This window comes from Terrabacter sp. RAF57 (genome assembly GCF_052113925.1).
In the GTDB taxonomy this organism is placed as follows: Bacteria; Actinomycetota; Actinomycetes; order Actinomycetales; family Dermatophilaceae; genus Terrabacter.
The window spans coordinates 55,940-152,928 of sequence record NZ_JBFRDT010000008.1; the positions used below are offsets into that span (position 1 = coordinate 55,940).

The following is a 96,989-nucleotide window of genomic DNA, read 5'->3' on the forward strand; positions in this document are numbered from 1 at the left end:
GGGGACGGGCCGGACGGGGTGCACAGTCGAGGGAGGCGCCCCGCACCCAGCGGGACGCCTCCCTCATTCACGGTCGGCACGGCATACGACCGGGTATGCCGTGTGGCCGGCCGGACGGCCCACGTCCCGTCAGGCGTGCGGCAGCGAGGACGCCTCGTCCTCGGGCTCGGCGACCGGGTCCGGGGCGGCGTCGGCCCGCTTGTTGGCCGCCAGGCTCGTCACGGTGACGACCGCGAGGATGCCGATGATGACGCCGAGCGAGAGCAGCGTCGGGATCTCCGGGACGGCCGGCCACACGCCGTGGCCCCAGTGCAGGACGAGCTTGACGCCGATGAAGGCGAGGATGAGCGACAGGCCGTGGCCGAGGTGCACGAGCTTGGCCAGGGCGCCCTCGAGGACGAAGTAGAGCGCCCGGAGACCGAGGAGGGCGAAGGCGTTCGTCGCGAAGACGAGGTAGGGGTCGCCGGTGATGCCGTAGACGGCCGGCACGGAGTCGATGGCGAAGACGATGTCGGTGCCGAGGATCGCGACGGCGACGAGGGCCAGCGGCGTGAGGGCCCGCGTGCGACCCTGGCGGACCGTGAGGCTGGTGCCCGCGTAGGTGTCGGTGACGGGGTAGAAGCGGCGGATCAACCTGACGCTGCGCAGCTGGTCGACGTCGATGCTGTGGTCGGTGTGCGACAGGGCGTCGCGCCCGACCTTGACCGCTGTGGCGAGCAGGATCGCGCCGAAGAGCAGGAAGGTCCAGGCGAAGCTCGCGATCATCTGCGCGCCGAGCGCGATGAAGATGCCGCGGAGCACGAGGGCGCCGCCGACGCCGATGAGCAGCACCCGCTGGCGCAGCTCGCGCGGCACGGCGAACGCCGAGAGCAGGATGATGAAGACGAAGAGGTTGTCGACAGACAGCGACTTCTCGACGATGTAGCCGGTGTAGTACTCGACGCCCTGCTGGGAGCCGTACTGCCACCACAGCCAGCCGCCGAAGACGACGGGGATCGCGATGTAGAAGGCCGACCAGCCGATCGCCTCGCGCATGCTCGGGTCATGGGGGCGGCGGGTGATGAGGAAGTCGATGACGAAGAGCGCGACGATGCCGGCGATCGTGGCGATCCACAGGATCGGCGAGCCGATCGACTCGGTCGATCCAGCGGGCGGCGCCGGGGTGGCGGCGGACAGGGCAGTGAGCATGGGTCTCCTCAGAACGTGATGTCTGAGGTCTCCTTCACCGACTGCCGTCGGCCACGGACCGGGGTGGTCGTCGGACCACCGTACTGACCGGAACGCGCGAGGAAGTACTCCCCTCGCGGATGATTCTACGGGCGGCGCGGCCGGCGCCCAAACGGCCTGTCGAGGGTTGCGGTGTCAGGCCTCGCGGGTGGCTCGCACCGCGCGGCCGGCGAGCTCGTCGGAGCTGACCGGGCGAGCCCCGGCGGTCCAGTCGGCCTCGTCCCTGGCGTACTGCAGCCCGTAGGCCGGTTGGCCGGGCTGGGTGCGCCAGCCCTCGGCGAGCGGGCCGAGGTCGAGGGTGTCGTAGCCGATGGCGTCGAAGGCTCGGCGCACGGCGTCCTTCGCGGCGGCGTCGTCGCCGGCGATGGCGAGGGCGGTGCGGCCGTCCGCGCCGGCGTGCAGCAGCGGCTGGGCGAGGTCGCGCAGGTGCTGGAAGTAGATGTTGTTGAAGCCCTTGACGACGTGTGACTGCGGCAGGTGCGCCTGGAGCAGCTCGGAGCTCGTCGTGGAGCCGTCGTCGAGAGCCTCGATCTGGCCGTCGCGCTGGGGGTAGTAGTTCATGGTGTCGATGACGACCGTGCCGGCGAGCTCGTCGACCGGCACGTCGCGGTACGCCTTGAGCGGGATCGTCACGACGACGAGGTCACCGGCCGCTGCCGCCTCCTGCGTCGTGGCGGCTCGGGCGTGCGGACCGAGCTCGGCCACGAGGTCCGCGAGGGTCTCGGGACCCCTGCTGTTGCTCAGCACGACGTCGTGTCCGGCCGCGATCGCGAGCCGGGCGACGGTGGCGCCGATGTTGCCGCTGCCGATGAAGCCCCAGGTGGTCATGCCACGTCAACCGCCGGAGTGCCCGGCCCATTCCGAGGGCCAGGTGGTCCCGCCGATGGTGCGGCGTCCGGTGGGGTCATCACCCCCCCGGACGCAGGACGATCCGCCGGTCCATGCGACGGGCGTCCCGCGCCGCGGCACCGAGGGCGTATGCCGTCCGCTCCTGGCGGTGGGCCAGCACCGTCAGTGCGTCGTGGCGTGGGAGAGGCGCAGGGTGAAGCGCGCGCCTCCCTCGGCGGCGTGCCCGGCCTCGACGGTCCCGCCGAGCAGCTGGGCGAGCCGCCCGACGATGGCCAGGCCGAGGCCGGTGCCGACAGGGCGGATGCCGCGGTAGCGCTCGTGCAGCACCGACGGCTCGAAGGCGACGGCGAGGTCGTCGTCGGTCAGTCCCGGACCGCCGTCGCGCACCTCGACGACGGCCACGTCCGTGGGGGAGCCGGGCTCGCGGCGCACCTCGACGACGATCGGGCGGCCGGAGGGCGTGACCCGCAGAGCGTTCTCGAGCAGGCCGTCGACGAGCTGGCGCACCCGAGCCGGGTCGGTGACCGTCCACACGTCTCCCACGGCCGGGACGAAGGCGAAGGGCACGCCCACGGCGGCGCACCTCCGGGACCAGACCGACTCGACCTCGTGGCCGAGGGCGACGAGGTCGGTGCGTTCGGGGTGGACGCTCGGGCTGTCGGCGCCGAGCCGCGCGAGGTCGAGCAGGTCGCCGACGAGCCGCTCGAGACGCTTCGCCTCGGTGAGGACGACGCCGCCGACCCGGGCGGTGTCCTCGGGAGGGACGACGCCGCTCGCGAGCGACTCGGCGTAGCCGCTGATGCCGGTGAGGGGCGTGCGCAGGTCGTGCGACACCGAGAGGAGGAAGTCGCGCTGGCGGCCCTCGGACCGGGACAGCGAGCTCGACAGGGAGTTGAGGGCGCTCGCCACCTCGGCGACCTCGTCGGGACCCTCGACCGGCACCCGGACGTCGCGCTGACCGGCCGCGAGGGCGTGTGCCGCGTCGGCCGTCCGTCGCAGCGGCCGGGACAGGCGCCTCGCGACGGCGACGCTGACGACGACGGCGACGACCGCGCCGATGGCGAGCGCGAGCAGGACGCGGCGCACGAGCCGGTCGGAGTCGGCCGTCGCGTCGGACCTGCGCTGGACGAGGATGATGCCCCCGGCGTCGGTCGGCCGGCCCTCGACGAGGACGAGCGTGCCGCCGAGGTCGTCGCGGGTCGAGAGGGTGCGGCCGGCGAGCAGGGCGTTCTGCCGGGCCGGGGTCAGGGCGTCCCGGGCGAGGGCGCTCGTCGAGGTCACGGCACCCCCGCGTCCGACGCTCGCGGACTCGATACCCAGGGCGCCCAGCGTGCGGACCGCCTTGTTCTGGGCCGCCCGCGCGACGACGCCCGAGTCGGCGCGCTCGGCGGCAGCGTCGGCGATGCGCGAGAGCGTGCGCCGGGCCGAGTCGTCGGCGGACGTGCGGGTCAGCCCGACGGCGAGCAGGCCGGCCAGGAGAGCCGTCAGGACGGCGATCCCCACGGCGAGCAGGACGATCCGTCGCGACAGCGTCCCCCGCGAGCCCGTCACGGTCGCGGCCCGTGCTCTCGTGCCTCGTCCGCGGCAGGGGCGGCGCCCTCGTGCGGAGCCCGCGCGGCGGCATACCCGACGGAGCGGACGGTGCGGATCGGGCTGGCGCCACCGAGCTTGGCGCGCACCTGGGCGACGTGGACGTCGACGGTGCGCCCGCCGGCGGTGGCGGCATACCCCCAGACGTCGCTGAGCAGCTGCTCGCGCGTGAAGACGACCCCCGGACGACGCATGAGGTGCGTCAGGAGGTCGAACTCCGTTGCGGTCAGGGCGATCTCGCGCCCGGCGACCCGCACCTCGTGGCTCGTCAGGTCGATGCTGAGGTCGCCGGCGCTGAGCACCGCGGGCGCCTGGGAGTCCCCGCGGGTGCGTCGCAGCACGCCCCCGAGCCGTGCCACGAGCTCCCGCGGGGAGAAGGGCTTCGTGATGTAGTCGTCGGCGCCGAGCTCGAGGCCGACGATGCGGTCGACCTCGTCGTCGCGGGCCGTCACGAAGAGGACGGGGGTCCAGTCGCCGCGCCCCCGGAGGCGGCGACACACCTCGATGCCGTCGAGGACCGGCAGGCCGATGTCGAGCACGATGGCGCTCGGGCGCAGGTCGCGCGCCGCGTCGAGGGCGCTCGCCCCGTCGGCCACGACCTCGACGCCGTAGCCGGCGGCCCGGAGGTTGATCCGCAGCACGTCGGCGATGGCCGGCTCGTCCTCGACGACGAGCACGAGACCGCGGCCGGGGTCGGGGTCGGGGTCGGCGCGACGGTCGGGGCCGGGCTCGGTGGACACGATCGCAGCGTAGTGAGCGCCGGCGGCGCGCACGTCACGCTCGTGTTCGGGTCGTGTCAGGGGACGAGGCGCTCACTCGGGTGGGACGGGGCGCTCACTCGACTGGGCAGGCGACGGCGGCGGGCCCCGACCCACGCGGCGGCCCCGGCCACGACGAGCACGACGAGCACGACGACCACCACGCCCCACCACGACCCGGCCTCGGCGGCGAGCCAGGCTTGGACCACGGCGAGCCCGACCGTCGCGTAGAGCACCGCCCAGAGGGTCGACCCGACGACGGCGGCCGGCAGGTACCAGCGCAGCGGCATCCGCATCACGCCCGCGGTGAGGTGGATCGCCGTCTGGATGCCGACGGTGAGGTAGGACAGCGTCACGGCGAAGGGCCCGAAGCGTCGCAGCAGACCCTCGGCGCGGGTCGTCAGGTCGCCGTGCGTGCCGCGGTAGCGACGCCAGCCGGCCACGGCGCCGCGCCCGACCCAGTAGGTGCCGTTGGACCGCACCATGGCGCTCGCGAAGAGCGCGAGGAACGCCTGCCAGAAGGGCAGCGCGGCCAACGTGTCGAGCATGGCCTCAGCCTAGGCGGGCGCTCGGGCCCGGCCCGCCGAGGGCCACGCCCCGTCAGCGCGGGCCGAAGTCGACCTCGGCTGCGGGCACGACATCGCCCGTGCGGCCGGGCGCGTCCGACCAGGACCAGTAGGTGTTGGTGTGGGCGATGACCTGCTCGGGCGCGACGGGGACACCCCACTGTCGAAGGTCCTCGGTCGTGTGGGCGTCCCCGACGAGGGTCGTGTCGTAGCCACGGACGAGAGCGCCGTGCAGTGTCGAGCGGATGCAGGCGTCGGTCTGGGCGCCGGTGACGACGACCCGACCGACCTGGTGCTCGGCGAGGACCGACTCGAGGTCGGTGTCCTCGAAGGAGTCGCCGTAGCGCTTGTGGACGAGCGGCTCGGACTCGGCACGGGCCAGCTCGGGGACGTACTGCCAGCCCTCGGTGTCGATCGGCATGTTGTCGTCGGAGTGCTGCACCCAGATGACGGGGACCTGCTCGTTGCGCGCCTTGTCGACGAGGGCGTTGATGCGGGCGATGACGCCGTCGCGGTCGTGCGCGCCCGAGACGACGTCGTTCTGGACGTCGATGACGAGCAGTGCGGTGTTGGGGCGTCCTTGCAGGGTGGTCATGGTGGCTCGCACCTCCGGGTCTCGGTCTGCGTCCTCGCTCCGACGACGCTACGCCTGCCCGCCGACGGCGTGGGCTCTCAGGGCGCGACGAGGAGACAGAACGGGTGGCCCGCCGGGTCGGCGAGCACGACGAGCGGCTCGCCGTCGTCGTCGGTGCGGTCGAGCAGCACCTGCGCGCCCAGGGAGAGCGCCCGGTCCCGATGACGCTCGAGCTCGGCGACGCTCGGCACGGCGTAGTCGACGTGCAGCTGCATCGGCACCTCGTGGCTCGGCCACGTCGAGCGCGGCAGCGGACCGTCGACCTGCTGGACCGCGAGCCGCCGCACGCCGTCGGCGTCGAGCAGGACGAGCCAGTCGGCGTCGTCCTCGGCTCCATCGGCCGGGGGCTCGTCGCCGGGCCGGTAGTGCAGGCCGAGCAGCGCGCGGTAGAACTCGGCGAGGGCGCGGGCGTCCTCGGTGTCGAGGGCGGTGTGCATGAGACGCGGGTATGCCGGCTGCTCGGTCACGGGTCCTCCTCGGTCGCGGTCGCCACCCACCCTAGAAGTGCGGCGCGAGCAAACCCCCGAGTGCACCCACCGGACAACACACCGAGAAGGTCGCAGCGCACCGGGATCGGATCACGGGGTGTTCCGACCTTCTCGGTGTGTTGCCGGGGATGGGATGCTGGGCCCGCCATGACGAACCCGACCCACGCCGCCCGCGAGCTCACCATCACGTCCGCGTCCAACCCGCGCCTCAAGGGCCTGCTCGCGCTCCGCCGCCGTCGCACGCGCGAGGAGACGGGCCAGACGCTCGTCGAGGGCTACGAGGAGATCGGCCTCGCCCTGTCGGCCGGCGTGCGGCCCGGCACCGTCTACGTGTGCGAGGAGCTCTTCAGCCCCGCCGGCCGAGCCGGCAGCCAGGACATCGGCCACCAGACCGACCTGCTCGGGCGACTGCGTCACGACCGGGTCGAGGTCGTGCACCTCAGCCGCAGTGCCTTCGAGAAGGTCAGCTACCGCGAGGGACCGGACGGGCTCATGGCCGTCGTCGACCGCATCGGCGTCTCCCTCGGCGACCTGCGCGTCGACGGGCCCGACCACCTGACCCTGCTCAGCCAGGGCGTGGAGAAGCCCGGCAACCTCGGCGCCATGCTCCGCACCGCCGACGCCGCGGGGGTCGACGCCGTCGTGGCCGCCGACCCCGTCACCGACTGGGGCAACCCCAACGTCGTGCGCGCCAGCAAGGGCACGGTCTTCGCCGTGCCGGCCGCGAGCGCGACGACGGCCGAGGCGCTCGACTGGATCGCGGCGAACGAGATCCGTCTCGTCGTCACGACGCCCGAGACCGACCTGCTGCACACCGACGTCGACTACACCGGCCGCGTCGCCATCGCCGTCGGCAGCGAGAAGCACGGCGCCGACCGCACCCTGCTCGACGCCGCGACCCATCGCGTCCGGATTCCCATGCACGGCAAGGCGAACAGCCTCAACGTCGCCGCGTCTGCCGCGATCGTGCTCTACGAGGCGGTTCGTCAGCGCGACGCCCGCTGACCGCGCGGGCCGTGGGAGCCCGCGGGACGGCATACGAGATGACGCCCAGGTTTCATTCATGTGACGCGTGTGACGAGCCCCGCAAGAGACAGGGAGGGGTGGTCAAGAGCACCCCTTGGCGTGTGTCACGATGTTCTGTATGCGAGTTGACCACGTCTCCTATGCAGCGGAGGCCGGTGGCCTCAAGGCCACAGCCGCCCGACTGTCCGAGCTCATCGGCGTCGCGCCGGTCGACGGAGGGGTGCATCCCCGGTTCGGCACGCGCAACGTGATCTTCCCCCTGGCCAAGGACCACTACCTCGAGGTCGTCGAGGTGCTGGACCACCCGGCCTCCGACAAGGCGCCCTTCGGGCAGGCCGTCCGTGCCGCCTCCGAGGCCGGCGGTGGCTGGCTCGGCTGGGTCGTCGCCGTCGACGACATCGCCGTGGTCGAGCAGCGCCTGGGCCGCGAGTCGGTCCCGGGCAACCGGCACCGCCCCGACGGCACCGAGCTCAAGTGGCGCCAGCTCGGCATCAAGGGCCTCATGGCCGACCCCCAGGTCCCCTACTTCATCGAGTGGGACGACATGACGGTGCACCCCTCCGCGGGCGCCGACACGTCGGTCTCCATCGACAACCTCCAGATCGCCGGGGACCCCAAGCGCGTGCGCGAGTGGCTCGGCCCGGAGGACACCTTCGACAAGGGCGGCATCGACTTCACCTTCGTCGCCCCGCACGGCACGCCGGGTCTGCTGTCGGTCACCTTCGACACCCCGGCCGGCAAGGTCACCATCTGACCGAGTCACCAACTCGCACGCGAACGGCGGTCACCCTGAGGGGTGGCCGCCGTTTCGTCGTCCCGAGGGCGTATGCCGTGTCGCGGGTCGGGCGGTCGCGCGCGGTTCGGTTACGGTGCCTGAATGCCGCTGGAGCTGCCGGTRCCGGGACGCGACCATCGAGGGGCCGTGCCTTCCCTCGACCTGGAGCCGCTGCCCCGCGAGGTCCGCGCGGCGGTGGAGGCGATGGTCGCCGGGCACGAGGTGTCGCTCCGCCGCGACGGACGCGAGATCGGCGTGCTCGTGCACCGCCCGAGCGTGCTGGTGGGCACCGTCGTGGGCGGACCGGAGCCGGAGCGGGCCGGTCGCGAGGACGACGAGGGTCGTGGTCCGGAGCGCGTGCCCGAGGGCGTCCTGGTCGTGGCCACGGCGACGAAGCTGTCGAAGGCCGCTCGCCAGCGACTCTCCGACGAGCTGGGCGACGGCTACATCGTGCTCGACCTGCTCAGGGCCCCGACGAGCGCCGACGTCGTGCTGACCCACCCGGTGAGCCCGCAGCTGCTCGGGTCGCTGCGCGGGATGTTCCCGCAGGCCCGGATCATCGTGACCGAGATCGAGGACGACGAGCTCGGCGTCAGCGCACCGGGGCCCGTGAGCCGGCTGCTCGACGCCGGGGCGTCGGCCTACCTGCCGCCGCGGCCACTCCGGGAGGTGGCCGCCAACGTCCACGCCTACCTGACCGGCTCCGGTGCAGCGCAGCTGACGTCGGGCAGCCCGGCGGTCGCTGCCCTCCCGTCGGCAGGTGAGGAAACCACACCACCCGGTTGAGGTACTCGGACTCCGGTTTCCATGCTGTCCTGTGAAGGGACATCTCTTACAGAGGTGTGAAGCCCGTTCGCCGTCAGCACGAGGGCGACCGAAGCATGAGGCCAGAGGTGGTCGGAGCGTCACTCCGGGCTGCGGTCACTCAGCACTCGACGCAGAACTCGTTGCCTTCAGGGTCGGCCATGACCACGACGTCGCCGTCGCTGCCGGTCACCGTCGCGCCGAGGGCGACGAGGCGCTCGACCTCGGCCTCGACCGTGTCCATGGTGCGCAGGTCGAAGTGCTGCCGGTTCTTCGCCGTCTTGCCCTCCGGGACGGGTTGGAACCACAGGGTCGGCCCACCCCAGCCGGCCGGCTCGACCCAGGCCCGCTCGTCCGTGCTGTCCTCGTCGACGTTCGAGCCGAGGGCCGCGGCCCAGAAGCTCGCGAGCCGCAACGGCTCGGCGCAGTCGAACGTCACCGACTTCACGAAGGCCACCATGCACCGAACCTAGCCGCCCCCGGTCGCCACCACCCCTTTGAGGTATCCGCGCCGCCCGACTCGCCGTCGGGACACCTCAAACCGGGGCGCGGGGACCAGCGGCGGTCAGCGGTGCCAGCGCTTGAGGCGCAGGGAGTTGCTGACGACGAGCACGGACGAGAGGGCCATCGTGGCGCCGGCGATCATCGGGTTGAGCAGGCCGAACGCGGCGAGCGGGATCGCGGCGGTGTTGTAGCCGAAGGCCCAGGCGAGGTTCTGCTTGATGATGCGCAGGGTCTCGCGGGAGAGCCCGATCGAGTCGCCGACGGCGTCGAGGTCGGTGCGCACGAGGACGATGTCGGCCGAGTCCATCGCGACGTCGGTGCCCGAGCCCATCGCGAGACCGAGGTCGGCCTGGGCGAGGGCTGCGGCGTCGTTCACGCCGTCGCCGACCATGGCGACGACCCGTCCTGACTTCTGCAGCTCGGTGACGACGGCGTGCTTCTGCGCCGGCAGCACGTCGGCGCGCACGTTGGAGGCATCGATGCCGACCTGCTCGGCGACGCTGCGCGCGTTGGAGGCGCTGTCGCCGGTCAGCAGGTAGGGCGTGAGGCCGAGCGCCCGGAGCCGGGCGATGGCGGCCTTGGACGAGTCGCGCACCGTGTCCTCGACGGTGAGAGCCGCCTGGGCGACGCTGTCCCAGCCGACGTAGACCGTCGTGCCGGCGTGGCTGCGGGCGTGCGCGACGAGCTCGGGGTCGACGCTCTCGAAGAGGACGGCCTTGCCGACGGTGACCTCGGTGTCCTTGATCCGCGCGGTGGCTCCCTCGCCGGGGTTCGACTGGAAGTCGCGGATGCGCGGCAGGTCGAGCTTGGCCAGTCGGGCGCCGTCGACGACGGCCTGCGCGATGGGGTGCTCGCTGCCCTGCTCGACGGCGGCGGCCGCGGTGAGCGCCGCCTTCTTGGACAGCTTGCCGCGTACGGCGATGCTCCGCAGGCGCAGCTCGCCGGTCGTCACGGTGCCGGTCTTGTCGAGCACGACGGTGTCGACGCGGCGCGTGTCCTCGAGCACCTGTGGGCCCTTGATGAGGGTGCCGAGCTGGGCGCCGCGACCGGTGCCGACGAGCAGGGCGGTCGGCGTGGCCAGACCGAGGGCGCAGGGGCAGGCGATGATGAGCACCGTCACGGCGACGGCGAGCGACGTGCCGAGGTCGTGGCCCGTCAGGAGCCAGGCGACGAACGTCACGACCGCGATGACGAGGACGACGGGCACGAAGATCGCGGAGACGCGGTCGGCGAGGCGCTGAACGTCGGCCTTGCCGGTCTGGGCGGTCTCGACGAGACGCTGGATGCCGGCGAGCATCGTGTCGGCGCCGACCTTGCGCGCCTCGACGACGATGCGTCCGGTCGTGTTGATCGAGCCGCCGGTGACGTCGTCGCCGGGGGAGACGTCGACGGGGGTCGACTCGCCCGTGACGAGGCTCGCGTCGACGGCGCTCGACCCGTCGCGCACGGTGCCGTCGGTCGCGACCTTCTCACCGGGCCGGACGACGAACTGGTCGCCGACGACGAGCTGGTCGACGGGGATGCGCAGCTCGCTCGTGATCCGCGACTGCGGGTCGATGCGCAGGACGGAGACGTCCTTGGCGCCGAGGTCGAGCAGCGAGCGGAGGGCGTCCTTGCCGGAGTCCTTGGCGCGCGCCTCGAGGAAGCGGCCGACGAGCAGGAACGTCGTGACGACCGAGGCCACCTCGAAGTAGAGGTGCATGCCGCCCTGGAGCAGCTCGACGACGGAGTAGCCCCACGCCGCGAGCACGCCGAGCGACACGAGGGTGTCCATCGTCGAGGCGAGGTGTCGGGCGTTGACCGCGGCGGCGCGGTGGAACGGCCAGGCGCACCAGAAGACGACGGGCGTCGCGAGGAGCAGCTCGAGCCAAGGGCTCGCCCCGAAGGTCGGGAGCACCATGGCGAGCAGCAGGACGGGGATCGTCAGTGCGATCGCGACGACGAGCCGGGGCTTGAGGACGTCCTGCGCGGGCGTGTGGTCGAGGTGGTTCTCGCCGGAGCCGCCGTGACCGGCCTGACCGTCGTGACCGTCGTGACCTGCGTGGCCCCCGCGCGCAGTGGGGGGCGTTGGAGTCGTCGCGGGACGGGCGTCGACCTTCGTGGTCGCGGCGGTGTCGCGGACCTTCTGGCGGGCCAGCTCCTGGGCCCGCAGCTTCTCGAGCAGCGCACCGGCGGCAGGCCTCGCGACCTCGCCACCCGCGGAGCCGGCCGGGGCACTCTCGGGCGACACGGCATACGTGCTCGGGGCGGTGGGGGCCGGCGGCGCAGGGCGCGCGCCGTCGATGACGGCGGCGCCGTAGCCGGTCTTCTTCACCTCGGCGACGATCTGCTCGACCGTGACGGGAGCGGTGAACGAGACGAGTGCCTTCTCGGTGGCGAGGTTGACGGTCGCGGACTCGACGCCGGCGACCTTGGACAGCTTGCGCTCGATGCGGGCCGAGCAGGAGGCGCAGGTCATGCCGGTGATGGCGAGGCGGACCTCGTCGGGGGTCCGGTCGGCCGTGGTCACCGGCGCCTGGCCCTCGGTCATCGGAGGCTGTAACCGGCCTCCGCGACGGCGTCCGCGACGGCGGACGGGTCGAGGGGGGCCTCGCTCGTGATGGTGACGGGGGAGTCCTCGCCGGGGTGCAGGTCGACCGCGACCGCGACGACGCCGGGCAGCGCCGACAGCTCGCCGCTCACGGCGGCGGTGCAGTGACCGCACGTCATGCCGGTCACGGTGATCTCGGTCTGGGTGGTGGTGCTCATCGGGTGCCTCCTCGGGCGGTGGTCGGTTGGGGTGCTCAGCTGCGCACGAGTCGGGCGATGGCCTCCGAGGCCTCGCGCACCTTCTCGGCGGCGGCCTCGTCGGACTCGCGGGCGGCGTCGACGACGCAGTGGGCGACGTGGTCCTCGAGCAGGCCGAGGCTCACCGCCTGCAGCGCCTTGGTGATGGCGCTGACCTGGGTCAGGATGTCGATGCAGTAGGTGTCGGTGTCGACCATCTTCTGCACGCCACGCACCTGGCCCTCGATGCGGCGCAGCCGCTTCAGGTAGTCGTCCTTGCTGCCGGTGTATCCAGCCATGGCACCTCCTCGTCGTGGTCAACAGGATACCCCTCTGGGGTATTCCCCCCGTCACGAACCGCCGAGCAACTCCTTCGCCAGCCGCTTCGGCGCCCTGGCCAGCCAGGCGTCGGTGACGACCTCGCGGATCTCCTCCACGGTGAGCCTGCCGAGGTCCCGCTCGAGCAGGAGCACGGCGTTGTAGCCGTTCCAGTGCGGCGTCGTGAACCACGGCGAGTCGGGGTCCGAGACCATCGACTCCTTGTCCTCGGCCGTGCACGAGAAGGCGAGCACGTCGACGTAGGGCTCGCCCGTCTCCGGGTCGAAGGCGTCCTTGCGCGGGCCGCGGGCGAAGGCGAACGTCTTGCCCCTGACCTGGAAGCTTGGCCGTCCGCCGGCAGGCGGGTCGCGCGTCACCTCGGGCAGCGCGGCGGCTGCCTCGTCGATGTCGCTGAGCCGGGCGGGGCGCGAGCGGGCCATGCCCTCGCACGTTAGCCCGCCGGACGGCATACCTGAAGGGGCCACGCGGCCACGGCCACGCGGCCAAGGACGAACCGGGCGTCGGGCTCCCCGGCGGGCACGCCGGCGGACGGTGGGGCGGATCCGGCCAAACCGGTCACGAAAGTCGCGGTTCGGGCGTATTTTCTGGGGTGAGCAGCCCACCTCGATGTGTGGGGGTTAGCGTGGCCGTCTCGGGGCTCAGACTCAATCTTCTCGGTGCTCCGACGCTCGTCTCGGGAGACGATCCCGTGGCGCTGTCGCCGGGTACCGCGGTGCTCGTCGCCTATCTCGCGCTCGCACCGCGGGAGGGGCGCCAGCGAGCGGTCGCCGCTGCCCAGCTCTTCTCCGACTGCCCCGAGGACTCGGCCCGCCGCCGGCTCAACACCGCCGTCTGGCGGCTGCAGTCCGAGGTGCGCGCGAGCACGGGCGTCGAGCTCGTCGGCCGCTCCGGTGGACGGTCGGTCGCGTTGAGCCCGGCCGTGCCGATGACCGTCGACGCCGTGCACTTCGAGGACCTGCTGGCTCCCGTCCTGCGCCGCAGCGTCGTCGACCTCACCGACGACGACGTCCGTCGGCTCGAGGACGCCGTCGCGCTGCACCGGGGCCGGCTCGTCGAGGTCTGCGACGACGAGTGGGTGCTCGGCGCGCGCCACCGCATCGAGACCCTCTACCTCACCGCCCTCGACTACCTCGTCCAGCACCACGGGTCCCGCGGCGACATCGCCGCCGTCGACCGCTACGGGACGCTCGCGCTCGCCATCGAGCCGCTGCGCGAGGACATCCACCGCCACCTCATGGGCGCCTACGCGGCGTCGGGCCGGCACGACCTCGTCGAGCGACAGTTCGAGCAGTGCCGCCTGACCCTGCTCGACGAGCTCGGCGCCGACCCGATGCCCGAGACGGTCGCGCTCTATGCCCGGATCACCCGGGGCGACGCCGGCCAGGCCGCCTCGGTGGCCGCGCTCGTCGCCGAGCTCGAACGGGCCCGGCGCGAGGTCGTGCGCCTCGCCGAGATCGTCGACCGCGCGCTCGACCGCCTGCACCGCATGCCCTGACGGGCACCGAGGGCGTATGCCGTGTCGCCGGGGGAGCAGCACGGGTGACCTCTCGACGTGGCCGGGTGGGCAGGACTCGGCCTCTCGACCGTGGGGGTCGGTGGGGGTCGGTGGTGAGCCAGCGGTGAGCAGGCGGTGAGCGGGTGGTGATCGGGGGGCGGGGGTCTCGTGAGCGGTCGGTGATCGGGGGCCGGGACGCTCGTGCCTGAGCAGAAGGGTCACGGCCTGGTGATGCGAGCGTGGAGGCGGCGATTCCTCGTCGACGTGTGGGCCGAGCCCCGCGACGTCGACTCGCTCCCGGCCGTCATCAGGGCCCGGGTGCGCGACATGGCCACGGACGAGGAGACCTACGTGGGATCGTTCGCCGAGATCGAGCAGATCGTCGAGGCACGCCTCGACGACGACGGCGTGGCCCCGAGGCGTTGGGAGCGACCGTGATCCGCGAGGTCAGCGAGGCGCTGCGCGACGTCATCCACCGGGCCACCCCCGACCTCGGTGCGTGGGTCGTGCTCCACTCGCTCTCGCAGGGCGACAAGACGGCCCTACCGGACACGAAGGGCATCCTCGCGCTCATCGCGGTTGCCGAGCACCCACACCTGCGCAACCGACCCCTCGTCGACGGCCTCACCGGGCTCGTCCGCGCGCCCCTGTCGCTCCAGCTGACCTACCTCGTCACCTACGTCGGCGACCACGACGAGGCGCAGATCCGGCTCGGTCGCATCGTCCAGGCCTTCCACACGACGCCGATCGTGCGTCCGCCGGACCTGACGCCGCCGCTGTCGGACGAGGTCGAGAGCATCGCCGTCCGGCTGCTCGCGCCGAACGCCGACGAGCGCAACCAGGTGTGGGGGTCACTGGGTCGGGCCGGGCGGCTCGCCCTCTTCTACGAGGTCGACGTCGCTCCGGTGCCGGTCCTCGAGCGCGAGGGCCGCGGCCGGGTGCGCGAGCACCGCATCGACTGGGTGGGGGCGACGTGAGCCTCCCGCCGGCACCGCCGCACCTCGCAACGGTCACGACGACGCTGCGCCACACCGTGCGCCTCGTCCACGCCTCGACCGGGGCGCGGCTGCGCGGCCTCGACGCCCACCTCGAGCCGGCCCCAGCAGGGTGGACCGTCCGCGTGCTCCCGGACGTCCTCGTCGTCGCCGTCCGCGCCGACGCCCCGGTGCCCGCCGTGCCACCGAAGGTCGTGGTCACCCTGACGGACGGGGCGCTCGCCGACGTCCTCGTCGTACCGCCGCTCACGGGTCGACCCCCGCGCACCTTCGTCGTCGACCTCACCGCACCCGAGGTCGAGGTCGTCGTCCACCCCGTCCCCTCGACCCTGACCGTCGTCCTCACGACCCCGTCGACCGGAGCGCCACGGACCGGTGTCGCCGTCACGGCGCGCGCGACCTCGGGTCCCGACCCGAAGCCGAGCGTCGCGCTCCCCGAGGTCGATCCGGGCACCTACCGCTCCGCGCCCGTCGAGTGGACGGCCGCCTTCACCCCGCTCGACCTCCTCGTCGGCGGCCAGCCGCTGCGTACCCTCGCCGTCGACGTCTCGACGTCGACCACCACGGCCCACCTCGTCGACACGACCTGACGGACCGCGCCCCACCCACCAAGAGAACCGCACCACCCGACCGCTCCACCCGAACCGCACCACGACCGAACCCATCCGCACCGCACCCCCACCTGAACCGCACGACAGAGCACGAGCCGAGGAGGGCACCGTGACGACCTACCTTTCACCCGGCGTCTACGTCGAGGAGGTCCCCTCGGGGCCGCAACCGATCGCAGCCGCCCCCACGAGCGTCGTCGCCGTGCTCGGCACGACGCGTCGGGGTCCCGTCAAGGAGCCGACGCGCGTCACCGGCTGGGCCGACTTCGTGCGGACCTTCGGGGCAGCGACGTCGCGGGGCTTCACGGGGGAGTCGGTCTTCGGCTACTTCGAGAACGGCGGTCCCGCCGCTTGGATCGTCCGGGTCGACCCGTCGACCGGCGCCTCGTGGACCGTCTTCGACGTCGCGGGCACGGAGAGCTTCGACATCGAGGCGAGCTCGCCCGGCACGTGGGGCAACGACCTGTCGGTCGCCGTCTCCGCCGACGAGTCCGCCGCGTCGGGCTCCTTCTACCGCGCGACGACGACGTCGGCGACAGGCGCCATCGCGAGCGGTGGGGCCGGCACGATCCCCGTCGCCTCGACCGCGGGGCTCAAGCCCGGCGACACCGTCGCCCTCGTGGCTGCGCCGACGAGCGGGTCGGTCGCGGCACCCCCGACCGCGCTCGTCACGGCCCTGACGACGACGTCGATCACCGTCGGCAGCGCGAGCGCCGCCGTCACCCTCCCGGCCGGCTCGGTCGTCGCGAGCGCGGCCGCCGCGGCGGCCACCTCGGTCTTCCTCCCCTCCGGCAAGGGCTTCAAGAAGGGCGACGTCGTCGTCGCCGTCGCCCCCAACGGCACCCGCACGAGCGCGGTGGTCACCGACGTCACGACCGCCGGCAGCGGGGTCACGCTGACCCTCGACGCGTCCCTCGGGGCGGTCCCCGGTGCGGCGTTCGTCCAGCGCCGCACCGACTACCGCGCCACCGCGACGATCGCCGGCACCCCGGCCGGGTCGCCGCCGTCGCTCAACGTCTCGGCGTCGGCCCTCGCGTTCGACCGCCCGCTGACGGCACCGATCGCGTCCGAGCTGACGGCGAGCGGCGTCGAGCACGCGGCCGCCCGCCTCGCGACCGGTGACGGCCGCACCGCCTCCTGGCAGACGAACCGCTTCGTCGTCGTCGGCGCCACCGCCGGCCCGAGCGGCCCGGTCACCGTCAACGCGGCGGTCACCGCGGTGCTGCTCGCGGACTCGGGCCTCGGGATCACCGGGCTGTCCGCGGCCGACGTCGGCAACGCGTACGGCTTCCTCCCGGCGGGCGCCAAGGTGACGTACACCGGCGCGGGCCCCACGCCCGCCGTCGTCGCGACGCGCACGGCCGGAGGGTTCACGCTCGCACCCGCTCCCGTCGCGACCGACACCTACACCGATGCGACGTTCACCCTCCAGGCCGACGCCGACGACGGCATCGCCGTCCGCTCCGCCGTGGCGCCCAGGGTCGGCGACGTGCTCGGTCTCGGGACGGCCTACGCCCCGATCACGGGGGTCGACGCGGCCGGGGGTGACACGTACGTGCTCCAGTTCGCGGCAAGCACGGCCGTCTCCAACACCGCCCAGGCGCGTTTCCCGCTGTATGCCGTCGAGTCGGCCTCCGTCGTCGCCGCGCGGTTCACGCTCGCGGTCTCGGTCGGCGGTGCCCTGGCCGAGACGTTCGGCGGCCTGTCCCTCAGTCCCGACCACCCGGCGTACTTCGCCAAGGACGACGTCGTCAACGGCACCTCGTCCCTCGTCACCGTGACCGCACGCGCTGGTGGCGCCCCGGCGGTGTCGCTCGCGGCGGCACCGTTCTACACGGCCGTCGACCGGATCGGCGCCGACAAGGCGCCGACCAACGACGACTTCCGCGCCGGGCTGACCCGGCTCGAGGAGGTCGCTGAGCCGGCCATGGTCATCTGCCCGGACGCGCTGACGCTCGACGACCCGCTCCTGCAGGCCGACCTCGTCGGCCAGGTCGTGACGCACTGCGAGAACTTCCGGCGCTTCGCCATCGTCGACGCACCCGACCTCGACGACACCGACCTGCTGTCGTGGCGCAACACGACGCTGTCGAGCACGTATGCCGCCCTCTACGCGCCGCACCTGCAGATCGTCACGATCGATCCCGACTCGATCGACCGCTTCACGACCGTGCCGCCGTCGGGCTTCGTCGCCGGCGTCTTCGCCCGCACCGACCGGCTGCGCGGCGTGCACAAGGCGCCCGGCAACGAGACGGTCACCGGCATCGTCGGGCTCTCGCAGGCGTACACGCAGCGTCGCCAGGACCTGCTCAACCCCGGCGGGGTCAACCTCATCCGGGCCTTCCCGGGCCGGGGCACCCGACTCTGGGGTGCCCGCAACGCGACCGACGACACGACGTGGCGCTACGTCAACGTCCGACGACTCTTCACCATGGTCGAGACGTCCGTCGACCGCGCCACCCAGTGGGTCGTCTTCGAGCCCAACACCGCCCAGACGTGGATCCGCGTCAAGGTCTCGGTCGAGAACTTCCTCGACCAGCAGTGGCGGGCGGGCGCGCTCGCGGGCACGAAGCCCGAGCAGGCCTATCGCGTGCGCGTCGGCCTCGGCGAGACGATGACCGAGACGGACATCGACCTCGGGCTCATCATCACCGAGGTCGCGATCGCGCCGGCCAAGCCCGCTGAGTTCGTCGTCTTCCGCTTCAGCCACAAGCGGCTGTCCGAGTGACCCGCCGTGACCAGCCGCGATCAGCCGACACGAGTACGCCGCCTGAATCCTCTTGTGAGCCAAGGAGCCTGACATGTATCCCATGACCACCCTGCACTTCACCGTCAGCTGGGGCGACCGCCAGCAGACCTCGAGCTTCTCGGAGGTGAGCGGGCTGACGATGGAGGCCGAGGTCGTCGAGTACCGCGGCGGCGCCGACCCGCAGTTCTCGACGCGCAAGCAGCCCGGGCTGCGCAAGTTCTCCAACGTGACGCTCAAGCGCGGCATCGCCCCGACGGAGGCCGGCAACGGTCTCTTCGAGTGGTACAACTCCATCACCATCGGCGCCGTCGAGCGGCGCGACGTCACGGTGAGCCTCCTCAACGAGGAGCGCGAACCAGTCATGACGTGGAAGATCAAGGAGGCCTGGCCGGTCAAGATCGAGGGCCCCGGCCTCAAGTCGACCGGCACCGACGTCGCCATCGAGTCGGTCGAGTTCGCCTGCGAGGGCATCGAGATCGAGGCGAAGTAGCCGATGCTCCCGCTCGCCTCACCCGCGCTCGTGCCGTTCACGACGGCGCACTTCGTGCTGGCCATCGACGGGCTCGCGTCCGTCAGCTTCAGCAAGTGCACCGGGCTCGCGGGTGAGGTCGCCGTCGAGGAGTACCAGGAGGGCGGCGAGAACCGCTTCGCCCATCGCTTCCCGACGCGGGCGTCCTTCCCCAACCTCGTCCTCAACCAGGGCGCCGGCCCGCTCCAGGAGCTGTGGGACTGGTTCTACGAGTTCCACGTGACCGGCGTCGTCACCCCGCGGGACGGGACCGTCGTGCTCATGAGCACCGTCGAGGGTGCCCTCGCGCCCGTCCGCGTGTGGGCCTTCACGCGCGGGTGGCCGGTCAAGCTCACCGGCCCCGACCTCGACGCGCAGAGCTCGGCCGTCGCCGTCGAGGCCGTCGAGATCGCCCACCACGGGCTCGTCCTCAAGAAGGTGGTCTGAGTGCCCGTCGTCATCGGGGAGATCGTCACCGAGGTCGTCGTCGCGCCGAGGACGGATGCAGCCGGGCCCGCCCCCGATGCGTCGCTCGACGACGCGGCCATGGAGGCCCTCGTGCGCCGCGCCGTCGAGCGCGTCCTCGAGGTGCTGCGGCGGGAGTGGGATCGATGAACCTCACCGCCACCCAGCTGACGAAGCTGACCATCGACGCGTACGCCGACCTCACGTTCGAGCAGCCCACCGGGCTGCGCTGGCAGGCGCTGCTCAACCCGACCGAGCTGTCCTTCTCGCGCAAGAACCTCTACCAGGCAACGCAGTCGGCGGGCACGTCCGCGCCGCAGCAGTCCTTCAGCGGCGGCGAGCCCGACCAGGTGCAGATCGACCTGCTGCTCGACGGCACCGGGGTGGTCGGCGAGGCCGGGGGCATCGGTGAGCTGCTCGACGCACTCCTCGCGCTGACGAAGTTCCAGGGCGACACGCACCAGCCCTACTACGTGCACTGCTACTGGGGGCGGTTCAGCTTCCGGGGGATCCTCACCCAGGCCGACGTGACGTACAAGCTCTTCGACCGGGCGGGAGAGCCGCTGCGGGCCACGGTCAAGCTCTCGCTCAAGGAGGCGCTGTCACCGCAGGAGGTCGCCGCCGAGGACCGGCCCGCCTCGCCCGACCTCTACCAGACGTGGCTCGTCAAGGACGGCGACGCCCTCGACGCCATCGCCGCCCGGGTCTACGGCGACCCGGCCTTCTGGCGCCCGCTCGCGGCGGCCAACCGGTTGACGAACCCGCGCGGCCTCACCACCGGACAGCTGCTCCTGCTCCCGCCGCTGGGGACGACCCGGTGACCGCGCCGACGACCCAGCGCGACCGACCGGCCTTCGAGGTGCGGGTCGGCGGGACGGCGCTCGAGCCGATCGTCGCGGCGGACGTCGTCGAGCTCGAGGTGCACGAGGAGGTCGGCCGGCACGGACGGCTCACGCTCCTCGTCCAGAACTGGGACGCCGACCAGCGCGCCGTGCGGCACAGCGACGACGGGCCGTTCGCCCCCGGAGCGGGCATCGCGGTCTCCGTCGGCTACCACTCGGACCTCACCGAGGTCTTCGACGGCGTCATCGCCTCGCTGACGACGCACTTCCCGAGCGGCAGCCCGCCGGTGCTCCGGGTCGAGGGCCGGTCGCGGTCCGTCCTCATGGACCACCCGCCGCGGTCGCGCCAGCTCGCCGACGTCACCGACGCCGACATCGCCTTCGCCGTCGCCGCCGACTACTCGCTCGAGACCGATGCGGCCGACGGCGTCACGCACACCTTCTGGGCCAGTGACCGGGTCAGCGACTGGGACGCCCTGACCCGTCGGGCCGGCGAGCTCGGCTGGGTCGTCTTCGTCCGGGGCACGAAGCTCGTGCTGCGGCCGCCGTCGGCCGCGCAGGACCCGCTCGAGCTCGACTGGACCCGGTCGCTCGTCGAGCTTCACCTCACCGAGGACCTGACCCGGGCCATCGACACCGCGGTCGGGGTCGGCTGGGACGTCGACGCCGCCGAGGCGACCGAGAGCGAGCAGAGCGCGAGCGCGGCCGACCTCAGCGTCGGTGACCGGCAGACGCACTCGGCCGCCGTCGGCGACGCCGGCTGGCCGCTGCGCGCCGAGCGCGTCGAGTCCGACGCGATCGGGGCCGCCGACGAGGCCGACGCGAGAGCCGTTGCCGCCCAACGACGCTCCGCGCTCGGGCACATCCACGGAACCGGCGTCGTGCAGGGCGAGCCAGGGCTGCGCTGCGACGGCTGGCTCTCCATCGCCGGCGTCGGACGACGGATGTCCGGACCGCACTACGTCACGGCTGCACGGCACCGGCTCTCGGCCCGGGGCTACGTCACCGAGTTCCAGGTGGGCTCGCCGCCACGGCTCGTGCCCCGCGCGGGGGGCGACGTCGGGTCGGCCCGGTCGGGYGACCTCGGACCGGCCCTCGGGCTCGGCGTCGTCGAGGCGCTCGACGACCCGGCCTCCCTCAACCGCGTCAAGGTGCGCCTGCCGTGGCGCAGCGACGGCGGCGACGGCGTCTGGGCCCGTCTCTCGAACGTCGACGCGGGCGACGGCTACGGAGCGGTCATCGTGCCGGCGGTGGGACAGGAGGTGCTCGTCGGTTTCGTCGGCGGCGACCCCGCACACCCCGTCGTCCTCGGCTCGCTCTACAACGGCAGCCAGCAGCCACCCTTCACCGTCGACCCGGACACGAACGCCGTGCGGGCCCTCGTCTCGCCGGACCAGCACACCGTCCGCCTCGAGGACGGGGACGCGAGCGCGGTCACCGTCAAGACCGGCAAGGGGCACTCGATCGTGCTGTCCGACAAGGACAGCGAGGTCGTCATCACCCACCAGGACAGCGGCAACGCGATCCGGCTGTCGGCCGACGGCATCGAGCTGACCGCGGCGCAGGGCGACATCACCCTCTCGTCGTCGTCCGGGACCATCTCGCTCGACTCGCTCAAGCTCGCCGCCAAGGCGTCGGGCCCGTCGAGCATCGAGAGCTCGGCGACCCTCGACGTCAAGGCCTCGGGATCCCTGGGGCTCAAGGGGTCCCTCGTCACCATCAACTAGCCGGGCACACCGGCCCACGAGCGTCACACCAGCGACAGCGCCAGACCAGCCAAGGAGGAGGAGACATGCCGGGGGCAGCACGCGTCGGTGACACCACCGCGCACGGGGGCACGGTCGTCGGACCGGGCGTCGCCACCGTGCTCATCGCCGGGATGCCTGCCGCCGTCGTCGGCGACATGCACGCCTGCGTCATCCCGCCGCCGTCGCACATCCCGGCCAGTCCGTTCGTCGCCGGCTCCGCTACGGTCCTCGTGCAGGGCCGACCCGCGCTGCGCGCCGGTGACGCCTGCGGCTGCGGCGCGTCCGTCGTCGTGGGCAGCCCGACGGTGGTGATCGGATGAGCACCACGGACTACCCGCAGGTCGGCAGCGGCTGGGCGTTCCCACCGCGCTGGGAGCGCTCGGGCGCCGACGCCACCGGTGCAGCCGGTGCCACCGGTGCCGCCGGGCCCGTCGAGCTCGTGACGAACGACGGCGCCGAGCACGTCGGGGAGGCGCTCGTCCTGCTGCTTCGGACGATGATCGGCAGCCGCGTCATGCGGCCTGACCTCGGCGCGGGCGTCGACCGCTACGTCTTCGAGCCGCGCACGTCGGAGGCCTGCCACCGGCTCGCCGACGACGTCCGCCGGGCCCTCGTGCTCGGCGAGCCGCGGGTCATCGTGGACGCCGTCGAGGCGGTGCCGGCCGGCGAGGCCGATGACCGGGTCGACGTCACCATCGAGTTCCGGATCGACCGGCACCGGCGGCCGACGAGTCTCGTCGTGCCCTTCTACCTGGCCGGTGCGTCATGACCGCTGGCGGGCGCACCCCCGAGCAGGTCGCCGCTGCGATGGCCGCCGCCGCGCGCCTGACGCCCTACGACACCGCCGGGACCTGGGCCGACGTGCTCTTCGCGACCGACGCCGACGGCGTGACGGCGCCCGCGCCGGCAGGTGCCCCCGACCGCGAGCTGCTCGCTGCCCTCGCCGCCGAGTACGCCGCCCTCGACGAGCACCTCGCGACGTTGCCGGAGCGCACCCGCCGGACGTGGCTCGAGGACCTGCTCGGCATCGGCCGGCTCCCCGCACTGCCCGACCGCGTCATCGCGCACGCGACCGTCGACCCCAAGGCGGCGCCTGCGGTGCTGCCTCCGGGCACGCCGCTGCGCGGCGGCAAGGACGCCTTCGGCAACGAGCGCCGCTACCTCACCCTCGACGCCCTGACGGCGCACGGCGCGGCCCTCACCGGAGTGCGGTCCTTCGCGCCCGGCGACCCCGTGCGCGCGCACGGGGTCGCGGCGGCGGCCCCGGACTTCCCGCTGCGACCCTCGGCCGGACCGGAGGCCACGCACTCCCTGCGGATCCACTCGCCGGCGCTGTCCTTCGAGGGCGGTGACCTGACCGCCGAGGTGACCTTCACGGGAGCGGCCGGCGCCGAGGGCCTGTCTGCGCTCGTGTGGCGCTGGTCGCGGGCCGACGGCACGACGAGCGGGACGACGGGCGGCCTGGCCTCCGGGTCGACCGTCACGGTCACGCTGACCGGTGGGTGCGGGGCACCGGACGGCGAGACCCCGTGGATCGAAGGCGTCGTCACGTCGGGGACGGCAGTGCCCGTGGGGTTCTCGTTCACCGGCGTCACGGTCCGCGTGACGGACCGGACGGCATACGTCCCGGAGGCGGCCTTCTACAACGACGGCGCGGTCGACGTCACCAAGGAGTTCCAGCCGTTCGGGGCCGTCGCGAGGCGCGGCGACGCGTTCTACGTGCGTTCGGACGAGGCGTTCGGCAAGGCGCTCGCGACCGTCGAGGTCGCGGTGCAGGTCATGCAGGAGGGCGGGGCGCCGCTCTCGTCGTCGGCCGGCGGCACGGGCATCCCCGTGTGGCTCGCCGACACCCTCAAGACGCAGCTGATGAGCATCAAGAACACTCTGGGGTCGCAGTACGCCTCCGTCGAGACGCAGTGGACGTCGATCTACGGCGCCGTCTCCACGACGACGACCCCGTCGGTCGTGTGGCAGCGACGCGAGGACGGGGCGTGGAAGCAGGTCGGGACGGCGTCGTCGAGCTTCGGCACGCTGTCGGCGCCGGTGAGCGGGTCGGCCGTGGCGTCCGAGACCTTCGCGGTCGCGGGTCAGCCCGGCCACTACCTCCGGGCCTTCCTCGCCCAGGGCGACTTCGGCTGGACCGACTACCAGGCCAAGGTCGCCGACTTCGCGACCCGCGCCGTGGCGGGATCGAGTCCGAAGCCGACGATGCCGCCTGTGCCGGTGCCTCCCATCGCGTCGGCCGTGACGGTGCGCTACACGACGACTCCGGTCGAGGCCACGCTCGTCGAGTCGAGCAGCGGCTGGCGGCGTCAGGGCCGCGTCGGCGGAGCAGCCGGTCGCTTCACGCCGTTCCGGCTCGTCGTGTCCGACCTCGGCGCGACGGCCATGGTCGCCATCGGGCTCGAGCTGCCCGACGCCGCCCTCGGGTCGAGCGTCTCGCTCTACCTCGACGTCGACTCCGCCTCGCCGTGCGGCAGCTCCGACACGGTCATGGCCTCTTGGCAGTTCTGGGACGGCACGACGTGGGCGCCGCTCGCCGTCGCCGACGGCTCGCACCAGCTCCGCGAGGCGGGTCTGCTCCGCTTCGTCGCCCCGCGCACGTGGGCCGCCGGCTGCGACGACCTGTCGGCCGACACCGGTCGCTGGGTGCGGATCGAGACCGACCAGCCGGACCGTCTGGGCGTGCTGCTCGCCGTGGTCGTCGACGCCGTCGTGGCCGAGTTCGTCTCCCGGGCGATCGATCCCGGCCTCGACCCCAGCTCGGCGGCGGCCCTCCCGGTGGGCACGATCAAGGGCACGCTCGCGCCGGTCCCCGGCGTCAAGAAGGTCACCAACCTCGCGTCCGTGCGCGGCCGTGCGCCCGAGACGGACGCCGACTACCTTGCGCGTGCCTCGGCGCGGGTGCGCCACCGGGACCGGGCCTTGACCCCGTGGGACCTCGAGCAGCACGTCGCGCTCGCGCTCCCCGAGGTGGCCGCCGTGCTGTGCCTGCCGCACACCGGCAGCGACGGGCTGCGCGCGCCCGGCCACGTCGGCCTCGTCGTCGTGCCGGACCGTCCGCTCGACGTCGCGCCCCGGCCGTCCGTGAGCCTCGCGGGCCGCGTCGTGGGCCTCGTGCAGCCCCGCGCGCCGATCGGCGCCGTGCTCCACGTGCTGTGTCCTGACTACCGTCCCGTCACCGTCGCCGCATCGATCCGGCTGCGCCCGGGCGTGGCGGCGCTCACGGGCACCCAGGCGATCACCGCGGCCCTCGAGCGGGTGCTGCACCCGACGGGAACCGTGCCCGTCCGCTGGGGCCGCGACCTCTACGCCTCGACCCTCATCGCCGTCCTCGAACGGCAGCCCGACGTCGACGTCGTCCTCGACTTCGCCCTGCACGACGGCTCGGGCGGACCTGTCGAGGTCGTCACCGTCGACCCGTGCCGTGGGCTCTACTGCTCGTCCGGCGACCACCACCTCTCGTGCGAGGAGCAGCTGTGAGTCCCAGAGCGGGCACCGGGCCGTCCACCCGGCAGACCACGCCGATCACGCGCTTCGTGCCCGTCGCTCCCGACGCGGACTGGGAGACCGTGCGGGCCCGGATGGTCGACCACCTCACCGGGGCGGCGACGCCCGACTGGACCGATCACAACGCCGCCGACCCGGGCATCACCCTGCTCGAGGTCCTCGCCTACGGGCTCGCCGACCTGCACTACCGGACCGCCGAGCGCCGCCTCGACGACTGGCCGCTCGAGGTGCGTGCCTGGGACGCCGACGCCGGGCGGCACTGGGACGCCACGCTTCCCGCCGGGCGATGGGACCCCGAGGCCGACCCCTCCGACCCGGCGCTCGCCGCCGCCGACCTCGCGCCGCTGTCGGCCCTGGCCGACGTCCTCGCCGCACCGGCGACCTCCGCGACGGTGCTCGAACCTCTCGTCCGTGCGTGCCGGTCGCGAGCCGATGCGGTCGCCCAGCTGTCGGCCGAGCCGTGGGCGAGCGCCGTCCGGGCCGCCGACCGTCCGGCGATGGTCGCGCTGATGCGCGCCCGGCTCGTGCGCCAGGTCGCGCAGGAGCAGGCCGGCGTCGTCGCGTCCGCCGTGGCAGCCGCGCAGGCGGCCGTGGTCGCCGCCGCCCCGCGACGGGCCGACCCCGACGCGCCGCTCGACATCGAGGCGATCGACGCCGCGGCGGCCGTCGAGCTCGCGTGGTCCCTGCCGCTCTGGGACGAGGAGGTCGTCGCCCTCGTGCGCCGTGAGCGGAGGCGACGGTCGCGCGAGGTCCTCACCGACGGCCTCGACCTCGTCCGCGCGACGACGGCCGACACCCTCGCGGCCACCCGCTCGGCCCTGACCCTCGCCGGACTCGACGCCGACGAGGTGACGTATGCCGTCGCGGCCGCCCCGCAGGCGGCGGGCCTGCTCCCCGAGGACCTCGAGGACGAGCAGGGCCGCTCGCTCGTCTGGCCACCGCACCCGGTGCAGGCCCTGACGTGCGAGCCGGTGACCGCCGACGACTACGCCCGGCGGGCGCGTGCCCACGCGGACGTCGTGCGCGCCTGGACGGTCACGGGCCGTTTGCCCGGCATCGCGTGGAACGGGCTGCCCACCGGCGCCATCGAGTCCGTCGCCGTCGACGAGCACGCCGCCGCGCTGACGCTCGTCGTCGAGAGCCGCACCGAGCCCACCACGCCGGCACGCCGTGACGCCTTGCTGCGCGAGGTCCTCACGACGGCCATCGGACCCGAGGCGGGCGCACCCTTCCCCGACTGGCGCGACGACGTCGACGACCTCGAGCCGCGACGCGTCGTCTGCGACGAGGTGGGCGCCAGCCTCCTCGAGCGGGCACCCGTCCTCGTCCAGGCGACGCTCGTCACCGAGGTCGGCGCCAACCGGGAGGCCGTCGTCGACGACGCCCGGGCCCGGATCGCCGCCTTCTTCGAGCGCGGTCGACCGGAGACCTTCGCCCCCACCCCGGCGCCGGTCGTCGACGGGCCCTGGCCCCGCCACGACCAGCCCACCCTCGGCTGGGTGCCCGGCGAGGCGGTGCGCTTCACCGAGGTCGTCGAGGCGATCGTCGGCAACCCGCTGGTGCGCGGCGTCGAGGACCTCGCGATGAAGGTCGAGGGTGACCCCGACTTCCTCGCGGCGAGTCACGGCTACCTGCCGATCCCGCGCAACGCGGTGCCCCGGCTCGCGGACGCCCGCTGCATCCGGGTGCGCTTCTCGCTGACGAGCCGGTGCGGCGATGCGTAGCCCGGGGCCGGCGGGCCCGAGCACCGCCCCCGCGCGCGGGCCCGACCACACCCGTCTCGCGTCTCAGCTGCCCGCCGTCTACCAGGAGGACGAGGCCTCGTTCGCCCAGGTCGACGCCTACCTCGGCCTCGCCGACGAGCTGAGCCACGCGGTCGTCGAGCACCTCGAGGACCTGCTCACGGCCCTCGGGCCCGACGCGACGCTGCGCTGGCCCGCCGACCTGCCCCTCGACGCGGGGGCCGCGGCCCTCGTCGCGCACCACCTGGAGACCTACGACGAGGTCGCGCGGTGGGCGAGCGTCACCTTCCCCACGAGCTGGCCGGGCACGGAGCGTGGCCTCCAGCAGCGACGCGAGCTCCTCGCCCGCTGCACCCGGCTGTGGCGCCGCCGCGGCACGCCGCGTGGCTTCCTCAGCTGGTTCTGCCTGTGGTTCGACCTGCCCGCGGCCGGCCGGCCCTACCTGCTCGAGCACTTCAAGGCACCGGGCGCCGGCCTCACCGCCGAGCCCTGGACCGCGACCCTCTTCGTCCCGACGAGCGTGCCCGTGCCGAGCACCGGTGACCCGTCGACGGCGAAGGGCTTCGTCGACTGGGAGCGGCGCGAGGAGGCGGTCGACTTCGTGCGGCGCTACGCCCCCGCGCACGTCGACCTGCGTGTCTGCTTCACCGACCCTGCGGTCTTCACCGACCTCGCGGTGCTCGCGTCCCCGCCGACGCTCCCGGCCACGCCCACGGCGGACGAGGTGACGGCATACGCCATCGCCGTCCAGCAGCAGCAGGCCGACCTCAACGCGCTCCTGTGCTCCGTCGTGTCGGTCGTGAGCCACGCGAGCGGCATCCACCTCTACGAGTGCATCGACGCCGGCCGAGGCATCGACCGCCTCGGCGTCGGCCTCCTGCCGACCGATTCGACGACGTGAGTCCCGAAGGGAAACCAGCGATGGCAGACAACCAGTACCCCGTCTTCGTGGACGGCCAGACCCTCACCGAGGCCGAGCTCAACGACCTCAGGGACTTCCTCCACCAGCGCGACCGCCTCGTCGGGCGCCTCGTCGGCTTCGGCGTCAACGCCGGGCTGAGAGGCACGGTCTCGACGCCCACGACCTTGGCCGTCGGGCCCGGGCTCGCGATCGACCAGCGCGGTGAGCCGCTGCTCCTCGGGGTGGAGCAGACGCTGCCCCTGCCGCCTGTCGCCGAGTCGGTGACCTATGACTTCGTCGACGGCACGGCCGAAGGGTTCAGCGTYGTCCTCGAGTCCACCGACGCGATCGAGCCCACCCCGGACTGCGGCGAGTCGGGCTGCGCCGGGCACGCCGAGCTGCACACGCGTGGGGTCGCGCTTCGCGTCGTCGCCGGTCGGGTGACCGGCACGCGGATGGACTTCGCGGCCGAGCCGCTGCTCAGCGTCGAGCCGATCCGGCTCGCCCTCGACTCGTCGCCGATCAATTCCTACCCGACCCTGCGCAACGCCATCGCCGCCCGGCTGACGAACGGCACCTCGCCCCTCGTCGACCCCACCCTCATCGCCAGGCTCCAGGCCACGTCGATCGCGAACTCCGACACGGCTGGCGTCAAGGGCTACAAGTGCGGCTGGCTCAACATGGTGCTCTTCGCGACCCTCGACCTGCTGCGCGTCCGCGCCCTGCTCGCGCTCACCTGGGACCGCGACACGACGCGACCCGGGGTCGTGCTCGGGTGGGTGCACCAGATCGCCAGCACGTGGGTCTTCGACTGTGCCTACCGGCACGCGTGGGAGCCGCCGCGGGGGTTCACCGAGGCCTTCCTCGGCGGGTCGTGCACCGACCCGGCGGGTGCCTTCCGCGACGAGGTCGAGGCGCTCCTCGCCGGCTACGCGCCGCCCGACCCGGCACCGGTCGGCGACCCCAAGCCGCCCATCGCCTGCCCCGTCGGCTCCATCCGCGTCGGCGACCGGTGCGTCAAGATCGTCTTCCCGCCCAAGGAGATTCCCGACAAGTGGCGGCACACGTGGGCCTTCGACCCGCGCGAGCCGGTCTGGAACCCGCCGATCAAGACCTGGGAGCGGCCCGACGTCGTCTACGAGCGGCAGCCCATCGACGTGCTCGGCGAGCAGGAGTTCCCGCTCACCGACTTCCTCGGCCACGACGCGAACGACGTCAGGACGGTGCTCGGCGGCTTCATCACGGGGCAGGGAGCCATCGCCGACGTCCGCGTCATGTCGGCCGGGGACGTCATGACCCTCGACGGCTACGCGCCCGCCGGTGGCTTCGCGGCCTCGGACTCCGTCGTGCTCGGCACCGACGCGAACGGCGTCGTCGTCTCGACGGGCCGCGTCCCGACCGTGCAGAACGTCCGGACCGTGGGGTCGGCGCTGCCGGCGGCCGTGGGCGCCGCGACCGAGGCGATGGCGGCGGCCACCGAGCTCCGCGGCCTGTCGACCGGCTTCGAGACCCGCCTCGGACAGCTCGACCAGTCGGTCTCCGGGCTCGGCGGCTCGATCTCGACGCTCCAGACCGACTTCACGTCGTTCCGCGGCAGCTTCGACGCGGTGACCATCACGAACCGCCTCGGCGAGCTCGAGTCCGGCATCAAACGGATCGACACGGTGCAGAACCAGATCGACGTCCTCGCCGGCAAGGTCGAGGTCATCTCGAAGTTCGGCGACGGCATCAAGCTCGACCCGAAGGTCGGTGGCGGCGGCGTCATCGCCATCGACCCGAACATCGGCACGCACGTCGGGGGCGGCGTCATCGGCGGCCCCGGCGGCGGGGGAGTGATCAGCGGTCCGGGCGTCGGTGGGATCGGTGGGATCGGTGGGATCGGCGGCGTCGTCGTCAAGCCGTCGGGGCAGGTCGACCGCGAGCTGGCCCAGGGGGTCGCCGACTTCGCGCGCACGACCGTGGACGCGCTGCGGTCGCTGCCCAACCCGCGCAACCGCAGCTTCAGCAGGTATGCCGCCGCGGCCGACCGCGCCCACGCCGCGCTCGCGCAGGCAGTGGCGCCACCGGACACGCCGGAGGAGGCGGTCGAGACGCTCGAACCCGCCGCCCTGACGGCGGCGACGCTCGAGGTCCTCGGCACGCTCCGGACCCTCGTCAAGGCCGCTGGCGTCCCGAAGGACGTCGGTCGGCAGCTCGACGCGCAGCTGCGTGACCTCGGGGGCCTGGTGCCGTGACCGACGTGGCCGTCGACATGCTGCGCCTGCGCGGGCCGGGCGCGCCACGACTCGCGCGCGTCGCGGCCACGACGCTGCCTGCGGCCCTGGACCGGGCCCTGGCCGACGTCGGCGACGTCCGTCTCGAGCACGTGGCCGTGACGCTCGACCTGTCCGTCGACGACTACGACGACGAGACGCTCGCAGTGTTGTGGGCCGAGGCGATCCGCACGCAGCTGCTCGCCGACGGAGGCGGGCGTCGCGACGTCGTCGCGCCGGGTGGGGATCCGGACGCGTCCCGGGGGCCGGGCTCCAGGCTGTCGCCGGTCGACGTCGCCACCGCGGCGAGGCTCTGGAGGGCAACGGCCGGTCCGCGTCCCGCAGCGCTTCCCTCCGCCGTGCTCGCCCTCGCCGACCCCCAGGTGGCGGCGTCGGCCCACCCGCGGCTCGGCGACGCCGAGTGGAAAGCCCTCGTCGACACGATCGAGAGGGCCCTTGCGCCGCAGGCACGTTCAGGCCCTGCAGCCGCGACGGACACGACGCCGTCACGGTCCCCGTCGGACCCGCCCCAGCTGCCTGACGCACCAGCGCCGGACGACGTGTCGACCGGCGACGCACCGACGCCGGAGGCCGTGGCGCCCGCGACGGCGCCGCGCCCTGTCCGTGAGGCCGAGGTGCTCGCCCGGCTCGCGGCCGTCGCCCAGGTCGCGCCCGAGGGCGGTACGCCTGTCGTGCTCGCCGACCTGACCCGGGCGGCCGGCCTCGTGCTGCTCTACCCGTGGCTCGCCGACCACTGCCGTCGTGCCGAGGCGCTGCATCCCCGGCTCGACCCGGTCGACGTACGCGAGCTGGCGCTCGCCGCCGTCGTCGATCCCGACGACCCGACGCTCGCCGACGACCCGCTCGTCCGCCTCCTCGCCGGGCGGCCACCCGGCGAGGAGGCGGACGGGCACCGAGCACGTATGCCGCTCAGCGGAGCCCGCGAGATCGCCGAGTCCGCGGACGGCGTGCTCGCCGGCTTCGCGGGACTGCTGCCGGGCTTCGAGCGGTCGAGCGAGTCCTTCGTGCGGGCGTCCTGGATCGTGCGCGCCGGACTGCTCGACACCGACCGCGACCCGGTGCTGCTCACCGCCGCGACCCACCCGCTCGACGTGCTCCTGCCGCGCCTGCCCTACCCGGTCGGCCTGCTCAAGCTGCCGTGGTCCCCGCCGGTCACCGTGAGGTTCCGGTGAGAGCCAGGCCCGAGCCGCTGTCCGGGACCTCCCGGGCCGCGGGCGGGTCGCCGGAGGTCGCCGAGCTGCGGGCGGCCTTCGAGATCCTCGACGCGCTCGTGGCCGTGCGCATCGAGGAGCGGCGGGGTGGCCCCGCCGGGCGACCGCTCGGCATCGAGGGCGACGGTGAGGGGCTGCCGTCGCTCGACCGCTTCGCCGGAGTGGGTCCGCTCGCCGAGCTCGTCACGCTCACCGGACTGTCCGCCGCCGAGGCGGTCATCCTCGTGGCCGCGGTCGCACCTCACGCCGACGAGCGCTTCGCCGTGCGCTACGGCGCCCTCACGGATCGCCCCTCCGTCGTCGGCCTGACCGGCGAGGTGGCCCGCACCCTCGTCGCCCGGTCGTTCCGCGGGCGGCTCGACGCCACCGTCCTGCTCTCGTCGCAGGGCCGGCTGCGCGCGCAGGGGCTGCTGTCCCTCGACCCGCCCGGCGACCTGTCCGGGGTGCTGCGCCCCGACCCGGCGCTGGTCGCCTGGCTGCTCGGGCTGCCCGAGGAGGCGCCGGTCGCGTCGGCGGACTTCCCGGCCCGCCCACTCACGACCGTCCACACCCTGGCCGACGTCGTCCTGCCCGCGGCGGCCCGCACCCGGATCGACGACCTCGCCGCCCGGATCACCCAGCGCGACACCGTCGTCGACGACTGGGGCTTCGGCGCTCACCACGACAACGCGAGCGGTCTCATCGCCCTCTTCCACGGGCCTCCGGGGACCGGGAAGACGATGACGGCGGCCGCACTGGCAGCGTCGGCCGGCCTCCCGGCATACCTCGTCGACCTCTCGGCGCTCGTGTCGAAGTACATCGGGGAGACGGAGAAGGCACTCGCCAAGGTCTTCGAGCGGGCAGCGCGCGAGCGCTGCGTCCTCGTCTTCGACGAGGCGGACGCGGTCTTCGGGGCGCGCACCGAGGTCGGCGACGCGCACGACCGTTACGCCAACCAGGAGGTGTCCTACCTCCTCTCCCGGGTCGAGGAGCACCCCGGGATCGTCGTGCTCACCTCGAACCTGCTCGCCAACATCGACACGGCCTTCCAGCGGCGCATCCACGTCATGGTCGAGTTCCCCGAACCGGGGCCCGGCGAACGCGAGCGGCTCTGGGCCGCAGTGGCGCCCGCGTCACTGCCGATGGACGCTGCGACCGACCTGCACGACCTCGCGCGCCGCTACCCGCTGACGGGTGCGCAGATCCGCGACGCGACGCTCGATGCCGCCTACCTCGCCGCGTCGAACGGCCGGGTCGTCACGACCGCGCACCTGCTCGACGGCATCCGTCGCCAGTTCGAGAAGGCGGGGCGGACGGTGCCACGGTGAGCACGCCGGTCACGACACGGGCGGGACCGGGTCCCGGCCCGGACGCCGAGCGGGCCGGGGCCGGCTCGACGCGGTCGCCGCGGGATGCCGTCGCGCCGAGGTCACCGGTCGGCGAGGGACCGCCCGTGCTGGGGAGCGTGCCGCGCCCGGTGGGCGATGCCGCCGTCGTCGCGCTCGACCCGGCCACGACCGCCGGCGGCCTGTCGGCCGTGCAGGCCGAGTGGGGCGTCGACGGTGGTGCGGTGGTGCTCAGCGGACGGGGGCCCTTCACCGAGCTGACGGGGCGCGCCGGCTTCCGGTCCGACGGGTCGCTCGACGGCAGCGTCGAGATGCGAGCTCGCGTCGGCCTGCTCGGCCTGCACCTCGGCGAGGCGACCTGGCGGGTCGAGGGCTGGGCGCCCGAGCAGCCTCTGGCGGCCCCGGCCGTGACGCTCCGCGGCACGACGCTCGGCGTCGACCTGCGACCCATCCCGGCGGAGGCCGGCTGGTCGGCGCCCGAGGGCGTCGACGCGCCCCGGAGCGGTGCGCAGGCGACGATCCACCTGCCGGGCGACGCCACACCGCCGGGACTTCCACTCACGCCACGCGTGGCCGAGGTCTACCGGGGACTGCTCGGCGTCGACGTCAGCGGCATCCGTGTCCACCCGGACTCCCCCGTCGCAGGCGCGCCCGCCTTCGTCACCGACGCCGACCTCTTCCTCGCGCCCGGCGTCTACGGCGTCGACAGCCCCGAGATGCTCGCCGTGCTCGACGCCGCGATCAGGGCCGCGCTGGGCGGCCTCTTCGGCGCCGTCACCGGGGAGCCCGCACCGCTCGTGCCAACCGCCCCGCCCGCCCCGGCGGCACCCCCGGCCGACACGACCGTGGTGCCGGCCACCGTCCCGGAGCCCGCCTCGCCGAGCACGGTCGCCGAAGGGGCAGCCGCGCGCACGGGTGAGGCACCCGCGGCCGGTGAGACCGCGGAGCAGGCCACCGCGGCGGTGGCCGGGGCGGGCGCGGCGGGCGCCGAGGCAGGGACCGCGGCGGACGGCATACCCGGCGGTGGCGCGGGGGAGCCGACGGCGGAGGGGGAGGCTGCCCCGGCGGTGGTCGAGCTGATCATGCCCGAGCCGCCCACGACCCTGACCCCCGCGGCCACGGCTCGCGGAGGGTCGGTCGCCGGGGGAGCGCGGAGCGCGGCCGGCGCGGCGCGCGACCTGCCGACAGCCGACGCCAACGTCGCCGACTCCCGCGGGGCCGTCACCGAGCCGGCCGTGGAGACGGCGGCCCGCGCCCGGGAGGAGCTCGCCGCCGAGCTCGGCGAACGGCCCGCTCCTAGCCCCGAGATCGTCGCCCTCTGCGAGCGCATCCGGACGGCGATCCGCGAGAACCGGCCCGAGGACGAGGACCAGCTCCTCGAGACCGACCCCACCCACGAGGCCCAGGCGGCCGGCGCCACGATCACGGGGTCCGTGGAGACGCAGACCGCGGAGGTGGGCAGCAGCTACGACGCGATGGGCTCACCCCCCGCGGGGACGCCCGCGCTGACCCCGACCCCGATCGCCGCCCCCTCGCCGACGTCCCCGGGGATGGGCGTCGACGCCGCGGGTGCCGCCCCTGACCCGATCCCGCCGGAGAACACCTCACTCGACGCCGATGTCGCCGCCACCGACCAGCGCATCGCCGACGCGGGCATCGACACCCGCGTCACGCAGGAGATCCCGGACGGGCCGTTCGCGGAGGCGCGCGCGGCGCGGGGCGAGCTCGGGGAGGCTGCGGCGCGGACGCCGCAGCAGATCCAGGCCGAGCAGCAGCAGGCCATCGACACCGCGCAGGGAGACATGGCGGCGCTGCAGCAGCAGGCGGTCGCTGCGATGCGTGCCTCGCGGTCCGGCACCGTCGGCGCCGTCGGTGGCGCCCAGGGCGGCATGGTCACCTCCGAGGAGCAGACCCGCGAGTCGGTCTCGACCCGCGCCCAGGGCATCTACGACCAGGCGCAGACGCAGGTCAACGCCCTGCTCGAGCCGCTGAGCCGCACCGCGATCGCCCGCTGGGACGCCGGCCTCGCCCGGCTCTCGCAGGACTTCCACGACACGCTCGACCGGGTCAAGCGCTGGATCGACGACCGGCACTCCGGCGTCGGCGGCGCGATCCTCGCCGTCGGCGACTACATCGGCGGCCTGCCCGACTGGGTGACGGACGAGTACAACCGCGCCGAGCGCGAGTTCGGCGACGGCGTCTGCACCCTGCTCACCGACATCTCGAGCGACGTCAACGGCGTCGTCGCCGCAGCGCAGGCCGTCATCAACCACGCGCGCGACGACATCGACACGGCCTTCCGGGCCATGGAGGCAGAGTTCCCCGAGTGGGCGGCGCAGGAGCGGGCGCGGTTCTCCGGGATGCTCGACGGCCTCAGCCAGCGCGTCACCGACGCCCAGACGAGCTTCGTGCGGGACGTGTCGCAGCGAGCCGTCCAAGCGGTGAACGAGGTGCATGCCGAGGCGCAGGCCCGCCGGGACGAGGCCGGCGGGCTCATCGGTCGGGTCGTCGCGGCCATCGAGGAGTTCATCGACGACCCGGTCCGCGCCATCATCAACGGGCTGCTCCGTCTCGTCGGGATCCCGCCGGCGGCCTTCTGGGCGTTGATCGCCCGCATCGAGCAGGTCATCTCCGACATCGCCGACGACCCCGAGAACTTCATCAACAACCTCGTCGCCGGGGTCAAGCAGGGCTTCGAGCAGTTCTTCGACCACTTCGGCACCCACGTGCTGCACGGCTTCTGGGACTGGCTCTTCTCCGGCCTCGAGACCCCGATCCCGATGCCCCGGGACTTCTCGGCGCGCTCGCTCTTCTCCTTCGCGCTCCAGCTCATGGGCGTCACGTGGCCGCGCGTCCGCGAGATCCTCGTGCGGCACATCGGGCCCACCGCGGTTGACGTCATCGAGGCCGCGTGGCAGCTCGTCTCGGTCCTCATCGAGCGCGGGCCCGAGGGGCTCGTCGAGCTCGTCAAGGAGCAGCTGACTCCCGAGAACATCGTCACCATGATCCTCGAGGCGGCCGTGCAGTACCTCGTGGAGACCCTCATCCAGCAGGTCGTCGTCCGCGTCATCGGGATGCTCAACCCGGTCGGTGCCATCGCCCAGGCCATCGACCTCATCTACCAGGTGTGCTCGTGGATCTTCCGCAACGCGGCGCGGATCTTCCGGTTCGTCGAGGCCGTCGTCAACGGGATGGCCGACGTCATCGCCGGCAACATCGGCGGCCTGGCCGCCGCCGTCGAACGCTCCCTCGCCTCGCTCATCCCGCCCGTCATCGACTTCCTCGCCGGCCTCTGCCACCTCGGTGGGCTGCCCGGCGAGATCGCCGATGTCATCACCCGCATGCAGGCGGTCGTCTACGCCGCGATGGACCGGGTCATCGGCTTCCTCGCCGAGCGGGGGCGGGCGCTGCTGGCGCGCATGGGGATCGGCGGCAACCCGGAGGAGGGTGGCCACAACGACGACACCGAGCTCGGCACGACGGTGCGCTTCAGCGCCGCCCACGAGGCGCACCGGCTCTGGTTCGAACGCAGCGGCTCGGGCGCGCACCTGATGGTGGCGTCCACCCCGACGACGATCCCGGACCTCATCGTCGAGTGGAACCGCAGGCTGGCCGCCGACGAGCCCTCCGACCCGGATCTTCGCTCCGAGGCCCGCAACCTCATCATCAACCTGCGCGGCGACGCGGCCACGGCCGACGCCGAGGCGAGCCGGCTCGTCGGCCAGTTCGACGCCGCGAGCCGGGACACGACGCACCAGACCGCCGCACCGGACGACAACGCCCTCGAGTCGAGTGAGCGCTCCATCGCGTCGACGCTGGACCGCCTCTTCACGATCTTCGGCGAGGGCGACCGAGCCCAGCAGATCGGCCAGATCCGGGCGTCGCTCCCGGTGAAGGGGCTCGAGCAGAGCGGGCTCGTCGTCCAGAGCTGGATGGCTCGGTTCATCGAGCCGACGAGGGCGAAGCCCATCGAGGGCGCCGAAGGGCCGGTCTGGAGTGCGGCCGACTTCACGGCGGATGCGCTCCAGCCCTCGGAAGTGTTCGGCTCCGGCACCAACCACGCCGCCCTGCTGAGCTTCTTCGAGGCCGGCGTCGACCGGCGCGGAGGCGCGGACTCGGATGCGTTCCGGTCCTACGCCTTCGAGAACATGTCGGCACCCCACCCGGTCCGTCGTAGGTTCCTCACCTCGCTCGGGTCACGCACCGCCTCGCAGCTGCGATCCCTCGGCACTGACCGCCTGACCGGCACGGGTGACAGCGACCTGCTCACCAAGGTCCGGAGCATCCGCTACAGCTCCAGCGGTGGAACGGGGTACGGATCGTTCGAGCCGTGGCCGAGCAACCCTGTGTCGGTTCTCGTCCACGGAGTGGTGACGAGTGCGGGTCCCCTCGAGGCCTTCCGCGCGTTCGTCCAGGGTTTGACCGTGGGAGCCGTGTCCTATGACGAGTTCCGCGCCGAGCTCGAGCGCGACCAGACGGCTCGGACCTGGGTGGCGGGCCAGATCCGCGACGTCCGGGCCGGCCAGCACGAGTGGCTCCCCGTCTCGATCGGCTACGAGGTGCTCCACCACGCGGTCGAGACGAGCCGGCAGGATCTGAGGCAGGCGCTCGGGTGGATCTCCCTCCTCGAGTCCCTGCGCAGCCCCACCAACGGGATCCTGTGGCGCATCACGAGGGACCCGATCCTCGTCCCGGGCGGTCCGGTGGAGGAAGGCACCCAGATAGGGGCGCAGGGGCACGTTGCCTCACTCTCACTCGAGCGGTTCAGACTCGTGCAGGACGGGCTCACCACGGGGACCGGAGACTTCCACGGCGCCCTGCGCACGTTCTTCCGCCAGAACCGCGGGCTGGAACCGGCTGCCTGGGTCGACGCGCTGCTGGCCCACCTTCCGTCGATCATGTGGACCGGGTCGAACGTCGCGATCCCGGGCGAGCTGCGCTCCAGACCGATCGGTGTCTTCTATGCGATGCCGTCCGGGGTGTTCGCGCCCGACCTGACGGTGGCGCAGGTGCAGGCGGAACAGCAGGCCCGGTGGGAAGAGATCCGAGCGGCTTTCCTCGCAGCGAAGGCAGGGATCCGGTGAGCGACGAACCCGACGACACGGCATACGGCCCCGGGACGCGGTGGGTCGCCCAGCGCACCGGGCGCACACCCGAGGAGCTGACGGCGTCACCGGCCGCGGCGGTGGCCGCGGTCGGCGACGCCGTGCGCGAGGTGGCGGCGCTCGCCGCCCGGCTCGAGTCCCAGGACCCCGAGGTCAGGGCCGCGGCGCAGGCGGAGGCCGACGCCCTGCGCCGGCAGGTCGAGAGCGAGCCGACCACGGGGGAGCGGTTCGGCTCGCGTGTCGCCCAGGTGCTCCGCGACGCCGCCGAGCGGCTCGACCGGCCACGCAGCTGAGCCCGGCCGCGAGGACACAGCAAGCTGCGCCCCGGCGCCGTCGCACGCGGGGACAGCCGGCCGGAGCGGGACTTGCTGTGTCGTGCGGGCCCGCGGGCGTATGCCGTCAGGCGAGGTAGTCGTCGACGAGCCGGCTCGCGAGGGCCGTGTAGGTCTGCGGCGTCAGGGCCACGAAGCGGGCCTCGACGTCGGCGGGCAGCCTCAGCCCGCGGACGAACTCGCGGAGGTCGTCACCGTCGATGCGGCGGCCGCGGGTCAGCTCCTTGAGCCGCTCGTAGGGCTCCTCCATGCCCGGAACCCCCTGTGCGCCAAGGGCCCTCATCGCCGACTGGATGGGCTCGCCGAGCACCTCCCAGTTGGCCTCGAGGTCGGCTGCCATGCGCTCCGGCACGGCGTCGAGACCGGCGAGGCCGCGGCCGACGTTGTCGAGCGCGAGCATCGAGTGACCGAAGGCCGTGCCGATGTTGCGCTGCATGCTCGAGTCGGTGAGGTCGCGCTGGAGGCGGCTCTGCACGAGCGTGCCGCCGAGCACGTCGAGCAGGGCGTTGCTCACCTCGAGGTTGGCCTCGGCGTTCTCGAAGCGGATCGGGTTGACCTTGTGCGGCATCGTCGAGCTGCCGACCGTGCCCTGGCCGCGCACCTGCGCGAAGTAGCCCATCGAGATGTAGGTCCACACGTCGGTACAGAGGTTGTGCAGGATGCGGTTGAAGCGCGCGACGTCGGCGTAGAGCTCGGCCTGCCAGTCGTGGCTCTCGATCTGCGTCGTCAGCGGGTTCCACGTGAGGCCCAGTCCCTCGACGAAGGCGCGCGACACCGCGGGCCAGTCGACGTCGGGCAGCGCGAGCGCGTGCGCACCGAACGTGCCGGTCGCGCCGTTGAACTTGCCGAGGTACTCCTGCCCCTCGATGCGGCGCAGCTGCCGGCCGAGGCGGTGCGCGAGGACGGCGAGCTCCTTGCCCATCGTCGTCGGGGTCGCGGGCTGGCCGTGGGTGTGGGCGAGCAGCGGCACGTCCTTGAGCTCGCGCGCCAGGTCGGAGACCTGCGCGACGAGGGCCTGCGCCCGGGGCAGCCACACCTGCTCGACGGCGCCCTTGACCATGAGGGCGTAGGAGAGGTTGTTGATGTCCTCGCTCGTGCAGCCGAAGTGGATCAGCTCGGCGAGACCCTTGTCCTCGTCGGCCGGGGCGATCGCCGTGAGGCGCTTCTTGAGGAAGTACTCGACGGCCTTGACGTCGTGGACGGTGACCCGCTCGATCTCGCCGAGCTCGGCGACCTCGTCGGTGCCGAAGTCGTCGACGACGGCTCGCAGCGCAGCGATCTCGTCGTCGGTGAGCTGCCGCACGCCCGGCACGACGCCGTGGCTCGTCTGGTGGATGAGCCACTCGATCTCGACGTGCACGCGCTGCCGGTTGAGCGCCGCCTCCGACAGGTGGTCGACGAGGGGCGCGACGGCGCCGCGGTAGCGACCGTCGAGCGCCCCGAGCGCGATGGGCGGGGTTGCGTCAGCGAGCGAAGCCATGCCGCCATCCTCCCAGAGCGCGGGGAGTGGTTCGTATGCCGTCCGGCGCGGTCGGTGGGTGCCGCGCGGTCCGGGCCCAGCGGCATACGCCCTCGGTCCGCGGGGACCTCAGTCGGTGGTGCGCTGCTCGGGGAGCTGCATGACGGAGAACGTCTCGCCCTGGGGGCCCGCGACGAGCGCCATCCGGCCGTAGGGGGTGTCGAAGGGCGGTTGCATGACGGTGCCGCCGAGGGCCGTGAGCCGGTCGGCCGCCGCGTCGGCGTCGGCGACCGCGAAGTAGGCCATCCAGTGCGACGGCACGTCGGCCGGTGCCGCGTCCGGGATGGCGCCGATGCCGCCGACGGGCTTGTCGCCGTCAAGCGTTGCGACGGAGTACCGGAAGCCGCCCTCGCCGATCTCCTGCAGGCGGTAGCCGAAGACGTCGGAGTAGAAGGCCTTGCTCGCCTCGTAGCTGCGGCTCATCGACTCGGCCCAGCAGAGGGACCCGGGCTCGTCGACGAGGTCGGTGCCCGTGTGCTCCTTGGCCTGCCACAGGCCGTAGGCGGCCCCGGCCGGGTCGGCGCCGACGGCGAGGCGACCCACCTGCAGGACGTCCATCGGCCCGAGGAAGAAGACGCCGCCCGCCGCCCGGGCGCGCTCCGCCGCGGCGTCGACGTCGTCGGTCGCGAGGTAGACCGTCCACGCGCTGACCTGGCCCGGGTCGTCCGGGTTCTTGGCCATGGCGCCCGCGACGACGTGGCCGTCCTTGCGGGCCATGACGTAGCCGCCGGCCTCGGGCGGGAGGTCTTCGAAGGTCCAGCCGAAGAGGCTGCCGTAGAAGTCGCGGGCACGGTCGAGGTCGTCGACCATGACGTCGGCCCAGCACGGCGTTCCGGGTGCGAAGGACTCCTCGTGGACGGGCACGGGTGGCTCCTGGTGTGTTGGTGTCGTGATCAGTCGAGGTCGGGGACGAGGAGCGAGAACACTTCTCCCTCAGGGCCGCTCAGCACCGCACCCATACCGTAGGGCCCGTCGAACGGGCCCTGGAGCAGCGTCGCGCCGAGGTCGAGCGCACGCGCCAGGCCCGGCACGACGTTGCGCGTCGCGAAGGACGCCACCCAGTGCGGCGGGATCTCGGCCGGCCACTCGCCGTCGATCTCCGCGAGGCCGTAGGCCGGGTTGCCGTCGCCGGTGTGCGCCGTCGCCCAGCGTGGGCCGCCGGCTTCGGTCTCGTCGGTGAACTCGTGGCCGAAGACGCCGAACTGAAAGTTCTGCACCATCTCGTAGTCGCGGGTGAGCAGCTCGTTCCACGTGAGCGACCCGGGCTCGTCGAGGATGCCGCTGCCCGGCAGGTCACCGGGCTCCCAGACGCCGAAGTACGAGCCGCCGGGGTCGACGGCGATGAGGGTGCGGGACAGGGCGCCGATGGAGACGGGCCGTCCGAGGGTGCGTCCGCCGTAGGCGTGGATGGCTCGCGCCGCGACGTCGATGTCGCCGACGCGGAGGTAGGTCGTCCACTGGCTGGGGATCGCCGCCGTTTCGGGCTTGCGGCTGATGCCGGCGACGGGGTGGCCGTCGAGGAGCGCCATCGTGTAGCCGCCGGTCGCGGGGTCGCCGGCCAGCCAGCGCCAGCCGAAGAGCTCGCTGTAGAACGTCTGGGCGCGGGGGACGTCGCTGACGAGCAGGTCGACCCAGCACGGGGAACCATAGGGATAGTCGGGCACAGTCAGATTCAGGTCTCGCATCGGGTCAGGGCTGCTCCGTGTCGCGCTGGGAGTGTGCGCGTCCGGCCAGCCGGCCGTCCAGCTGGTCCCTGACGTGGTGAAGGATGCCATGACAGGCCGCCTCCACCTCTGCGAAACACCGGGCGAAGTGCTCGGGACCGCCGTACCAGGGGTCCCCGGTCTCGAGGGTGCCGGCGGCGACGGCCTCCGGGTCGAACTCGCGCACGAGCCGGATCTTGCTGCGGTTGTGCGGGGTACGGGCGAGCCGCTGCAACGTGCGCACGTGTCCCTCGTCCGAGGCGAGGACGAGGTCGAGGTCGTCGAACTCGTCGGGGTCGAACTCTCGGGCCCGGTGCCGTGAGCCGTCGTAGCCGTGCTCGGCGAGGACCTCGACGGTGCGCGGGTCGGCGTGCTCGCCGACGTGCCAGTCGCCGGTGCCGCTCGAGCTGACCCGGACGTCCTCGGCGATGCCGGCGTCGTCGACGAGGCGCTGGAGGATCACGTGACCCATGGGAGACCTGCAGATGTTGCCGCTGCACACGAAGGTGACGTGGAGTGGGCGAGACGACATGGTGCCCATTGAACACCGCGGATCGGGCCCCGAGGCCCGAAGCGCGGTCACACCTCGTCACGGTGTCGCCGAGCGGGTGGCGGAGGCCTTCGCGTGGCCGGTTCTGGGGTTGGCTGTGTGGCCAGTGGGGCTGTCGGTGGCTGGTGGGACGGTGTGACCATGACGACGACCGCGCACCCGTCCGGCGTGGGGGCCAGTGCCCCCGAGGCCCTCGAGTCCTGCTTCGCCGCCTGCGTCGCCGCCGGCGACCTCGACGGCATCGTGGAGTTGTATGCCGCCGACGCCGTCGTGAGCCTTCCGCGCGGTCGCGAGGCGGCGGGCTCCACCGCCATCCGCTCGGCGTTCGCTGCCGCATTGGCTGCGGGCGTCCTCGGTCCGGTCGGTGAGCCGGCGCAGGCGGTGTCGGCCCGCGCCGTCGTGACCGGCGGGCTCGCGATGACGACGTCGACCACGCCCGACGGCACGGTGCGCACCCAGGTGGCCCGCCGCACCGTCGACGGACGCTGGGTGTGGGTGCGCGACGGCTCGCGACTGCGCGACGTCGAGGCCTGCCTCCCCGCGCCGTCGGGCGACCTGGCGGTGGCGTAGTTTCACTCTGTGACCGATGCACCCCCAGGCTCTGAGGCGCCCGCCCCGGCCGCTCGTCGGTCGCACTTCGTCGACCTGACGCCGCTGCGGGTCAGCCCGCCCTTCGCCCGGCTCTGGTTCGGTAACACGCTCGCCGGCATCGGCACGTTCGTCACCAACACCGCGGTCGGCCTGCACATCTACGACCTGACGCGCTCGACCTTCATGGTCTCGCTCGTCGCGTGGTTCTCCCTGCTGCCGATGATCCTCGCCGGGCTCTACGGCGGTGCCATCGCCGACCGCTTCGACCGGCGCGCGGTGGCCCTGTCCGCCTCGACGGTGGCGTGGGCCTCGACCGTGGTCCTCGCGACGATCGTCTGGCTCGGGGCCGAGCAGGTCTGGATGTTCTACGTCATCACCACGGTCAACGCCGTCGCCGCGACGATCGCCTCGGCCACGCGACAGGCGATCACGCCGCGACTGCTGCCCAAGGAGCAGCTGCCCAAGGCCGCAGCGCTGCTCGGCATCTCCGCGGGGATCATGGTGACGGTCGGCCCGGGCATCGCCGGCGTGCTCGTCGCGCGGGCCGGCTACGCGTGGACCTACACCGTCGACGTCATCCTCTTCTTCGCCGGCTTCTTCGGGCTGTGGACCCTGCCGCGCATCCGGCCCGAGGGGGAGCGGCCGACCACCGGTGGCTTCCGTTCGGTCGTCGACGGGCTCGCGCACCTGCGGCGCGCGCCCAACGTCCGGATGAGCTTCATCGTCGACATCATCGCGATGACGTTCGGCCAGCCGATGGTGCTCTTCCCCGCCGTCGGCGCGATCGTCATCGGGGGCGGGTCGGTCACGGCCGGCATCCTGCTCGCGTCGTTCGCCGTCGGCGGGATCCTCTCGAGCCTCGGGTCCGGGCGCGTGACGGGCCTGCGCTGGCAGGGCCTCGCGATCCGCAACGCGATCGTCTCCTACGGCCTCGCCATCCTCGGGTTCGGCGTCGTCATCGCCGTCACCGAGCTCGGCGGGCACGCGGTGCAGTCGATGGACTTCGGCGACGCCAACCGGTGGGCGCTCGCGCTCGCGGCCCTCTGCCTCGCCGTGGCCGGCGGGTCCGACAACATCAGCGCCATCTTCCGCCAGTCGATCCTCCAGGCTGCCGTTCCGGACTACCTGCGCGGTCGCACCCAGGGCGTCTTCACGGTCGTCGTCACGGGCGGACCGCGCCTCGGGCAGATGTTCGCCGGGACGCTCGCGACCCTGACGGCGACGTGGGTGCCGTCCGTCGTCGGCGGTGTCCTCGTCGTCGTGCTCGTCGTCGCCTCCGTCGCGCGGGTGTCGTCCTTCCGCCACTACGACGCCCTCGACCCCCAACCCTGACCCACCCCACCCCACCCCACCCCGCACTCGAGTGAGCGCTCCGTCCCACTCGAGTGAGCGCTCCGTCACACGATCGTGGGACCGGTGTGACGGCCTACTCACTCGACTGTGGTTGGGCGCTCACTCGAGTGGGGGGCTGGGCAGGGGTCAGGCGTCGGGGTAGCCGGTGGGGTTGGCGCTCTGCCAGCGCCACTGGTCGACGCACATGTCCTCGATGGTCCGCTCCGCGCGCCAGCCGAGCTCGGCGTGGGCGCGGGACGGGTCGGCGARCGACTCGGGCAGGTCACCGGCACGGCGGCCGACGACCTCGTAGGGCAGCTCGTGGCCGACCGCCTGCTCGAAGGCGTGCAGCACCTCGAGGACGCTCGTGCCGTGACCCGTGCCGAGGTTCCACGTCGAGACCGGGTCGTCGACCTGGCCCAGCTTGGCCAGCGCCGCGAGGTGGCCGGCGGCGAGGTCCTCGACGTGGATGTAGTCGCGCAGCGGCGTGCCGTCGGGGGTCGGGTAGTCGTCACCGAAGACGAGCAGCTTCTCGCGTCGGCCGACCGCGACCTGGGCGATGAACGGCATGAGGTTGTTGGGGATGCCCTGCGGGTCCTCGCCGATGGTGCCGCTCGCGTGCGCGCCGACCGGGTTGAAGTAGCGCAACAGGGCGATCCGCAGCGACGGGTCGGCCGCGGCGACGTCGCGCAGGATCTGCTCGATCATCACCTTGGTCCAGCCGTAGGGGTTGGTTGCCGCGGTCGACATCTCCTCGGTGAGCGGCGGGCTGTTGTGGCCGTAGACCGTGGCCGAGCTGCTGAAGACGAGCTTCGTCACGCCGTGGCGACGCATCGCGCGCACGAGCGAGAAGGTCGAGACGAGGTTGTTCTCGTAGTACTCGAGCGGCAGCTCGACGCTCTCGCCGACGGCCTTGAGCCCGGCGAAGTGGATGACCGCGTCGATCTTCTCGTTGGCGAAGAGGTGCTCGGTCTTGTCGTGGTCGCGCAGGTCGAACGACCGCACGTCGAGGTGGGTGCCGGTCAGGGCCTCGAGACGGTTGACGACCGTCGGCTTGCTGTTGCCGAAGTTGTCGACGATGAGCACCTCGTGCCCCGCCGCGACGAGCTGGACCACCGTGTGCGAGCCGATGTAGCCGGCTCCGCCGCTGACGAGTACGCGCATGGCGCCACCCTATCGAGGCGCCCCCGGGCGTCGGCAGGCCCTCAGACGAGCGTGAGCTCGGCGATCGCGCCGAGGTAGAGCGCGAGCGGCGTCGCGATGAGAACGGCCGACACGGCATACATCATCACCGCGACGGCGGGGATCGGCAGGCCGGCGATCCGCTCGGCATCGAGCAGCCCGATGCGTGCGGTGGCCACGCGCGTGCTGTCGGCCATCGCCATGGCGCCGGCCGGCTTGGGGCCGCCGGCCATGGCGACGATGGCGCGCCCGGTGCTGACGGCCCCGGCGTGACGGACGGCGGCGCGGTCGGCGAGGACCTCGATGAGCAGGTGCACCTCGCGCAGGGCGTCGTCGCAGCGCAGGAAGCCGGGCATGGCCTCGTGGACGACGGTGAAGAACTCCATGACGAGGTCGTGGCGGGCGCCGAGGTGGGCGCGCTCATGGGCGAGGACCGCCGACAGCTCGTCGGGACCGAGCCGGTCGAGGGTGCCCTGCGTCAGGACGACGCGACGACGGACCCCCGGGACGCAGTAGGCCGTCGGGGTCGTGTGCTCGAGGACGCGCATGTGCCGGTCCGCGCCCTCGCCGGGGACCCCGAGCAGGTCGACGAGGTCGCGGTGGCGACGGCGCGCCGCGCGCAGGTTGCGCCCGACCCGGTCGCCCGAGAGGAGCAGCCGCACGGCGACGACCCCGCTGAGCGCGGCGGCCACGGCAAGCGTCACCCAGTGCTCCGAGAGCCGCACCTGCCGGCCGACGAGCAGCGGGATCGCCGCGGGCGCCGCGAGCAGCGCGGCGAGCACGGCGGCGACGGCGGTCGACTGCCACAGCACGAGCGCAGCCCGGGGCGCGCGGCGCAGCGACGTCGCCCGGGCCAGGACGCGCGGCACCGGCCACGCGAGCAGGACCGCGAGGACGACGAGGGACGCGACGACGAGCACAGTCAGGTGGTGCGGCGGGCCGCAGAGTGGGTCATCGGTCGGTCAGCGCCTCGCGCCGTCGGGGCGCCGCGCCTCGAGCTCGGCGAGCGCGGCCTTGAGCTCGTCGATCTCCTCCGGGGTGGACTCGTCGAGGAAGTGGAGCAGCGCGGTGCGTCGCTTGTCGCCGGCGAGCTCGCCGAGCGTGTGGTGCAGCGACTCCGACGTCAGCTCGGCGCGGGTCGACGCGGCGGTGTAGCGCCAGGCGCGGCCGTCGCGCTCGCGGTGGACGAGGTCCTTCTTCGCCATCCGGTCGAGGACCGTCATGAGCGTCGTGTAGGCGAGCCCGCGCTCGACACCGATCGCGTCGTGGACCTCACGGACGGTGCGCCCCTCGGGGTGGGCGTCCGCGGTGGTCCAGAGCTCTTCCATGACGACACGCTCGAGGTCGCCGAGACGGTTGCGGGGTGTGCTGGGCATGGCGTTCCAATCTACCGACGGGGTGGGTCGGCTTCGTGCGTGCGGTCGCCCGAGTGGGGGACCGGGTCTGCGGTGGTCGGGGACATCGTCCCCGACGGCGGGCGGCGCACCTCGAGGACACGGTCGAACAGGTCGGCCCCGTCGTCGCGGTGGGTCACCATGATGATCGTCTGCGCAGGCGCGTCCGTGCCCGCCACCCCTGTCGTACCCGGTGCGCTGCCGAGTCGCGTCAGGTCCTCGACGACGGCGCGGGCCGTGGGCGGGTCGAGGTGGGCGACCGGCTCGTCGAGGAGGACGACGGGGCGGCCGCTGACGTGCGCCCGGGCGATGCCGAGGCGGGCCCGCTCGCCGCCGGAGAGCCCGCGGCCGGTGGACCCGAGCGTCGTGTCGAGGCCGTCGGGCAGACCCTCGAGGAGGGTCGTGAGGCCGGCGGCGCGGAGGGCGCGCTCCACGTCGGCGTCGCCCGCGTCGGGCCGGGCCAGCGTCAGGTTGTTGCGCAGGCTCGTGGCGAAGACGTGGGTCTCGTCGTCGACGACGGCGATGCGCGCGCGGGTCTCCTCGAGGGGCTGGCGGAGCACGTCGGTCCCGCCGAGCCGGTAGGTCCCGCCCGACGGGTCGAGGTGGCGAGCGAGCACGGCCAGCAGGGTCGACTTGCCGCTGCCGTTGGGTCCGGTGACCGCGATGCGACTGCCGGCGGGCACGTCGAGGTCGGTCGGGCCGAGATCGGTGCGCTCGCCCGTCCACGAGGCGGTGAGTGCCCGCGTCGTGACGCCACTGCGTGCGTATGCCGTGTGGTCGGGCCGGGTGCCCGACGTGTCGTCGAGCGCGGGGCCGGGCTCGGCGGCTGCGTGGCGGGGCTCCGCGGCGACGGCCGGGGCGAGGTCGAGCAGGGCGTCAATGCGGCGCTCGCTGCCGCGGGCCCGGGCGAGGGCGCGCATGGCGTCGACGAGGGGGGTGATCGCCTCGGAGACGGCGACGGGTGTGAGCACGAGGAGTGCCTTGACCGGCGTCGACACGGCGAGGTCCTGGGCGATGACCGCCGTGGCAGCGACCGCCGCGCCGACGGCGACGAGGAAGAGTGAGGCGGCGGCCGCCCGACCGGCACTGATGCGTCGGGTGACGCGGTCGAGGGCGCTGTGGGCCTCGTCGAGCCAGCCGAGCGCCGTCGCCCAGCCGCCGACGGCACGCAGCTCGCCCGACTGGCTCGCCATGAGCTCGCTGACGCGGGTCACCTCGGCGCGGGCCGCGAGCAGCTCCGGCAGGGAGCGGGACTCGAGGCGGGTCGCGAGCAGGCTGATGAGGCAGACGGCGACGCCGAGCCCGAGCATGACGAGGCCGACGGGTCGGGACAGCACGAGGGTGAGCGCGATGGCGATGCCGCCCGCGACGGCTGTCGAGATGACCGGCACGGTGACCCGCACCTGCGCGTCGACGACGTCGGTGAGGTCGTCGACGACCCCGGTCAGCACGTCGGAGCGGCGGCGTCGCCCGAGCCGGGCGGGCGTGAGTGGCACGAGTGCCTCGTAGGCGGAGGTCCGTCGCTCGGCGAGCATCTCGAGCGCGGCGTCGTGGCTCGTCAGGCGCTCCCAGTAGCGGAAGACGGGTCGCGCCATGCCGAAGGCGCGCACCATGACGATGGCGGTGAGGAGGGTGAGGATGACCGGCTGCTGTGACGCCCGGACGATGAGCCAGCCCGAGGTCGCGGTCAGGGCCATGCCCGACGCCGTGGCGATGCCGCCGAGCAGGCCGCCGCGCACGGTGCCGGCCGAGGGCCACCAGACCCGCCGCCGCCGCGAACCGGCGGTTCGAGGTGATGCCGGCACCGACGTGGGGTGCGCGATCACCTCGAAGCGGGCGTCAGGAGAGGACGCGGTGCTCATCGGTCGCCCTCCTCTCCCGCGGTTCGAGGTGATGTCGACAGCGACGTCGCCTCCGGGATCACCTCGACCGAGGAGGCGTCTGCGGCGGCGAGGACGAGGTGGTGGTCGGCGTGCGCGAGCAGCTCGTCGCGGTGCGTGACAGCGACGACGACACGGCGCTCGGCGAGCTCGGCGACGAGGGCGGCGACGTGCTCGGCGCCCTCGGGGTCGAGGTGCGCGGTCGGCTCGTCGAGGAGCAGCAGCGTCTCGGGGGCGAGCCAGGCGCGGGCCAGGGCCAGCCGCTGGCGCTGGCCGGCGGACAGGCCGAAGCCGTCGTCGCCGAGGTCGGCGGACAGCCCACCGGGGAGCGCCGCGACGACACCCTCGACACCGACGGCGCGCAGGGCCTCCCAGAGCTGGTCGTCGGTGGCCGGGTGGCCGATCGTCAGCGCCTGGCGCACCGACCCGGTCGAGAGGAACGGCCGCTGTGTCACGTAGTGCGACGGAGGAGCCTCGACGGTTCCGGCCCCGGGGCGGCGCAGACCGGCGAGCAGGTCGAGCAGCGTCGACTTGCCGACGCCGGACGGCCCGGTCACGACGGTGAGGCCTGGACCCGCCACGAGGTCGAGGTCACGGACGACGGGAGCCGGCGACCCGGCATACGCGTACGTGAGGCCGGCGAGGCGCACCTCCCCGACCCGCCCGGACTCCGGCACCACCCCACCGAACGCGGCGTTCGGTCGCGAACGCGCTGTTCTATCAGTGAGTTCGGCACCGAACGCGGCGTTCGGTGCGGGGGTCGAGGGGGACCCGACTGCGGCGGGGGTGGGGTCGAGCTGGCCGAGGATCGCGTCGAGGGCGACGGCTCCGTCGGCGGCCGCGTGGTACTCCGCCCCGACCCGACGCACCGGCCAGTACGCCTCCGGCGCCAGGAGGATCGCGACGAGTCCCGCGCCGAGCGCCATCGAGCCGTGCGAGAGGCGCAGGCCCACGGTGACGGCGACGATGGCGACGGAGATCGTCGCGAGCAGCTCGAGGGCCGCGGACGACAGGAACGCGATGCGCAGGGTCTCCATCGTGGCGCGCCGGTGCCGGTCGCTGACCTCGCGCACGGTCATGGCCTGGCGGTGGGCCCGGCCGTAGGTGACGAGCGTCGGCAGGCCGCGGACGACGTCGAGGAAGTGGCCGGAGAGCGAGGCGAGGGCGGCCCAGCGGCGTTCCGTCGACTCGGCCGTGGCCTTGCCGATGAGTGCCGCGAAGACGGGCAGGAGCGGCAGCGTCAGCGCGACGACGAGCGCACTCGGCCAGTCGACGACGACAAGCGTCGCGATGGCGAGGACCGGCACGACGGCTGCGGTCACGAGCGTCGGGAGGAAGCGGGCGGCGTACGGCTCCACGGCCGCCGTGCCCCCGGTCGCGAGCGAGACGGCGGCGCCCGGCTCGAGCCGCGCGTCGGCGTCGACGGTGCCCCAGCGGCGCAGCAGGGCCGCCCGCAGCGCCGACGAGACGGAGACGCCCGCCCAGGCGGCGACCCGCTCCGTCGTCGCAGCGAGGAAGGCCCGCGCGACGAAGAGCCCGAGCAGCCAGGTGAGGGGCGACGCGAGGTCGGTCCCCTCGACGACCGCGACGACGACCGCCGACAGCGCGAAGGCCGTGGCGATCGTCGTGACACCGCTCGCGATGCCGGTCGCGGCGAGGACGCCGACGGGCCTCCGGGCGGCAGGGACCGCCCGGAGGAGTCGTGGGTCGAAGGGCTTCACGGAGTGTGTGCTCTCTCGTCGGGTCGACGGGTGGGGTCGTGTGGCTCAGACGGTCAGCGGGAGACGGTCTCGCGCGGTGCGTCCTCGGGAATGTGCTTGACCGTCAGGCGCTTCCGGAAGACCCAGTACGTCCAGCCCTGGTACATCAGCACGATCGGGGTGAAGATCAGTGCGACGATCGTCATGACCTTGAGCGTGTAGTCGGTGCTCGAGGCGTTGGCGATGGTGAGGTTCCAGTCCGGGTTGGTCGAGCTCGGCATGACGTTCGGGAAGAGCACGAGGAAGTACGTCGCGACCGCCATGGCGATGGTGACGGCCGTGCCGATGAAGGCCCACCCCTCACGACCCGCGCGGTTGGCCGCGAGGGCGCCGAGGAGCGCAACTGCAGCGACCACCGTGGTGACCCACGAGGCGAGCTTGCCGTCGGTCAGGCCGAGCCAGAGGAGCAGGGCGACCGCGAGCACGGCGGCGACGACCCCGACGCGCTCGGCGACCTGGCGTGCCTCGTGACGGATCATCCCGTCGGTCTTGAGGGCGACGAAGATCGCGCCGTGCGTGAGGAAGAGCGTCACGAAGACGAGCCCGCCGAGGAGGCCGGCCGGGTTGAGCAGCGTGAAGAGGTTGCCGGTGAACTCCTTGTTCGCGTCGATCGGCACACCGCGCACGATGTTGGTCAGCGCGACGCCCCAGAGGAGCGCGGGCACGAGCGAGCCCCAGAAGATCGCCAGGTCCCAGCGGGCCTTCCACCGGGCCTCGGGCCGCTTGTGGCGGTACTCGAAGCCGAGGTTGCGCACGATGAGGGCGACGAGGATGAGAAGCAGCGGCAGGTAGAAGCCGCTGAACAGCGTGGCGTACCAGTGCGGGAACGCCGCGAAGGTGGCGCCACCGGCGGTGAGCACCCACACCTCGTTGCCGTCCCAGACCGGGCCGATGGTGTTGAGCAGGACGCGGCGGCGCTTCTCGGCGTCGGCGGCGTCGGACGCGTAGCGCTTGCCGCCGAGGACGGGCAGCAGCATGCCGACGCCGAAGTCGAAGCCCTCGAGGACGAGGTAGCCCGTCCAGAGCACGCCGAGGACGATGAACCAGAAGGTGGCGAGATCCATTGCAGCTCAGCCCTTCTCAGTAGGCGAAGACGAGGGGTGCGTCCTCGTCCCGGTCGGCGGGGTCCTGCGGCTCCTCGAAGGGCTCGGCCCCCTTGCGGACGTAGTGCAGGAAGAGCTTGATCTCGACGACGGCGAGGGCGCCGTAGAGGAGCGTGAAGACGACCATCGACGTGATGACCTCGCCCATCGAGACGCTCGGGGAGACGCCGTTGGCCGTCGTCATGAGGCCGAAGACGAGCCAGGGCTGGCGGCCGACCTCGGTGAAGATCCAGCCGAAGCTGTTGGCGAAGACGGGAAGGAGCGGAGCGGCCACGGCGGCATACGCGAGCCACCTGGCGGTCGGGGTGCGCCCCTTGCGCGTCAGCCAGAGCACGGCGATCGCGATGAGTGCCGTGGCGATCCCGAGACCGATCATGAGACGGAACGTCCAGTAAGTGGTCGGGATGTTGGGGACGAAGGCGGTGGCGACGTCGGCGACCCGGGGGTTGCCGCTCGCGCCGTAGGTCTTGGCGTACTCGGCCTTGAGGTCGTTGATCCCGCGGACCGCGCCCTGGAAGTTGCCGGTCGCGAGGAAGCTGAGCAGGCCGGGGATCTCGATGATCGCGTTGGCGTGCGACCCGTCGAGCGAGCCGACCGTCAGCACCGAGAAGGGCGCCCCCTCGCCCGCGGGAACGGACTCGTAGAGCGCCTCGGCGGCGGCCATCTTCATCGGTTGCACCTCGGTCATGATCTTGCCCTGCACGTCGCCGGTGATGGTGACGCCGACGGCGGCGACGAGCGTCAGGACCGCGCCGATGCGCGTGGCCGTGCGGTACATCGGCGCGTCGGTGCGGGCCACGTCCTGCGCGTCGTCGGCGGCCGCCTTGGCCTCACGGCGCATGAGCCAGAGCGAGACGCCCATGACGACCCCGGCGCCGGCCATGTAGGCGGCGAAGATGACGTGCGGGAAGGTGACGAGCTGGACCTTGTTGGTCAGCACCGCGAAGAAGTCGGTCAGCTCGGCGCGGCCGCTGGCGGCGTTGTAGGTGTAGCCGACCGGGTGCTGCATGAAGGAGTTGGCGGCGAGGATGAAGTACGCCGACAGCACCGTGCCGATGTGGACGAGCCACATCGTCGTGGCGTGCAGCTTCTCGGGCAGGCGCCCCCAGCCGAAGATCCACAGGCCGAGGAAGGTCGACTCGAGGAAGAAGGCGAGCAGGGCCTCGATGGCGAGCGGCGCGCCGAAGATGTCACCGACGAAGCGCGAGTAGTCGCTCCAGTTCATCCCGAACTGGAACTCCTGCACGATGCCGGTAACGAGACCGAGCGCAAAGTTGATGAGGAAGAGCTTGCCGAAGAACTTCGCCAGCCTCATCCACTGCGGGTTGTGCGTGCGCACCCAGGCGGTGTGGAAGACGGCGACGATGAGGGACATGCCGATCGTGATCGGCACGAAGAGGAAGTGGTACACGGTGGTGATGGCGAACTGCCACCGTGCCAGGTCCGTTGCATCCATGGGGGCTCCGCGAGGGTCGCACCAGAACTACATGACGTAGTAGATGCTAGCGGGTGCGATTGCCGACGTCGGCCAGCCTGTCGGGGGATGGGCGTGACCCCGCTCACCCTGACCTCGGCGTATTGACTCGCTTTGTATCAATGAGTTAAATGATTGCGACAAAGTCGGGGTGAAGGGGATGGGCATGGATGCTCGCGTGATCACGTGGTACCTCGGGCCGGTGGTGCTGCTGGCGCTGGTCGTCAACCTCGCGCGGTGGCTCGGCGCACGCCGGCTCGACGCCTTCGCCGCGCGGGCCCGTCGCCGGGCCGCGCTGGGCTCCGTCGTCGGCGCACTCCTTGCGTATGCCGTCGCCCAGGCCGGCGTCGACCGGTCCGTCGCGTCGTCGTCGGGGGAGGGCGCGACCGGCCACCCGGGCGTACCGGCGCTCGCGGCCGTCGTCGGCATCATCGTCGCGGCGGTGGCCGAGCGCTGGGCGCCCCCCCGGCCGACATCCGGCCCTCGCCGCGAGGCCGCCCTGGACATCCGCCGTGGCACCGAGTCGGTGCGCCTGACCGGCTACTACGTCGCGGGGCTCGTGCTCTGTGCCGTGGGGCTGCTCGTCGGGTGGCTGACGTCGGCCCCCGGGGGTCGCCTCGGCATGCGTGAGTGGAAGGGCGTCGTCGTCACGACCACGAGCGCCTACCCCGGCCGCGACTACACGCTGGGGACGGTCGGTGCCCTCGCCCTGCTGGCCGTCGCCACGTGGCTCGCCCTGCGCGTCGCCGACGCCCGTCCGGCCCATGTCGACGACCCCGACCTCGACCGGGCCCTTCGGCTCGGGGCGCGCGTGCGGGTGCTGCGCTGGTCGGCCGCCGGGTCCCTCGTCACGGCAGCCGGGCTCTGTCTCACCATCGGCCCGCAGCTCAACGACGTGACCCAGCGGCTGCGCGGCGCCGTGAGCGGCACGGGACTTCCGCCCGCGCCCGTCGCGCCCGTCGACTGGACCCAGAACCTCGCCTTCTCGCTGACGCTTCTCGGCTTCGTCGCCCTGGTCGCCGCGCTCTTCTGCCTGCTCTGGGACGCGCCTGCCGTGCCGAGCTCGCGTGCGGCGAACCATCCTGCAGCGTCAGCGGTCTCGACGTCGGGTGGGGGCTCCCGATGAGCGACGACCTGCGCATCGTCGTCGACCTCGAGGTCGCCGAGCCCCCCTTCGAGCAGGTCCGTGCCCAGCTGGCCGGCCTCATCGCGACGGGTCGCTTGCTGCCGGGCGACCGACTTCCGACCGTGCGGGCCCTCGCCGCAGACCTCGGCCTGGCCGCCAACACCGTGGCGCGCGCCTTCAAGGAGCTCGAGGCGGCGGGCCTCGTCGAGACGCGTCGTCGGGCCGGAACCGTCGTGGCGTCCGGAGAGCACACGGCCGACGTCGCCGTCATGGCGCTCGCGGCGAAGTTCGCGGCGGCTGCCCGCGACGCGGGGCTCGACGCCGCGGCAGCGGTCGACCTCGTCCGCGCGGCGCTCAAGGCACAGACCGGCTGAGCGGTCGTATGCCGTGTCGCCCGGTCAGGCGTGCCGGGCGGGTTGGGTGCCGAGCGGGCTCTGGGCGTCCTTGGCCGAGAGCTGGATCGGCCGACGCAGCGGGTGCAGCAGACGGGCCGCCGTGATCCGGTGCGAGCGGTTGCGCGGGACTGGACGGGCCGATGCCGGTGCCGGCGCGGCAGCCGGTCGGCTGGTCTGCACGGCCCAGGCTCCGGCCATGCGTGCTGCGTGCGGAGGGATTCCCATGACGTGCTCCTCGTGACCTCTGGCGGCGCGAGGCCATCGAGGCCTCGACGGTCAGAGAGGCGCCGCGCGTCGGTGATACGTCAGGCGGCGCACGGACGGTGGTCAAGAGGTAGCGTTCAGGCGTCATCTGCAGGGAGATGGGCAAGGGATGTCGATACGTGAATCGCGACGCAGGGTGACCCGGAGCTGCCTCCGGCACGTGGGCGTGGCCGTCGCGGCAGCCCTCGTGGCCGGGGCGACCTCGGCGTGCACGGATGCGGATGCGCCGACCCCGCTGCCCACGGTCGAGGGTCCGTCGTTCACGACGCTTCCCGAGGGCGGTGGCACGGTGACGGTGGATCGGCTCGAGCCTCCCGCGCAGTCGCCTGCCGATGTGACCCGCCTGCTCGTCAGCAATGCGGACGGCCTTTTCTGGAGTGGTACGTCGGAGCCGGGCCGGGCCTCACCCGCGCAGGCCGGTCAGCGTTACCGGCTCAAAGGGCGGTGCCTGCCGGCCACCACCGGGGGCACGCTCGTCGTCGACGTGCTCGGTCCGGGTGAGGGAGGCGCCGCCGGTGCGCCGTCGCGGCCGATGTCGGGTCCGCGCGTCGCGACGCTCACCGTCCCGTGCGACGGGACCGAGGTGCGGCTCGACCTCCGAAGCCTGCCCGCCGGGTCGGGCGAGCTCATGGTCACCGAGGCCACGAGCCAGGTCGCGACGGGCTGGATCGTGCTGACCCGCAGCTCCTGACCCTCCTCCCACACCGGCCACACGGCGACTGGACCCGGCCGCGCGAGGCGGCGGGACGGCATACGTTCTCGGCGCGCGCGGCGGCGTTACCGCTGGTAACTTCGCCGGAATCAGGAGACGCACACTCCTCGGGGAGGCTTCGATGACGAAGCGCTGGTTCCGGACCATCCGACGACCCCTCGCCGCCGCGGCGGCCGCTGCCGTGGCCGGGTCGGCAGGGCTGAGCACGGCCGCCGCCACGGGAGACCCGTACACGCCGGTCAACCCGCAGAGTCCCGACTCGCGGGTCGATGTCACGGGGCCGCCCTTCAGCGGCACGCAGCCCGACGGGACGGTGCGCGGCTACGTCGACGCGCACACCCACCTCATGTCCGACGTCGGCTTCGGCGGCAACATCGTCTGCGGAGCGACCTTCAGCCCCAACGGGATCGCCGACGCCCTCAAGGACTGTGACAACCACTACCCCAACGGGCAGACCGCGCTCATCGAGAACCTCACGAACAAGGCCGGCGGCAACCCGCTCGCCACCCACGACCCGGTGGGGTGGCCGACCTTCGCCGACTGGCCGAAATGGAGCAGCCTCACCCACCAGCAGATGTACTACACGTGGGTCGAGCGAGCCTGGCGCGGCGGCCAGCGGATCATGGTGGCCGACGCCGTCAACAGCAACGTCCTGTGCAGCCTGCCGACTCAGGTCAACCGCTACTCGTGCGACGACATGGACACGGTGCGCCGACAGATCGCCGAGACGAAGAAGCTCGAGGCGTTCGTCGACCAGCAGTACGGCGGCACCGGCAAGGGCTGGTTCCGGATCGCCTACTCCGCCGACGAGGCCCGCACCTACGTCGCCCAGGGCAAGCTCGCCGTCATCCTCGGCGTCGAGGTGAGCAACCCCTTCGGCTGCAAGCTCACCCTCGGTGTCCCCGGCTGCACCAAGGCGCAGATCGACGCCGGGCTGACCGAGCTGCACGGGCTCGGGGTGCGTTCGATGTTCCTCTGCCACAAGTTCGACAACGCCCTGTGCGGCGTGCGCTTCGACGAGGGCACGCAGGGCGTCATCGTCAACCTCGGCAACTTCCTCAACACCGGTCAGTGGTGGCAGGTGCAGACGTGCACGGGTGAGCTGCACGACCACACCGTCGCCAACGGCGTCATCCCCAAGGAGCTCGCGCCGTACCTGCCGCTCGGACTCGTCCTGCCGATCTACCCCGAGGGTCCGCACTGCAACCCGCGCGGGCTCTCCTCGCTGGGGGAGTACGCCCTCGCGGGGATGATGCAGCGCGGCATGGTCGTCGAGGTCGACCACATGAGCGTCAAGGCGGCCTCGCGCACGCTCGACCTGCTCGAGGCTGCGCACTACCCCGGCGTCGTGTCGTCGCACTCGTGGATGGACACCCACTTCACCGAGCGCCTCTACCGCCTGGGCGGGTTCGTCACGCAGTACGGCCACGACGCCGACGAGTTCGTCGACACGATGCACACCGACGAGGCACTGCGCGCCAAGTACCACGTCGGCTACGGCTTCGGCATGGACATGAACGGCTTCGGGGGCACACCGGCGCCGCGACCGGGATCGAGCGTCACCTACCCCTTCACGACTCTGGGAGGCGCATCCGCCGACCGCCAGGTCACCGGCCAGCGCACCTGGGACTACAACGTCGACGGCGTCCCCCACTACGGACTCATCCCCGACTGGGTCGAGGACATGCGGCGGATCGGTGGACAGCAGGTCGTCGACGAGCTGGCGATGGGCGCCGAGTCCTACCTCCGGACCGCCGAGGCCGCCCAGACCTGGACGCCGCCGCCCGACCTCGCGGCGGGGCGGCCGGCCACGGCTAGCAGCTACCAGCGGGACCTCTTCGCCGACTTCCGTGCGCCCCGTGCCGTCGACGGCCGGCGTGACACCCGATGGGCGAGCGCCCGGAGCGACAACCAGTGGTGGCGCGTCGACCTCGGCTCGACCCGACAGGTCGGTCGCGTCGTCCTCGACTGGGAGTCGGCCTACGCCCGCGACTACCGCGTCGAGGTCTCGACCGACGGGTCCACCTGGACGACCGTCGCGAGCCGCACCGGCGCGGACGGTGGCCTCGACGCGCTCGCGTTCACCCCGACGACCGCCCGCTACGTCCGCGTCCTCGGCACGAAGCGCGCGACGTCGTACGGCTACTCGTTGTGGGAGGTCGGCGTCCAGGCCACCTGAGCGACCGTCGGAGTGGGCGACCGCCCGTCAGCCGACGAGGTCGACGTCCCAGCGTTCGCCGTCGCGCAGTCCCGGTGTCGTCCACGCCGGGTCGGGCCGCCACCGGGTCCACGCGTCATCGAAGGGCCAGTCACGGGCAGCGAACGAGGCACGGGCGTGCTCCGCGTTGTGCCGGATGGCGTCCGCCTGATCGGGCGTCCCGCGTCCCTGCTCGACGGCGGCCTCGAGCTCGTCGGCGTCCTTGACGTTGACGGTGCCGTCCGCCTCGACCCAGAGGTCGAGCACGTGGTCGCCGGTGAACGTGTCGTGCCCCCCGCGTCGATGGGCCGTCTCGAGGTTGACGTACCAGCCGCCGAACTCCCAGCGGTCGTATGCCGCCGGGTCGGTCGGGTCGATCGAGGCGCCGTCGTCGTCGGCCACGTCCCAGAAGAGCCAGACCGACCACGGGAGCCCGGCCGGGGCGATCCGGAGGATGCCGGCGCCGTGCCACCGGGTGCGCGCCTGCACCCGCTGGGCGTCCCGGAGGAACCGCTCGCCCATCGGCACGTCGCGCAGGTCCGAGCCGTCGGCGTGCCGCTTCGTCAGGTGCACGGTGCCGGGCGCGAGCCAGGCCACGAGACCCCGCTCGTCGTCGCGGACGACCCGCATCGGGGACGCCGTCTCGGGACGGCCCGGCTCCCACGCGTGGTCGCGGTAGCGCCACATGACGACCTCACCGGGGTCGAGGAAGGGGGCGACGCCGAGCGGGCGGGCACCCTCGGGCGCCGACACGGCATACGGCTCGAGCACGGGTCCGGTGCGGCGCGCGTTTCATGCCTTGGGCCGCTCGTCGACGATGCGTCGGGCCTTGCCGATCGAGCGCTCGATCGAGCCGGGTTCGCGCATCTCGACGCGGCACGTCGTGCCGATGCGGGCCTTGATCGTCGCCTCGAGCGTCCGGGCGATCTGCTCGGCGGCACCCGGCTCGAGCCGCGAGAGCGGCTCGACGAGCACGGTCAGCTCGACCATCCGGCCGGGCTGCGTCAGGACGCACTGGAAGTACGGCGACAGCCGCGGCTCGGCGAGCACGTGCTCCTCGATCTGCGTCGGGAAGACGTTGACGCCGCGGACGATCATCATGTCGTCGGTGCGACCGGTGACCTTCTCCATCCTCCGCATCGACGGGACCGCGGTGCCCGGCAGCAGCCGCGTCAGGTCGCGGGTGCGGTAGCGGATGACGGGCATCGCCTGCTTCGTCAGCGACGTGAAGACGAGCTCGCCGAGCTCACCGTCGGGCAGGACCTCCTCGGTGATCGGGTCGATGACCTCGGGGTAGAAGTGGTCCTCCCAGATGTGGAGGCCGTCCTTCGTCGTCGCGGCCTCCTGGGCGACGCCGGGCCCCATGACCTCCGAGAGGCCGTAGATGTCGACGGCGTCCATGCCGGTGCGTCGCTCGATCTCCCGGCGCATCGACTCGGTCCACGGCTCGGCACCGAAGATCCCGACCTGCAGGCTCGTCGTCGCGGGGTCGACGCCTTCGCGCTCCATCTCGTCGAGCAGGCTGAGGAAGTAGCTCGGCGTCACCATGATGACGCGGGGCCGGAAGTCGCGGATCAGCTGCACCTGCCGCTCGGTCATGCCGCCGCTCACCGGCACGACCGTTGCGCCGAGACGCTCGACGCCGTAGTGCGCGCCGAGGCCCCCGGTGAAGAGGCCGTAGCCGTAGGCGACGTGGATGACGTCGCCCGGGTGACCGCCGGCGAGCCGGATCGAGCGGGCCATGAGGTCGGCCCACGTGTCGATGTCGGCCTTCGTGTAGCCCACGACCGTCGGACGGCCGGTGGTGCCCGAGCTCGCGTGCACGCGGACGACCTGCTCGCGCGGCACGGCGAACATCCCGAAGGGGTAGTTGGCGCGCAGGTCCGCCTTCGTCGTGAACGGCATCCGGCTCAGGTCGTCGAGCGAGCGCAGGTCGTCGGGGTGGAATCCCTTGGCGTCGAAGGCTGCTCGGTAGTGCGGGACGTGGTCGTATGCCGTCCGCACCGTCTGCTGGAGCCGCTCGAGCTGGGTGCCCCGCAGCTCGTCGACCCCGATCGTGGGGATCTCGTGGTCCGGCAGGCGCGGTCGGCTCTCGGGTGACTCCGTCGTCATGGGCCCATTGTGCCCACACCGTCCGGCCGAGGCTCCTCGCCCACGACGTCGAGTGGGCGCTGTCTCCGGAGAGAGAGCGCCCACTCGACGTGCACGGGGACGGTCAGGCGTCCGGCGTCTCCAGGGACTCCGCGTCGGCGGCGGCCTCGTCGTCCTCGGCGCGCATGCGCTTGAGGAACGACTGCGTCCGCTCGTGCTGCGGGTTGCTGATGACGTCCTTCGGCTTGCCCTGCTCGACGACGACGCCACCGTCCATGAAGACGACGTGGTCGGCGACGTCGCGGGCGAAGCCCATCTCGTGCGTCACGACGATCATCGTCATGCCCTGGTCGGCGAGCTCGCGCATGACGCGGAGCACCTCGCCGACGAGCTCGGGGTCGAGCGCGGACGTCGGCTCGTCGAAGAGCATGAGCTTGGGGTCCATCGCGAGCGCCCGGGCGATGGCGACCCGCTGCTGCTGGCCACCGGAGAGCTGTGCCGGGTAGGCGTTCGGCTTGTCGCCGAGGCCGACCTGCTCGAGCAGCTCGAGCGCGCGTGCCCGCGCCTGCTTCTTGCCGACCCGCCGCACCTGGACGGGAGCCTCCATGACGTTCTGGAGAGCCGTCATGTGCGGGAACAGGTTGAAGCGCTGGAAGACCATGCCGATCTCACGGCGCTGCGTGGCGACCTGCTTGTCCGTGAGGTGGTGCAGCTGCCCGCCGTCGTCGCGGAAGCCGACGAGGTCGCCGTCGACCCAGATGCGACCGCCGTCGATCTCCTCGAGCTGGTTGATGCAGCGCAGGAACGTCGTCTTGCCCGATCCCGAGGGGCCGAGCAGGCAGACGACCTCGCCGCGGTGCACATCGAGGTCGATGCCCTTGAGCACCTCGTTGCCGTGGAAGCTCTTGAGCACGTTGAGCGCGCGGACGAGGGGCTGGTCCTCGCCGGTGCGCGAGCGAGTGGCGGTCCCGGTGGCGGTCCCGGTGGCGGGCCCGCTCGTGGGCTCGCTCGTGGGCTCGCTGGTCGTGGTGTCTGACATCAGGCGCCTCCTGCCCCGGCCGGACGCGCGAAGCGCTTGTTGGGTGCCCCGGTGCCGAAGCCTCGGCCGAAGCGCCGCTCGAGGAAGTACTGCCCGACCATGAGGACCGACCCGACGAGGAGGTACCAGGCGGTGACGGCGACGAACGACGGCATGATCTGCAGCGTCCGGGTGCCGATGGCGCGGGTCTGGTAGAAGAGCTCGGTGATGATCGGGATGGCCGAGAGCAGCGAGGTGTCCTTGACCATGGCGATGGTCTCGTTGCCCGTCGGCGGCACGATGACGCGCATCGCCTGGGGGAGCACGATGCGGCGCATGGACTGGCCACGGTTCATGCCGAGCGCGGCCGCCGCCTCGTTCTGACCCTTGTCGACCGACAGGATGCCGGCCCGTGCGATCTCGGCCATGTAGGCCGCCTCCGACAGGCCGAGGCCGATGATGCCCGCCAGCAGGCTGCTCGAGAACTGGTTGACGTCGAGCGTGAAGAACGTGAAGTCGCTCGAGAGCCCCATGAGGGAGGCCAGCTGCTTGCCGAACGGGATGCCGAAGTCGAGGTTGGCGTAGAGGAAGCCGACGCCGCTGCCGATCATCGCGAGGAGCACGAGGCGCGGGATGCCGCGGAAGAACCACGTGTAGACGAAGGAGACGCCGCGCAGGACGGGGTTGTGCGACAGGCGCAGGATCGCGATGATCACGCCTCCGACGATGCCGATGGCCATCGAGCCGATGGTGCCGACGATGGTGCCCTTCCAGAGCCCTTCGAGCACCGGCTTCTGGTTCATGATCTCCAGGGCCTTGGAGAATCCCCACCGCTCGTTGGTGATGAACGAGCTGATCAGCATCGCGACGAGGACGATGATGACGGCGAGCGCGATCCATCGTCCGGGGTGCCGGACCGGCCGGGCCTCGATGAGGCCCGGCCGGTCGTCGGTGGTCGGTGTGGTCACCGGATCACTCACGGGTTGAGGGCGAAGTCGCTGATCGCGCCGGCCTCGACGGAGAACTTCTTGAGGGCCGCCTCGTAGCTGCCGTCCTTCTGCGTGGCCTTGAGCGCCTCGACGAGGAGGTTGGCGAAGTCCGTCTGGTCCTTCGGCACGACATAGCCGTAGGGCGCGGAGTCGTAGATGTCGCCGAGCGCCTCGAGCTGCCCGGTCTGCTTGACGGCGTAGAGACCGACGGGGGAGTCGGCGAGCATCGCGTCGGTCTTGCCGCTGACGACGTCGGCCGTGACCTGGTCCTGCCCCTCCTGGACGATCTGGTTGATGGCTGGCTTGCCGGCATCGGTGCACTTCTTGCTGCGGGCGGTGAGGTCGTCGATCTGCACGGTGCCCTTCTGGACGCCGATGTTGCGGCCGCAGGCGTCGTCGAGCTTGACACCCTTGGGGTTGCCCTTGGCGACGACCCACTGGGTGCCGGCCTTGTAGTAGCTCACCATGTTGACCTGCTTCTTGCGGTCCGGGTTGATGGTGAAGCTCGAGACGCCGACGTCGTACTTGCCACCCGTCACGCCGAGGATGATCGAGTCGAAGCCCGCGGGGACCCACTCGGTCTTGAGGCCGAGCTTGGCCGCCACGGCGTTGAAGACGTCGACGTCGAAGCCCTCGACCGTCTTGCCGTCGCCCGCGAGCATCTCGCTGGGGGCGTACGTCGGGTCGGTGCCGATGACGATCTTGCCCGCCGACTTCAGCTTGGCGGGGACCTTGGCCGCGAGGGCCTGGTCGACGCCGCCGCCGGCGGCCGTCCCGGCGGGGGTGTTGCCCGCACCCGGCGAGCTGGACAGCGAGTCCGACCCACAGGCGGAGAGCGTGAGGCCGGCGGCGACGAAGCCGGTGACGGCGATGAGGGACATGCGACGCATCAAGATGGTCCTTCCGGGGCGAACGCGGTCATTCAGGTGCGGGCGCTACGGTGCGCCGGCTGATTGGCCGATCCTGCCATCTTTCGGTGCGGGTGCCCACGGATGCGGCCGAACCGTTAGCGGGCACACAGGAACGCTCCCGACGCGGCCTCGCCGGGCGCACGTCGAGGGGTCGGTTAACGTCCTCGGCGCCCGCTCGGGTAGTCTTTGTCCCAGTGGCCCGCCCAGTTCTGCCTCGGGCCGCTTCTTCTTGGCCTGGCGGAGTGTCGCCGGCCCCGTCGATTCGCTCTTGCGCCGCGACACCTCACAGCTGAGGCCCTTCGCGCCGGGCAGAACGACCGCTTCCACGTTTTGGAGTACCCACCTGTGTCCACTGACACGAACTTCGCCGTTCTCGGCGTGCCCGCCGACCTCGTCACGATCCTCGACGGTCTCGGCATCACCACCCCGACGCCCATCCAGGCCGCGACGCTGCCCGACTCCCTCGCCGGGCGCGACGTCCTCGGCCGTGGCCGCACCGGCTCCGGCAAGACGTACGCCTTCCTGCTGCCGCTGCTGACCCGCCTCTCGCAGTCGCGTCGGAGCCGCCTGGCCCGTCGTCCGCGTGCCCTCATCCTCGCCCCGACCCGCGAGCTCGTGACGCAGATCGACACCGCGATGGCCCCGCTCGCCAAAGCGCTCGGCCTCAACTCGCAGACGATCTTCGGCGGCGTCGGCCAGAACCCGCAGGTCCAGGGCCTCCGGAACGGCGTCGACGTCATCGTCGCCTGCCCCGGCCGGCTCGAGGACCTCATGCAGCAGGGTCACGTCAACCTCGACAGCGTCGAGGTCACGATCCTCGACGAGGCCGACCACATGGCCGACCTCGGCTTCCTGCCGGGCGTGCGCCGGATCATGGAGAAGACGCCCCGCAACGGCCAGCGCCTCCTCTTCTCGGCGACGCTCGACGGCGCGATCAACGTGCTCGTCAACAAGTTCCTGCACCAGCCCGTGACGCACGAGGCCGACTCGGCGCAGTCGCCCGTCTCGACGATGAGCCACCACGTGCTCCACGTCGACAACGGCTCGCACCTGCCGGTCATCCTCGACCTCACCGCGGCCCCCGGCCGCAAGGTCGTCTTCACTCGCACCAAGCACCGGGCCAAGAAGCTCGCCAAGCAGCTCAACGCCTCGGGAGTTCCGGCCGTCGAGCTGCACGGCAACCTCAGCCAGGGTGCCCGCACGCGCAACATGGACGACTTCCACTCGGGCCGCGCGCAGACGCTCGTCGCGACCGACATCGCCGCCCGTGGCATCCACGTCGACGACGTCGCGCTCGTCATCCACGCCGACCCGCCGGTCGAGCACAAGGCGTACCTGCACCGCTCGGGTCGCACGGCCCGCGCCGGCAACGACGGCATCGTCGTCACGATGATGCTGGACGAGCAGGTGCGCGACGTGCGCGACCTGACCCGCAAGGCCGGCATCAAGCCGACGACGACGCGCGTCCAGCTCGGCCACCCGCTGCTGACCGAGCTCGCCCCCGGCGACCGGTCGTATGCCGGCGGACTCGTCCGCGAGGACGCCCCGGCCCGCTCGGGCTCGAGCTCGAACTCGGCGTCCGGCGGCTCCGGCCGCGGCCGTGGTCGTGCACGTGGCCAGGGCGGTAGCGGCGCTGCCGCCGGTGGTGGCCGCGGCGCAGGTCGCGGGGCCGGCGAGGGCGCTCGGGGGCCCGGTGCCGGTGGTCGCGGCTCGGGTCGTGGTCGCTCCGGCCAGAGCGCCGAGGGCCAGGGCGGCGGTCGCCGCTCGGGCGGTGCCGGCAACGGTGGCGGCTCCGGCCGTCGCGGCGGCTCCTCGACCGTCTACTCGACGAGCAGCGGCGGCAGCGCCGCGGCGTTCTCCGCCGGCACCCGTGCCGGTGGCCGCCGCTCCCGCTGACCCAGCGCACGTCAACCGTCAAGAGGCCAAGGTTCGTCACGAACCTTGGCCTCTCGACGGTCTGGCACCCGCGAACCTTGGCCTCTCGACGAGCAGGACCCGCGAACTTTGGCCTTTCGACGGTTCAGGGTCAGGGGCGCTTGAGACTGCGGCTCCGGCCGCGGAACTCGGCGATGATCTGACCGTCGGACTCCCGCTTGACCGTCACATCCGTGATGCCGCTGCGCCCGAATGCCGAGCGCACGTGGCCATCGGCGACGAGCACGTCACCGAGCCGGCCCGGCGCGGTGAAGGAGATGTCGGCCCCGGCCGCCACCGTGAGGCGCCCCCGCGAGTTGCAGGCGAGCGCGAAGCACGAATCGGCCAGGGTGAAGATGTAGCCGCCGTGGCAGATGGCGTGACCGTTGACCATGTCGTCGCGGATCGCCATCCGCACGACGGCGTGGTCCTGCTCGACGACGGCGGCCTCCATGCCGAGGCGTCGCGAGGCCACGTCGTCGTCCCACATCTGCCGGGCGAACGCGACCCCGGCCTCGCCGTCCTGGCCGTCCCCACCACCGGCGGGCAGCTGGGTCTCGCTCACGTCAGGCTCCCGTCGGTCAGGGCCGGGCTCGGCCGGTAGCGACCACCGGGGAAGGCCTCGTCGAGCTCGGTGAGCTGCCGGGCGACGACGTCGAAGCCGATCTCTCGGCCCCACGCGATGGGCCCCTTCGGGTAGCGCGTGCCGAGCTGCATCGCCGTGTCGACGTCGTCGACGCTCGCCTCACCGCGGGCTACGAGGTCGACGGCCTCGTTGACGAGCATCGCGAGCGTGCGCGCGAGCGGGTCGGTCGCGACCGGTCCACCGACGAGGCGCTCGGCGAGCTCGACGTCCGGCTCGGCAGCGGTGACCGAGCCGTCGGCGGCATACGCGTACACCCCCGAGCCCGTCTTGCGGCCGAGCCGGCCGGCCTCGACGAGACCCTGCTGGAAGGCGGTCGGCGCGTAGCGCTCGTCACGTCCCGTCTGCTCCCACACCGACGTGCCGACGGCGAGGTTGACGTCCTGCCCGATGAAGTCGGTGAGCTCGAGCGGCCCCATCGGGAAGCCGCCCCTCTCGCGGAGCGCCCAGTCCACGGTCGCCGCGTCGGCAACCCCGCTCTCGACGATGCGCTGCGCCTCGCCGTAGAAGGGACGCGCGACGCGGTTGACGATGAAGCCCGGGGTGGAGCTGCACCGCACCGGCGTCTTGCCCCAGGCGTCCATGAGCGCGACGGCGTGCTCGACGAAGGCCCGCGCGGTGCGCTCGCCGTGCACCACCTCGACGAGCCGCATGACGGGCGGCGGGTTGAAGAAGTGCAGTCCGAGCACCCGCTCCGGGTCGGCCACCTCGGCGGCGATGTCGTCGATGTCGATGCTCGACGTGTTCGTCGCGAGCACCGTCGTCGACGGCTGGACGTCGGCGAGGTCGGCGAAGATCCGGCGCTTGAGGTCGAGGTCCTCGGGCACGGCCTCGATGACGAGCCCGCACTCGGGCAGCTCCTCGACCGACGCGGCCGGGGTGATGCGTGCCAGCACCGCCGACGCGTCCTCGTCGGACAGGCGACCCTTGTCCACGAGCCGCTTGAGGGCAGCGCCGATCGTGTCGACGGCACCCGCCGCGGCGCCCGGCACCGAGTCGACGAGGGTGACCGCGTGGCCCGCGGTGGCCGCCACCTGGGCGATGCCGGCCCCCATGGCCCCCGCCCCGATGACGCCGACGGGTCCGAAGGCGGACTGGTCGGGGTGGTCCGTGCTGGCCTCGGTGGTGTCCGTGTCCATGCCCGCCATCCTGCCGCGTGGGCCGCCCCGGGTGCGCGGCGGGCGGTCGCGGACCGCCCGTGACGGGATACGACTGAGGTCTGGAGCGGGGCTAGCATCGACCCGTGACTGCACCGGCAACGACGCCCACCCACCCCCTGCTCGACGCGCACGCGGGAGTCCTCGACGAGATCCGTCAGGCCCTGGCAAGCCGCAGCTGGTACTCCCGCTACCCCGAGTCGCCCAGCCCCCGCGTCTACGGCGAGACCGCCGCGGCCGACGGGCTCGCCGCGCACGAGGCCCACCTGGACGGGGCGTATGCCGCCCTGTCGAGCCAGCCGACCGACGGCACCCTCGTGGGGAGCGAGGTCTCCCCCTACGGACCGACGCTCGGCGCGACCTACCCGGCGCTCGACGTGGATGCCGGGCTCGCGGCCGCACGCGCGGCGATGGCGGCCTGGCGAGACGCGGGTCCGCAGGTGCGGGCCGCGGTGTGCGTCGAGATCGTCGACCGCATCAACAAACGCAGCTTCGAGATCGCCAACGCCGTCATGCACACGTCTGGGCAGCCCTTCGTCATGTCGTTCCAGGCCGGCGGCCCGCACGCCCAGGACCGGGCGATCGAGGCGATCGCGGCGGGGCTCGTCGAGCAGGAGCGCGTGCCCGCGTCGGTCGTCTGGGAGAAGCCGGGCCGTGACCGCGAGGGCAAGCCCGCGCCGACGCGGATGCAGAAGGACTACCGACTCGTGCCGCGCGGGGTCGCGCTCGTCATCGGGTGCAACACCTTCCCGACGTGGAACGCCTACCCCGGCATCTTCGCCTCGCTCGTCACCGGCAACGCGGTCGTCGTCAAGCCGCATCCCCGCGCCGTGCTGCCGCTCGCGATCTCCGTCGAGGTCGCGCGGTCGGTGCTCGCCGAGGCCGGCTTCGACCCCGCACTCGTGCAGCTCGCGGCCGAGGCCGACGGGCAGGGTCTCGCGAAGACCCTCGCCGAGCGCGACGAGGTCGCGATCATCGACTACACCGGAGGCCCGACCTTCGGGGCCTGGCTCGAGGAGTCGGCGGCCGCGCACGGCAAGCTCGTCTACACCGAGAAGGCCGGCCTCAACTCGATCGTCGTCGACTCGACCGACGACCTGCGCGGGATGCTCGGCAACCTCGCCTTCAGCCTCACGCTCTACTCCGGCCAGATGTGCACCGCCCCGCAGAACCTCTACGTGCCCGAGGGGGGCGTCGACACCGACGAGGGCCACCTGACCTTCGACGAGTTCGGCGAGCGACTGGCCGGCGCCGTCGGCCGGCTCACCGGTGACGACGCCAAGGCCGTCGAGCTGCTCGGGGCCACGGTCAACGACCAGGTCCGCTCCAACGCAGACTCCCTCGCCTCGATCGCCGAGGACGCCGACGGCCACGTCGTCCTCGACTCGCGTCGCGTCGCGCACCCGACGTGGGGCGACGCCGTCGTGCGCGCCCCGGGTCTCGTCGCCGTCGACGTCGCCCGCGAGGACGTCTACACCCAGGAGTGCTTCGGTCCCGTCGGCTTCCTCATCCGGACGGCCTCGACGGAGCAGTCGCTCGCGCAGCTCGCCGACACGGTGCGCGAGCACGGTGCCATGACCGCCGCTGTCTACTCGACGAGCGACGCGGTGCTCGATGCGGCGCGTGACGCGGCGGCCGAGGGCGGGGTCGCCCTGTCCGAGAACCTGACGGGGCAGATCTTCGTCAACCAGACGGCTGCCTTCTCCGACTTCCACGGCACCGGGGCCAACCCGGCCGCGAACTCCGCCTACACCGACGCCGCCTTCGTCGCGAACCGCTTCCGCGTCATCACGTCGCGCCGTCACGTCTGAGCTGCTGATGGTCCTCGCTCCAGTTCAGCTCGACCGGGCGACCTTGCAACGCAAGGTGGTCCGCACTCTCGTCGGGTCGCAGATCCTCAGCGGGGTCGGCATGGCCTGCGGCATCGCCGTCGGCGCGCTGATCGCCGAGGACCTCAGCGGCACCGAGGCGCTCGCCGGTGTCGGCACGACAGCCCAGGTGCTCGGCACCGCGCTGCTGACGATCCCCGTCGCCCGCGCGACGGCCGCAAGGGGCCGCCGCGTCGGGCTGCGCTGGGGTCTGGCCGTGGCTTTCGTCGGAGCGTCGCTCGTGCTCGTGGCGGCCGTGCTCCGTTCGTTCCCCCTCTTCGTCGTCGGCATGTTCCTCTTCGGCGGCGGCACGACCGCCAACAACCAGACGCGGTATGCCGCCGCCGACCTCGCGGACCCGGCGCGCCGCGGGCGCGACCTGTCGATCGTCGTGTGGGCCACGACGATCGGCTCGGTGGTCGGACCGAACCTCGTCGGACCGGGCAAGGCGCTGGCGCACCGTCTCGGGTTGCCCGAGCTGGCCGGGACGTTCGTCTTCTCCCTCGTCGGCTTCGTGGCCGCCTGGCTCGTCGTCGACCGGCTGCTGCGGCCCGACCCGCTGCTCACGGCGCGTGCCCTCGACGCCGCTCACCGTGAGGAGGGGCGCCGGGCTGCCGCGCCCGACGTCGTGGCCGACCCGGCATCCGGCGGCGTCGCCGACGTGCCGAACCACGACGGCTCGATGCGCCGCGGCCTCGCCGTGGTGCGGTCGAACCCGCGCGCGCTCCAGGCGATCCTCGTCATGGCGCTCGGCCACCTCGTCATGGTCAGCGTCATGGTCATGACGCCGATCCACATGAAGCACGGTCACGCGGAGCTCGAGGTCATCGGCTTCGTCATCTCGGTGCACATCCTCGGGATGTTCGCCCTGTCGCCGCTCGTGGGGGCGGCCGTCGACCGGTGGGGCGCCCCGCCGGTCGCCATGACGGGCGGCGTCGTGCTCACGGTCGCATCGCTGCTCGCGTCTCGCTCCCAGGCCGGCTGGTCCGGCCTGTTGCTCGTCGCCCTCTTCCTGCTCGGCGTGGGGTGGTCGTGCACCCTCGTGTCGGGCTCGACCCTGCTCACGTCGGTCGTCACGACCGACGAGCGTCCCGCCACCCAGGGACTCGCCGACGTGCTCATGGGTCTCGCTGGTGCCGGGGGAGGCGTGGCGGCCGGCATCGTCGTCGGGTCGCTCGGCTACTCGGCGCTCGCGTCGGGGTCGGCCGCGGTCGGCGTCGTCATCCTCGTCGTCGGCGCGGCCCGGGTGCGTCGCACCGCCGCGGACGTCAGCTGAGCAGCGTCAGCACGAAGCCGATGAGTGGCAGCGTGCCCTGGGTCAGGGCGGCGCGCACGTAGCTGCGGCCGGTCGTGACGAGCACCGCGGCCRCGGCCGCCATCGAGCCCGTGCAGAAGAGGGCGAGGGTGCGCCCGGCCGTGTCGTGGCCGGTCCACCAGAGCACGAGGCCGAGCGCGGCGCCGATGCCGAGGAAGAGGTTGTAGAAGCCCTGGTTGTAGGCCATCGGCCGGGTCACGTCGGCAGCCGCCTGGTCCGCGACGCCGAAGCGCTTCCACACCTCGGGGCGGGTCCAGCCGACGCTCTCCATCCAGAAGATGAAGAAGTGCAGCAGTGCGGCCAGCCCGACGAACACGTTCGCGGCGATCTTCATGATCGGATCGTAGGGGTCCGGGACCCGCAGGGCGTGGCCTCTCGCCGTGTGGAGACCCGCAGATCGTGGCCTCTCCACGTGTGGAGGAGGCCCGGGCGGTCAGGCGGTGATGCGCAGGGTGCTCGTGCGGTCGGACGTGACGAGCACCTCGATGCGATCGGCGATCCGCGACTTCAGCTCGGTGACGTGGCTGACGATGCCGACGGTGCGGCCCCCCTCGCGCAACCCCTCGAGGGTGTGCATGACGTCGTCGAGCACGTCGGGGTCGAGGGTGCCGAAGCCTTCATCGACGAAGAGCGTGCCGAGGTCGACGCCGCCGGACTCGGCACGCACGACCTCGGCGAGGGCGAGGGCGAGCGACAGGGAGACGTAGAAGGTCTCACCGCCGGAGAGGGTGCCGACCTCGCGGACCTGGTTGGTGTGCATGTCGTGGACGCGCACCCCGAGCCCGGACTTGGCGTTGCCCTTCTTGGCGTCGGTGTGCTCGAGCGTGTAGCGGCCGCCGGAGAAACGGCCGAGCTCGGTGTTGGCCGCCGACAGCACCTCGGTGAAGCGGCGGATGAGGACGTACTTCGCGAGGTCGAGGTTCAGCTGGTTGTCGCCGTTGCCCGCGACGAGCTGGCCGACCCGTACGGCGTCGGCGGTCGAGGCGATGACGGCGGCGTTGCGGGCCATCGCCTCGCGGATGTCGGTGACCCGTCGCTTGGTGCGCGTCACCTGGTCACGGAGGCTTCCGTGCTCGTTGCTCGCGGCCTCCATGTCCTTCTTCGCGGCGGCCGCGAGGGCCTCGAGCTGCTCGATGTCGTCGAAGAGGGCGTCGAGCTGGACGTCGGCAAGCTCTGGCCCGGTCAGCCCAGCGCGCACCTGGGTGCAGGCCCGCTCGAACTCCGCGATCTCCTGGGTCTTGGCATTGATCCACTCGGCGCCGCGGTCGGCCGCCATCCACTCGGCGACGTCGGCGAAGCCGAACTGCGCGAGGTCGGCGTCGCGCGCCGCGGTGTCCTCGGCGACCGACGAGGCAGCGACGTCACGCTGCCCGAGAGCGTCGACGAGGGAGTCGATGCGGCTGGCGCCGGCGACGAGGGCCTCGCGTCGCGCGGTGACGCTGGGGTGGCCGTCACGGGCCTGCTCGACGACGACCGTCTCCTCGGCGATGCGGCCGTCGAGGTCGACGACCGACTGCTCGCCGCGCGCGAGATCGGCCAGGAGCCGGGCGGCCTCGGCGCTGAGCGTGTCGACGCGGTGGCGCAGCTCGGTCACACGCGCCGCCCCGGCCTCGACGTCGGCCCGGGCCTGCACCGAGGYCGCGAGCTCGTGCGCCGCCGCCTCGGCCCGGGCGCGTGCCTCGGTCACGTCGAGCCCCTCGCACCGGGCCGCGAGCTCGCGCACCTCTGACCGGAGGGCCCCGAGGGCCTCCGCGGTGGTGGCGGCCTGCTCGCGCAGCCCGACGACGCGGGACTCCTCGGCGTCGATCTGCTCGGGGGTGACGGCGTCGAGGGTCGGGCGGGCAGGGGAGGGGTGCTCGACGGACCCGCACACGGGGCACGGGTCGCCGCCGACGAGCGAGAGCCCGAGCTCGCCGGCGATGCCGTCGATGCGTGCCCGGCGCAGCCCCGCGAGCGACGACTCGGCCGCCGCCACGGTGCCCAACGCCTCGATCGCGAGCGCCTCGGCCCGCGGCACCCGGGTCACCGCGGCCGCGTGGGCCACCGCAGCCTCGAGACGGGCCCTCGCCCGCTCGCCCTCGGCGGCGCGCCCGTCGAGCAGCGCCGCCAGCCGGCGCGCCTCGGTGAGCGCCGCCTCGTGCGTGGCGATGGTGCCGGGGAGGGCCTCGAGCTCGCTCGTCAGCGACGCCACCGACCGTCGTGTGCCGTCGAGCCGTTCGCGCAGCCGCGCCAGCTCCGCGATGCGGCCGGCGAGCGCGCCCTCGAGCGCGATGGCACCGGTGAGGGAGCCGACGACCTCACGGGCCTGGGCGGCGGCCTCGCGCAGCGCGGCCGGTCCACGGTCGCGCAGGGCCGGGTCGACGCGGGCGCGGGCCTGCGCCAGGGCACCCTCGGCGCGCTTGAGTGTCGCCTCGGACAGAGCCAGGGTGCGCACGGCACCGGCGACGGGACGTGCCTGGCGCGCCCGCGCCACCTCGTCGCCGAGCTGCTGGAAGGCCACCGCCTGCTTGCCGAGGTCGTGCTCCTGCTGCTGGAGCTGGATGAGCCGCTCGCGGCGCTGCATGCGCAGCCGGGCGTCGCTGACCATGTCGGCCATCTGCTTGTGCGTCTCGATGGCCTCGCGGCTCGCCTTGCCCGCGTGGCGCTCACGCGTCGTCAGCTCGTCGACGACCTGGGCCAGCTCGGCGTCGAGGGACTCCGGCGTCGTGCGGCTCAGGTCCTCGAGCTCGTCGCGCCGTTCGGTCTCGAGCCCGGCCGACACCGCCAGGGCGTGCACCGCGAGCCGGATCTCGTCGACCGCGGACTGGCGCCTGGCCTGCGCGGCCCGCCCGGCCTCGACGATCTCGTCCTGGACCCGGCGGAAGAACGCCGTGCCGAAGACCTTCTCGAGGAGCTTGCCCTTGTCCTCGGACCTGGCGCGCAGGAACGTCGCGAACTCGCCCTGCGGCAGGATCACGGTCTGCACGAACTGGTCGCGGGTGAGCCCGACAGCGCGGGTGATCTCGTCGTCGCAGTCCCCGATGTTGGTCGAGAGCAGCTCGCCGCCCTCGAGGTCGTCGGGCGTCTGGAGGCGCCACAGCTTGATCGTCGGCTGCTGCACCGTCGTGCCGTCGCCGCGCGACTTGGGGCGCTCGAAGCGCGGCGTTCGCTGGACGCGGTAGAGCCCCGACTGCGTCTCGAAGACGAGCACGACGACCGGCACGGTGCGCGGGTCGGCGTGGTGGGAGTGGATGCGCTCGACGTCGGCCGAGGCCTGCGCGACCTTGCCGTAGAGGGCGAAGGTGATGGCGTCGATGATCGTCGACTTGCCCGACCCGGTGGGCCCCTCGAGCAGGAAGAGGCCGGCGCGCCCGACGGTGGTGAAGTCGATGACCTCGGTGCCCGCATACGGCCCGATGGCCGTCATGGACAGGTGGTGCAGCTGCACGTCACGCCACCTCCTGCGCCTCGGCCCGGTGCTGGGCCCGGACGGCGGCCTCGAAGCCGGCCTCGAAGACGTCGATCTCGCCGCCGCTCGCCTCGGTCTTGGTGACGTAGGCGATGAAGTCGGAGCCGAGCTCGCGGGGGTCGCGCTCGCTGACGACTGTCGTGCCGCCTCGCCCGCGGTCGATGGCGCCCTCGGGCTCGTGGAAGACCTGCAGGGCGTGCGGGAAGCGGGACTTGAGGCGGTCCATGAGCGAGTCGGGGCGCACCCGGTCGGTGACCGTGACGCGCACCCACGCGGCCTCGGCGCTCGCGAACGACGGCGACTCGAGCAGCTCGTCGAGGCGACCGCGCAGCGTCGCCATGGCGCGCGGCTGTGCGATCTCGACCGGGGTCACCCGGGCGGGGCCGGACGCGTCGAGGTCGACGAGGAGCACGACCTTCTCGTGGTCCTGCTCGGAGAACGAGTAGCGCAGCGGCGACCCCGAGTAACGCACGACCGAGCCGTCTGCGGACTCCGGCGCCTGCGGCCCGTGGAGGTGCCCGAGCGCGGCGTAGTCGATGCCGGCGAAGACGGTGCCGGCCACCCGGTCGACGCCGCCGACCATGATCGAGCGCTCGGAGTCGCTCGGCTCGGCACCCGCCACGAACGCGTGGGCCAGCACGACCGACCGCACCCCGGGCCGTTCGGCGAGGTCGGCGCGGATGCGGTCGCACGCCGCACCCACGACGGCCTGGTGCGACCGGGGCAGCGGCTCGCCACCTCCTGCCAGCGCAACGCGCGCGTGGTCGGGGTCGAGGTAGGGGATGCCGTAGACCACGGCCTGCACGCCGTCGCTGCCCCCGAGCCGGACCGGGAGGTCGAGCTGGCCGAGGTCGGTGACCATGCGGATGCTCTCGCGGAAGAGGCCGGCGCCGTAGCCGAGGCGGATCGCCGAGTCGTGGTTGCCCGACGTGACGACGACGGTCGTGACGGCCGAGAGCCGGGACAGCGTCCACTCGAAGAGCTGGACCGACTCGACGGGCGGCACCCCGCGGTCGTAGACGTCGCCCGCGACGAGCACCGCGTCGATCGGGATGCCGTCGGGCGGGTCCTCGACGAGCTCGCAGATGCGCTCGAGCACGGCTGACTGCGCCTCGTGGAGGTTCACGCCGTGGAGCGTGCGCCCGAGGTGCCAGTCGGAGGTGTGGAGCAACCGCATGCCACGACGGTAGGTCCCCACGCCGACACCCTCCCAGCCGACACCCCGGTGCCGCGCTCGGCCCTCGGCGAACGGTCGCGCGCCCGGCGGACCGTCGGAACCGGCACCTACCGTGCCCGCATGGAGACTCCCGAGCGTCCCCGCGTCGCCGTCTGCAACCAGGTCGGCGTCGACGGGAGGGTCGCCGGCTTCGACACCTACCCCGACCGCTACCACCGCCTCGGCTTCCGGTGGCCCTGCGACGCGATCCTCATGGGCAGCACGACCGCCCTCGTCGTCGGGCCGACCGAGACCGAGGAGGACCACCAGCGCACACTCCCGACCCGACCGCGCCTTCGCCGTGAGCCTCGTCGACGAGATCGTCGTCCTGCTCGACCCCGTCGTCTCGAACGACCCGGACGGCCAGCGGCTCGTCACGCTGCCCCACGCCGGGCCACCCGGCGGCATACGCCTGCGAGTGGGTGACGTCGAGCGCTTCGACGACGGCGCGCTCCTCCTGCGCTACGCGACGGCCACCGACCGGGCTCCTACTGGCTGAGCTGGAGATCCATCCGTTCGAGGAGGGCCTCGAGGGCCTCCTCGAAGTCCACCTCGACCCGGTCCTCCTCGAGCTTCGGAGCCAGCCGCTGCACGGTGGGGAAGGCGTCCAGGGGCAGCGTCCCGTCGTCGTTGGGCTGGTGGGCCCCGCCCTCGTCCAGAGGCGTCTCCGGCCCCGAGAACTGCGCCCCCCGGGCGGCCGACTCGAGCAGCAGGTGGCCGAGCAGGAAGCTCGTGTAGGTGCGGTAGGCCCACACGGCCTGGTCCTCGGTGAAGCCGCGCTGCATCAACCCGTTGAGGAACTCCTCGACCACCGCGAGGCTGCGCAGGGGAGGCCGCAGCCACGGCGCCGCCGGGTGTCGCGTGGCGATCAGGGGGAAGGCCAGCGGGTGGTCGAGGGAGAGCCGTCGCACGTTGTGCGCCATCCACTGCAGGAACGCCTGCCAGCCGTCGGAGGGCTCCATGCGCGTGCCGGGGTCGATCTCGAGCGAGGCCACGAGGCGGTCGACGACTCCCTCGAGGAGGTCCTCGCGCCCGTTGACGTAGCGGTAGAGGGCCATGGCCTCGACCCCGAGACGTGCGCCGAGACGGCGCATGGTCAGTGCGTTGACACCCTCGGCGTCGACGAGCGCGATGGCTTCGTCGACGATGCGGTCTCGGGTGAGGCGGTGCCTTCCGTCGGCGCGGCCTGCTCCGGCCGCCTCCTCCAGCTCGGGCGGGGCTCCCGGGGTCGTCATGGCTGCTCCTCGGACGCTCGGCGGTCGTTCCCTCGAGTCCATCATGCCCGGCTGGCACCGCCAACGCCGCGGTAGAACGCGAACGGGCGGAACCCCATGGGGATTCCGCCCGTTCGAGGGCCGGTTCGACCGGAGTGGACGTCAGTACGTGCTCTGACCGCCGCTGGTCGGGCGGTAGTGGCTGTCGGGCTGGCCGTCGGCCTCGAACGCCGTGGTCCGGGTCGGGTCGAAGGACGCCGTGTGCTGACCCGTCTCGGCCCGCCCGTGGTAGAAGTCGTCAGCCGAAGCGGCCTCCTGGGGTGCCGGGGTGGTGGTGTCGCCCCCGTCGTGACGCGCCTTCGCCTGACGTGCCTGCTCGGCGATGCCCGGGGCCTGTCGTACCTGCTCGCGGACCCGGCCGGTCTCCTCGGCCAGGGTGTCGAGGTAGCCCTCCCAGCGAGCCTGCATCGGCTTGACGAGGCCGCCTCCGACGCCGACGACGATCACGCCGGCCACGGTCGCCAGCACGGCGATGAGCACCGGCATCGTCACGGTGGTGGCGATACCGACCTGCCCCAGGGCGGCGATGATGCCGAGCCCCAGGATGAAGATGCTGGCGATGTTGGCGAGCAGCTTGCCGTAGGACAGGCCGCCCAGGGTGTTGGTGATGAGCTCGCGCACGGCAGCGGCGATCGCAGCGGCCACGACGACGATGACGATGGCCACGACGGCCTTGGGCAGGAATGCGATGACACCGCTGAGCAGGTCACTGATCGGGTTGGGGCCCCAGATGCCGAAGGCGAGCTGGAGCACGAAGAGGAGCAGGGCGTAGTAGACGATCTTGCCGACGATGGTCGACGCGTCGTACTCGCTCCTGGCCAGTGCGCGCTTGATGCCTCCGCGCTCGACGGCGCGGTCGAAACCGACCCGCTCGAGGACCTTGTCGACGACCTTCCCGATGGCCTTGGCGACGAGCCAGCCGATCACGAGGATGACCAGGAAGGCCAAGAACTTGGGTACGAAGAGCGCCACGGACCTCCACAGGTCCGTCAGTGCCGTGCTGATGTTGTCCACGAGAGTCTCCAGGGAGTCGATGGTTTACGTTGTAAACGCCAGTCGGGTGGTACCTACCCGGCCTGCCTCGGCGGGAAACCTCGACGATCGCTGGGCGGAGGGGACGCCGACGTCCGGACATGCCAAGAGCCCGCCCTCCACGTGGAAGGCGGGCTCAGGGCATACGCGCTCTGGGCGAAGGGACCTCAGTCGGTCTTGATGAAGCTGAGCAGCATCGACACGAACGTGATGATGAGGCCGCCGAAGACGGCGTCCCAGAAGAAGTGCTCGACGTGGAACGGCAGGTCGAGCTTGCCGGCCAGCCACGACGTCAGCTCCAGCATCAGGGCGTTGACGATGAAGACGAACAGGCCCAGCGTCAGGATGATGAGCGGCAGCGAGATGAGCTTGATGATCGGCTTGATGAAGGCGTTCAGGATGCCGAAGATCAGGGCCACGAGGACGACGGTCCAGATGACCTGACCCGTCGAGCCACCGCCGAACGTGATGCCGGGGATGGCCCACGCGGCCACCCCCAGGGCGACGGCGTTGACCACCGTCCGAAGCGCGAAGTTGAGGAGCATGCGCTCAGTGTTCCACGGGCGCAGGCGCCTCGGCGGGAAGACCGGGGTGCTCGTCGCCGGGGATCCGCGGCTGGAACATCGCGTTGAGACGCAACAGGTCCGGCTCGACCATCTTGAGCGAGCCGATGGCCTCGGCGACGGGCACGCGCTCGATGCGGCCCTTCTGCAGGGCGACCATCTGGCCCCACGCCCCGTCGAGGGCGGCCTCGACCGCAGCCACGCCGAAGCGGGTGCCGAGGACTCTGTCGAAGGCGACGGGCGAGCCGCCGCGCTGGATGTGGCCGAGCGCGGTCATCCGGCTCTCGATGCCGGTGCGGCCCTGGATCTCGCGGGCGAGGATCGAGCCGATGCCGCCGAGGATCTGGTGGCCGTACTTGTCGACCTCGGGCGCCGGGATGTCCATCGTGCCGGCCTTGGGCAGCGCGCCCTCGGCGACGACGACGATCGTCGCGAAGCGACCCTTCTTGTGCCGGTGGACGATTCGCTCGCAGACCTCGTCGACGTCGAAGGGCTCCTCGGGCACGAGGGTGATCGCGGCGCCGCCGGCGAGGCCCGACCAGATCGCGATGTGGCCGACGTGGCGGCCCATGACCTCGACGACGAGGACGCGGTGGTGGCTCTCGGCCGTCGTGTGCAGTCGGTCGATGGCGTCGGTGCAGATCTGGACGGCGGTCTGGAAGCCGAACGTCATCTCGGTGAGGGAGATGTCGTTGTCGATCGTCTTGGGCACGCCGATGACGGGAAAACCGTTCTCGTGCAACCGGTTGACGACACCCATCGAGCCCTCGCCACCGATGCCGATGATGGCGTCGAGCCCGTGCCGGTCGTAGGCCTTGCGCACGCGCTTGAGGCCGTCCTCGTGGGCGAACGGCTGGTCGCGGCTCGTGCCGAGGATCGTGCCACCGAGGGRCAGGATGCCGCGGCACCGGTCGACGTCGAGGATCTCGTAGTCGTTGTCCATGACCCCGCGCCAGGCATTGCGGAAGCCGATGACGGTGCTGTCGTACGTGACCTCGGCGGCGCGGGTCGCGCCCCGGATGACGGCGTTGAGGCCGGGACAGTCCCCGCCCCCGGTGAGGATGCCGATGCGCATGATCTGACTTTCGTGAGGCTGGGCATGAAGAAGATGTCGAGGCGGCGGTGGCGCGACGATGTGAGCCTAGCCACAGACCGGCGTCGCCGTCAGGAGAGCGTCCATGGGCCGGTCGCCCGCGTGGACACTGGCTCTACAGTTCGGGTATGAGCGACAGCCCTGAGACCGTCAGCGAGAGCGTGACCGAGAGCGCCACCCCGGACGAGGCGTATGCCGCCCCGCAGGCGTCGGGCGCCACCGTGCGGCTCCGCGACGTGCTGGCCCAGATGCCCGACTACAAGCCCGGGAAGCCCGCGTCGGCACCCGCCGGCGTGATGGCATACAAGCTGTCGTCCAACGAGAACCCCTACGGTCCGCTCCCGTCGGTGCTCGCGGCGATCGACGACGCGGCGGCCACGGTGAACCGCTACCCCGACATGGCTGTCACGGCGCTGACCGAGCGGCTCGCGAAGGCGCTCGACGTCCCGGCCGAGTGCATCGCGACGGGCACCGGCTCGGTCGCGGTCCTCGCCCAGATCGTCAACGCCGCGTGCGACGCCGGTGACGAGGTCGTCCTCGCGTGGCGCTCGTTCGAGGCCTACCCGATCGTCACGCAGCTGGCCGGCGCGAAGCCCGTCATGGTCGGCCTCGACGAGCGGGCCCGCCACCGCCTCGACGCGATGTTCTCCGCGATCACCGACCGCACCCGCGTCGTCCTCGTCTGCACCCCCAACAACCCGACCGGGCCGTGCGTCCACCAGGCGGAGCTCGAGGCCTTCCTCGACAAGGTCCCGAGCGACGTCATCGTCGTCGTCGACGAGGCGTACGTCGAGTTCGTCCGCGACCCCGACGCCGTGCGCGGGCTCGAGACGTGGCGTCACCGCCCCAACGTCGTCGTCCTGCGGACCTTCTCCAAGGCGTACGGCCTCGCCGGCCTCCGCGTGGGGTATGCCGTCGCGCACCCGCCCGTCGCCGCCGCCCTCCGCAAGACGGCCACGCCCTTCGGCGTCAACTCGGTCGCGCAGGTGGCCGCCATCGCCTCGCTCGACGCGTTCGACGAGCTCAACGCGCGCGTCGAGTCGCTCGTCGCCGAGCGCGACCGGGTCGTCCGGGCCCTCGGCGACCAGGGCTGGACCCTCCCGCAGTCCGATGCGAACTTCGTGTGGTTCCCGCTCGGCGCCGACTCGACGGCCTTCTCGCAGGCGTGTGCCGAGGCCGGCCTCACGGTGCGGCAGTACGGCGACGACGGCGTGCGCGTCACGATCGGCGAGGTGGACGCGAACTCGCGGCTCATCGAGGTCGCCGAACGCTTCGGGGCCCGCTGACCGAGCCGATCGGGGCGACAATGGGCTGAGCCGCGCGGTGTCGCGCGGCCGTCGTTGCAGGTCATGGCGCGGGAGGTCGCGGATGGGCACGGTGCGCAAGCGGCTCGCCGGTCGCGCGCTCAGCGGCAGCCTCGCCCTGCTCGGTGTCCTGCTCGTCGTGCCGTCGCTGTACTCGCCGACCCGGGAGATGGCGGTCGCCGACCGCGAGCACGGCTCGCTCCTGTCGCACCAGTGGGAGTGGAGCTGGGGGCGCGTCCGGGTGGCCGGTCTCGAGGGGGTCGAGCTGCGCGACCAGTGGAACCCGTTCGGCCTCGCCGTCCTCGTGGTGCTCCTCGTCGCGGGCCTCGCAGGCGTCGGCGTCTGGCTGGCCCGCCGCGTCACATGGGGTCACGTGCTCGGGCTCGTCACGGTCGGGCTGCTGACCGGTCGCGTGCTGACGACCGTGGCCGACCGGCTCGGCCGCTCGCTCGGCGAGGTCGACCAGGGGGCTGCCGGCCTCACGGTCCGGACCGAGATGACGCAGGCGGGGTCGCTCGAGACGGCCGCTGCGTGCGTCCTCGTCGTCGCGCTCGTGCTCATGGGTGTGGCCGCGGCCCGGTCGACGGGCGGGAGCGCCCTGCCGACGGTGCTGGCCGGCACCCCGGCCGCCGGCACTGCGGCTGCCGGCCCTCCGGCAGGTCGGGCGGAGCCGGCCGGGCTGCGCCCTGTCGGTGAGCACCTGACGACCGCGCCCGTGTCGTTCGACGACGCAGGTGCGGGCGGTGCGGGCGGAGGGGCGGACACGCCCGCGACGGCAGGAAAGCCGGGGAGGACGCCGTGACGCACCTTCGGGAGCACGTGGTCGCCGGCCGGCTGACGGCCGCGCTCGTCGGCCTTCTCGGGGTGCTGCTCGCACTGCCCACCCTCGTGCTCCCGACCCACGCCATCCTCCAGAAGCCGCCGGAGTCGGCCGAGCCCGACGCGTCCCCGTTCCGGCTGTCCGTCTGGAGCTGGGGGCACGTCGCAGACACGACCGCCAACACGGACGGCCAGGTCGACGTCGGCAACACGACCGGTCTGGTGATCCTCGTCGTGGCCCTCGCCGCCGGCCTCGCCGGCGTCCTCGCGTATGCGTTCCGGGCCGGCACCGACGGCCGGATCCTCGGTGTGACGGGACTCGCCTGGGCTGCATCCCAGGTGGTCGGTGGCCTGGGACGACGGGTCGGTGACACGATCTCGGGCATCTTCGGCGACGGCGACCAGCTCGTCGTCGAGACCTTCCCCACCGGCTACCTCGAGGTGGCCTCCGCCGCGCTGCTCGTCGTGTCGCTCGGTCTCGTCGTGCTGCGACCCGTGGCCGCACTGGCGCGGTCGGCCGTCGTCCGCGCGCGGGCGCTCGCCCGCCGTGCGGCCACGCACGACGAGGTGTCCGATGCGGCAGGCACGACGGAGACGTCAGCGCCGCGCGTCGGGATCGCGACGATTCGTGACGTGCCCGGGGGACCCGGCCATCCGCCCCATGCGCGGCGCGAGCACGCCGGCACGGGCGTCGGCTTCTCCGACGACCCGACCGTCGACCCCGACCGGTTCCGGCCGCCGAGATGACCGACGGTCCCGTCCACGACGTCGACCCGGAAGCCGGGCCGGGATGGCGTACGCGTGTGGCGGGGGTGGCGCTCGGCGGCGTCGGCGTGGTGCTGGCGGCGTCCACGGTGGTGTGGCCGACGAAGGTCGTCGCGGTCCGCGTCCCGGAGGTCGGCGACTTCACCAAGGGCTACGAGCAGCTGATCTGGTCGTGGGGACGTGAGGTCGTCTACACCTCGGACGGTGTGCTCCTCGACGCGTTCTCCGGTCCCGACCCGGTGCCGCGAGCGGTGCTCCTCGTCGTCGTCCTGCTGCTCGCCGCGGCCGGGTTGGTCGCCCGGCTCGTCCGTGGCGGGCGGCCCGGTGAGCTCGCGTCGGGGGTCGGCCTGGCGCTGGCTCTCGCGACCGTCGCGGCATCGGTGGTGCAGCGGCTGTCGGTCGACGACCGGACGATCGGCCTGCAGCCCGGGCTCGTCGTCGTGACGACGACGGTCGGCTGGCTCGAGGTCGTGTCGGTCGTCCTGCTCACGGCAGCAGTCGCCGGTCTCGTCGTCCCGGTGTTGCTGCCGCGCGTGGCGGTCTCGGTCACCGGCACGGTGTCCGGCGTCGCGGCGCGACTTCGGCAGCGTCGCGCCCTGGTGGAGGCCACCCCGCCGATCGTCGCCACCCTGATGGACCCCGGTCCGGCCGGCTCGGGGCGGGCGCCCGAGGTCGGCTTCAGCGACACGCCCTTCCCGTCGGGCGCGGACGGGGGAGTTGCGTCGCCGACCGACACCGACAGGTGAGCGCTGGATCGGGCCTCGTCGGAAGTGGTCGTGTGCCGGACGCCCGCAGTGTGGGTGGGCGGCCCTACCGTCGGGGCATGGACATGAAGCTCGAGCTGGTGGCCGTGCCCGTGACCGACGTCGACCGGGCCAAGGAGTTCTACGTCGAGAGGGTCGGATTCGTCCTCGACCACGACCACACGGTCAGTGACGAGATCCGATTCGTGCAGCTGACCCCACCCGGGTCGGCCTGCTCGATCGCGATCGGCAAGGGTCTGACCGAGATCGTCCCGGGCGGCCTCGACAACCTCCAGATGGTCGTCGCCGACGCCGACGCCGACGCGATCCGGGCCGAGCTCGTCGGTCGCGGCGTCGAGGCGTCCGAGGTCGACGAGCAGCCGTGGGGCCGTTTCGTCCACTTCAGCGACCCCGACGGCAACCGGTGGTCGCTGCAGGAGCTGCCCGCCTGGTCCGCCGGTGCCGGTGGCGACGGCGTCGACCCCGGGGCCTGACGCGTGGTGTCCGGGCTCCGTAGGGCCGTGCCGTTGATCCTCGTCACGGGCGCGGTCCTGCTCGCCGCGGTCCTCGTCTGGCCCACTCACCACCTCGTCTCACGCACGGCCGGGGGGAGCGAGACTCTCGTCGACATCTGGTTCGACGGACGCGTGCGGGCCGTGAGCCAAGCGATCGAGGTGCAGCGAGAGAGCTCGCTCACCGCGGTCCTGCTCGTCGTCGCGGCCATCGTCCTGCTCCTCGCCGCCGGCGGGCTCTGGGTGGCGGCCGCTCGGAGAACCCCGGTCGTGCCGGCTGTCGCGGTGACGGCTGCGACGCTCGCCGGTCTCGCTGTCGCGGTGTCCGTCCTGGTCCTGGTCCGCAGCGAACCCTTCGCCTTCGGGTGGGTAGGGAGTGCGGCGGTGGGGCAGCTCGACACGGCGATGACGCCGGTGGCGCTCTTCCTCCCGGCCGTGGTGGTGCTCGGGGGGCTTGCGATCGTCGCGATGCTGACGACGGTGGCTCGGCGTCGCGTGACGACCTGACGACCTGCCGACGTGACGACCTGACGACCTGACGACCTGACGACCTGACGACCCGACGACCTGAACGGCCGGGCGCCCCGTGTCGGTCCTCCGGCGTACGTTCACGGCATGCTCACCGCCGTCGCCGTGTCCGGCTACCGCTCGCTGCGCGACGTCGTCGTGCCTCTGCACGGGCTCGACGTCGTGACGGGCGCGAACGGCAGCGGCAAGTCGAGCCTCTACCGGTCGCTCCGGCTCCTCGCCGGCTGCGGCCGCGGCGACGTCATCGCCACCCTCGCCCGCGAGGGTGGCCTCCAGTCCGCGCTCTGGGCCGGCCCGGCGACCCTCGGCGGCGCTCGCGACCGGGGCCACGCCGTGCAGGGCACCCGTCGCAAGGGCCCGATCAGTCTCCAGCTCGGCTTCGCCTCCGACGACTTCGGCTACCTCGTCGACCTCGGCCTGCCCCAGCAGTCGACCGGCAGCGAGGCAGGGACGCCGTCGGCGTTCCTGCGCGACCCCGAGATCAAGCGCGAGGTGGTCTGGGCCGGCCCCGTCATGCGGCCGGGCTCGGTGCTCGTGCGCCGCCGCTGGGGTGTCGTCGAGACCCGCGCCGTGGGCGGGAGCGACGACGGCTGGGCCTCCGACTGGGGGCCCGACGACGGCGACGCCGCGGAGTGGGAGTCCGACCCCGTCGCGGCCCCGGGATCACGCACCGGCTCGCGAGCGGCCTACAAGGAGTCGGGCGCCGGCACGGCGTCGGGCCCGGGCCGCGGTGCACGCCCAGGGTGGGTCGAACTGACCCGCTCGCTGCGCCCGTGGGAGAGCATGCTGACCGAGCTCGCCGACCCCGAGCGGGCACCCGAGCTGCTCCGGGTGCGCCGGATGATCCGCGGCTGGCGGTTCTACGACGGGTTCCGCGCCGACGCCGAGGCCCCGGCCCGGACGCCCCAGGTCGGCACTCGCACCCCGGTGCTCGCCGACGACGGACGCGACCTCGCCGCCGCGCTCCAGACGATCCGCGAGAACGGTCGGTCCGAGCTCGACCGAGCCGTCGCCGACGCCTTCGACGGGGCGATCCTCGAGGTCACCGTCGACAGCGGCCGCTTCGACGTGGAGCTGCACCAGCCCGGGATGCTGCGGCCGCTCGCCGGAGCCGAGCTGTCCGACGGCACGCTGCGCTACCTGCTCCTCGTCGCCGCGCTGCTGACGCCCGACCCGCCGTCGCTCATGGTCCTCAACGAGCCCGAGACGTCGCTGCACCCCGACCTGCTCCCACCGCTCGGACGGCTCGTCCGGTCTGCGGCCGAACGCAGCCAGGTCATGGTCGTCTCCCACTCCGAGGCGCTCATCCGCGAGCTCGGTGTCGTCGACTCCGACGACGACGAGGCACCGGTCGGGCTCGGCACACCGGCCCGAGGCATCACCCTCGTCAAGGACCTCGGCGAGACCGTCGTGCAGGGTCAGGGCCTGCTCACCACCCCGGCCTGGACCTGGGGCACCCGGCGCTGACCGCGCCGGCGAGCGCGCCCCGAGCACACGGCATACGCCATCGCTCGCGACGCCTCAGGAGGTGGCGTTGTCGACCCGGCGGTCCGAGGGCTGCCCAGGGTCCACGGGTCCGGGGCTACGCCGGATCCGGGACGTCGCGAACGTCGTCCACGCGGCTGCGACGAGCAGGTAGCAGGCGAAGGCACCGACCAGCCAGCCGAGCGGGTCGTAGATCCCCCGACCGGTCAGGTAGAGGAAGCACCCTGCCATGAGGACCTGTGGGATGGCCTGAGCCGGGTAGAGCTCGGCCCAGTCGAGCGTCGTCCGCCAGGTCGGCAGGTCGGTCGGAGGTCGTCGCCCCCTGACGGCCGCCAGCACGATCTCGCGCCGGGTCCGTCGCGGCAGTGACCACCAGGCCCTGCTGATCGCCCAGGCGCTGGTGCGGTTCGGCGCTCCCATGTGCCCCCCTGCCTCGGATGTCGGGTGATTGTCGCACGGGCGACCCCGACCAGTGGGGGCGTTGTCGTCCCGCATTGTGAGATTCGCAGGGCTCTCCGGTAAGTTCCGGGTCGAGGACCAAGCACGAGTCCGTCGTCACGAACGGCGGCCCTGCGCCCCCAGAAGCCGACGAGCGGGTGACCCCCGTTTGCGGGCCGAACGAGTAGGCCGGTCTCACCGGCGAAGGAGCCCCAGTGAGCGACAAGGTTGTCGCCGAGCTGCAGGAGCCGACCCCCGCGGTCGGCGACGGTGGCCCGGACATGATCCAGCTGCTGACCCCCGAAGGTCAGCGCGTGTCCCATCCCGACTACGACAAGTACGTCGCGGACCTGACGCCCGAGGACCTGAGGAGCTTCTACCGCGACCTCGTCCTCATCCGCCGGCTCGACGCCGAGGGCTACGCCCTGCAGCGCCAGGGTGAGCTCGGCCTGTGGCCCAGCCTGCTCGGTCAGGAGGCGGCCCAGGTCGGCTCCGGTCGTGCGCTGCGGCCCCACGACTTCGTCTTCCCGACCTACCGCGAGCACGGCGTCGGCTTCGTGCGTGGCATGGACCCGCAGAGCTCGCTGCAGCTCTTCCGCGGCGTCAGCCAGGGCGGCTGGGACCCGCAGGAGAACAACTTCCACCTCTACACGATCGTCATCGGGGCCCAGGCGCTGCACGCCACGGGCTACGCGATGGGCGTGCGGATGGACGGCAACGTCGGCACCGGCGACCCCGACCGCGACACCGCGGTCATCTGCTACTTCGGCGACGGTGCCTCCTCGCAGGGTGACGTCAACGAGGCCTTCGTCTACGCGGCGAGCTTCGACGCGCCGGTCGTCTTCTTCTGCCAGAACAACCAGTGGGCCATCTCCGAGCCCGTCGAGAAGCAGACCCGGATCCCGCTCTTCCAGCGCGCCCGCGGCTTCGGCTTCCCGGGTGTCCGCGTCGACGGCAACGACATCCTTGCCACGTATGCCGTGACGCAGCACTGCCTCGACGAGGCCCGAAACGGCAACGGCCCGCTCCTCATCGAGGCCTACACGTACCGCATGGGTGCGCACACGACGGCCGACGACCCGACGAAGTACCGCGTCTCGGCCGAGGTCGAGGAGTGGAAGTTCCGCGACCCGATCCTGCGCCTCAAGACGCTCCTCGCGCACGAGGGGATGGCCGACGAGGCCTTCTTCGTCCGCATCGACGAGGAGGCCGACCAGTTCGCCGCCGAGCTGCGCGAGGGCTGCGTCACGATGGAGACGATGGCCGGCGAGACGATGTGGGACCACGTCTACGCCGAGGACCACCCGGTCATGGAGGCGGAGCGTGCCGCCTACCTCGCCTACAAGGCGAGCTTCGAGGAGGCGAACTGATGGCCGGCCAGCTCGAGAAGGTCACGCTCGGCAAGAGCATCACCAACGGCCTGCGCAAGGCCATGGAGGCCGACCCCAAGGTCGTGCTCATCGGTGAGGACATCGGCAAGCTCGGTGGCGTCTTCCGCATCACCGAGGGCCTGCAGAAGGACTTCGGCGAGGACCGCGTCATCGACAGCCCGCTCGCCGAGTCCGGCATCGTCGGCACCGCGGTCGGCATGGCGCTGCGCGGCTACCGCCCCGTCTGCGAGATCCAGTTCGACGGCTTCGTCTATCCGGCCTTCGACCAGATCGTCAGCCAGGTCGCCAAGATGCACGCCCGTGCCCTCGGCGCGGTCAAGATCCCGATGGTGATCCGCATCCCGTTCGGGGGCGGCATCGGCAGTCCGGAGCACCACTCCGAGAGCCCCGAGGCCTACTTCGCCCACACCGCGGGCCTGCGCGTCGTCGCGTGCAGCAACCCCGAGGACGCCCACTGGATGATCCAGCAGGCCGTCGCGTGCGACGACCCGGTGATCTTCTTCGAGCCGAAGCGCCGCTACCACGACCGTGCGGAGTACGACACGACCGCGACCACCGCGCCGCGCGGCCTCTTCGAGGCCAACGTGCTCCGTGAGGGCACGGACGTGACGCTGCTCGGCTACGGCCCGGTCGTCAAGACGATGCTCGAGTCGGCCGCCGCAGCGGAGGCCGAGGGCACGAGCATCGAGGTCATCGACCTGCGCTCGCTGTCGCCGCTGCCGATCGACACCATCGTCGAGTCGGTGCGCAAGACGGGTCGCCTCGTCGTCGTCCAGGAGGCGAGCAGCTTTCTCGGCATGGCGTCGGAGATCTCGGCGCAGGTCACGGAGCAGTGCTTCTACGAGCTCGAGGCCCCCGTCATCCGGGTCGCCGGCGCGAACATCCCCTACCCGCCGAGCCGGATGGAGGAGGAGTTCCTCCCCGACCTCGACCGCATCCTCGACGGCGTCGACCGCGCGCTCGCGTACTGAGAAGGGCTGCGACACATGGCAATCAAGACGTTCAACCTGCCCGACCCCGGTGAGGGGCTCGTCGAGGCCGAGATCGTGGAGTGGAAGGTGTCGCCCGGCGACACCGTCAAGGTCAACGACATGGTCCTCGAGATCGAGACCGCCAAGTCGCTCGTCGAGCTGCCCATCCCGTGGGCCGGCACCGTGAAGGAGCTGCTCGTCGAGGTCGGCCAGACCATCGACGTCGGCACGCCGATCATCTCGATCGACGACGGCAAGGGCGGTGACGACGCTCCCGCCGCCGCACCGTCGATCCCGGGCGAGAAGGCCGCTCCCGCCGAGGGCGCGGGTGGCGGCTCCGAGGCCATCCTCGTCGGCTACGGCGCCAAGGCCGGCGCCACGGCCCGTCGTGCCCGCAAGGGCATGGCCGCCGCCCCCGTCGCCGCAGCACCGACCGAGACCGAGCAGGTCGCGGCTGCCGCACCCGTCGCCGAGCCCGCAGCCCCGGCTCCGCGTGTCGAGTCGCCGGCTCCTGCCGTCCCGGGCGCGTCCGCTGCCGGTGGCCGTCCCAAGGCGAAGCCGCCCGTCCGCAAGCTCGCCAAGGACCTCGGCATCGACCTCGCGTCCGTCACCCCGACCGGGGCCGACGGCATCATCACGCGCGACGACGTGACGAACCATGCACGTGGCGCCGCCGTGAACGGCATTGCAGCACAAGCCGACTCCGCCGTCGGCGTTGCTGCGCCGGCCATCTCGCGTATGCCGTTCGGCGCGGGTGAGCGCGAGGAGCGCACGCCGATCAAGGGCGTCCGCAAGATGACGGCGCAGGCGATGGTCGGATCGGCCTTCACCGCACCGCACGTCACCGAGTGGATCACCATCGACGTCACGAAGACGATGGAGCTCGTCGACCGCCTCAAGGGCAGCCGCGAGTTCAAGGACGTCAAGGTCACGCCGCTGCTCGTGCTCGCCAAGGCGCTCGTCCTCGCGGTCAAGCGCAACCCCGGCATGAACGCGACGTGGGACGAGGCCAACCAGGAGATCGTCCAGAAGAACTACGTCAACCTCGGCATCGCCGCCGCGACCCCGCGTGGCCTCATCGTCCCGAACATCAAGGACGCTCACGCCATGACGATGCTCGAGCTGGCGCAGGCCATCGGTCAGCTCACCGCCACGGCCCGCGAGGGCCGCACCCAGCCGGCCGAGATGTCGGGCGGCACGATGACGATCACCAACGTCGGCGTGTTCGGCGTCGACAGCGGCACCCCGATCATCAACCCGGGCGAGTCGGCCATCGTGTGCTTCGGTGCGATCCGCAAGCAGCCGTGGGTCGTCACCGATGCCGACGGCAACGACGAGATCGCCATCCGCCACGTCACGCAGCTCGCGGTGAGCTTCGACCACCGTCTCATCGACGGTGAGCTCGGCAGCCGCTTCCTGTCCGACCTGGCCGCGATCCTCGCCGACCCGGCCCAGGCCCTCGTCTGGGGCTGACCCACCCAACCGTCGAGGGGCCACAAACCGGCACCGGTTTGTGGTCCTTCGACGATCCGTCCTGCCGGGGGACGCCTCAGGAGGACCGCGATCGGATCGGGACACACCCCCACGATTGGGGGTATGCCGACCCCACCCGTGGCGCGTGCGCCGCGCCGCGCGCCACGCCACGATGGTGGAGTTCCCGATCGGGCGATCGCCCCTGAGCAGTGGAGGTCCGTCATGGGTGGGCAGCGCGTGCACGGGCCGGGTCCGTGGTGCGCCCGGGCAGGACGGGGGCCACACCGGTGACTGCTCTCCGCTCGGACCCGACCCCGCAGGGACCGGACGTCGTCCGCGTGCTCGTCGTCGACGACGTGCACATCCTCCGGATCGGGCTCGCCTCGCTCTTCTCCGTCGAGGGTGACCTCGAGCTCTGCGGCGCCGCCGAGAGTGGCGAGCAGGCGGTCGAGGTGGCTCGGCGCACCCACCCCGACGTCGTGCTCATGGACATCCGGATGCCCGGCATCGGCGGGGTCGAGGCCACCCGGAGGATCCTGCAGGACCGGCCGACGACCCAGGTCGTCGTGCTGACGGGAGAGCCGTCGGTGCAGGGACGGCGGGCGGCGCTGGAAGCCGGCGCGGCGGCATACATCGTCAAGGATGCGGTGCCGTCGACGGTCCTCGACGCGGTCCGTGGCGTGGGAAGGGGGCGCCAGCCCGGGATGCCGCGCTGACCCTCCGAACGCCGCGGCCGGCGACGCTCAGGGGAGCTGAAGCTCGCTCGCGAAGGACGTCGGGAAACGCGCCACGAGCTCGGTCCCGCCCTCGGCGCGGCGTGCCAGTCGCAGCGACCCACCGACGTCGGTCAGGGTGTCCTCGAGCAGGCGAAGGCCGAGGTGGCCGGTGGCGACCGGGCCCGGAGGTGGCCCGCTGCCGTCGTCGACCACCGTCACCGTGGCCTCGTCGCCCTCGACGACGGCGATGAGCGTCGCCCGGGAGGCGTTGGCGTGCTTGACGACGTTGCGCAGCCCCTCGCGGAGCACGCGGTAGGTCAGCTGGATCGCCTCCGTGGACAGGTGGGCGTAGCCGGGAGAGACCTCGACGTCGACGACGACGCCCGACTCGCGGGCCCGCGTCGCGAGGATGTCGAGGGCCGCCGTGAGCCCGGGCAGGGACGGGTCGGCCGGGTAGAGGTCGGTGACCAGGCCCCGCAGGGAGGAGATGTCACCGCGGAGGCTCTGACCTGCCGAGTCGAGCAGCTCGCGCGCCTCGACCGAGCTGTCGGGCAGCTGGCGGGCGACCATCGGGAGGGCGTAGCCGAGGGCCGCGAGGTTCTGGATCAGGCCGTCGTGCAGCTCCTCGGCGATGCGGCGCCGCTCCATGTCGGAGGCGGCGAGGGCATGGCGCAGCATCGCCCCGCGTTCGGTGCGCGCGTGGTCGACCCGACGGGCCAGCGACAGGGCCAGCGGCAGGAGGAAGAGCGTCAGGATGAGCATGGCGCCGACGGCGAGGGCCGTCAGCGCGTAGAGCAGCAGCCGCTGGTCGCTCTCGAGCCGCTCGGTCGACCAGTAGGACTCGATGACGACCGGCTTGCTGTCGGCGTCGAACGCACCGACGTACACCTCGAGCAGCTGGCCCGCGGTGCGCTCCTCGACGTTCTCCACCTTGCTGAGGTCCGACACGTCGGCGACGACGTCCTGGGTGCCGAAGAGCGCGGCGACGTCCTCGTCCATGACGTACGTGCGGCCGATGAGGTCGCGCTCGTCCGACCAGATGACGTTGCCCTCCATCGACCAGAGCTTGACGTGGACGAGGGACCCGTCCCGCAGCCGCGACTCGACGACCGTGACGAGGCTCTGCGAGGAGTTCGGGCGCCGGGAGCGCACCGCGGTGTCGACGAAGGGCGCTGCTACGTTGGCCGCGAAGGTCCTGCCTCGCAGGCTCGCCTCGCGCAGCGCGAGGTCCGCCGCCAGCGCGCGTGCCACCAGGACGGCCCCGAACGCGACGATGAGGAAGGCCACGAGCGTCCACAGCCCGAAACGGGTGATGGCCTCGCGCACGATCGACGGGGGCCCGCCGTGTGTCCCACCGGACCCTTGCGAGCCCGGCGCGCTAGCCACGCCTGGTCGGTGCGATGAGGCCGAGCCGGCTCGCGTTCACGACGGCCTCGAGCTGGGAGTGTGCGTGCAGCTTGCGCAGCAGGGTCTTGACGTAGCCGCGACACGTCAGCACCGAGATCCCGAGCTCCCTGGCGATCATGACGGCATCGGCTCCGTCCGCCAGCCGGCGCAGGACGTCGGCCTCGCGCGGCGTCAGGCGCGGGACGGGAGCCCCGTGGCGGTCGGCGCCGGCCCGCACGATGGTGCGCAGCAGGCCGGGGTCGATGGCGAAGCCTTTCCGGGTCGACGACCGGACGGCGCCGAGGATCTCGTCGAGGGAGCCGTCCTTGGGCAGGAGGGCACACGCTCCGGCGTTGAGCGACCTCGTGAGCAGGGCCTGGTCGATGAAGGCGCTGAGCACGATGATGCGCACGTTCGGGACGGCACCGATGAGGTCCGTGGCCAGGTCGATGCCGTCGTCCTGACCGAGCCGGACGTCCATGAGGATGACGTCGGGCTGCCAGTACGCCGCCAGCGCGCGAGCCTGGGCGGCGTTGAGCGCCGTTGCGACACAACGCAGGTCGGGCTCGCCGTTGATCACCAAGCCGATGGCGTCGGCAAGGACCCGGTGGTCGTCCACGATCAGGACTGATGTCTGTGTGCTGTCAACGCACGGTGAAGCCTTCATGGGCACCCCCCCGGGAGCATGTCGGCTTTCAGTATCGGCCACGTCGCCGGGCGCTGTCCCACGAATCCGAAGGGTCCGGTTCGTCCCGCGAGCGCCGCCCGCGCCCCGACCGGTACTCCCGACGGACCCCGAGGTTCTCCCGAGCAGGTCCGCCCACCATGGGCGTGGATATCCCCCGCTGGTCGGGGGACCCACTGCAGCAGCACAGTTCGACCGGGACGTCGGGCACCGGGAGCAGCACGCACCACGGGGCTCGCCGTCCACCACCTGAGGAGCAGGCATGAACACCTCCACACCTTCGGAACCCCAAGACCCGCGTGAGCTCGAGCCCGGCGGGATCTACCGACGCACCGTCCTCCGGCTCGGGGCCGCCGGAGGACTCGGAGCCGCGCTCGTCGCCGCCCGCGCATTCGGTGGTCCCGTCCTGGCGCAGCAGGGTCTGCTGTCGCCCGACGGCGCCTTCGCAGCTTCGTCGACGACACTCGGCGACCTGCTCTTCTACGTCGAGGCCTTCCCGACGAGCCCGCTGATCCTCTCGCCCTTCTCCGACCCGCTCCCGATACCGAAGGCCCTGGCGCCCGTGCCGGTGTCGACCTTCAGCCGTTGGGCAAAGCCTCCCGGTCCCGGTGTGGGACAGCAGAACTCGTTCGGGAGCGAGCGGCACCAGATCTGGCCCTCCGCGCTCGGCTATCCCGACCCGATCGTCTACAAGATCGACCTGCTCCTGCGCACCCACTCGTTCACGACCTCCCAGGTGCTGCCGATCGACTCGAACGGCAAGCCGACGGCGTCGTTCGACGCCTACGGCGCCACGTATGCCGCCGGCACGAAGCGCTGGCTGCCGATGAGCACGATCTACGGCTTCAACGGCACCTTCCCCGGACCGAGGATCAACGCGGAGTACGGCAAGCCCGTCCTCGTCCGCTTCGAGAACCACCTCGACGAGAACCCGCTCGGCCTCGACCGGCAGGACTTCGGGTCCCCGGACTGGTCGTTCCTCACCCACCTGCACAACGGCCACACGGCGCCCGAGAGCGACGGCAACCCGCACTACTGCATGACCTACGGCCCCAAGTCGACCGGCTACGGACCCCAGACCTTCTGCGACAACCTCTACCTCAACTGGCCGGCGGGAGGGGACGACCGCGAGAAGCAGAGCTTCTTCTGGTTCCACGACCACCGCATGGACCACACCGGGTCGAACGTCTACAAGGGCATGGTCGGCCTCTACCCGATCTACGACCCCAAGAACGGCACGGACATGGGAGACGAGCGCCAGGGGCTCAGGCTGCCCGGCGTCCGCCGGGACAACCCGGACGGCTCCTTCGACGTCGACTACGACGTCCCGCTCGCGTTCTACGACTGCCGCCTCGACGACGGGGTGACCACGCACCAGGACGTCCACGACGGGATGGGGGAGTTCCCGGCAGCGAAGAACCCTGCGACGCACCCGGAGTGGTGGGGCAAGACGTTCTACAAGCACTTCCCCAACCACGGCTTCGTCGGCGACATCTTCACCGTCAACGGCACCGCCTACCCGACGATGGTCGTGCGACGCCGGAAGTACCGCTTCCGCTTCCTCGACGCCTCGATCGCCCGCATCTACGAGTTCAAGCTGATGGCGTCGACGACGGGCCCGAAGTCATCCGCGTCCCTGGGCTACGGCGGCGACGAGCTCGAGGGGCAGTACCGCATCCCCGACGGCCAGCAGTGCATGCAGTTCACCCAGATCGCCTCGGACGGCGGCCTGCTGCCGTTCGCGATCAAGCGCGACTCGTTCGAGCTGTGGCCGGCCAAGCGCCGCGAGGTCATCGTCGACTTCACCCGCTACCAGGACGGGACGCCGACGACGAAGGGCGACGTCGTCTACCTCACGAACGTCATGAAGATGCCGAACGGTCGCATGTGGTCCAACTCGTCCCGGTTCTCGCCGGACCCGAACTACAAGGTGCCGGTGCTGAAGTTCGTCATCGGCGACGACGCCCCGGACGACAGCCTCGTCCCGCAGCCGGGTCAGCTGCTGCGGTCGCTGCCGCCGCTGCCGGGCAACTGGCAGAGCATGCTCGACAACCGCCTGGTCTTCGAGGTCGAGCGCGGGAGCTCGTCCGCCGACGTTGAGTGGCTCATCAACGGCCAGCCGTTCGACCCGACGCACGTCGGCACGAGCCTGAAGAACCCCGCCGGCAAGACCCCGCTCGCGCAGCAGAAGCGCGGCAGCTTCAACCTCTGGGAGATCCGCAACGGCGGCGGCGGCTGGGTGCACCCGTTCCACCTGCACATGGAGGAGCACCGCGTCGTCATGCGCAACGGCAAGGACGCGACGAAGGGCAGCGCGGGTCACCCCGACGACGTCTCGCGCGAGGACCTGACGGCCCTCGACCCGGGCGAGTCCGTCATCGTCTACCGGGGATTCCGGGACTTCGTGGGTCCCTACGTCGCGCACTGCCACAACCTCGCGCACGAGGACCACGCGATGATGTTCGGCTGGGAGATCACGCCGTAGGGAGCGTATGCCGTGTCGTGGCCTCCGCATGGACGGCCACGACACGGCCTACGCCGTGGTCCACCACTAGGAAGGAAGGCACTGCCATGACCACCTCCTCGACCGTCGCGGCCCCACCCACGGTCCCGGGGCGCCGACGCGCCGTCCCCTGGGCGACGGTGCTGCCCCTCGCGGTGGTGCTGGCCTACGCGGACGGCTTCTGGGTGACCTCGATGCGCGGTGCGGTCGGCGCCGTCGGTCGCGGGCAGGGCCCGTTCACGACCTGGTGGCACGAGTCCACCGTCCTCGTCCCCGTCTACGTGTGCGCCGTCCTCGCCGCGCTCGCGCTCGCCGTGCACCTGTCGGACCGGCGACACGACGACCGGGGACGGGCGCCGCTCCTGCTGACCGCGGGGCTCGTCGTCGTGACCGCCACGCTCGTCGGCGCCGTCGAGATGGCGGTCGGGGCCGCGTACGACTTCCACCTCCAGTCGGGCCAGCTCGAGGTGATGGCCTCGATGCGGGGCGACTGCCGGGCGGACTGCATCGAGCGGCTGCGGCAGGACACGTGGTGGCTGCAGCTGCGCGCCACCGGCCTCGGAGCCGTGCTCCTGCTCGTCACCAACCTCGGAGCCGTCGCGTGGGTGACGATGTTCCACGGCGGCCGACTGGACTCCGTCCGGTCGGCGCGCGCCCGTAGTCGGTCCCTGGACGCCTGCGGTGAGCGGCGGCTGCTCCTGGCCCTGGCCCTCGTCGGTGGTGCGCTCATCCACCTGGCGGTCGTGCCGGAGCACTTCGAGGAGTGGGTGGCCGCGGCCTGGTTCTTCGTCGCGCTGGCGGTCGCCCAGGCCGTCGCGGCGTTCCTCGTGCTCCGGGGGCCCGCGCCCGCTCGTGGCCTCCTGCTCCTCGTGGCCGCGCTCTCGGCCGGTCCACTCGTCGTGTGGGCGTGGTCGCGCACCTGGGGTCTGCCGGTCGGTCCCGACCCCGGCGTCCCCGAGGCCGTCGGGCTCCCCGACATCGCTGCCGGCGCCCTGGAGCTCGTGGCCCTCGTCCTCGTCGTCGTCCTGCTGCGCCGCGTCCCGGTCGGCGCCGTCCGCCGCCTCCGGCCCGAGCACCTGGGCCGACTCGCGGTGGCCGCCGTGCTGGCCGTCACCGTGGTCGGAGTGGCGTCGAGTCAGGCGGGGTGGTTCGACGTCGTTCGTTCGGAGAGCCTCACGAGCTCGGGCATGGGCTAGCAGATGAACGCCGTCGTGTTCGTGAAGTGAGCCGACTGCTCACCCCCAATCTTCGGGTCCGACCTCCCCGCACGTGGTGGAGCCCGCAGACCGTCTCCTCGCCCGACCATGGAGGAGTCAAGGGAGGGGTTGACATGACGAACTCGAGCCTGGGGGCGCGAGCAGGGGTTGAGGGACCCGTGCGAGCCGAGGTCACACTGTGTCGGAGCCTGCGGGTGTCGGTCGGCGACCGGTCGATCGGACCGCGCCAGCTCGGCGGGGCGAAACCGCGCCAGATCCTCGTCGCGCTGCTGCTGCGGCCCGACCAGGCCGTCTGCAAGGCAAGTCTCGTGCGGTTGCTGTGGGACGACGCCCCACCGGCGGGCGCCCTGAGCACCCTCGAGGGCTACGTCAGCCTGGTGCGCAAGCGGCTCGACGCCCTGGCGCCGGGGCTCGGCAGCGCCGTGCGCACGGAGCCGGGCGGCTACCTTCTCGACCCGGCCTTCGTCGACGTCGACGTCCACCGCTTCCGGCGACTGGCCGCTCGGGCGCGCGCCTGCTCGGGGCCGGCCGCCGTGCGCGGCTGGGTCGGTGCCTTCGACGTCCTCGACGCCCTCGACGCCCTCGGGGGAGCCCGCGGCCTCAGTGGCCTGCTCCTGCCGGACGAGCACCTCGACTGGATCGAGCAGGCGCGTGAGGAGCTCGACGACGAGCTGCTGAGGGCCCTCTCCGAGGCGGCAGGGGTGGCCCTCGACGCGGGAGACCTCGACCGTGCCCACCGCTGGGCGAGAGAGGCGCTCGCCGCCGACCCCTACGACGAGGCTGCGTGGCGCGTCATCCTCGAGTGCTGTGAGCAGCGCGGTCGCTACGCGGAGGGCCTGCGCGCCTACGACGAGTGCCGGCGGCTGCTCGCGGACGAGCTCGGCTGCGCGCCCGGACCCGGGGTCCGCGAGGTCTTCGGCCGCCTCCTGGACGGCGCGCGGCAGGCCGACGACGACCCGCTGGCGGCGTTGGTCGACGCCGTCGTCCGCCTCCACGTCGCGGTGTCGCTCCCGGCCGGACCGGCCGGTGCGGACCCCGAGGGGACCACGGGGCCGGGGCGCCCCGGCCGGGCGGGGCAGCGGGGCGGCCCCCCGCCGGTCGAGGAGGACTGGCGGCTGCTCGAGCGTCTGCTGTCGATGGCGCGCAGCGGTTGGCACCCCACGGCTCAGGCCACCGCCTGACCCACCCGACCGTCGAAGGGCCACGAACCGGTACCGGTTGGGCGGGTCAGCCGGAGAGGGCGCGCCTCATGACGGCGTCCATGGCGCGGTCCGGCAGCAGCCGGCGCGCGGTGACGATGGCGCGCGCGCCGCGTCCGGCGGGGTAGCGCGCCGCGGGGTTCGCGGCCTCCAGCGCCTTGAGCACCTTCTCGGCGACCGCCTCGGGCCCGGAGCTCATCCGCGGGGTGTCGACGCGCTCGAACATCACGGCCATCCGGCGGCCGAGGTCCTCGTAGACGGTGCCGATCGACCGCTCGACCATGCTCTCGCGGGCGATGGTGTTCCACTCCGAGATGATCGGGCCCGGCTCGACGATGACGACGTCGATGCCGAAGGGGGCGAGCTCGATGCGCAGGCTGTCGCTGAAGCCCTCGACCGCGAACTTCGTGGCGTGGTACCACGCGCCGAGTGGCTCGTAGATCTTGCCGCCGATGCTGGAGATGTTGACGATCCGGCCGCGACGCCGCGTGCGCATGTGCGGCGTGACGAGCTGGGTGAGGCGGGCGAGCCCGAAGACGTTGACCTCGAACTGCCGCCGCGCCTCCTCGATCGGTACGTGCTCGACCGGTCCGTACGAGCCGTAGCCGGCGTTGTTGACGAGGGCGTCGATCTGCCCCTGCTCGGTGATGATGCGGTCGACCCCCGCGACCATCGACGCGTCGTCGGTGACGTCCATGGCGAAGGCGATGATGCCGCGCGACTCGAGCGCGGCCATGCGCTCGACGCGGCGGGCGACGGCATACACCGTCCACCCGGACTCGACGAGGTGGATGGCGATGGACTCGCCGATGCCGGAGGACGCGCCGGTGACGAGGGCTACCTTGCTCATCCCGACACCGTATGCGGCACCGCTGGGACCCGAGCGCGCGCCCATCTCCCAGCGTGGGCCGCCCGGACGGCATACCCCTCCCTCACACCGTCGAGAGGCCACGTCGTGCGGGTGCGAGAACGTCGAGAGGCCAGAGCTCGCGACGAGCTCTGGCC

At 72.5% G+C, this 96,989-nt stretch carries 89 protein-coding genes; 47 read left to right on the plus strand and 42 right to left on the minus strand.

The genetic code is table 11. The features are described 5' to 3' along the window. Window positions 1-129 precede the first annotated feature (129 nt). The 7 genes from AB4Y83_RS11585 to AB4Y83_RS11615 all read right to left on the minus strand — a co-directional run bounded on the left by AB4Y83_RS11585 (window position 130) and on the right by AB4Y83_RS11615 (window position 6,091). Window positions 130-1,188: a TerC family protein gene (locus AB4Y83_RS11585; protein ID WP_442274256.1), complete on the minus strand. Its 1,059-nt coding sequence runs from the start codon at window positions 1,186-1,188 to the stop codon at window positions 130-132. A gap of 174 nt (window positions 1,189-1,362) precedes the next feature. Next, window positions 1,363-2,055 carry an NADPH-dependent F420 reductase gene (locus tag AB4Y83_RS11590; protein WP_442296965.1) on the minus strand — a complete coding sequence of 231 codons (693 nt, stop codon included), beginning with the start codon at window positions 2,053-2,055 and terminating at the stop codon, window positions 1,363-1,365. A 183-nt stretch (window positions 2,056-2,238) separates the two neighbouring features. Further along, on the minus strand, window positions 2,239-3,627 hold the full coding sequence (locus tag AB4Y83_RS11595; RefSeq protein WP_442296966.1) for a sensor histidine kinase: 1,389 nt from the start codon (window positions 3,625-3,627) through the stop codon (window positions 2,239-2,241). Beyond that, window positions 3,624-4,406, minus strand: coding sequence for a response regulator transcription factor (locus AB4Y83_RS11600; protein WP_442274259.1), 783 nt, complete (start codon window positions 4,404-4,406; stop codon window positions 3,624-3,626). Before AB4Y83_RS11600 ends, AB4Y83_RS11595 begins: the two co-directional genes overlap by 4 nt. A gap of 56 nt (window positions 4,407-4,462) precedes the next feature. Next, on the minus strand, window positions 4,463-4,972 hold the full coding sequence (locus AB4Y83_RS11605) for a DedA family protein (RefSeq protein ID WP_442274260.1): 510 nt from the start codon (window positions 4,970-4,972) through the stop codon (window positions 4,463-4,465). Window positions 4,973-5,024: 52 nt separating this feature from the next. After that, complete coding sequence (locus AB4Y83_RS11610) at window positions 5,025-5,585, minus strand: cysteine hydrolase family protein (protein ID WP_442274261.1); 561 nt, start codon at window positions 5,583-5,585, stop codon at window positions 5,025-5,027. Between the two features lie 77 nt (window positions 5,586-5,662). Further along, window positions 5,663-6,091, minus strand: coding sequence for a VOC family protein (locus AB4Y83_RS11615; protein ID WP_442296967.1), 429 nt, complete (start codon window positions 6,089-6,091; stop codon window positions 5,663-5,665). Between the two features lie 168 nt (window positions 6,092-6,259). Here AB4Y83_RS11615 and AB4Y83_RS11620 point away from each other — a divergent pair, with 168 nt between their 5' ends. From AB4Y83_RS11620 to AB4Y83_RS11630, 3 genes are all read left to right on the plus strand, one after another. After that, window positions 6,260-7,117, plus strand: a complete 858-nt coding sequence (locus AB4Y83_RS11620) for a TrmH family RNA methyltransferase (RefSeq protein WP_442296968.1) — start codon at window positions 6,260-6,262, stop codon at window positions 7,115-7,117. 139 nt (window positions 7,118-7,256) lie between these two features. Beyond that, window positions 7,257-7,892, plus strand: coding sequence for a VOC family protein (locus tag AB4Y83_RS11625; protein ID WP_020143723.1), 636 nt, complete (start codon window positions 7,257-7,259; stop codon window positions 7,890-7,892). Window positions 7,893-8,060: 168 nt separating this feature from the next. Then, window positions 8,061-8,699, plus strand: coding sequence for a hypothetical protein (locus tag AB4Y83_RS11630; RefSeq protein WP_442296969.1), 639 nt, complete (start codon window positions 8,061-8,063; stop codon window positions 8,697-8,699). Between the two features lie 139 nt (window positions 8,700-8,838). Here the strand turns inward: AB4Y83_RS11630 and AB4Y83_RS11635 are convergent, their stop codons facing one another. The 5 genes from AB4Y83_RS11635 to AB4Y83_RS11655 form a co-directional block, all read right to left on the minus strand. Next, on the minus strand, window positions 8,839-9,177 hold the full coding sequence (locus AB4Y83_RS11635; protein WP_442296970.1) for a VOC family protein: 339 nt from the start codon (window positions 9,175-9,177) through the stop codon (window positions 8,839-8,841). A gap of 105 nt (window positions 9,178-9,282) precedes the next feature. Continuing rightward, on the minus strand, window positions 9,283-11,751 hold the full coding sequence (locus AB4Y83_RS11640) for a heavy metal translocating P-type ATPase (RefSeq protein ID WP_442296971.1): 2,469 nt from the start codon (window positions 11,749-11,751) through the stop codon (window positions 9,283-9,285). Continuing rightward, the gene (locus AB4Y83_RS11645; protein ID WP_020143727.1) at window positions 11,748-11,969 is read right to left on the minus strand and encodes a heavy-metal-associated domain-containing protein; all 222 of its coding nucleotides are present in this window, start codon (window positions 11,967-11,969) and stop codon (window positions 11,748-11,750) included. The genes AB4Y83_RS11640 and AB4Y83_RS11645 overlap by 4 nt, the downstream gene beginning before the upstream one ends. Before the next feature lie 35 nt (window positions 11,970-12,004). Next, a complete protein-coding gene (locus AB4Y83_RS11650; protein WP_020143728.1) occupies window positions 12,005-12,286 on the minus strand; it encodes a metal-sensitive transcriptional regulator in 282 nt (93 codons plus the stop codon). Between the two features lie 51 nt (window positions 12,287-12,337). Further along, entirely contained in the window at window positions 12,338-12,745 is a 408-nt protein-coding gene (locus tag AB4Y83_RS11655; protein ID WP_442274267.1) for an MmcQ/YjbR family DNA-binding protein, read from the minus strand. Window positions 12,746-13,014: 269 nt separating this feature from the next. On the opposite strand from AB4Y83_RS11655, the gene AB4Y83_RS11660 reads away from it, so the two are divergent. From AB4Y83_RS11660 to AB4Y83_RS11755, 20 genes are all read left to right on the plus strand, one after another. Next, window positions 13,015-13,821 carry an AfsR/SARP family transcriptional regulator gene (locus AB4Y83_RS11660; protein WP_442296972.1) on the plus strand — a complete coding sequence of 269 codons (807 nt, stop codon included), beginning with the start codon at window positions 13,015-13,017 and terminating at the stop codon, window positions 13,819-13,821. A 201-nt stretch (window positions 13,822-14,022) separates the two neighbouring features. After that, window positions 14,023-14,259, plus strand: coding sequence for a hypothetical protein (locus AB4Y83_RS11665; protein ID WP_442274269.1), 237 nt, complete (start codon window positions 14,023-14,025; stop codon window positions 14,257-14,259). Beyond that, a complete protein-coding gene (locus AB4Y83_RS11670) occupies window positions 14,256-14,798 on the plus strand; it encodes a Pvc16 family protein (protein ID WP_442274270.1) in 543 nt (180 codons plus the stop codon). Before AB4Y83_RS11665 ends, AB4Y83_RS11670 begins: the two co-directional genes overlap by 4 nt. Continuing rightward, complete coding sequence (locus AB4Y83_RS11675; protein WP_442296973.1) at window positions 14,795-15,406, plus strand: hypothetical protein; 612 nt, start codon at window positions 14,795-14,797, stop codon at window positions 15,404-15,406. The genes AB4Y83_RS11670 and AB4Y83_RS11675 overlap by 4 nt, the downstream gene beginning before the upstream one ends. Window positions 15,407-15,536: 130 nt before the next feature. Continuing rightward, window positions 15,537-18,152, plus strand: coding sequence for a phage tail sheath subtilisin-like domain-containing protein (locus AB4Y83_RS11680; RefSeq protein WP_442296974.1), 2,616 nt, complete (start codon window positions 15,537-15,539; stop codon window positions 18,150-18,152). 73 nt (window positions 18,153-18,225) lie between these two features. Then, window positions 18,226-18,663, plus strand: coding sequence for a phage tail protein (locus AB4Y83_RS11685; RefSeq protein ID WP_056774549.1), 438 nt, complete (start codon window positions 18,226-18,228; stop codon window positions 18,661-18,663). 3 nt (window positions 18,664-18,666) lie between these two features. Then, window positions 18,667-19,128, plus strand: coding sequence for a phage tail protein (locus AB4Y83_RS11690; protein ID WP_056755764.1), 462 nt, complete (start codon window positions 18,667-18,669; stop codon window positions 19,126-19,128). Next, on the plus strand, window positions 19,129-19,296 hold the full coding sequence (locus AB4Y83_RS11695) for a DUF5908 family protein (protein ID WP_156415510.1): 168 nt from the start codon (window positions 19,129-19,131) through the stop codon (window positions 19,294-19,296). Next, a complete protein-coding gene (locus AB4Y83_RS11700; protein ID WP_442274273.1) occupies window positions 19,293-19,967 on the plus strand; it encodes a CIS tube protein in 675 nt (224 codons plus the stop codon). The genes AB4Y83_RS11695 and AB4Y83_RS11700 overlap by 4 nt, the downstream gene beginning before the upstream one ends. Then, window positions 19,964-21,715 carry a phage baseplate assembly protein V gene (locus tag AB4Y83_RS11705; RefSeq protein ID WP_442296975.1) on the plus strand — a complete coding sequence of 584 codons (1,752 nt, stop codon included), beginning with the start codon at window positions 19,964-19,966 and terminating at the stop codon, window positions 21,713-21,715. Before AB4Y83_RS11700 ends, AB4Y83_RS11705 begins: the two co-directional genes overlap by 4 nt. A gap of 65 nt (window positions 21,716-21,780) precedes the next feature. Further along, the gene (locus AB4Y83_RS11710) at window positions 21,781-22,056 is read left to right on the plus strand and encodes a PAAR domain-containing protein (protein ID WP_442274275.1); all 276 of its coding nucleotides are present in this window, start codon (window positions 21,781-21,783) and stop codon (window positions 22,054-22,056) included. Continuing rightward, window positions 22,053-22,505, plus strand: coding sequence for a GPW/gp25 family protein (locus AB4Y83_RS11715; protein WP_442274276.1), 453 nt, complete (start codon window positions 22,053-22,055; stop codon window positions 22,503-22,505). Before AB4Y83_RS11710 ends, AB4Y83_RS11715 begins: the two co-directional genes overlap by 4 nt. Then, entirely contained in the window at window positions 22,502-25,219 is a 2,718-nt protein-coding gene (locus tag AB4Y83_RS11720) for a baseplate J/gp47 family protein (protein ID WP_442296976.1), read from the plus strand. Before AB4Y83_RS11715 ends, AB4Y83_RS11720 begins: the two co-directional genes overlap by 4 nt. Continuing rightward, complete coding sequence (locus AB4Y83_RS11725; RefSeq protein ID WP_442296977.1) at window positions 25,216-26,970, plus strand: hypothetical protein; 1,755 nt, start codon at window positions 25,216-25,218, stop codon at window positions 26,968-26,970. The genes AB4Y83_RS11720 and AB4Y83_RS11725 overlap by 4 nt, the downstream gene beginning before the upstream one ends. Next, window positions 26,963-27,889 carry a hypothetical protein gene (locus AB4Y83_RS11730; protein WP_442296978.1) on the plus strand — a complete coding sequence of 309 codons (927 nt, stop codon included), beginning with the start codon at window positions 26,963-26,965 and terminating at the stop codon, window positions 27,887-27,889. Before AB4Y83_RS11725 ends, AB4Y83_RS11730 begins: the two co-directional genes overlap by 8 nt. Window positions 27,890-27,909: 20 nt before the next feature. Continuing rightward, the gene (locus tag AB4Y83_RS11735) at window positions 27,910-30,123 is read left to right on the plus strand and encodes a hypothetical protein (protein WP_442296979.1); all 2,214 of its coding nucleotides are present in this window, start codon (window positions 27,910-27,912) and stop codon (window positions 30,121-30,123) included. Further along, on the plus strand, window positions 30,120-31,334 hold the full coding sequence (locus AB4Y83_RS11740) for a contractile injection system tape measure protein (RefSeq protein WP_442296980.1): 1,215 nt from the start codon (window positions 30,120-30,122) through the stop codon (window positions 31,332-31,334). The genes AB4Y83_RS11735 and AB4Y83_RS11740 overlap by 4 nt, the downstream gene beginning before the upstream one ends. Next, complete coding sequence (locus AB4Y83_RS11745) at window positions 31,331-32,680, plus strand: ATP-binding protein (protein WP_442296981.1); 1,350 nt, start codon at window positions 31,331-31,333, stop codon at window positions 32,678-32,680. The genes AB4Y83_RS11740 and AB4Y83_RS11745 overlap by 4 nt, the downstream gene beginning before the upstream one ends. Further along, a complete protein-coding gene (locus tag AB4Y83_RS11750; protein ID WP_442296982.1) occupies window positions 32,677-37,782 on the plus strand; it encodes a hypothetical protein in 5,106 nt (1,701 codons plus the stop codon). The genes AB4Y83_RS11745 and AB4Y83_RS11750 overlap by 4 nt, the downstream gene beginning before the upstream one ends. Beyond that, window positions 37,779-38,096, plus strand: a complete 318-nt coding sequence (locus tag AB4Y83_RS11755) for a hypothetical protein (RefSeq protein ID WP_442296983.1) — start codon at window positions 37,779-37,781, stop codon at window positions 38,094-38,096. The genes AB4Y83_RS11750 and AB4Y83_RS11755 overlap by 4 nt, the downstream gene beginning before the upstream one ends. Before the next feature lie 106 nt (window positions 38,097-38,202). Here the strand turns inward: AB4Y83_RS11755 and purB are convergent, their stop codons facing one another. From purB to AB4Y83_RS11775, 4 genes are all read right to left on the minus strand, one after another. After that, complete coding sequence (gene purB / locus AB4Y83_RS11760; protein WP_442296984.1) at window positions 38,203-39,615, minus strand: adenylosuccinate lyase; 1,413 nt, start codon at window positions 39,613-39,615, stop codon at window positions 38,203-38,205. Between the two features lie 108 nt (window positions 39,616-39,723). Beyond that, window positions 39,724-40,518: a VOC family protein gene (locus AB4Y83_RS11765; protein ID WP_442274286.1), complete on the minus strand. Its 795-nt coding sequence runs from the start codon at window positions 40,516-40,518 to the stop codon at window positions 39,724-39,726. Between the two features lie 29 nt (window positions 40,519-40,547). Next, window positions 40,548-41,318 carry a VOC family protein gene (locus tag AB4Y83_RS11770; RefSeq protein WP_082619625.1) on the minus strand — a complete coding sequence of 257 codons (771 nt, stop codon included), beginning with the start codon at window positions 41,316-41,318 and terminating at the stop codon, window positions 40,548-40,550. Between the two features lie 25 nt (window positions 41,319-41,343). Beyond that, window positions 41,344-41,889, minus strand: a complete 546-nt coding sequence (locus tag AB4Y83_RS11775) for a low molecular weight protein-tyrosine-phosphatase (protein ID WP_442274288.1) — start codon at window positions 41,887-41,889, stop codon at window positions 41,344-41,346. A 159-nt stretch (window positions 41,890-42,048) separates the two neighbouring features. Here AB4Y83_RS11775 and AB4Y83_RS11780 point away from each other — a divergent pair, with 159 nt between their 5' ends. Both AB4Y83_RS11780 and AB4Y83_RS11785 read left to right on the plus strand, forming a co-directional pair. Then, window positions 42,049-42,477, plus strand: coding sequence for a YybH family protein (locus tag AB4Y83_RS11780; protein WP_442296985.1), 429 nt, complete (start codon window positions 42,049-42,051; stop codon window positions 42,475-42,477). 9 nt (window positions 42,478-42,486) lie between these two features. Beyond that, window positions 42,487-43,830, plus strand: a complete 1,344-nt coding sequence (locus tag AB4Y83_RS11785; protein ID WP_442296986.1) for an MFS transporter — start codon at window positions 42,487-42,489, stop codon at window positions 43,828-43,830. A gap of 147 nt (window positions 43,831-43,977) precedes the next feature. On the opposite strand, the gene galE is transcribed toward AB4Y83_RS11785, so the two are convergent. From galE to AB4Y83_RS11820, 7 genes are read right to left on the minus strand one after another with little or no spacing between them, the layout of a single operon-like run. Continuing rightward, window positions 43,978-44,994, minus strand: a complete 1,017-nt coding sequence (gene galE, locus AB4Y83_RS11790; protein ID WP_442296987.1) for a UDP-glucose 4-epimerase GalE — start codon at window positions 44,992-44,994, stop codon at window positions 43,978-43,980. A 41-nt stretch (window positions 44,995-45,035) separates the two neighbouring features. Then, window positions 45,036-45,932 carry a M56 family metallopeptidase gene (locus AB4Y83_RS11795; RefSeq protein ID WP_442296988.1) on the minus strand — a complete coding sequence of 299 codons (897 nt, stop codon included), beginning with the start codon at window positions 45,930-45,932 and terminating at the stop codon, window positions 45,036-45,038. Between the two features lie 42 nt (window positions 45,933-45,974). Beyond that, complete coding sequence (locus AB4Y83_RS11800; protein WP_442274293.1) at window positions 45,975-46,388, minus strand: BlaI/MecI/CopY family transcriptional regulator; 414 nt, start codon at window positions 46,386-46,388, stop codon at window positions 45,975-45,977. 11 nt (window positions 46,389-46,399) lie between these two features. Then, window positions 46,400-48,268 carry a thiol reductant ABC exporter subunit CydC gene (gene cydC, locus AB4Y83_RS11805; protein WP_442296989.1) on the minus strand — a complete coding sequence of 623 codons (1,869 nt, stop codon included), beginning with the start codon at window positions 48,266-48,268 and terminating at the stop codon, window positions 46,400-46,402. Further along, complete coding sequence (gene cydD / locus AB4Y83_RS11810) at window positions 48,265-50,007, minus strand: thiol reductant ABC exporter subunit CydD (protein WP_442296990.1); 1,743 nt, start codon at window positions 50,005-50,007, stop codon at window positions 48,265-48,267. The genes cydC and cydD overlap by 4 nt, the downstream gene beginning before the upstream one ends. A 53-nt stretch (window positions 50,008-50,060) precedes the next feature. Then, window positions 50,061-51,110 (minus strand): cytochrome d ubiquinol oxidase subunit II, encoded by a 1,050-nt coding sequence (gene cydB, locus AB4Y83_RS11815; RefSeq protein WP_442296991.1) that lies wholly within the window; start codon window positions 51,108-51,110, stop codon window positions 50,061-50,063. Between the two features lie 16 nt (window positions 51,111-51,126). Further along, window positions 51,127-52,605, minus strand: coding sequence for a cytochrome ubiquinol oxidase subunit I (locus AB4Y83_RS11820; RefSeq protein ID WP_056826086.1), 1,479 nt, complete (start codon window positions 52,603-52,605; stop codon window positions 51,127-51,129). A gap of 184 nt (window positions 52,606-52,789) precedes the next feature. Between AB4Y83_RS11820 and AB4Y83_RS11825 the strand changes: the two genes are divergently transcribed. Then, a complete protein-coding gene (locus AB4Y83_RS11825) occupies window positions 52,790-53,749 on the plus strand; it encodes a hypothetical protein (protein WP_442296992.1) in 960 nt (319 codons plus the stop codon). Next, on the plus strand, window positions 53,746-54,123 hold the full coding sequence (locus AB4Y83_RS11830; protein ID WP_020143761.1) for a GntR family transcriptional regulator: 378 nt from the start codon (window positions 53,746-53,748) through the stop codon (window positions 54,121-54,123). The genes AB4Y83_RS11825 and AB4Y83_RS11830 overlap by 4 nt, the downstream gene beginning before the upstream one ends. A 24-nt stretch (window positions 54,124-54,147) precedes the next feature. On the opposite strand, the gene AB4Y83_RS11835 is transcribed toward AB4Y83_RS11830, so the two are convergent. Further along, the gene (locus AB4Y83_RS11835; RefSeq protein ID WP_442296993.1) at window positions 54,148-54,369 is read right to left on the minus strand and encodes a hypothetical protein; all 222 of its coding nucleotides are present in this window, start codon (window positions 54,367-54,369) and stop codon (window positions 54,148-54,150) included. Window positions 54,370-54,568: 199 nt separating this feature from the next. On the opposite strand from AB4Y83_RS11835, the gene AB4Y83_RS11840 reads away from it, so the two are divergent. Both AB4Y83_RS11840 and AB4Y83_RS11845 read left to right on the plus strand, forming a co-directional pair. Beyond that, window positions 54,569-55,099, plus strand: a complete 531-nt coding sequence (locus tag AB4Y83_RS11840; protein WP_442296994.1) for a hypothetical protein — start codon at window positions 54,569-54,571, stop codon at window positions 55,097-55,099. 142 nt (window positions 55,100-55,241) lie between these two features. Continuing rightward, the gene (locus AB4Y83_RS11845) at window positions 55,242-57,299 is read left to right on the plus strand and encodes a galactose-binding domain-containing protein (RefSeq protein ID WP_442296995.1); all 2,058 of its coding nucleotides are present in this window, start codon (window positions 55,242-55,244) and stop codon (window positions 57,297-57,299) included. A 27-nt stretch (window positions 57,300-57,326) separates the two neighbouring features. Here AB4Y83_RS11845 and AB4Y83_RS11850 read toward each other — a convergent pair whose 3' ends face one another. The 5 genes from AB4Y83_RS11850 to AB4Y83_RS11870 all read right to left on the minus strand — a co-directional run bounded on the left by AB4Y83_RS11850 (window position 57,327) and on the right by AB4Y83_RS11870 (window position 62,305). Beyond that, a complete protein-coding gene (locus tag AB4Y83_RS11850) occupies window positions 57,327-58,088 on the minus strand; it encodes a DUF402 domain-containing protein (RefSeq protein ID WP_442296996.1) in 762 nt (253 codons plus the stop codon). A 21-nt stretch (window positions 58,089-58,109) separates the two neighbouring features. Continuing rightward, on the minus strand, window positions 58,110-59,429 hold the full coding sequence (gene paaK, locus AB4Y83_RS11855) for a phenylacetate--CoA ligase PaaK (protein WP_442274302.1): 1,320 nt from the start codon (window positions 59,427-59,429) through the stop codon (window positions 58,110-58,112). 103 nt (window positions 59,430-59,532) lie between these two features. Next, entirely contained in the window at window positions 59,533-60,447 is a 915-nt protein-coding gene (locus tag AB4Y83_RS11860) for an amino acid ABC transporter ATP-binding protein (protein WP_442296997.1), read from the minus strand. After that, window positions 60,447-61,394 (minus strand): amino acid ABC transporter permease, encoded by a 948-nt coding sequence (locus AB4Y83_RS11865; RefSeq protein ID WP_442274304.1) that lies wholly within the window; start codon window positions 61,392-61,394, stop codon window positions 60,447-60,449. Before AB4Y83_RS11865 ends, AB4Y83_RS11860 begins: the two co-directional genes overlap by 1 nt. Window positions 61,395-61,402: 8 nt before the next feature. Next, window positions 61,403-62,305, minus strand: a complete 903-nt coding sequence (locus AB4Y83_RS11870) for an ABC transporter substrate-binding protein (protein WP_442296998.1) — start codon at window positions 62,303-62,305, stop codon at window positions 61,403-61,405. A gap of 366 nt (window positions 62,306-62,671) precedes the next feature. On the opposite strand from AB4Y83_RS11870, the gene AB4Y83_RS11875 reads away from it, so the two are divergent. After that, window positions 62,672-64,222 carry a DEAD/DEAH box helicase gene (locus AB4Y83_RS11875; RefSeq protein ID WP_442296999.1) on the plus strand — a complete coding sequence of 517 codons (1,551 nt, stop codon included), beginning with the start codon at window positions 62,672-62,674 and terminating at the stop codon, window positions 64,220-64,222. Between the two features lie 130 nt (window positions 64,223-64,352). Here the strand turns inward: AB4Y83_RS11875 and paaI are convergent, their stop codons facing one another. Both paaI and AB4Y83_RS11885 read right to left on the minus strand, forming a co-directional pair. Further along, the gene (gene paaI / locus AB4Y83_RS11880) at window positions 64,353-64,805 is read right to left on the minus strand and encodes a hydroxyphenylacetyl-CoA thioesterase PaaI (RefSeq protein WP_442297000.1); all 453 of its coding nucleotides are present in this window, start codon (window positions 64,803-64,805) and stop codon (window positions 64,353-64,355) included. After that, window positions 64,802-66,022 carry a 3-hydroxyacyl-CoA dehydrogenase NAD-binding domain-containing protein gene (locus tag AB4Y83_RS11885; protein ID WP_442297001.1) on the minus strand — a complete coding sequence of 407 codons (1,221 nt, stop codon included), beginning with the start codon at window positions 66,020-66,022 and terminating at the stop codon, window positions 64,802-64,804. The genes paaI and AB4Y83_RS11885 overlap by 4 nt, the downstream gene beginning before the upstream one ends. Before the next feature lie 104 nt (window positions 66,023-66,126). Between AB4Y83_RS11885 and paaN the strand changes: the two genes are divergently transcribed. After that, window positions 66,127-67,851: a phenylacetic acid degradation protein PaaN gene (gene paaN, locus AB4Y83_RS11890; RefSeq protein ID WP_442297002.1), complete on the plus strand. Its 1,725-nt coding sequence runs from the start codon at window positions 66,127-66,129 to the stop codon at window positions 67,849-67,851. A 55-nt stretch (window positions 67,852-67,906) separates the two neighbouring features. Further along, window positions 67,907-69,184 carry an MFS transporter gene (locus tag AB4Y83_RS11895; protein WP_442297003.1) on the plus strand — a complete coding sequence of 426 codons (1,278 nt, stop codon included), beginning with the start codon at window positions 67,907-67,909 and terminating at the stop codon, window positions 69,182-69,184. On the opposite strand, the gene AB4Y83_RS11900 is transcribed toward AB4Y83_RS11895, so the two are convergent. From AB4Y83_RS11900 to AB4Y83_RS11910, 3 genes are all read right to left on the minus strand, one after another. Then, window positions 69,177-69,557 (minus strand): DUF1304 domain-containing protein, encoded by a 381-nt coding sequence (locus tag AB4Y83_RS11900; protein WP_442297004.1) that lies wholly within the window; start codon window positions 69,555-69,557, stop codon window positions 69,177-69,179. The two genes, AB4Y83_RS11895 and AB4Y83_RS11900, sit on opposite strands and share 8 nt — an antisense overlap. 99 nt (window positions 69,558-69,656) lie before the next feature. Next, on the minus strand, window positions 69,657-72,650 hold the full coding sequence (locus AB4Y83_RS11905; RefSeq protein WP_442297005.1) for an AAA family ATPase: 2,994 nt from the start codon (window positions 72,648-72,650) through the stop codon (window positions 69,657-69,659). A 1-nt stretch (window position 72,651) separates the two neighbouring features. Then, window positions 72,652-73,848: an exonuclease SbcCD subunit D gene (locus AB4Y83_RS11910; protein WP_442297006.1), complete on the minus strand. Its 1,197-nt coding sequence runs from the start codon at window positions 73,846-73,848 to the stop codon at window positions 72,652-72,654. A 340-nt stretch (window positions 73,849-74,188) separates the two neighbouring features. On the opposite strand from AB4Y83_RS11910, the gene AB4Y83_RS11915 reads away from it, so the two are divergent. After that, window positions 74,189-74,386, plus strand: coding sequence for a hypothetical protein (locus AB4Y83_RS11915; protein ID WP_442297007.1), 198 nt, complete (start codon window positions 74,189-74,191; stop codon window positions 74,384-74,386). On the opposite strand, the gene AB4Y83_RS11920 is transcribed toward AB4Y83_RS11915, so the two are convergent. From AB4Y83_RS11920 to AB4Y83_RS11935, 4 genes are all read right to left on the minus strand, one after another. Next, window positions 74,376-75,122 (minus strand): TetR/AcrR family transcriptional regulator, encoded by a 747-nt coding sequence (locus AB4Y83_RS11920; RefSeq protein WP_442297008.1) that lies wholly within the window; start codon window positions 75,120-75,122, stop codon window positions 74,376-74,378. The two genes, AB4Y83_RS11915 and AB4Y83_RS11920, sit on opposite strands and share 11 nt — an antisense overlap. A 141-nt stretch (window positions 75,123-75,263) precedes the next feature. Further along, the gene (locus AB4Y83_RS11925; protein ID WP_442297009.1) at window positions 75,264-76,175 is read right to left on the minus strand and encodes a mechanosensitive ion channel family protein; all 912 of its coding nucleotides are present in this window, start codon (window positions 76,173-76,175) and stop codon (window positions 75,264-75,266) included. A gap of 185 nt (window positions 76,176-76,360) precedes the next feature. Beyond that, window positions 76,361-76,738 carry a phage holin family protein gene (locus AB4Y83_RS11930; protein ID WP_056775276.1) on the minus strand — a complete coding sequence of 126 codons (378 nt, stop codon included), beginning with the start codon at window positions 76,736-76,738 and terminating at the stop codon, window positions 76,361-76,363. A gap of 4 nt (window positions 76,739-76,742) precedes the next feature. Further along, complete coding sequence (locus tag AB4Y83_RS11935) at window positions 76,743-77,831, minus strand: 6-phosphofructokinase (RefSeq protein ID WP_442297010.1); 1,089 nt, start codon at window positions 77,829-77,831, stop codon at window positions 76,743-76,745. Window positions 77,832-77,977: 146 nt separating this feature from the next. Between AB4Y83_RS11935 and hisC the strand changes: the two genes are divergently transcribed. From hisC to AB4Y83_RS11970, 7 genes are all read left to right on the plus strand, one after another. Beyond that, window positions 77,978-79,135: a histidinol-phosphate transaminase gene (gene hisC / locus AB4Y83_RS11940; RefSeq protein ID WP_442297011.1), complete on the plus strand. Its 1,158-nt coding sequence runs from the start codon at window positions 77,978-77,980 to the stop codon at window positions 79,133-79,135. A gap of 82 nt (window positions 79,136-79,217) precedes the next feature. Next, window positions 79,218-79,955 (plus strand): hypothetical protein, encoded by a 738-nt coding sequence (locus AB4Y83_RS11945; protein WP_442274317.1) that lies wholly within the window; start codon window positions 79,218-79,220, stop codon window positions 79,953-79,955. Next, on the plus strand, window positions 79,952-80,719 hold the full coding sequence (locus tag AB4Y83_RS11950) for a hypothetical protein (protein WP_442297012.1): 768 nt from the start codon (window positions 79,952-79,954) through the stop codon (window positions 80,717-80,719). The genes AB4Y83_RS11945 and AB4Y83_RS11950 overlap by 4 nt, the downstream gene beginning before the upstream one ends. Further along, complete coding sequence (locus tag AB4Y83_RS11955; RefSeq protein WP_442274319.1) at window positions 80,716-81,483, plus strand: hypothetical protein; 768 nt, start codon at window positions 80,716-80,718, stop codon at window positions 81,481-81,483. The genes AB4Y83_RS11950 and AB4Y83_RS11955 overlap by 4 nt, the downstream gene beginning before the upstream one ends. A 77-nt stretch (window positions 81,484-81,560) precedes the next feature. Continuing rightward, window positions 81,561-81,974 (plus strand): glyoxalase superfamily protein, encoded by a 414-nt coding sequence (locus AB4Y83_RS11960; protein WP_442297013.1) that lies wholly within the window; start codon window positions 81,561-81,563, stop codon window positions 81,972-81,974. A 27-nt stretch (window positions 81,975-82,001) separates the two neighbouring features. Further along, entirely contained in the window at window positions 82,002-82,499 is a 498-nt protein-coding gene (locus AB4Y83_RS11965) for a hypothetical protein (protein ID WP_442274320.1), read from the plus strand. Between the two features lie 108 nt (window positions 82,500-82,607). Then, window positions 82,608-83,987, plus strand: a complete 1,380-nt coding sequence (locus tag AB4Y83_RS11970) for an AAA family ATPase (RefSeq protein ID WP_442297014.1) — start codon at window positions 82,608-82,610, stop codon at window positions 83,985-83,987. Window positions 83,988-84,041: 54 nt separating this feature from the next. Here the strand turns inward: AB4Y83_RS11970 and AB4Y83_RS11975 are convergent, their stop codons facing one another. Further along, a complete protein-coding gene (locus AB4Y83_RS11975; protein WP_442274322.1) occupies window positions 84,042-84,425 on the minus strand; it encodes a hypothetical protein in 384 nt (127 codons plus the stop codon). Between the two features lie 233 nt (window positions 84,426-84,658). Between AB4Y83_RS11975 and pdhA the strand changes: the two genes are divergently transcribed. The 4 genes from pdhA to AB4Y83_RS11995 all read left to right on the plus strand — a co-directional run bounded on the left by pdhA (window position 84,659) and on the right by AB4Y83_RS11995 (window position 88,994). Beyond that, window positions 84,659-85,813 (plus strand): pyruvate dehydrogenase (acetyl-transferring) E1 component subunit alpha, encoded by a 1,155-nt coding sequence (gene pdhA, locus AB4Y83_RS11980; RefSeq protein WP_056755923.1) that lies wholly within the window; start codon window positions 84,659-84,661, stop codon window positions 85,811-85,813. Next, complete coding sequence (locus tag AB4Y83_RS11985; RefSeq protein WP_056774399.1) at window positions 85,813-86,805, plus strand: alpha-ketoacid dehydrogenase subunit beta; 993 nt, start codon at window positions 85,813-85,815, stop codon at window positions 86,803-86,805. The genes pdhA and AB4Y83_RS11985 overlap by 1 nt, the downstream gene beginning before the upstream one ends. A gap of 15 nt (window positions 86,806-86,820) precedes the next feature. Continuing rightward, on the plus strand, window positions 86,821-88,278 hold the full coding sequence (locus tag AB4Y83_RS11990; RefSeq protein ID WP_442274323.1) for a dihydrolipoamide acetyltransferase family protein: 1,458 nt from the start codon (window positions 86,821-86,823) through the stop codon (window positions 88,276-88,278). 287 nt (window positions 88,279-88,565) lie between these two features. Continuing rightward, a complete protein-coding gene (locus tag AB4Y83_RS11995) occupies window positions 88,566-88,994 on the plus strand; it encodes a response regulator (RefSeq protein ID WP_442297015.1) in 429 nt (142 codons plus the stop codon). A gap of 27 nt (window positions 88,995-89,021) precedes the next feature. Here the strand turns inward: AB4Y83_RS11995 and AB4Y83_RS12000 are convergent, their stop codons facing one another. Both AB4Y83_RS12000 and AB4Y83_RS12005 read right to left on the minus strand, forming a co-directional pair. Continuing rightward, window positions 89,022-90,320 (minus strand): sensor histidine kinase, encoded by a 1,299-nt coding sequence (locus AB4Y83_RS12000; protein WP_442274325.1) that lies wholly within the window; start codon window positions 90,318-90,320, stop codon window positions 89,022-89,024. 52 nt (window positions 90,321-90,372) lie between these two features. Continuing rightward, complete coding sequence (locus AB4Y83_RS12005; protein ID WP_442274326.1) at window positions 90,373-90,999, minus strand: response regulator; 627 nt, start codon at window positions 90,997-90,999, stop codon at window positions 90,373-90,375. Between the two features lie 328 nt (window positions 91,000-91,327). On the opposite strand from AB4Y83_RS12005, the gene AB4Y83_RS12010 reads away from it, so the two are divergent. The 3 genes from AB4Y83_RS12010 to AB4Y83_RS12020 all read left to right on the plus strand — a co-directional run bounded on the left by AB4Y83_RS12010 (window position 91,328) and on the right by AB4Y83_RS12020 (window position 95,966). Then, the gene (locus tag AB4Y83_RS12010) at window positions 91,328-93,550 is read left to right on the plus strand and encodes a multicopper oxidase family protein (protein WP_442297016.1); all 2,223 of its coding nucleotides are present in this window, start codon (window positions 91,328-91,330) and stop codon (window positions 93,548-93,550) included. A gap of 86 nt (window positions 93,551-93,636) precedes the next feature. Then, window positions 93,637-94,764, plus strand: a complete 1,128-nt coding sequence (locus AB4Y83_RS12015) for a hypothetical protein (RefSeq protein ID WP_442274328.1) — start codon at window positions 93,637-93,639, stop codon at window positions 94,762-94,764. Window positions 94,765-94,898: 134 nt separating this feature from the next. Then, the gene (locus AB4Y83_RS12020; protein WP_442297017.1) at window positions 94,899-95,966 is read left to right on the plus strand and encodes an AfsR/SARP family transcriptional regulator; all 1,068 of its coding nucleotides are present in this window, start codon (window positions 94,899-94,901) and stop codon (window positions 95,964-95,966) included. Window positions 95,967-96,012: 46 nt separating this feature from the next. Here the strand turns inward: AB4Y83_RS12020 and AB4Y83_RS12025 are convergent, their stop codons facing one another. Beyond that, window positions 96,013-96,834, minus strand: coding sequence for an oxidoreductase (locus tag AB4Y83_RS12025; protein ID WP_442297018.1), 822 nt, complete (start codon window positions 96,832-96,834; stop codon window positions 96,013-96,015). Window positions 96,835-96,989: the final 155 nt, after the last annotated feature.

Coding starts and splice junctions, on each gene's coding strand:
- AB4Y83_RS11585 (WP_442274256.1), bottom strand. CDS start 1,188: ATGCTCACTGCCCTGTCCGCCGCCACCCCGGCGCCGCCCGCTGGATCG.
- AB4Y83_RS11590 (WP_442296965.1), bottom strand. CDS start 2,055: ATGACCACCTGGGGCTTCATCGGCAGCGGCAACATCGGCGCCACCGTC.
- AB4Y83_RS11605 (WP_442274260.1), bottom strand. CDS start 4,972: ATGCTCGACACGTTGGCCGCGCTGCCCTTCTGGCAGGCGTTCCTCGCG.
- AB4Y83_RS11610 (WP_442274261.1), bottom strand. CDS start 5,585: ATGACCACCCTGCAAGGACGCCCCAACACCGCACTGCTCGTCATCGAC.
- AB4Y83_RS11620 (WP_442296968.1), top strand. CDS start 6,260: ATGACGAACCCGACCCACGCCGCCCGCGAGCTCACCATCACGTCCGCG.
- AB4Y83_RS11625 (WP_020143723.1), top strand. CDS start 7,257: ATGCGAGTTGACCACGTCTCCTATGCAGCGGAGGCCGGTGGCCTCAAG.
- AB4Y83_RS11635 (WP_442296970.1), bottom strand. CDS start 9,177: ATGGTGGCCTTCGTGAAGTCGGTGACGTTCGACTGCGCCGAGCCGTTG.
- AB4Y83_RS11640 (WP_442296971.1), bottom strand. CDS start 11,751: ATGACCGAGGGCCAGGCGCCGGTGACCACGGCCGACCGGACCCCCGAC.
- AB4Y83_RS11645 (WP_020143727.1), bottom strand. CDS start 11,969: ATGAGCACCACCACCCAGACCGAGATCACCGTGACCGGCATGACGTGC.
- AB4Y83_RS11650 (WP_020143728.1), bottom strand. CDS start 12,286: ATGGCTGGATACACCGGCAGCAAGGACGACTACCTGAAGCGGCTGCGC.
- AB4Y83_RS11655 (WP_442274267.1), bottom strand. CDS start 12,745: ATGGCCCGCTCGCGCCCCGCCCGGCTCAGCGACATCGACGAGGCAGCC.
- AB4Y83_RS11685 (WP_056774549.1), top strand. CDS start 18,226: ATGTATCCCATGACCACCCTGCACTTCACCGTCAGCTGGGGCGACCGC.
- AB4Y83_RS11690 (WP_056755764.1), top strand. CDS start 18,667: ATGCTCCCGCTCGCCTCACCCGCGCTCGTGCCGTTCACGACGGCGCAC.
- AB4Y83_RS11700 (WP_442274273.1), top strand. CDS start 19,293: ATGAACCTCACCGCCACCCAGCTGACGAAGCTGACCATCGACGCGTAC.
- AB4Y83_RS11710 (WP_442274275.1), top strand. CDS start 21,781: ATGCCGGGGGCAGCACGCGTCGGTGACACCACCGCGCACGGGGGCACG.
- AB4Y83_RS11715 (WP_442274276.1), top strand. CDS start 22,053: ATGAGCACCACGGACTACCCGCAGGTCGGCAGCGGCTGGGCGTTCCCA.
- AB4Y83_RS11720 (WP_442296976.1), top strand. CDS start 22,502: ATGACCGCTGGCGGGCGCACCCCCGAGCAGGTCGCCGCTGCGATGGCC.
- AB4Y83_RS11730 (WP_442296978.1), top strand. CDS start 26,963: ATGCGTAGCCCGGGGCCGGCGGGCCCGAGCACCGCCCCCGCGCGCGGG.
- purB (WP_442296984.1), bottom strand. CDS start 39,615: ATGGCTTCGCTCGCTGACGCAACCCCGCCCATCGCGCTCGGGGCGCTC.
- AB4Y83_RS11775 (WP_442274288.1), bottom strand. CDS start 41,889: ATGTCGTCTCGCCCACTCCACGTCACCTTCGTGTGCAGCGGCAACATC.
- AB4Y83_RS11780 (WP_442296985.1), top strand. CDS start 42,049: ATGACGACGACCGCGCACCCGTCCGGCGTGGGGGCCAGTGCCCCCGAG.
- AB4Y83_RS11800 (WP_442274293.1), bottom strand. CDS start 46,388: ATGCCCAGCACACCCCGCAACCGTCTCGGCGACCTCGAGCGTGTCGTC.
- cydC (WP_442296989.1), bottom strand. CDS start 48,268: ATGAGCACCGCGTCCTCTCCTGACGCCCGCTTCGAGGTGATCGCGCAC.
- cydB (WP_442296991.1), bottom strand. CDS start 51,110: ATGGATCTCGCCACCTTCTGGTTCATCGTCCTCGGCGTGCTCTGGACG.
- AB4Y83_RS11820 (WP_056826086.1), bottom strand. CDS start 52,605: ATGGATGCAACGGACCTGGCACGGTGGCAGTTCGCCATCACCACCGTG.
- AB4Y83_RS11825 (WP_442296992.1), top strand. CDS start 52,790: ATGGATGCTCGCGTGATCACGTGGTACCTCGGGCCGGTGGTGCTGCTG.
- AB4Y83_RS11830 (WP_020143761.1), top strand. CDS start 53,746: ATGAGCGACGACCTGCGCATCGTCGTCGACCTCGAGGTCGCCGAGCCC.
- AB4Y83_RS11835 (WP_442296993.1), bottom strand. CDS start 54,369: ATGGGAATCCCTCCGCACGCAGCACGCATGGCCGGAGCCTGGGCCGTG.
- AB4Y83_RS11845 (WP_442296995.1), top strand. CDS start 55,242: ATGACGAAGCGCTGGTTCCGGACCATCCGACGACCCCTCGCCGCCGCG.
- paaK (WP_442274302.1), bottom strand. CDS start 59,429: ATGACGACGGAGTCACCCGAGAGCCGACCGCGCCTGCCGGACCACGAG.
- AB4Y83_RS11860 (WP_442296997.1), bottom strand. CDS start 60,447: ATGTCAGACACCACGACCAGCGAGCCCACGAGCGAGCCCACGAGCGGG.
- AB4Y83_RS11870 (WP_442296998.1), bottom strand. CDS start 62,305: ATGCGTCGCATGTCCCTCATCGCCGTCACCGGCTTCGTCGCCGCCGGC.
- AB4Y83_RS11885 (WP_442297001.1), bottom strand. CDS start 66,022: ATGGACACGGACACCACCGAGGCCAGCACGGACCACCCCGACCAGTCC.
- AB4Y83_RS11910 (WP_442297006.1), bottom strand. CDS start 73,848: ATGCGGTTGCTCCACACCTCCGACTGGCACCTCGGGCGCACGCTCCAC.
- AB4Y83_RS11920 (WP_442297008.1), bottom strand. CDS start 75,122: ATGACGACCCCGGGAGCCCCGCCCGAGCTGGAGGAGGCGGCCGGAGCA.
- AB4Y83_RS11930 (WP_056775276.1), bottom strand. CDS start 76,738: ATGCTCCTCAACTTCGCGCTTCGGACGGTGGTCAACGCCGTCGCCCTG.
- hisC (WP_442297011.1), top strand. CDS start 77,978: ATGAGCGACAGCCCTGAGACCGTCAGCGAGAGCGTGACCGAGAGCGCC.
- AB4Y83_RS11945 (WP_442274317.1), top strand. CDS start 79,218: ATGGGCACGGTGCGCAAGCGGCTCGCCGGTCGCGCGCTCAGCGGCAGC.
- AB4Y83_RS11955 (WP_442274319.1), top strand. CDS start 80,716: ATGACCGACGGTCCCGTCCACGACGTCGACCCGGAAGCCGGGCCGGGA.
- AB4Y83_RS11960 (WP_442297013.1), top strand. CDS start 81,561: ATGGACATGAAGCTCGAGCTGGTGGCCGTGCCCGTGACCGACGTCGAC.
- AB4Y83_RS11970 (WP_442297014.1), top strand. CDS start 82,608: ATGCTCACCGCCGTCGCCGTGTCCGGCTACCGCTCGCTGCGCGACGTC.
- AB4Y83_RS11975 (WP_442274322.1), bottom strand. CDS start 84,425: ATGGGAGCGCCGAACCGCACCAGCGCCTGGGCGATCAGCAGGGCCTGG.
- AB4Y83_RS11985 (WP_056774399.1), top strand. CDS start 85,813: ATGGCCGGCCAGCTCGAGAAGGTCACGCTCGGCAAGAGCATCACCAAC.
- AB4Y83_RS11990 (WP_442274323.1), top strand. CDS start 86,821: ATGGCAATCAAGACGTTCAACCTGCCCGACCCCGGTGAGGGGCTCGTC.
- AB4Y83_RS12010 (WP_442297016.1), top strand. CDS start 91,328: ATGAACACCTCCACACCTTCGGAACCCCAAGACCCGCGTGAGCTCGAG.
- AB4Y83_RS12015 (WP_442274328.1), top strand. CDS start 93,637: ATGACCACCTCCTCGACCGTCGCGGCCCCACCCACGGTCCCGGGGCGC.
- AB4Y83_RS12020 (WP_442297017.1), top strand. CDS start 94,899: ATGACGAACTCGAGCCTGGGGGCGCGAGCAGGGGTTGAGGGACCCGTG.
- AB4Y83_RS12025 (WP_442297018.1), bottom strand. CDS start 96,834: ATGAGCAAGGTAGCCCTCGTCACCGGCGCGTCCTCCGGCATCGGCGAG.